The 114,624-nt window shown below is 41.9% G+C and carries 113 protein-coding genes, 14 tRNA genes, 2 rRNA genes, 3 pseudogenes, 2 riboswitches and 1 other annotated feature (2 of these 135 only partly in view); of the genes and pseudogenes, 93 read left to right on the forward strand and 39 right to left on the reverse strand.

What is annotated here, in order from left to right:
- The 11 genes and pseudogenes from rpsM to BQ5796_RS17795 form a co-directional block, all read left to right on the forward strand.
- Positions 1-328: the 3' portion of a 30S ribosomal protein S13 gene (gene rpsM, locus BQ5796_RS03500; RefSeq protein ID WP_071458970.1), read on the forward strand. Its footprint begins 38 nt before the window's first position; only the last 328 of its 366 coding nucleotides appear in the window; the start codon falls outside the window, past its left edge; the stop codon is at positions 326-328.
- A 24-nt stretch (positions 329-352) separates the two neighbouring features.
- Positions 353-742 carry a 30S ribosomal protein S11 gene (gene rpsK / locus BQ5796_RS03505; protein ID WP_071458971.1) on the forward strand — a complete coding sequence of 130 codons (390 nt, stop codon included), beginning with the start codon at positions 353-355 and terminating at the stop codon, positions 740-742.
- Positions 743-909: 167 nt separating this feature from the next.
- A complete protein-coding gene (locus tag BQ5796_RS03510) occupies positions 910-1,854 on the forward strand; it encodes a DNA-directed RNA polymerase subunit alpha (protein WP_071458972.1) in 945 nt (314 codons plus the stop codon).
- A gap of 77 nt (positions 1,855-1,931) precedes the next feature.
- Positions 1,932-2,294 (forward strand): 50S ribosomal protein L17, encoded by a 363-nt coding sequence (gene rplQ, locus BQ5796_RS03515; RefSeq protein WP_071458973.1) that lies wholly within the window; start codon positions 1,932-1,934, stop codon positions 2,292-2,294.
- Positions 2,295-2,679: 385 nt separating this feature from the next.
- Complete coding sequence (locus BQ5796_RS03520; RefSeq protein ID WP_071458974.1) at positions 2,680-3,519, forward strand: energy-coupling factor ABC transporter ATP-binding protein; 840 nt, start codon at positions 2,680-2,682, stop codon at positions 3,517-3,519.
- Positions 3,495-4,370, forward strand: coding sequence for an energy-coupling factor ABC transporter ATP-binding protein (locus tag BQ5796_RS03525; protein ID WP_071458975.1), 876 nt, complete (start codon positions 3,495-3,497; stop codon positions 4,368-4,370). Before BQ5796_RS03520 ends, BQ5796_RS03525 begins: the two co-directional genes overlap by 25 nt.
- Complete coding sequence (locus tag BQ5796_RS03530; protein ID WP_071458976.1) at positions 4,360-5,157, forward strand: energy-coupling factor transporter transmembrane component T family protein; 798 nt, start codon at positions 4,360-4,362, stop codon at positions 5,155-5,157. Before BQ5796_RS03525 ends, BQ5796_RS03530 begins: the two co-directional genes overlap by 11 nt.
- A 6-nt stretch (positions 5,158-5,163) precedes the next feature.
- On the forward strand, positions 5,164-5,901 hold the full coding sequence (truA, locus tag BQ5796_RS03535; protein ID WP_071461129.1) for a tRNA pseudouridine(38-40) synthase TruA: 738 nt from the start codon (positions 5,164-5,166) through the stop codon (positions 5,899-5,901).
- Between the two features lie 178 nt (positions 5,902-6,079).
- A complete protein-coding gene (rplM, locus tag BQ5796_RS03540; RefSeq protein WP_071458977.1) occupies positions 6,080-6,517 on the forward strand; it encodes a 50S ribosomal protein L13 in 438 nt (145 codons plus the stop codon).
- Between the two features lie 20 nt (positions 6,518-6,537).
- Positions 6,538-6,930: a 30S ribosomal protein S9 gene (gene rpsI / locus BQ5796_RS03545; protein WP_071458978.1), complete on the forward strand. Its 393-nt coding sequence runs from the start codon at positions 6,538-6,540 to the stop codon at positions 6,928-6,930.
- Between the two features lie 139 nt (positions 6,931-7,069).
- Positions 7,070-7,244 (forward strand): annotated as a pseudogene (locus BQ5796_RS17795) (transposase); the annotation flags it as partial.
- A 326-nt stretch (positions 7,245-7,570) separates the two neighbouring features.
- Here BQ5796_RS17795 and BQ5796_RS18045 read toward each other — a convergent pair.
- Positions 7,571-7,711 carry a hypothetical protein gene (locus tag BQ5796_RS18045; RefSeq protein ID WP_159430974.1) on the reverse strand — a complete coding sequence of 47 codons (141 nt, stop codon included), beginning with the start codon at positions 7,709-7,711 and terminating at the stop codon, positions 7,571-7,573.
- Between the two features lie 576 nt (positions 7,712-8,287).
- On the opposite strand from BQ5796_RS18045, the gene BQ5796_RS03550 reads away from it, so the two are divergent.
- Positions 8,288-8,857, forward strand: a complete 570-nt coding sequence (locus BQ5796_RS03550; protein WP_200792860.1) for a DUF4256 domain-containing protein — start codon at positions 8,288-8,290, stop codon at positions 8,855-8,857.
- A 441-nt stretch (positions 8,858-9,298) separates the two neighbouring features.
- Positions 9,299-10,000: a class I SAM-dependent methyltransferase gene (locus BQ5796_RS03555; RefSeq protein WP_071458980.1), complete on the forward strand. Its 702-nt coding sequence runs from the start codon at positions 9,299-9,301 to the stop codon at positions 9,998-10,000.
- Between the two features lie 17 nt (positions 10,001-10,017).
- Here the strand turns inward: BQ5796_RS03555 and BQ5796_RS03560 are convergent, their stop codons facing one another.
- The gene (locus tag BQ5796_RS03560; protein ID WP_071458981.1) at positions 10,018-10,698 is read right to left on the reverse strand and encodes a Crp/Fnr family transcriptional regulator; all 681 of its coding nucleotides are present in this window, start codon (positions 10,696-10,698) and stop codon (positions 10,018-10,020) included.
- A 175-nt stretch (positions 10,699-10,873) separates the two neighbouring features.
- Here BQ5796_RS03560 and BQ5796_RS03565 point away from each other — a divergent pair, with 175 nt between their 5' ends.
- The 7 genes from BQ5796_RS03565 (at position 10,874) to BQ5796_RS03595 (ending at position 16,456) form a co-directional block, all read left to right on the forward strand.
- Positions 10,874-11,101, forward strand: a complete 228-nt coding sequence (locus tag BQ5796_RS03565; protein ID WP_071458982.1) for a DUF1858 domain-containing protein — start codon at positions 10,874-10,876, stop codon at positions 11,099-11,101.
- 13 nt (positions 11,102-11,114) lie between these two features.
- Positions 11,115-12,350 carry a DUF438 domain-containing protein gene (locus BQ5796_RS03570; RefSeq protein ID WP_071458983.1) on the forward strand — a complete coding sequence of 412 codons (1,236 nt, stop codon included), beginning with the start codon at positions 11,115-11,117 and terminating at the stop codon, positions 12,348-12,350.
- Positions 12,351-12,931: 581 nt separating this feature from the next.
- Complete coding sequence (locus tag BQ5796_RS03575) at positions 12,932-14,041, forward strand: helix-turn-helix domain-containing protein (RefSeq protein ID WP_071458984.1); 1,110 nt, start codon at positions 12,932-12,934, stop codon at positions 14,039-14,041.
- Between the two features lie 4 nt (positions 14,042-14,045).
- On the forward strand, positions 14,046-14,246 hold the full coding sequence (locus tag BQ5796_RS03580; RefSeq protein WP_071458985.1) for a PLDc N-terminal domain-containing protein: 201 nt from the start codon (positions 14,046-14,048) through the stop codon (positions 14,244-14,246).
- Complete coding sequence (locus BQ5796_RS03585; protein WP_071458986.1) at positions 14,243-15,160, forward strand: ABC transporter ATP-binding protein; 918 nt, start codon at positions 14,243-14,245, stop codon at positions 15,158-15,160. Before BQ5796_RS03580 ends, BQ5796_RS03585 begins: the two co-directional genes overlap by 4 nt.
- Positions 15,157-15,915 (forward strand): ABC transporter permease subunit, encoded by a 759-nt coding sequence (locus BQ5796_RS03590; protein ID WP_071458987.1) that lies wholly within the window; start codon positions 15,157-15,159, stop codon positions 15,913-15,915. Before BQ5796_RS03585 ends, BQ5796_RS03590 begins: the two co-directional genes overlap by 4 nt.
- 157 nt (positions 15,916-16,072) lie before the next feature.
- Positions 16,073-16,456, forward strand: a complete 384-nt coding sequence (locus tag BQ5796_RS03595; RefSeq protein WP_071458988.1) for a VOC family protein — start codon at positions 16,073-16,075, stop codon at positions 16,454-16,456.
- 303 nt (positions 16,457-16,759) lie between these two features.
- On the opposite strand, the gene BQ5796_RS03600 is transcribed toward BQ5796_RS03595, so the two are convergent.
- Positions 16,760-17,080, reverse strand: a complete 321-nt coding sequence (locus BQ5796_RS03600; RefSeq protein WP_159430975.1) for a GRAM domain-containing protein — start codon at positions 17,078-17,080, stop codon at positions 16,760-16,762.
- A 504-nt stretch (positions 17,081-17,584) separates the two neighbouring features.
- Between BQ5796_RS03600 and BQ5796_RS03610 the strand changes: the two genes are divergently transcribed.
- The 4 genes from BQ5796_RS03610 (at position 17,585) to BQ5796_RS03625 (ending at position 21,248) form a co-directional block, all read left to right on the forward strand.
- On the forward strand, positions 17,585-18,337 hold the full coding sequence (locus BQ5796_RS03610; protein WP_141769925.1) for a hypothetical protein: 753 nt from the start codon (positions 17,585-17,587) through the stop codon (positions 18,335-18,337).
- 469 nt (positions 18,338-18,806) lie between these two features.
- Positions 18,807-19,250 (forward strand): YbaK family protein, encoded by a 444-nt coding sequence (locus tag BQ5796_RS03615; RefSeq protein ID WP_071458992.1) that lies wholly within the window; start codon positions 18,807-18,809, stop codon positions 19,248-19,250.
- Between the two features lie 83 nt (positions 19,251-19,333).
- Positions 19,334-20,047, forward strand: a complete 714-nt coding sequence (gene cwlD / locus BQ5796_RS03620; protein WP_071461130.1) for an N-acetylmuramoyl-L-alanine amidase CwlD — start codon at positions 19,334-19,336, stop codon at positions 20,045-20,047.
- 148 nt (positions 20,048-20,195) lie between these two features.
- The gene (locus BQ5796_RS03625) at positions 20,196-21,248 is read left to right on the forward strand and encodes an Mrp/NBP35 family ATP-binding protein (RefSeq protein WP_071458993.1); all 1,053 of its coding nucleotides are present in this window, start codon (positions 20,196-20,198) and stop codon (positions 21,246-21,248) included.
- Positions 21,249-21,330: 82 nt separating this feature from the next.
- Here BQ5796_RS03625 and gerD read toward each other — a convergent pair whose 3' ends face one another.
- The gene (gene gerD, locus BQ5796_RS03630) at positions 21,331-21,966 is read right to left on the reverse strand and encodes a spore germination lipoprotein GerD (protein WP_071458994.1); all 636 of its coding nucleotides are present in this window, start codon (positions 21,964-21,966) and stop codon (positions 21,331-21,333) included.
- 145 nt (positions 21,967-22,111) lie between these two features.
- Here gerD and BQ5796_RS03635 point away from each other — a divergent pair, with 145 nt between their 5' ends.
- Positions 22,112-22,780 (forward strand): KinB-signaling pathway activation protein, encoded by a 669-nt coding sequence (locus tag BQ5796_RS03635; protein WP_071461131.1) that lies wholly within the window; start codon positions 22,112-22,114, stop codon positions 22,778-22,780.
- Between the two features lie 19 nt (positions 22,781-22,799).
- Here the strand turns inward: BQ5796_RS03635 and pdaB are convergent, their stop codons facing one another.
- Positions 22,800-23,552 carry a polysaccharide deacetylase family sporulation protein PdaB gene (gene pdaB, locus BQ5796_RS03640; protein WP_071458995.1) on the reverse strand — a complete coding sequence of 251 codons (753 nt, stop codon included), beginning with the start codon at positions 23,550-23,552 and terminating at the stop codon, positions 22,800-22,802.
- 127 nt (positions 23,553-23,679) lie between these two features.
- Here pdaB and BQ5796_RS03645 point away from each other — a divergent pair, with 127 nt between their 5' ends.
- The 18 genes and pseudogenes from BQ5796_RS03645 (at position 23,680) to BQ5796_RS03730 (ending at position 29,106) form a co-directional block, all read left to right on the forward strand.
- Complete coding sequence (locus BQ5796_RS03645; RefSeq protein ID WP_071458996.1) at positions 23,680-23,916, forward strand: hypothetical protein; 237 nt, start codon at positions 23,680-23,682, stop codon at positions 23,914-23,916.
- 294 nt (positions 23,917-24,210) lie between these two features.
- Positions 24,211-25,760 (forward strand): 16S ribosomal RNA (locus tag BQ5796_RS03650).
- Between the two features lie 567 nt (positions 25,761-26,327).
- Positions 26,328-26,426 (forward strand) — a sequence feature (23S ribosomal RNA rRNA prediction is too short).
- Between the two features lie 164 nt (positions 26,427-26,590).
- Positions 26,591-26,706: ribosomal RNA gene (gene rrf, locus BQ5796_RS03655) — 5S ribosomal RNA — on the forward strand.
- 14 nt (positions 26,707-26,720) lie between these two features.
- A tRNA-Asn gene (locus BQ5796_RS03660) sits at positions 26,721-26,795 on the forward strand.
- Positions 26,796-26,800: 5 nt separating this feature from the next.
- A tRNA-Ser gene (locus BQ5796_RS03665) sits at positions 26,801-26,892 on the forward strand.
- Positions 26,893-26,907: 15 nt separating this feature from the next.
- Positions 26,908-26,982: transfer RNA gene (locus BQ5796_RS03670), tRNA-Glu, on the forward strand.
- A gap of 5 nt (positions 26,983-26,987) precedes the next feature.
- Positions 26,988-27,063, forward strand: a tRNA-Val gene (locus BQ5796_RS03675).
- Between the two features lie 9 nt (positions 27,064-27,072).
- Positions 27,073-27,146: transfer RNA gene (locus BQ5796_RS03680), tRNA-Met, on the forward strand.
- 3 nt (positions 27,147-27,149) lie between these two features.
- Positions 27,150-27,225, forward strand: a tRNA-Asp gene (locus BQ5796_RS03685).
- A gap of 4 nt (positions 27,226-27,229) precedes the next feature.
- Positions 27,230-27,305: transfer RNA gene (locus BQ5796_RS03690), tRNA-Phe, on the forward strand.
- A 72-nt stretch (positions 27,306-27,377) separates the two neighbouring features.
- Positions 27,378-27,462 (forward strand) — tRNA-Tyr (locus tag BQ5796_RS03695).
- 12 nt (positions 27,463-27,474) lie between these two features.
- A tRNA-Trp gene (locus BQ5796_RS03700) sits at positions 27,475-27,548 on the forward strand.
- A gap of 7 nt (positions 27,549-27,555) precedes the next feature.
- Positions 27,556-27,631 (forward strand) — tRNA-His (locus BQ5796_RS03705).
- A gap of 23 nt (positions 27,632-27,654) precedes the next feature.
- Positions 27,655-27,729: transfer RNA gene (locus BQ5796_RS03710), tRNA-Gln, on the forward strand.
- A gap of 3 nt (positions 27,730-27,732) precedes the next feature.
- Positions 27,733-27,807, forward strand: a tRNA-Gly gene (locus tag BQ5796_RS03715).
- A gap of 7 nt (positions 27,808-27,814) precedes the next feature.
- A tRNA-Cys gene (locus BQ5796_RS03720) sits at positions 27,815-27,889 on the forward strand.
- 5 nt (positions 27,890-27,894) lie between these two features.
- Positions 27,895-27,976 (forward strand) — tRNA-Leu (locus BQ5796_RS03725).
- Positions 27,977-28,127: 151 nt separating this feature from the next.
- Positions 28,128-29,106 (forward strand): annotated as a pseudogene (locus tag BQ5796_RS03730) (tyrosine-type recombinase/integrase).
- 596 nt (positions 29,107-29,702) lie between these two features.
- Here BQ5796_RS03730 and BQ5796_RS03735 read toward each other — a convergent pair.
- A pseudogene (locus BQ5796_RS03735) lies at positions 29,703-30,818 on the reverse strand (IS4 family transposase).
- Positions 30,819-31,681: 863 nt separating this feature from the next.
- Between BQ5796_RS03735 and BQ5796_RS03740 the strand changes: the two are divergent.
- Positions 31,682-33,106, forward strand: a complete 1,425-nt coding sequence (locus BQ5796_RS03740) for a dipeptidase (protein ID WP_071458997.1) — start codon at positions 31,682-31,684, stop codon at positions 33,104-33,106.
- A 239-nt stretch (positions 33,107-33,345) separates the two neighbouring features.
- Here BQ5796_RS03740 and BQ5796_RS03745 read toward each other — a convergent pair whose 3' ends face one another.
- Together BQ5796_RS03745 and BQ5796_RS03750 are read right to left on the reverse strand one after the other, a co-directional pair.
- Positions 33,346-34,734 (reverse strand): M20/M25/M40 family metallo-hydrolase, encoded by a 1,389-nt coding sequence (locus BQ5796_RS03745; RefSeq protein ID WP_071458998.1) that lies wholly within the window; start codon positions 34,732-34,734, stop codon positions 33,346-33,348.
- A 233-nt stretch (positions 34,735-34,967) separates the two neighbouring features.
- On the reverse strand, positions 34,968-35,636 hold the full coding sequence (locus tag BQ5796_RS03750) for a B3/B4 domain-containing protein (RefSeq protein WP_071458999.1): 669 nt from the start codon (positions 35,634-35,636) through the stop codon (positions 34,968-34,970).
- Between the two features lie 87 nt (positions 35,637-35,723).
- Between BQ5796_RS03750 and queG the strand changes: the two genes are divergently transcribed.
- From queG to yhbH, 6 genes are all read left to right on the forward strand, one after another.
- A complete protein-coding gene (queG, locus tag BQ5796_RS03755) occupies positions 35,724-36,860 on the forward strand; it encodes a tRNA epoxyqueuosine(34) reductase QueG (RefSeq protein WP_071459000.1) in 1,137 nt (378 codons plus the stop codon).
- Positions 36,861-36,923: 63 nt separating this feature from the next.
- On the forward strand, positions 36,924-37,820 hold the full coding sequence (locus BQ5796_RS03760) for an amidase domain-containing protein (RefSeq protein ID WP_071459001.1): 897 nt from the start codon (positions 36,924-36,926) through the stop codon (positions 37,818-37,820).
- A gap of 62 nt (positions 37,821-37,882) precedes the next feature.
- Complete coding sequence (gene trmL, locus BQ5796_RS03765; RefSeq protein ID WP_071461132.1) at positions 37,883-38,356, forward strand: tRNA (uridine(34)/cytosine(34)/5-carboxymethylaminomethyluridine(34)-2'-O)-methyltransferase TrmL; 474 nt, start codon at positions 37,883-37,885, stop codon at positions 38,354-38,356.
- Between the two features lie 442 nt (positions 38,357-38,798).
- On the forward strand, positions 38,799-40,694 hold the full coding sequence (locus BQ5796_RS03770) for a PrkA family serine protein kinase (RefSeq protein ID WP_071459002.1): 1,896 nt from the start codon (positions 38,799-38,801) through the stop codon (positions 40,692-40,694).
- Positions 40,695-40,781: 87 nt separating this feature from the next.
- Entirely contained in the window at positions 40,782-40,964 is a 183-nt protein-coding gene (locus BQ5796_RS03775) for a hypothetical protein (protein WP_071459003.1), read from the forward strand.
- A gap of 214 nt (positions 40,965-41,178) precedes the next feature.
- On the forward strand, positions 41,179-42,345 hold the full coding sequence (gene yhbH / locus BQ5796_RS03780) for a sporulation protein YhbH (protein ID WP_071459004.1): 1,167 nt from the start codon (positions 41,179-41,181) through the stop codon (positions 42,343-42,345).
- A gap of 141 nt (positions 42,346-42,486) precedes the next feature.
- Here the strand turns inward: yhbH and BQ5796_RS03785 are convergent, their stop codons facing one another.
- The 3 genes from BQ5796_RS03785 to argF form a co-directional block, all read right to left on the reverse strand.
- A complete protein-coding gene (locus tag BQ5796_RS03785; RefSeq protein ID WP_071459005.1) occupies positions 42,487-44,058 on the reverse strand; it encodes a YfcC family protein in 1,572 nt (523 codons plus the stop codon).
- Positions 44,059-44,342: 284 nt separating this feature from the next.
- The gene (gene arcC / locus BQ5796_RS03790) at positions 44,343-45,272 is read right to left on the reverse strand and encodes a carbamate kinase (protein WP_071459006.1); all 930 of its coding nucleotides are present in this window, start codon (positions 45,270-45,272) and stop codon (positions 44,343-44,345) included.
- A gap of 12 nt (positions 45,273-45,284) precedes the next feature.
- A complete protein-coding gene (argF, locus tag BQ5796_RS03795) occupies positions 45,285-46,283 on the reverse strand; it encodes an ornithine carbamoyltransferase (RefSeq protein ID WP_071459007.1) in 999 nt (332 codons plus the stop codon).
- Positions 46,284-46,385: 102 nt separating this feature from the next.
- Between argF and BQ5796_RS03800 the strand changes: the two genes are divergently transcribed.
- From BQ5796_RS03800 to BQ5796_RS03815, 4 genes are all read left to right on the forward strand, one after another.
- Entirely contained in the window at positions 46,386-47,684 is a 1,299-nt protein-coding gene (locus BQ5796_RS03800) for an ATP-binding protein (RefSeq protein WP_071459008.1), read from the forward strand.
- Positions 47,681-48,523, forward strand: a complete 843-nt coding sequence (locus BQ5796_RS03805) for a DNA-binding domain-containing protein (protein WP_071459009.1) — start codon at positions 47,681-47,683, stop codon at positions 48,521-48,523. Before BQ5796_RS03800 ends, BQ5796_RS03805 begins: the two co-directional genes overlap by 4 nt.
- Positions 48,524-48,606: 83 nt before the next feature.
- The gene (gene tatA, locus BQ5796_RS03810) at positions 48,607-48,807 is read left to right on the forward strand and encodes a twin-arginine translocase TatA/TatE family subunit (RefSeq protein ID WP_071459010.1); all 201 of its coding nucleotides are present in this window, start codon (positions 48,607-48,609) and stop codon (positions 48,805-48,807) included.
- 157 nt (positions 48,808-48,964) lie between these two features.
- Positions 48,965-50,068, forward strand: coding sequence for an AI-2E family transporter (locus BQ5796_RS03815; protein ID WP_071459011.1), 1,104 nt, complete (start codon positions 48,965-48,967; stop codon positions 50,066-50,068).
- A gap of 164 nt (positions 50,069-50,232) precedes the next feature.
- On the opposite strand, the gene BQ5796_RS18050 is transcribed toward BQ5796_RS03815, so the two are convergent.
- The gene (locus BQ5796_RS18050) at positions 50,233-50,373 is read right to left on the reverse strand and encodes a hypothetical protein (protein WP_159430976.1); all 141 of its coding nucleotides are present in this window, start codon (positions 50,371-50,373) and stop codon (positions 50,233-50,235) included.
- Between the two features lie 213 nt (positions 50,374-50,586).
- Here BQ5796_RS18050 and BQ5796_RS03820 point away from each other — a divergent pair, with 213 nt between their 5' ends.
- Entirely contained in the window at positions 50,587-51,432 is an 846-nt protein-coding gene (locus tag BQ5796_RS03820; protein WP_071459012.1) for a DegV family protein, read from the forward strand.
- A 238-nt stretch (positions 51,433-51,670) separates the two neighbouring features.
- Complete coding sequence (locus BQ5796_RS03825) at positions 51,671-51,991, forward strand: hypothetical protein (RefSeq protein WP_071459013.1); 321 nt, start codon at positions 51,671-51,673, stop codon at positions 51,989-51,991.
- Positions 51,992-52,030: 39 nt separating this feature from the next.
- Here BQ5796_RS03825 and BQ5796_RS03830 read toward each other — a convergent pair whose 3' ends face one another.
- The gene (locus BQ5796_RS03830) at positions 52,031-52,558 is read right to left on the reverse strand and encodes a D-glycero-alpha-D-manno-heptose-1,7-bisphosphate 7-phosphatase (protein WP_071459014.1); all 528 of its coding nucleotides are present in this window, start codon (positions 52,556-52,558) and stop codon (positions 52,031-52,033) included.
- Between the two features lie 20 nt (positions 52,559-52,578).
- Entirely contained in the window at positions 52,579-53,208 is a 630-nt protein-coding gene (locus BQ5796_RS03835) for a DNA-3-methyladenine glycosylase (protein WP_200792861.1), read from the reverse strand.
- A gap of 144 nt (positions 53,209-53,352) precedes the next feature.
- On the opposite strand from BQ5796_RS03835, the gene ytvI reads away from it, so the two are divergent.
- The gene (gene ytvI / locus BQ5796_RS03840) at positions 53,353-54,384 is read left to right on the forward strand and encodes a sporulation integral membrane protein YtvI (protein WP_071459015.1); all 1,032 of its coding nucleotides are present in this window, start codon (positions 53,353-53,355) and stop codon (positions 54,382-54,384) included.
- A gap of 57 nt (positions 54,385-54,441) precedes the next feature.
- Here ytvI and BQ5796_RS03845 read toward each other — a convergent pair whose 3' ends face one another.
- Positions 54,442-55,722, reverse strand: coding sequence for an ATP-binding protein (locus BQ5796_RS03845; protein WP_071459016.1), 1,281 nt, complete (start codon positions 55,720-55,722; stop codon positions 54,442-54,444).
- Between the two features lie 267 nt (positions 55,723-55,989).
- Between BQ5796_RS03845 and BQ5796_RS03850 the strand changes: the two genes are divergently transcribed.
- The 4 genes from BQ5796_RS03850 (at position 55,990) to BQ5796_RS03865 (ending at position 62,160) form a co-directional block, all read left to right on the forward strand.
- Positions 55,990-57,600, forward strand: a complete 1,611-nt coding sequence (locus BQ5796_RS03850) for a GGDEF domain-containing response regulator (RefSeq protein WP_071459017.1) — start codon at positions 55,990-55,992, stop codon at positions 57,598-57,600.
- A 71-nt stretch (positions 57,601-57,671) separates the two neighbouring features.
- A complete protein-coding gene (locus BQ5796_RS03855) occupies positions 57,672-58,043 on the forward strand; it encodes a response regulator transcription factor (protein ID WP_071461134.1) in 372 nt (123 codons plus the stop codon).
- 40 nt (positions 58,044-58,083) lie between these two features.
- Positions 58,084-60,489, forward strand: a complete 2,406-nt coding sequence (locus tag BQ5796_RS03860; RefSeq protein WP_159430977.1) for an ATP-binding protein — start codon at positions 58,084-58,086, stop codon at positions 60,487-60,489.
- A 342-nt stretch (positions 60,490-60,831) separates the two neighbouring features.
- Positions 60,832-62,160, forward strand: a complete 1,329-nt coding sequence (locus BQ5796_RS03865; protein ID WP_200792899.1) for an L-cystine transporter — start codon at positions 60,832-60,834, stop codon at positions 62,158-62,160.
- 100 nt (positions 62,161-62,260) lie between these two features.
- Here BQ5796_RS03865 and BQ5796_RS03870 read toward each other — a convergent pair whose 3' ends face one another.
- A complete protein-coding gene (locus BQ5796_RS03870) occupies positions 62,261-63,562 on the reverse strand; it encodes an NCS2 family permease (protein WP_071459020.1) in 1,302 nt (433 codons plus the stop codon).
- A 206-nt stretch (positions 63,563-63,768) separates the two neighbouring features.
- On the opposite strand from BQ5796_RS03870, the gene BQ5796_RS03875 reads away from it, so the two are divergent.
- Positions 63,769-63,948 (forward strand): H-type small acid-soluble spore protein, encoded by a 180-nt coding sequence (locus BQ5796_RS03875; protein ID WP_071459021.1) that lies wholly within the window; start codon positions 63,769-63,771, stop codon positions 63,946-63,948.
- A gap of 39 nt (positions 63,949-63,987) precedes the next feature.
- On the opposite strand, the gene BQ5796_RS03880 is transcribed toward BQ5796_RS03875, so the two are convergent.
- Both BQ5796_RS03880 and BQ5796_RS03885 read right to left on the reverse strand, forming a co-directional pair.
- Positions 63,988-64,986 carry an inorganic phosphate transporter gene (locus BQ5796_RS03880; RefSeq protein ID WP_071459022.1) on the reverse strand — a complete coding sequence of 333 codons (999 nt, stop codon included), beginning with the start codon at positions 64,984-64,986 and terminating at the stop codon, positions 63,988-63,990.
- A gap of 12 nt (positions 64,987-64,998) precedes the next feature.
- On the reverse strand, positions 64,999-65,616 hold the full coding sequence (locus BQ5796_RS03885; RefSeq protein WP_071459023.1) for a DUF47 domain-containing protein: 618 nt from the start codon (positions 65,614-65,616) through the stop codon (positions 64,999-65,001).
- Between the two features lie 280 nt (positions 65,617-65,896).
- Between BQ5796_RS03885 and BQ5796_RS03890 the strand changes: the two genes are divergently transcribed.
- Both BQ5796_RS03890 and BQ5796_RS03895 read left to right on the forward strand, forming a co-directional pair.
- Positions 65,897-66,727 carry an aldo/keto reductase gene (locus BQ5796_RS03890; protein ID WP_071459024.1) on the forward strand — a complete coding sequence of 277 codons (831 nt, stop codon included), beginning with the start codon at positions 65,897-65,899 and terminating at the stop codon, positions 66,725-66,727.
- Between the two features lie 339 nt (positions 66,728-67,066).
- Entirely contained in the window at positions 67,067-67,327 is a 261-nt protein-coding gene (locus tag BQ5796_RS03895; protein WP_071459025.1) for a GlsB/YeaQ/YmgE family stress response membrane protein, read from the forward strand.
- Positions 67,328-67,525: 198 nt separating this feature from the next.
- Here BQ5796_RS03895 and BQ5796_RS03900 read toward each other — a convergent pair whose 3' ends face one another.
- Positions 67,526-68,446, reverse strand: a complete 921-nt coding sequence (locus BQ5796_RS03900; protein WP_071459026.1) for an RluA family pseudouridine synthase — start codon at positions 68,444-68,446, stop codon at positions 67,526-67,528.
- Between the two features lie 171 nt (positions 68,447-68,617).
- Here BQ5796_RS03900 and BQ5796_RS03905 point away from each other — a divergent pair, with 171 nt between their 5' ends.
- Positions 68,618-69,016, forward strand: a complete 399-nt coding sequence (locus BQ5796_RS03905; protein WP_071459027.1) for a DUF5365 family protein — start codon at positions 68,618-68,620, stop codon at positions 69,014-69,016.
- A 39-nt stretch (positions 69,017-69,055) separates the two neighbouring features.
- Here the strand turns inward: BQ5796_RS03905 and BQ5796_RS03910 are convergent, their stop codons facing one another.
- A complete protein-coding gene (locus BQ5796_RS03910) occupies positions 69,056-69,523 on the reverse strand; it encodes a thioredoxin family protein (protein WP_071459028.1) in 468 nt (155 codons plus the stop codon).
- Positions 69,520-69,957 carry a disulfide oxidoreductase gene (locus BQ5796_RS03915; RefSeq protein ID WP_071459029.1) on the reverse strand — a complete coding sequence of 146 codons (438 nt, stop codon included), beginning with the start codon at positions 69,955-69,957 and terminating at the stop codon, positions 69,520-69,522. Before BQ5796_RS03915 ends, BQ5796_RS03910 begins: the two co-directional genes overlap by 4 nt.
- 305 nt (positions 69,958-70,262) lie before the next feature.
- Here BQ5796_RS03915 and BQ5796_RS03920 point away from each other — a divergent pair, with 305 nt between their 5' ends.
- Positions 70,263-71,999: a phospho-sugar mutase gene (locus tag BQ5796_RS03920; RefSeq protein ID WP_071459030.1), complete on the forward strand. Its 1,737-nt coding sequence runs from the start codon at positions 70,263-70,265 to the stop codon at positions 71,997-71,999.
- A 35-nt stretch (positions 72,000-72,034) separates the two neighbouring features.
- Here BQ5796_RS03920 and BQ5796_RS03925 read toward each other — a convergent pair whose 3' ends face one another.
- Entirely contained in the window at positions 72,035-72,283 is a 249-nt protein-coding gene (locus tag BQ5796_RS03925; RefSeq protein ID WP_071459031.1) for a YhdB family protein, read from the reverse strand.
- Positions 72,284-72,476: 193 nt separating this feature from the next.
- On the opposite strand from BQ5796_RS03925, the gene BQ5796_RS03930 reads away from it, so the two are divergent.
- From BQ5796_RS03930 to BQ5796_RS03950, 5 genes are all read left to right on the forward strand, one after another.
- Positions 72,477-73,883, forward strand: a complete 1,407-nt coding sequence (locus BQ5796_RS03930; protein WP_071459032.1) for a SpoVR family protein — start codon at positions 72,477-72,479, stop codon at positions 73,881-73,883.
- Positions 73,884-73,976: 93 nt separating this feature from the next.
- Complete coding sequence (locus BQ5796_RS03935) at positions 73,977-74,900, forward strand: cation diffusion facilitator family transporter (protein WP_071459033.1); 924 nt, start codon at positions 73,977-73,979, stop codon at positions 74,898-74,900.
- Positions 74,901-74,965: 65 nt separating this feature from the next.
- A riboswitch (guanidine-I (ykkC/yxkD leader) is annotated at positions 74,966-75,059 on the forward strand.
- 67 nt (positions 75,060-75,126) lie between these two features.
- Positions 75,127-75,450, forward strand: coding sequence for a quaternary ammonium compound efflux SMR transporter SugE (gene sugE / locus BQ5796_RS03940; RefSeq protein ID WP_071459034.1), 324 nt, complete (start codon positions 75,127-75,129; stop codon positions 75,448-75,450).
- Between the two features lie 86 nt (positions 75,451-75,536).
- Positions 75,537-75,896, forward strand: a complete 360-nt coding sequence (locus tag BQ5796_RS03945; protein WP_071459035.1) for a hypothetical protein — start codon at positions 75,537-75,539, stop codon at positions 75,894-75,896.
- 218 nt (positions 75,897-76,114) lie between these two features.
- Entirely contained in the window at positions 76,115-77,908 is a 1,794-nt protein-coding gene (locus BQ5796_RS03950; protein ID WP_071459036.1) for a TIGR04190 family B12-binding domain/radical SAM domain protein, read from the forward strand.
- Positions 77,909-78,036: 128 nt separating this feature from the next.
- Here BQ5796_RS03950 and BQ5796_RS03955 read toward each other — a convergent pair whose 3' ends face one another.
- The 3 genes from BQ5796_RS03955 to BQ5796_RS03965 form a co-directional block, all read right to left on the reverse strand.
- Positions 78,037-79,386 carry a hemolysin family protein gene (locus BQ5796_RS03955; RefSeq protein WP_071461135.1) on the reverse strand — a complete coding sequence of 450 codons (1,350 nt, stop codon included), beginning with the start codon at positions 79,384-79,386 and terminating at the stop codon, positions 78,037-78,039.
- Between the two features lie 404 nt (positions 79,387-79,790).
- Complete coding sequence (locus BQ5796_RS03960) at positions 79,791-80,936, reverse strand: histidine kinase N-terminal domain-containing protein (protein WP_071459037.1); 1,146 nt, start codon at positions 80,934-80,936, stop codon at positions 79,791-79,793.
- Positions 80,937-81,039: 103 nt separating this feature from the next.
- Positions 81,040-81,921 (reverse strand): cation diffusion facilitator family transporter, encoded by an 882-nt coding sequence (locus tag BQ5796_RS03965; RefSeq protein WP_071459038.1) that lies wholly within the window; start codon positions 81,919-81,921, stop codon positions 81,040-81,042.
- 211 nt (positions 81,922-82,132) lie between these two features.
- Positions 82,133-82,238, forward strand: a riboswitch (TPP riboswitch).
- Positions 82,239-82,329: 91 nt separating this feature from the next.
- Here BQ5796_RS03965 and thiT point away from each other — a divergent pair.
- From thiT to BQ5796_RS18645, 7 genes are all read left to right on the forward strand, one after another.
- Positions 82,330-82,899: an energy-coupled thiamine transporter ThiT gene (gene thiT, locus BQ5796_RS03970; protein WP_071459039.1), complete on the forward strand. Its 570-nt coding sequence runs from the start codon at positions 82,330-82,332 to the stop codon at positions 82,897-82,899.
- A 142-nt stretch (positions 82,900-83,041) separates the two neighbouring features.
- A complete protein-coding gene (locus tag BQ5796_RS18380; protein WP_234969297.1) occupies positions 83,042-83,320 on the forward strand; it encodes a cysteine peptidase family C39 domain-containing protein in 279 nt (92 codons plus the stop codon).
- Positions 83,265-84,953 carry a peptidase domain-containing ABC transporter gene (locus BQ5796_RS03975; RefSeq protein ID WP_234969298.1) on the forward strand — a complete coding sequence of 563 codons (1,689 nt, stop codon included), beginning with the start codon at positions 83,265-83,267 and terminating at the stop codon, positions 84,951-84,953. Before BQ5796_RS18380 ends, BQ5796_RS03975 begins: the two co-directional genes overlap by 56 nt.
- Entirely contained in the window at positions 84,946-85,422 is a 477-nt protein-coding gene (locus BQ5796_RS03980; protein WP_071459040.1) for an AraC family transcriptional regulator, read from the forward strand. The genes BQ5796_RS03975 and BQ5796_RS03980 overlap by 8 nt, the downstream gene beginning before the upstream one ends.
- A 154-nt stretch (positions 85,423-85,576) precedes the next feature.
- Complete coding sequence (locus BQ5796_RS03985) at positions 85,577-86,677, forward strand: beta-barrel domain-containing protein (protein ID WP_159430978.1); 1,101 nt, start codon at positions 85,577-85,579, stop codon at positions 86,675-86,677.
- Between the two features lie 35 nt (positions 86,678-86,712).
- Complete coding sequence (locus BQ5796_RS03990) at positions 86,713-87,492, forward strand: hypothetical protein (RefSeq protein WP_071459042.1); 780 nt, start codon at positions 86,713-86,715, stop codon at positions 87,490-87,492.
- A gap of 73 nt (positions 87,493-87,565) precedes the next feature.
- On the forward strand, positions 87,566-87,940 hold the full coding sequence (locus BQ5796_RS18645; RefSeq protein WP_071459043.1) for a hypothetical protein: 375 nt from the start codon (positions 87,566-87,568) through the stop codon (positions 87,938-87,940).
- Positions 87,941-88,036: 96 nt separating this feature from the next.
- Here the strand turns inward: BQ5796_RS18645 and BQ5796_RS18810 are convergent, their stop codons facing one another.
- The 3 genes from BQ5796_RS18810 to BQ5796_RS04005 all read right to left on the reverse strand — a co-directional run bounded on the left by BQ5796_RS18810 (position 88,037) and on the right by BQ5796_RS04005 (position 88,885).
- Complete coding sequence (locus tag BQ5796_RS18810) at positions 88,037-88,453, reverse strand: transposase (RefSeq protein ID WP_428839313.1); 417 nt, start codon at positions 88,451-88,453, stop codon at positions 88,037-88,039.
- Positions 88,356-88,556: a hypothetical protein gene (locus BQ5796_RS18390; RefSeq protein ID WP_234969299.1), complete on the reverse strand. Its 201-nt coding sequence runs from the start codon at positions 88,554-88,556 to the stop codon at positions 88,356-88,358. Before BQ5796_RS18390 ends, BQ5796_RS18810 begins: the two co-directional genes overlap by 98 nt.
- 128 nt (positions 88,557-88,684) lie before the next feature.
- Entirely contained in the window at positions 88,685-88,885 is a 201-nt protein-coding gene (locus BQ5796_RS04005; RefSeq protein ID WP_071459045.1) for a hypothetical protein, read from the reverse strand.
- Positions 88,886-89,456: 571 nt separating this feature from the next.
- Here BQ5796_RS04005 and BQ5796_RS04015 point away from each other — a divergent pair.
- From BQ5796_RS04015 to BQ5796_RS04025, 3 genes are read left to right on the forward strand one after another with little or no spacing between them, the layout of a single operon-like run.
- The gene (locus BQ5796_RS04015) at positions 89,457-89,681 is read left to right on the forward strand and encodes a FeoA family protein (protein WP_071459047.1); all 225 of its coding nucleotides are present in this window, start codon (positions 89,457-89,459) and stop codon (positions 89,679-89,681) included.
- Positions 89,682-91,688, forward strand: a complete 2,007-nt coding sequence (feoB, locus tag BQ5796_RS04020; RefSeq protein WP_071459048.1) for a ferrous iron transport protein B — start codon at positions 89,682-89,684, stop codon at positions 91,686-91,688. It abuts the gene before it with no gap.
- A gap of 19 nt (positions 91,689-91,707) precedes the next feature.
- Complete coding sequence (locus BQ5796_RS04025) at positions 91,708-91,860, forward strand: FeoB-associated Cys-rich membrane protein (RefSeq protein WP_071461136.1); 153 nt, start codon at positions 91,708-91,710, stop codon at positions 91,858-91,860.
- A gap of 78 nt (positions 91,861-91,938) precedes the next feature.
- Here the strand turns inward: BQ5796_RS04025 and BQ5796_RS04030 are convergent, their stop codons facing one another.
- Positions 91,939-92,454 carry a universal stress protein gene (locus BQ5796_RS04030; protein WP_234969368.1) on the reverse strand — a complete coding sequence of 172 codons (516 nt, stop codon included), beginning with the start codon at positions 92,452-92,454 and terminating at the stop codon, positions 91,939-91,941.
- Positions 92,455-92,702: 248 nt separating this feature from the next.
- On the reverse strand, positions 92,703-93,026 hold the full coding sequence (locus tag BQ5796_RS04035) for an HPr family phosphocarrier protein (protein WP_071459050.1): 324 nt from the start codon (positions 93,024-93,026) through the stop codon (positions 92,703-92,705).
- Positions 93,027-93,530: 504 nt separating this feature from the next.
- Between BQ5796_RS04035 and fumC the strand changes: the two genes are divergently transcribed.
- Positions 93,531-94,898 (forward strand): class II fumarate hydratase, encoded by a 1,368-nt coding sequence (gene fumC / locus BQ5796_RS04040; RefSeq protein WP_071459051.1) that lies wholly within the window; start codon positions 93,531-93,533, stop codon positions 94,896-94,898.
- Between the two features lie 56 nt (positions 94,899-94,954).
- Here the strand turns inward: fumC and BQ5796_RS04045 are convergent, their stop codons facing one another.
- Positions 94,955-95,158, reverse strand: coding sequence for an alpha/beta-type small acid-soluble spore protein (locus BQ5796_RS04045; protein ID WP_071459052.1), 204 nt, complete (start codon positions 95,156-95,158; stop codon positions 94,955-94,957).
- A 231-nt stretch (positions 95,159-95,389) separates the two neighbouring features.
- Here BQ5796_RS04045 and BQ5796_RS04050 point away from each other — a divergent pair, with 231 nt between their 5' ends.
- Complete coding sequence (locus BQ5796_RS04050; protein WP_346190277.1) at positions 95,390-95,653, forward strand: hypothetical protein; 264 nt, start codon at positions 95,390-95,392, stop codon at positions 95,651-95,653.
- A gap of 71 nt (positions 95,654-95,724) precedes the next feature.
- Here BQ5796_RS04050 and BQ5796_RS04055 read toward each other — a convergent pair whose 3' ends face one another.
- Positions 95,725-96,825 (reverse strand): ABC transporter ATP-binding protein, encoded by a 1,101-nt coding sequence (locus tag BQ5796_RS04055; RefSeq protein ID WP_071459053.1) that lies wholly within the window; start codon positions 96,823-96,825, stop codon positions 95,725-95,727.
- Positions 96,826-96,942: 117 nt separating this feature from the next.
- Positions 96,943-97,830, reverse strand: coding sequence for a PucR family transcriptional regulator (locus BQ5796_RS04060; RefSeq protein WP_071459054.1), 888 nt, complete (start codon positions 97,828-97,830; stop codon positions 96,943-96,945).
- A gap of 162 nt (positions 97,831-97,992) precedes the next feature.
- Between BQ5796_RS04060 and BQ5796_RS04065 the strand changes: the two genes are divergently transcribed.
- A complete protein-coding gene (locus BQ5796_RS04065) occupies positions 97,993-98,253 on the forward strand; it encodes a metal-sensitive transcriptional regulator (protein WP_071459055.1) in 261 nt (86 codons plus the stop codon).
- 23 nt (positions 98,254-98,276) lie between these two features.
- On the opposite strand, the gene BQ5796_RS04070 is transcribed toward BQ5796_RS04065, so the two are convergent.
- From BQ5796_RS04070 to BQ5796_RS04090, 5 genes are read right to left on the reverse strand one after another with little or no spacing between them, the layout of a single operon-like run.
- Positions 98,277-98,489, reverse strand: coding sequence for a YheE family protein (locus BQ5796_RS04070; protein WP_071459056.1), 213 nt, complete (start codon positions 98,487-98,489; stop codon positions 98,277-98,279).
- 48 nt (positions 98,490-98,537) lie between these two features.
- On the reverse strand, positions 98,538-99,716 hold the full coding sequence (locus BQ5796_RS04075; RefSeq protein ID WP_074033890.1) for a YheC/YheD family protein: 1,179 nt from the start codon (positions 99,714-99,716) through the stop codon (positions 98,538-98,540).
- Positions 99,713-101,074 (reverse strand): YheC/YheD family endospore coat-associated protein, encoded by a 1,362-nt coding sequence (locus tag BQ5796_RS04080; RefSeq protein WP_071459057.1) that lies wholly within the window; start codon positions 101,072-101,074, stop codon positions 99,713-99,715. The genes BQ5796_RS04075 and BQ5796_RS04080 overlap by 4 nt, the downstream gene beginning before the upstream one ends.
- Positions 101,043-102,152 carry a YheC/YheD family endospore coat-associated protein gene (locus tag BQ5796_RS04085; protein ID WP_071459058.1) on the reverse strand — a complete coding sequence of 370 codons (1,110 nt, stop codon included), beginning with the start codon at positions 102,150-102,152 and terminating at the stop codon, positions 101,043-101,045. The genes BQ5796_RS04080 and BQ5796_RS04085 overlap by 32 nt, the downstream gene beginning before the upstream one ends.
- Before the next feature lies 1 nt (position 102,153).
- On the reverse strand, positions 102,154-103,269 hold the full coding sequence (locus BQ5796_RS04090) for a YheC/YheD family endospore coat-associated protein (protein WP_071459059.1): 1,116 nt from the start codon (positions 103,267-103,269) through the stop codon (positions 102,154-102,156).
- Between the two features lie 158 nt (positions 103,270-103,427).
- Between BQ5796_RS04090 and BQ5796_RS04095 the strand changes: the two genes are divergently transcribed.
- From BQ5796_RS04095 to BQ5796_RS04105, 3 genes are all read left to right on the forward strand, one after another.
- The gene (locus BQ5796_RS04095; protein WP_071459060.1) at positions 103,428-103,784 is read left to right on the forward strand and encodes a YlbF/YmcA family competence regulator; all 357 of its coding nucleotides are present in this window, start codon (positions 103,428-103,430) and stop codon (positions 103,782-103,784) included.
- Positions 103,785-103,957: 173 nt separating this feature from the next.
- Positions 103,958-104,830 (forward strand): Cof-type HAD-IIB family hydrolase, encoded by an 873-nt coding sequence (locus BQ5796_RS04100; RefSeq protein ID WP_071459061.1) that lies wholly within the window; start codon positions 103,958-103,960, stop codon positions 104,828-104,830.
- A gap of 116 nt (positions 104,831-104,946) precedes the next feature.
- Positions 104,947-106,458, forward strand: coding sequence for a coproporphyrinogen III oxidase (locus BQ5796_RS04105; RefSeq protein ID WP_071459062.1), 1,512 nt, complete (start codon positions 104,947-104,949; stop codon positions 106,456-106,458).
- A 140-nt stretch (positions 106,459-106,598) separates the two neighbouring features.
- Here BQ5796_RS04105 and BQ5796_RS04110 read toward each other — a convergent pair whose 3' ends face one another.
- Positions 106,599-106,784: a YhzD family protein gene (locus tag BQ5796_RS04110; RefSeq protein ID WP_071459063.1), complete on the reverse strand. Its 186-nt coding sequence runs from the start codon at positions 106,782-106,784 to the stop codon at positions 106,599-106,601.
- A 155-nt stretch (positions 106,785-106,939) separates the two neighbouring features.
- Here BQ5796_RS04110 and BQ5796_RS04115 point away from each other — a divergent pair, with 155 nt between their 5' ends.
- The 6 genes from BQ5796_RS04115 to yhaM form a co-directional block, all read left to right on the forward strand.
- Positions 106,940-107,839: an ABC transporter ATP-binding protein gene (locus BQ5796_RS04115; RefSeq protein WP_071459064.1), complete on the forward strand. Its 900-nt coding sequence runs from the start codon at positions 106,940-106,942 to the stop codon at positions 107,837-107,839.
- Positions 107,832-109,076 carry an ABC transporter permease gene (locus tag BQ5796_RS04120; protein WP_071459065.1) on the forward strand — a complete coding sequence of 415 codons (1,245 nt, stop codon included), beginning with the start codon at positions 107,832-107,834 and terminating at the stop codon, positions 109,074-109,076. Before BQ5796_RS04115 ends, BQ5796_RS04120 begins: the two co-directional genes overlap by 8 nt.
- A 262-nt stretch (positions 109,077-109,338) precedes the next feature.
- Positions 109,339-109,974 carry an FMN-dependent NADH-azoreductase gene (locus BQ5796_RS04125; RefSeq protein ID WP_071459066.1) on the forward strand — a complete coding sequence of 212 codons (636 nt, stop codon included), beginning with the start codon at positions 109,339-109,341 and terminating at the stop codon, positions 109,972-109,974.
- A gap of 60 nt (positions 109,975-110,034) precedes the next feature.
- Positions 110,035-111,393, forward strand: a complete 1,359-nt coding sequence (locus tag BQ5796_RS04130) for a metallophosphoesterase family protein (RefSeq protein ID WP_234969300.1) — start codon at positions 110,035-110,037, stop codon at positions 111,391-111,393.
- Between the two features lie 4 nt (positions 111,394-111,397).
- Entirely contained in the window at positions 111,398-114,418 is a 3,021-nt protein-coding gene (locus tag BQ5796_RS04135) for an AAA family ATPase (RefSeq protein ID WP_071459068.1), read from the forward strand.
- Positions 114,419-114,455: 37 nt separating this feature from the next.
- Positions 114,456-114,624, forward strand: the start of a protein-coding gene (gene yhaM / locus BQ5796_RS04140; protein ID WP_071459069.1) for a 3'-5' exoribonuclease YhaM. Its footprint extends 776 nt past the window's final position; 169 of the gene's 945 nt are visible here — the first part of the coding sequence; its start codon is at positions 114,456-114,458; the stop codon falls past the right edge of the window.

The following is a 114,624-nucleotide window of genomic DNA, read 5'->3' on the forward strand; positions in this document are numbered from 1 at the left end:
GCGTGTAGTTATTTCATTGACTTATATTTTCGGGATCGGCAGACCAACTGCTGAAAAGATCCTTGCTGAAGCTGGTGTTTCTGAAGACACTCGCGTTCGCGATCTTACAGAAGACGAATTGAACAAAATCCGTGAAATCGTTGACAAGCTAAAAGTAGAAGGCGACCTTCGTCGTGAAGTATCCCTTAACATCAAACGTTTGATGGAAATCGGTTCTTACCGTGGTCTTCGTCACCGTCGCGGTCTTCCTGTCCGTGGCCAAAACACGAAGAACAACGCTCGTACGCGTAAGGGTCCTCGTAAGACTGTAGCTAACAAGAAAAAATAATCGGTAAAGGAGGTAAACATTAGAATGGCTCGTAAAACTAATACACGCAAGCGCCGTGTGAAAAAGAATATTGAGGCGGGAGTTGCACATATTCGTTCAACTTTCAACAACACTATCGTAACTATCACAGATGTACATGGGAATGCTATCTCATGGTCAAGTGCAGGTGCGCTTGGATTCAGAGGTTCCCGTAAATCTACTCCATTTGCTGCTCAAATGGCAGCAGAAACAGCAGCTAAGACTTCCATGGAACATGGCATGAAAACTCTTGAAGTAACAGTAAAAGGACCAGGTGCTGGCCGCGAAGCAGCAATCCGTGCCCTTCAGGCAGCAGGCCTCGAAGTTACTGCAATCAGAGACGTAACTCCAGTTCCTCATAACGGCTGCCGCCCACCAAAACGTCGCCGTGTTTAATTTTTCTGTATAGAATTTGTATCCCTGTCTATAATGGGTTATGATACGTATATTTCTATATACAGAGAGTTGTCCAGTTGTTGTGCACAGACGGGAACGTATACATGGGGACTTACGGCAAGGACTATCCTGCCGGGGTTTCGACGTTTTGAAGGAGGGTATATTTGATGATCGAAATAGAAAAACCAAAAATCGAAACGATTGAGATCAGCGATGATGCCAAATACGGCAAGTTTGTCGTAGAACCGCTTGAGCGTGGATATGGTACAACTTTGGGTAACTCCTTACGTCGTATCCTTTTATCCTCACTTCCAGGTGCCGCTGTTACGTCGATTCAAATCGATGGTGTACTTCATGAGTTCTCTACAATTGAAGGCGTCGTGGAAGATGTTACATCCATCATCCTGAATGTTAAGAAGCTGGCGTTAAAAATTTACTCTGACGAAGAGAAGACACTGGAAATCGATATTCAGGGCGAAGGTGCCGTCAAGGCAGGCAACATCACACACGACAGCGATGTCGAGATCTTAAATCCCGATCTTCATATTGCTACTCTTTCAAGCAAAGGGTCATTGCGCATGCGCTTGACTGCAAGAAGAGGCCGTGGTTATACACCTGCTGATCAAAACAAGCGAGAAGACCAGCCAATCGGTGTCATTCCGATCGATTCAATCTATACACCGGTATCTCGTGTATCTTACCAGGTTGAAAACACTCGTGTCGGCCAAATGACCAACTATGATAAATTGACATTCGATGTTTGGACGGATGGAAGCACAGGACCGAAAGAAGCAATCGCGCTTGGTGCAAAAATCCTCACAGAACATTTGAATATATTTGTCGGATTGACTGATGAAGCTCAAAATGCGGAGATCATGGTAGAAAAAGAAGAAGATCAAAAAGAAAAAGTTCTTGAGATGACAATCGAGGAACTAGATCTTTCTGTTCGTTCTTATAACTGCCTGAAGCGTGCCGGAATCAATACCGTTCAAGAGCTTGCTCATAAGACGGAAGAAGATATGATGAAAGTTCGCAACCTAGGCAGAAAGTCATTGGAAGAAGTAAAGGCAAAATTAGAAGAGCTAGGCTTAGGCCTTCGTAAGGATGACTGATAGATTCACCTTACTTGGGCGTTTTGCTGCGAAGCAAAAAAGCTGGTTCATAACTTCAACAAAGGAGGGAAACACTCATGGCATACAGAAAGCTAGGCCGTACAAGTGCGCAGCGTAAAGCGATGCTTCGTGACTTGACAACTGATTTAATCATAAATGAGCGTATCGAAACAACTGAAACTCGCGCGAAGGAATTGCGTTCAGTCGTTGAAAAAATGATTACCCTTGGAAAGCGCGGAGATCTTCATGCACGTCGTCAAGCTGCATCTTGGATCCGCAATGAAATTGCTAACGCTGAAACGAAGCAAGATGCACTTCAAAAGCTTTTCGCTGATGTAGCTCCACGCTACGCTGAGCGTCAAGGCGGATACACTCGCATCATGAAGCTCGGACCACGCCGCGGTGACGGTGCACCAATGGTCATCATTGAGCTAGTTTAATACTTTTTCATTCAAAACAAGGGAGATGGACAGTTTTGACAAACTTGTTTCATCCCCTTTTTTCATAATTGCATCGACGAATGAAGCAACTCAGGCCAAACGAGCGTTACGATGAGCGAAGTACTGCAAAAGGTCTGCCGGCTGCTACTTGTCTGGCTTACCTGTTCGTCTCGTCTAGCTCATGCACCTTTTCCCCATCCTCCTTCAGGATGTGCGTTATTAGCGGAAGCCGTTTCCGCTGGGAAAAGGTGCAGGCTTTTTTTGTATCTAAACATTTTTTCAGCAGTCTGAAAATAGAGGAGAACGGACATTTTTTTATTCATCCGTTATGATGGAGAAGTGTCCTGAAGCAGAGCATAGATTGTCTCAAGGAGTGGAGAAGAGGATGGCAAAGCAGCTGGTGAAGCTAGAGCATGTTACGTATCAATACGATGACCAGGAAACACCTGCATTGAAGGATGTCAGCCTTGAAGTGCAGGAAGGGGAGTGGCTTGCAATTGTCGGCCACAATGGGTCAGGGAAATCTACCCTTGCAAGGATACTGAACGGCCTTCTGTTCCCGCAGCATGGCAGTGTCATGGTATGCGGACATGAATTAAACGAAGAGAGCATCTGGGAAATCCGAAAGTCAATCGGCATGGTATTCCAAAACCCCGATAATCAGTTTGTCGGGACAACGGTGCAGGATGATGTGGCTTTTGGTCTGGAAAACGGCGGCATTCCCCCGGTGGAAATGAGGGAGCGGGTCAAAGACGCCTTAAGCAAGGTAAAGATGGACCAATTTCTCGATCAAGAGCCGCACCATCTTTCTGGAGGGCAAAAGCAGCGCGTCGCGATTGCAGGCATACTCGCATTGCGTCCGGCCATCATCGTGCTGGATGAAGCAACATCCATGCTGGATCCCCGCGGAAGGGAAGAAGTGTTCCAGACGGTATTGGAATTGAAGGAAAGGGAAAACCTCACTGTTCTTTCGATAACCCATGACCTCGAAGAAGCAGCGAAAGCAGACCGAATTATCGTGATGAACAGAGGAAAAGTGTACCGTTCAGGCACTCCGGAGGAAGTTTTCCGGCTTGCTGAAGAGTTAATTCGCCTGGGGCTGGACATACCATTCCCTGTAAAAATAAGCAAGATGCTGCGTGAGAAGGGGATTGATCTTTCCAGGCAGTTTTTAAGTGAAGAAGAGTTGGTGGCAGAGCTATGGACATCTCACTGCTCAATGTAGAATACCGCTATCAGGCGGATACACCGTTTGAGCGGCTCGCACTCTCGGATGTTTCAATTAATATCCCAAGCGGTGCATATGTCGCCATCATCGGCCACACAGGCTCGGGAAAATCGACCGTCCTTCAGCATTTGAATGCCTTGCTGAAACCGACAAAAGGAACCGTTCTGCTCGGTAGCAGGGAAATCAGGGCTGGCAGGAAAGAAAAGAATTTGAAGGCAGTCAGAGAAAAAGTCGGTATTGTCTTCCAATTCCCGGAGCATCAGCTTTTTGAGGAAACAGTCGAAAAGGATATTATGTTCGGTCCGCTTAACTTCGGCGTTTCTGAGAGCGAAGCGAAAGAGCGTGCTGCGGTTGCAATTCGCCAGGTTGGGCTCGATGCAAGCATTCTTGAAAAATCACCATTCGACTTATCCGGAGGGCAAATGCGCCGCGTTGCAATAGCAGGAGTTTTGGCGATGAAGCCAGAGGTGATTGTTCTTGATGAACCAACAGCAGGGCTTGATCCCCGCGGACGGAAAGAAATTATGGACTTGTTCTACAGGCTCCATCATGAAAACAGGATTTCGACTGTACTAGTGACACACAGCATGGAAGATGCTGCTCATTATGCGGATGATATCTTCATTATGCAAAAAGGCTCCGTTTACAAGAAAGGGAGCCCGATAGAGATTTTCTCGTCGCCGCAAATCCTTGTTGATATGGGACTTGATGTGCCGGAGGTCGTCCGGTTTCAACTGAAGTTCGAGAAGGCGTTCGGCCGGAAGCTCGGCAAAATCTGTCTGACGGCAGAAGAGCTTACCGACGAGGTAGCGCGAGTGCTGAAGGGGGCTGGCCTCCATGATGGATAAAGTTTTATTCGGCCGCTATGTACCAGCTGATTCCGTGCTGCACCGGATGGACCCGCGATCGAAGCTTATTCTTATCTTTTTATATGTCTGTATTGTCTTTTTGGCCAATAACCCATGGACTTATATAATTCTAGGTGTCTATACTCTTTTTCTTGCAGGAATGTCGAAGATCCCTGCAAGATTCTTGATTGCCGGACTGAAGCCGGTGCTATGGCTTGTATTATTTACGTTCCTCCTGCATTTCTTTTTCACAAAAGGCGGCGATCCGTTTTTTAAGATTGGGAGCTATGCAATCTATGAGGAAGGAATCCGGCAAGGTATCTATATTTCACTTCGGTTTCTCTTGTTGATTATCGTTACGTCTCTTCTGACGCTTACGACGACACCTATTGAAATTACGGACGGGCTGGAGAGCTTGCTTGGACCGCTGAAAAAAATCCGCTTCCCAGTCCATGAACTTGCACTGATGATGTCCATCTCACTCCGCTTCATCCCAACGCTGATGCAGGAGACGGATAAAATCATGAAGGCGCAAATGGCGCGTGGTGTCGAGTACACAAGCGGCCCGGTCAAGGATAGACTGAAGGCTATCGTCCCGCTTTTAATCCCGTTGTTCGTCAGCTCCTTCAAGAGGGCAGAAGAGCTTGCTATCGCCATGGAGGCGCGCGGTTACAGGGGCGGCGAAGGCAGGACAAAGTACAGACAGCTGAGCTGGACGTTTGCCGATACAGGCATGCTGCTCTTGCTTGGTGCATTGACGATTTTATTAGTAGTGTTCAGGGGCTGATAGATGGTGAAAAGAATTAAATGCATCGTCGCCTATGATGGGACAAATTTTGCCGGTTATCAGGTTCAGCCGGGAAAGCGCACGGTCCAAAGTGAACTGGAGGCAGCGCTTGTGAAAATCCACAAAGGCCATGATGTGCGAGTATTCGCCTCGGGCCGTACGGATGCTGGCGTCCATGCCAAGGGACAGGTCATCCACTTTAACACGCCCTTGGGCCTACCAGAAGACAGGTGGATACCAGCGCTCAATTCGCTGCTGCCTCCTGATATCGCCATTCAGCATTCAAAAGCCGTTTCCCCTGATTTCCATGCGCGCTTTGATGCAGTGGGGAAGGAGTATCGCTACTTCATTCATCGCGGCAAAACGCGCGACCCTTTTAAGCGAAATTACAGCTATCAGTTTCCTTACCCGCTGGCTCTTGAGAGAATCCGAGAAGCCATTCCGTTTTTGACAGGTACGCATGATTTCACAAGCTTTTGCTCTGCGAAGACAGAAGTAGAGGACAGGGTACGGACATTGGAGGAGATCGAACTTATCGAAGGTGATGACGGGTTTGTACTCTGCTTCAGGGGCAACGGATTCCTCTACAACATGGTGAGGATTTTAACTGGAACGCTGCTTGAAGTAGGCTCAGGAGAACGTGCTCCAGAGGAACTGACAGAAGTGCTCGAAAGACGAGACCGTTCCGCAGCCGGGAAGACTGCCCCTGGTAACGGATTATATCTTTGGGAAGTTTTCTACTAGCAATTTCGGAAAAAATACTATGACAACTAATCCTGGTGTTGACAATCTGGACATAAGGATATATCATATCATATGTATGTATTTTAAACCCACGATAAGCCCCGGAAAGCCTTATCTGTGTAAAATATATCGACCGTAATGAAAATAGGATTTTTTTTAATTAACAGGAGGGACACTCATGCGTTCAACGTTTATGGCAAATGCCAAGAATATCGAGCGTAAATGGTATGTCATCGATGCAGAAGGCCAAACTCTTGGTCGCCTTGCAAGCGAAGTTGCATCCATTTTGCGCGGTAAACATAAGCCGACTTTCACTCCACATGTAGATACTGGAGATCATGTCATCATCATCAATGCTTCAAAGATCGAACTTACTGGCAAGAAATTGACTGACAAAATCTACTACCGCCACTCTATGCACCCAGGCGGACTAAAGCAAAGAACTGCTTTGGAAATGCGTACGAACTACCCTACAAAAATGCTTGAGCTTGCTATCAAAGGCATGCTTCCAAAGAACTCTCTTGGACGTCAAATGTTCAAAAAACTGAATGTATATGCTGGAAACGAGCATCCACATCAGGCACAACAACCTGAAGTTTACGAACTTCGCGGATAATTATTAAGGAGGTTATTAACTTGGCACAGGTTCAATATATCGGTACCGGTCGTCGTAAGAGCTCCGTTGCAAGGGTTCGCCTAGTACCTGGCGACGGTAAAATCATCATCAATGGTCGTGAAATCGAAGACTATATCCCATTCGCAGCATTGCGTGAAGTGGTTAAACAACCACTTGTAGCTACTGAAACTCTTGGCAGCTATGACATTCTTGTCAACGTACATGGCGGCGGCTACACTGGTCAAGCTGGCGCAATCCGCCACGGCATCGCTCGTGCATTGCTTCAAGTTGATCCAGAATACCGTCCATCCCTTAAGAGTGCAGGTCTTCTGACTCGTGACGCTCGTATGAAAGAACGTAAAAAATACGGTCTTAAAGGCGCTCGTCGTGCACCTCAGTTCTCAAAACGTTAATATTGCCTAAATATCAACGTTTCAAACCCTTTTCTGAACTTTCGGGAAAGGGTTTTTTTATGTCCCACCCTTCTGCATGAGATATCGCACTGCATATTTATATGCATACGGAGAATCTTCAGGAGGTGCGGCACGTCAATCCTTTAAAGCAGCTGTCAAACAAGCGCTTGGGAAGCCAGTTATTGTGGCCGACAGGTTTCACTTTGTCCGACATCTATTGGGCGCTCGATGGTGTAAGGAGACGGGTTCAATCCAGTTGGCACGACTACGATCGGAAGAAATGGAAAAAAATGCGTCATGTATTTTATAAGAAACCCTCTCTTTTTGTTCCAACGAAAATCAAACGCTGTTATTCTCTTTCATATTGATCGACCTATGTGTTATTTATCTAACTATAACACTAAAGTATCGTACGACATCTATCCTAGCAGAGGGGGAAAAACACTTTACTAAACTCAACAAAGAGGTATACTGCGATTGTAGCTTATGCCTCAACTTGGTGCGGAGTTTCAGTTAAACATTCTTGCAGTAGTTTTACAAACAACCCAAAATAAAATTAAAGGAGACTTTATTTATGTTAACTAGTTTTGGAGTTCCAGGAATCATTATTACAGGCTTAGCGATAGTTGGATTAGTTTTTTTATTTAAAAAAATGTTCAAGCGAAATAACTAACATTAAAATAGTATTAGAAAAAGCAGCTAAAATTCCATGCATGTACTTCTGGAACATCTCGGCTGTTTTCTCTTTCGCTTCATCGGTCACATGAGTGTAAATATCCATTGTGGTCTTACGCCAATATTTTAAGGATGCCTATTTGTACCCGCCCACGATAAACAACGGATACGGACTGCCAAAGCAAAGCATCGTTAACGTGCTGAATGCGTAGGAAGCGCATTGCAAACCGCTGGTATTTCATATAGACGCGGTTCTATTCTCGTATTCAATCTCGATTTCATTCTCTCCGTTCCAGTTTGGGTGGCATTCGGGTGGATTGACGGGTTACAATGATTAGTAGAAAACTCGTGTATACAGCATTGTTCCATTGGAGTAACCAACTTTTTCCGAAACAAACAGTTATGGGGGGTTGACTTGGTAAGAGTAGACAATAAAGAGAAAAAAGACTTGTATAAGGTCGTATTAACTTTTGGAATAGGTTGTGCTGTACTAGCACTTGTTCCTTTCATCTATGGCCTTTTTTGAGTTTCTTTTCAAAAATCAGGCCAGATAATGCGGAATGAAATTACTACATCATAAAACTTATTGGTAAACTGAACTTACACAACTATGATAATTATAAGGCAAATATTTATATAGACTTAAACGATTATGAGTAAAAATAATAAGGGGGAAACTAACATGACAGTGAGCAATAAAAAGGAGTTGTCACTAGAACAACGTGAAGAATTACTCAGAAAATTAAAAGCCCGTTTTGAAAAAAGCATGCACCGCCATGAAGGTGTGGAATGGGCTAATGTTCAAGCAAAGCTGGATGCTAATCCTGAAAAACTGTGGCGGCTCAATGAAATGGAAGTAACCGGTGGAGAACCGGATGTTGTTGGTTATGATAAAAAGAAGGACGAATACATTTTTTATGATTGTTCAGCGGAAAGTCCTAAAGGTCGCAGAAGTGTTTGTTACGACCGTGAAGCACTGGAGTCAAGGAAAAAACATAAACCAGATAATAACGCTATTGATATGGCGGCTGACATGGGCATTGAACTATTAACGGAAGAACAATATCGAGCGTTACAGCAACTTGAAAACTTCGATATGAAAACGTCTAGCTGGGTACAAACACCGGCTGATATTAGAGAACTGGGTGGTGCGCTTTTTTGCGATCGTCGCTTCGGGCATGTCTTCGTGTATCATAACGGTGCGGACTCTTACTATGCTGCCAGGGGGTTCCGTGGCTCGCTAAGAGTCTAACCTTTGCACAGACAGCTAAATTTGAATTTGAGAACAAATCACCTAGTGATTGTACATCAGCACAGATAAAAAATGATCAACCTTTTTTATAAAACCACCACCTTAATTGAATAGGAAAACAGCTGATTAGCCTACTGCTCAAGGAGCATGAAAATCAAGATACAACAAGACTAGGCGCTAATATTTACATAGTGGATTTTAAAAGGTACACCCTTTTCCGAACTTTCGGGAGAGGGTTTTTGTCATATCCAAATGTGGCCTGACATTTCCCTTTTATAATGTGTCCCAGGTCACATTTTTTGCTTGAAAAATACTGTATAGTCATGTTGAGGATGATTTTTTCAACCTTACACAATTCAATGTTTTAGGATGGAAACAGTAATATAAGAACAAGTCTCGGAAATATTGGAGTCTTTGATTGATAGAAAGGAGAATGTGATGATGTCTTTCTACAAAACATTAACACCTTATTATGATGATATTTTTCCTGCAAACGAAAAAACACTCGCCTTTTTGGCAGATCATTTCAAAGTGGGAGCTTCTATTTTAGATGTAGGAGCAGGGACGGGGAACATGGCAGTTTCTCTTGCCAAGAAAGGTTTCCGCCTAACAGCGATGGAGCCAGAGAAGGGCATGGCGGAACAAGTCCGTCTGAAGGCCCAAGCTCAACAGCTTCCAATCAGCGTTACGACGGATACGATGCAGCAACTTGATACGGTTGATGGAACATTTCAAGGAATTTATTGTATCGGCAACACGCTTGTTCACTTGAATGATATGGAGGAAATGCGCACCTTTTTTCAACAAACGTTTGATAAATTGGAGACGAAAGGCGTCTTTATTTTTCAAATCGTGAATTTTGATAAGAAGGATTTTGTTTTCCCGGTTATTGAAAAAGAGGGCTTTTTATTTGAACGCCAGTATAAACGAGATGGCGAGAAGATATTGTTCACGACGACGCTCTCCACAAAAGAGCGTGCCCAAACTAACACCATTTCGTTGTATCCGGCTACCGAAGCGCAGTTGCGCCCATTATTGGAAGCGTGCGGATTTGAATCCATCACTGCATACGGGAATTTTGCTTTAAAAGCATATAATAACGATGCACCGGCGTTGATTATGGTGGCGAAGAAAGGAAAATAAACAGACTAGCCTTAACGCTATATAAGCAGTTTTTCTAATGCTTCTCTATCGCAAATACGTATTTGCCGGCCTGATAATGCAATATAGCCTTTTTGGTGAAAAAAGGAAAGTTTTCGGCTGAGTGTTTCCCTGGATGCTCCTAGCATCGATGCCGTGTCTGTTTTATTAACGGGGAGTTTGAACGTTTCATGCTCACTGTTTTCACTGCATTGCAGCAGGAAGGAAGCCAATCGTTGTCCGACATCTTGGGTGTTCAATCGACTAAGTCGGAATTCTGCTTTTTCCAGCCTCTCGCTGAGCTGATTGAGCATGTTGAACTGCAAGCTTGGTATTTTGGCGATGATGTCTTTAAATGCGTAGCCTTGCAGTATACAGACTTCGGTCGCCTCGATCGCTTCGGCATTTGATGTTAACGGGTTATTACGGAACAGAGCCAATTCGCCGAAAAAATCGCCTGCCTGAATGATGCGGACGACTTGCTCACGTCCATCCTCGAATACGTGTGTTATTTTGACAGTACCTTGACGGACGATAAATAAATGGTTGCTCAAATCACCAGCAAAAAAAATAACTTCTCCTTTTTTGTATGTTTTATGTGTCATGATGGGGGAAAGCTCCATCATTTCGTTGGGTTTTAAAGATTGAAAAATCGGTACAGCAGATAGGCAATACTTGCGATTACACTGTAGACACTGCACTTGCTCCGTTACCTCCTCAATAAAATTGTTATCTTTCGTTATGTCATATGTTTAAACGATAAAACGAGCGAACTGATATGTTTTATTTTACTTGTTTCTGGATTTTCTTTTTGTGATCTGCATCACATTTTTCTCTGTATCAAGATGTTACAGTTTTAATAGATGAGGTGAGACGATGACAAAAGTAATCGATATCAATCAAACTATTTATGAACTGTATAATCAATATCCTGAAATAATCACAATCATGAGTGAACTCGGTTTTGACCATATTTCGAAGCCCGGGATGCTGCAATCTGCGGGCCGGGTTATGACATTGCCAAAAGGTTGTCGCATGAAAGGTATTTCGTTGCAAACGGCAATCAGTGCCTTTGAACGTCATGGATTTTCTATTAAAGAGTAACGGAGGATAACTGATGAGCGAGTTTATTAATAATCGTGAACAACAATCATTAACGAAACCAGAACGTCAAGAGCTACTAAAAGAAATCATTAAAGAATTGCATAATGGCCGCAGTGTGGAGGAAGTAAAAGGGCGATTTGAAAAGGCAGTAGGAAGCATTACCGTGGAAGAAATTTCGCAATTAGAACATGCATTGATGGAAGAAGAGGGCATTCCGGTTGCGGAGGTACAACGTCTTTGTTCGGTGCATACCGCCATCTTCAAAGGTTCCATTGAAGAAATTCATCGTTCAGAAAGACCGGAAGATCAGCCAGGGCATCCTGTTCATACATTCAAGCGAGAAAATAAGGAAATTGATCTCCTGGTGAATTTCAAAATTCAACTGCATTTTGACCGTTTCAAGAAAGGCGATGAGGAAGAACATATCTACAAGATGATTGAAGACTTGAATTTATTGCTTGATATCGACAAGCATTATAGCCGTAAGGAAAATTTGTTGCTCCCCTTTTTAGAAAAGTACGGTATTCTAGGGCCTACGCAAGTCATGTGGGGAGTAGATGACCGCATTCGTGACGCGATTAAAGCTGCTAAACAGGCTTTGACTCACTACAAAAAAGAAGACAAGCAGCATGTAATCGACACGATGGAAATCGTGATTCGCGAAGTGACGGAAATGATTTTCAAAGAAGAAAACATTTTATTCCCGATGGCACTTCAGCATTTAACGGAGGATGAATGGGGAAAAATCGCTTATGAAAGTGATGTTATCGGCTTTTGTTTGATTGATTCCGTAGCCGAATGGAAGCCAGAAAGACAAGCGTTGGCTGATACGACCATTTCGGAAGGATTTATCCGTATGGAAACCGGCATTTTGTCGATTGAACAATTGGAACTTATGCTAAACCATTTGCCTGTTGATATTACATTCATTGACCAAGATGATGTTGTACGCTATTTTTCTCATGGGAAAGAACGTATCTTCACAAGAACGAAAGCGGTTATCGGAAGAACGGTGCAAAACTGTCATCCGCCGAAAAGTGTTCACGTTGTGGAGCAACTATTGCAAGATTTCAAATCGGGTGTAAAGGACAGCGAGGATTTCTGGATTCAATTCAAAGACAAATATATTTATATCCGTTATTTCGCCGTCCGCGATGAAAAAGGGACATACATGGGTACACTTGAATTCACGCAAAATATTACGCCAATCAAAGAGATCGAAGGCGAAAAGCGTATTCTATCTTTATAAAAACAAAACCAATCTGTACAAATTGTATAGATTGGTTTTGTTTTTTTCCGAGGAAAGGACAAGCAGCTTTTCCGCGGGACATGCCGGAGGGTCTATAGGCGATTGCTCACGCAGTATTCCTCGCGCGAGACTCTAAACCTTAAAAATTGTCATTTTGATTGGTTTTTTGAGGGGAAAAGGGATGGTTTTTGGTGATGCAGCTAAAGTTTTTGAATAGTTTGGCGTGTGGAACCGATTATACAACTGTCTTCTGCTTGCCCGGATGCCACTGCAATAAGGATATCTACGGTAATCGACGATTTATCTACGGTAAACAGCAATTTATGTACGGTGATTCACATTTTATCTACGGTAAACTAGAATTTATCTACAGTAGCTTCCAGATTGTTTCCAATTACTCTTTATGAAGCCAAAATCCCCCTAAAAAGCTTAGGCATTTAAATGCCTCCATTGTTTTTCAAGCAAAAGCATTCCTATAACATTGTTTCCCTCTGGTTAACTTTATTACCCAAAGTTAACTAGCAATCCATTGGTTTATTTAAAGAAAGGAATATAATGATTTATAGAGGGGGTGAGGGAGATTGAGCGAATTAAATATTGCTGCAACATTGGTTTCTAAGCGGAAGGAAAAAGGTGTGACGCAAGAGGCGCTAGCGAATTATATTGGGGTTTCCAAAGCTTCGGTTTCAAAATGGGAAACAGGGCATAGCTATCCGGACATTGTCTTTTTGCCGCAGCTCGCCGCATACTTCAATATCTCCGTTGATGAGTTGATCAATTATCAACCTCAAATGATAAAGGAAGATATCCGCAAGCTGTATATCCGTTTATCCAAAGAATTTACCGAAAAATCCTTTGACGACATGATGAAGGAAATCCGGGAAACAATAAGAAAATATTATTCCTGCTTCCCATTGCTTTTTCAAATGGGGGCATTAATAGTTAACCACCATACGTTAGCAGAGGAAACGAACCGGCCTTCGCTCATTCGTGAAGCGATGGAGATATTCTTACGTGTAAAATCAGAAAGCAATGATTTTAAATTATGCAAGCAGGCCAATCTTATGGAAGCAGCATGTTCTTATTTCCTGTCTGATGGTGCAAAAATCATTGAGTTATTGGAAGACTCCAATTCTCCGATGTTAAATGAATGCAATCTTTTATCAATGGGATATGCAATGGATAACCAACAAGACAAGGCAAATGAAATATTGCAAGTAGGTGTATATCAAAATCTTTTGAGCATTCTCCAAAACCTATTAAGCCTTTTGCAACTGGAAGGTGCTGATGCTGAAAAAGCAAATACCATTATTGCGCGCATTACGTCCATCGCTGATGAATTCGAAGTCGAAAAACTGCACCCTTCAACAATGCTAGCCATCTACCTGACGATGGCAGGAATATTCGTGATGCAAGACGACACGGAAAAAGCTTTATCAGCACTTCAAAAATACTGTGATCTGGCAGTAGGCAGTATTTTTCCAATCATCTTACATGGCGACAGCTTTTTTGACAAAATTGATGGTTGGCTTTCTGAGTTAGACTTAGGTGTTGAAGCTCCTCGAAATGATAAAACAATTAAAAGAAGCATTGTCGAGAGTGTGACGAACAATCCCGCATTTGCCGCTTTATCCGATCACCGCAAGTACAAAAACATAGTTGGAAAATTATCAGCTGTTCTAGGAGGCTAATAGGATGGAAGAATTAATAGAGTATATGCCGTTTCTGATTCCGATTGTTCTGATTGAATTGGGGCTTGCCTTGACGGCACTTTTTCATGTGCTGCGCCACCCGCATTACAAATTCGGAAATAAGCCTATGTGGATCGTCATTGTCTTATTCGTGCAGATAATCGGCCCAATTGTTTACTTTGTATTTGGGAGAGGGGAAGAATGAGTATCTTATCGATCCAAAACCTTAACAAGAGCTTCGGTGAGCATAAAATCATCAATAATTTAACTTTTTCTGTTCCAGAGGGCACAATTTACGGTTTTTTAGGGCAGAACGGGTCAGGAAAAACAACTACGATGAAAATGGTGCTGGGACTGTTGAAGCCTAATAGCGGCAGCATCTCTGTGTGTGGCGAAACGGTGAGCTACGGTGAAACGAAGACGAATCGCCACATAGGTTTTCTGCCCGATGTTCCGGAGTTTTACGGCTATATGAAGCCTGCCGAGTATTTATCGCTTTGCGGAAAAATCACAGGACTTGATCGTAAGCGCACGAAGGAAAAATCTGAGGAACTGTTATCGCTTGTGGGGCTGGATCAAGCCAATAAAAGAATTGGCGGTTTTTCTCGTGGAATGAAACAGCGGCTTGGCATTGCACAGGCACTCTTAAATGAACCAAAGCTGCTTATTTGTGATGAGCCAACTTCAGCACTTGATCCTATCGGCAGAAAAGAAATTCTTGATATACTGCTGTCGGTGAAGGGGAAGACGACGATTGTTTTTTCTACACATATTCTTTCTGACGTGGAGCGTATTTGTGATCACGCGGCGGTACTGCACAATGGCAGCATCGTGTTAAACGGCACATTGACAGATCTAAAACAAAGCCGCCGGCATGACACCATCCTTATTGAGTTTGCATCGACCGCGGATCTTGACCGATTTTTCGGCAATGAAAGTGTTCGTGAATCATGCAGAAACTTCGAACGAAAAGAACGGACCGTCACCATTCAATCAGATAATATTGCCAAGGTACAAGGCCAAATCTATGATGCTTTTTCCACTTTAAAAATTTATCCCGAAAGAGTGGAGATTTTAGAACCTACACTTGAAAGCTTGTTTATGGAGGTGGTGAAGTGAACGCTTTTATTGCCTTTGCAAATAAAGAACTTACTGAAAGTGTAAGAACCTATAAGCTCCTGATCATCACTGCAGTATTTTTGCTGTTCGGTATGCTCAATCCCGTAATGGCCAAGATAATGCCTGAGCTGTTATCATCTTTCATGCCAGATGGGATGACAATTGCTCTTCAGGACCCAAGCGCACTAGACTCGTGGGCGCAGTTTTATAAGAATATGTCGACGCAGATTATCGTATTTATCATCGTGTACAGCGGCGTTATGGCAACCGAGCTTTCAAAGGGCACTCTTGTGAATATGCTGACAAAAGGTTTATCAAGAAAAACGGTGATTTTATCAAAATTTTCTGTCACCTCGATTATTTGGACGCTAAGTTATGCTCTGTGCTTTGGTGTGACGTATGGTTATACGTTGTATTTGTTGCCTGGGGAGCTGCCAAACCTCTATCTAGCAGCTTTTAGTATGTGGTTATTCGGGATATTGTTGAACGCAGTCATGTTCTTCGGCAGTGTTTTGTTTGCAAATATATACGGCGCACTTCTAACGACCGGTGGTTTTACGATATTGCTTATGCTCATCAATATCATTCCAAAGGTGAAAAAAATAAGTCCATTCAAACTTGTCTCGGAAAATATGCTGCTGCTGACCGGCGAATTAGACTTTACTGATTTACGTATTTCAATCGCGATTTCTTGTCTGCTGATAATTGGGTTTATGATTGGTGCTGTCGGTCTTTTTAATAAAAGGGAAATATGAGTAATGTATAGCCCCGTTTGAATGATAAAACGGGGCTATTGGCAATGGGGATTTTAAGGTCTGCTTCCAAGTAGCAAAATTAATTTATTGAATATTCATTAAAACATATTGATTGCTGTTATACTGTTAAATACAAGGGAAGGGAGAGTGGACTAGTGTGATTCGAAATCTCGGTCAGGTTATGCTGTATGTCAATGATCAAGATCAGGCAGTGGATTTTTGGACAAACAAAGTAGGTTTTACGGTAATTTCTGAAGAGGATAACGGTCAGGGAATGAGATGGATTGAAATTGCCCCAACAAAGGATTCGGAAACAAGTATCATCTTGCACAACAAGGAACTGATTTCTAAAATGTCTCCAGGGCTTAATCTTGGGACACCTTCTTTAATGTTCTTCTCAGGCAATTTTGAGCAATTACATAAAGACCTTTCAGATAAAAATATTACTGTCGGAGAAATCGTCAATATGCCGTCGGGTAGGGTATTTAACTTTGCGGATAGTGAAGAGAACTACTTTGCAGTGATGGATAAACCTGAATAAAAGAAAAAAGTTTTATGCAGTAAGAGTCCCCCTCTTGCCACATAAAACTTTTTTCTTTATATCCACTCTAAAAACTCTAACCGATTGCCGAAAGGATCTGAGAGATAAAATCTTGAGGCACCTGGCAGCTTATCACCGACAGTCACCTCAATGTTGTTTTTGATTAAGTATGATTGTAATGCTTCGATGTATCTCTTGCTTGATCTTCACAACCTTTTGGCCCAGCTAGTTGTACATGGTCAACTTTTTTCCAATCATATGAGATTGTTCCAGCCCCCATAGTCTTTTTTGTTGTAACTCGAATTAGAGCAAATCAGCATGCTTTGTTTTTTTCAGCACGTCGATTTGTTCCTCAATTTCTCTTTTCCAGGCATCGCGCTTATTTATCACAAATTTATAGACCCTTTGATTCGCTGTCGTCACTTTCAGGCCGTTTTTTATGGTGAAAAACAAGAGCTTGTTGTTATAAAACGAAACGTCCTCGATTTCAAGCAGCGGGATATGAACCTCTCCTGTTTGAATATTGATCGCATGACTTTTATGGATAAGATGATCTTCCGTTAAGTAAAGTTTACCGCCAACACCTTCTATCCCCTTCATTAAATTCGCCCATCCTTCTTTCATGGTCATCCTCCTTGAACAATCCTTTAATCGTATTTTAACATAAATATTGGAATTACCGTGTTTTAACCGGCAGGGTAGACGTCTCTACGTTTGTGGGGGCGGCAGCAAAATGGCCCCCGATGTTGTAAAAATTTTGCGGGCAGCATACCAATCGATCCGAGGCGTGAGTGAAGAAGAAGCCCAACAATGGTTGTAAGTTTTGCAGCGCGAGGGTGTTTACGTGAAAGGTGTATGCGCGTTTGATATCTATAATGGAGGCTGCCGTGGAACTGTGGCAACCTTTTTTCAGTTTTCTTTTGGGGTTGAAGTGCGGTACTGAAGTGTGGAAACAGATGTGTGGGGAGGCTTATCAACCCAGTTTGTGCGGAATCAACCAACATTGCGGAGAAATCGCTCAAGTCGCAGGAGAAATCAACCACCATCAGCGATAAATCAACCAAACCCAGTCCCAGCGCATCTTTCGGATAACGGGTTTAGTAAAAAGAGTCGCATTCAGTTACTCTTTTGGGTGAAGTGCGGTACGTTTGTGCAGAATCAATCACCTCTGGAGAGTTATCAACCAAGTTCGTGGCGGAATCAACCAACATTGCGGAAAAATCGCTCAAGTCGCAGGAGAAATCAACCACCATCAGCGATAAATCAACCAAACCCAGTCCCAGCGCATCTTACGGGTATCGGTTTAGTAAAAAGAGTCGCATTCAGTTACTCTTTTGGGTGAAGTGCGGTACGTTTGTGTGGAATCACCTGCCTGGGGAGTTATCAACCAAGTTCGTGGCGGAATCAACCAACATTGCGGAGAAATCGCTCAAGTATAGGAAGAAATCAACCACCATCAGCGATAAATCAACCAAACCCAGTCCCAGCGCATCTTACGGGTATCGGTTTAGTAAAAAGAGTCGCTTGCAGTTACTCTTTTGGGGGTGGAGCGGGATACGTTGTGCGGAATCATTCACCTGGGGAGAGTTATCAACCAAGTTCGTGGCGGAATCAACCAACATTGCGGAGAAATCGCTCAAGTCGCAGGAGAAATCAACCACCATCAGCGATAAATCAACCAAACCCAGTCCCAGCGCATCTTTCGGGTATCGGTTTAGTAAAAAGAGTCGCTTGCAGTTACTCTTTTGCAGGTGTAGCGGGGTATTAGATTGCGGAATCAATCACCTCGGAAGATTTATCAACCAGGTTGAGCGAGTAATCAACCAACATTGCGGAGAAATCGCTCAAGTCGCAGGAGAAATCAACCACCATCAGCGATAAATCAACCAAACCCAGTCCCAGCGCATCTTTCGGGTATCGGTTTAGTAAAAAGAGTCGCATTCAGTTACTCTTTTGGGTGAAGTGCGGTACGTTTGTGCAGAATCAATCACCTCTGGAGAGTTATCAACCAAGTTCGTGGCGGAATCAACCAACATTGCGGAGAAATCGCTCAAGTATAGGAAGAAATCAACCACCATCAGCGATAAATCAACCAAACCCAGTCCCAGCGCATCTTACGGGTATCGGTTTAGTAAAAAGAGTCGCTTGCAGTTACTCTTTTGGGGTTGAAGTGCGGTACGTTTGTGCGGAATCATTCACCTCGAGAGAGTTATTAACAAGTTCTTACCATTAATCAATCGTTTGATCAAACTCAGCTTGCAAAACGTGTGAAAACTGGAAATGGAATCCCGTGGACTTAGGGAATGTTAGCAAGGGACGTGTTGAAAACTACGTTTAAGGGGTGAGCAGTTTGAATGTCGTAACGACTTTTAAAGAGAAGAAACGGGAAAAGCAAATCAAATATGAGCGATCTATGCTTCGCGAACTGTCGTTGAAAAAACTTCAGGAAAGAGTGAAAGGATGCTTTGGCTCTTCACGCCTTGTCACGGGGCTTGTCATGAATAAAGGAATAGAGGAAGCATGCTACGATGTTGCCATTGAAGCTTTTTTACTTGGCGCCCGATTTGGGAGGTTTGGCTATCATGGAGAGCAGGCTGACTCCGCCAAGCTTCGCTGTAGTGAGGAAGAGCTGCACTTAGTCGATACGTTGTACAACTTTTTCCTGTTCTGGGGGAATGGAGAAGAAGGACCTGCATCCGAATCGCTCTACAGTCTCTGTGAAAAATACGTTGATGTCTGGTGGAGAGATGGTTTTTCTAGGGGAGAGCTTCGTCATAAACTAAGACTTCATTAATTTGGACTAGTTCTAAACCACCTTCCTGTCCCATAGATTGTATCAAGAGGACGAGCGAGAATAGGAAGGATGGTTTGGGCCGAATGAAGAAAAAGGTTCAGCTTTGTTTATTCGCTATGGGAATGACAGTGTTGTTCATTATATTGCAGTATGATTTTAGCGAAAAGGATTCCTGGAAGCCTTGGAACCTTCCGCTCTCTGGCAAGGTTATTATGATTGATCCTGGTCATGGAGGAGTAGATCCGGGGGCGGGGGATAAAAAAACACGTGAAAAAGAAATTGCCTTGGAAGTTTCCCTTAAGCTTCGCGATTACCTTCAGGAACAAGGGGCCATCGTTGTCATGACTAGGGAAACGGATGTAGACCTCGCAGACAAAGACTTAAAAGGATACAGCAAGCGGAAAATCCAGGATTTGCAGAGGCGGCTTGCGCTCGTCAACACCTCTGAAGCAGATTTTTTCGTCAGCATTCACTTGAATGCCATTCCATCACAGAAGTGGCGTGGAGCTCAGACTTTTTACACGGACAACTATAAAGACAGCAAGCGTGCTGCAACGCTCATTCAATCCGAGCTGCGCCGCAATCTTGAAAATACGAATCGAAAAGCAAAAGAAATAAATAATGTTTATCTCTTGAAGCATGCGGAAAAACCGGGGGCGCTGGTCGAAGTTGGTTTCCTTTCCAATCCTAGTGAAAAACGGCTGCTTAAGACAGATTCCTATCAAGACAAAATTGCGGCCTCCATTTATGAAGGAATATTACGTTATTACACAGGTGAGAGGAAATACTGGAACTAAAGGGAGCTTGCGTGCTCCTTCTTTTTTTTGATAAAACAGGTTAAAACATTCAAGGATAGTGTATAAGAATGATGTGACGCTATTCACACTAAAGCCTTTCCGCGCTATGGTATACTGTACAATGTATAAAAAATTAGGAGGGTGTCCGATGTTAACAGATGCTCAAGTACGGGAAATTGTCGGCGGTCTGCAAGAACCGTTTTTACATAAAACACTAGCAGAGCTTAACGCCATACAGGAAGTCAAAATCAAAGAAGAGAAAAACCACGTCAGCGTGAAGGTTGCCGTTGCTAAAACTGGCACAGCAGAACAGCTTCAGCTTCAATCACAGATTGTGAGTGTCCTAAAGGGGGCAGGAGCTGATTCCGTAGGGTTGCGTTTCACGGAACTTTCAGAAGAAGTGCTAGCACAGTTTCGTACGCAGGGCGGAGAAGAGAAAGGCTTGCTTTCGGAAGGAAACAAGACAACCTTCATCGCCATCGCCAGCGGTAAAGGCGGAGTTGGAAAATCGACTATCTCTGTAAATCTTGCTGTCTCTCTTGCGCGTCTTGGAAAAAAAGTCGGCCTAGTTGATGCGGATATTTACGGATTCAGCGTGCCTGACATGATGGGCATCACGGAGCGTCCTGTCGTTCGAGGGGAGAAAATCATTCCTGTTGAACGCTATGGTGTAAAAGTCATTTCCATGGGATTCTTCGTGGAAGACAATGCACCAATCATTTGGCGTGGACCGATGCTCGGAAAAATGCTTAACAACTTCTTCAACGACGTTGAGTGGGGCGAACTGGATTATCTGCTCCTCGATCTTCCTCCAGGTACAGGTGATGTAGCGCTTGATGTTCATAACATGCTGCCTTCCTGCAAGGAGATTATCGTTACTACTCCACATCCGACTGCTGCATTTGTTGCAGCTCGTGCAGGTGCCATGGCTTTGCGTACAGAGCATGAAATCCTTGGTGTCGTTGAAAATATGAGTTACTTTGAAAGCAAGCTTACCGAGGAACGGGAATATGTTTTCGGCCAAGGCGGCGGAGAGAAGCTTGCGAAAGAACTGAACACTGAACTTCTTGGAAAGCTTCCACTTGGACAGCCAACATGGGATGAGGATGATTTTGCTCCTTCCATTTATAAAGAAGAGGACCAAATCGGTGCCATCTACACAAATATTGCTCAGCAAGTGATCCACCTGCTGGAAAAATAAAGACAAAAACAAGCCTCCCATGCAGTGGGAGGCTGTTGATTTTTAGCATTTGAAAAAAATTGTATTGGATGAGTGAGGATGACTATTGTCCACCTCCGCCCCCACCTCCGCCGGTGTTTCCGCCTCCGCCTTGAGACCCGCCTCCGCCGGAATCCCCTTGCTGCTGTTTCGTAGGAACCTCCGACGCTGCTTTGATGAGCATATCTTGGATCTTGGCTTTGAAAAGGGGGCTATCAAAAGTTTCATTCACGACCGATTGCAAATGTTTCCGGTATTCTTTGCTTTTTAGCAAGTCGACCACTTCATTTTCCAACTCAGGGTCCTTCATGATTTCCATCATCATTCCCCGGTATTCAGGATCCTTCATCAAATCCTTTATGAGCTGTTCGTTCTCCGTCTTCATGCTTTTCGCCATTGATGCGGCGAATTTAGGATCCTTAAATTGTTTGTTCCAGAACTCGGTCCCTTTGTCCGAAACTAAGGTATTCTGTACGGTTTCGCTAACAACAGTCTGATCGAGGACAAGCTTCTCCCTCATCCCGTCATCAGACATTACTTCTTGAATTGCTTTTTTGCCATCATCTGTTTTCAGGATATCAACAACCATTTTCTTTGTTGTTTCGTAATCCATCTGTTCCCCGCCGGTCTCGGCTGGAGCACAGCCTGCCATCATGCACAGGCCAAGAATGGGGAGGAACTTTGCTGTTTTTTTCACCATTTGTTTTTTCCCCTTTCACATAGGCAGCCCTAACTTTAGGTTTGGCCAAAGTGCAAATATTATGCGGTAGTGAGGCAATATGTAGATTTTTCAACCACTGGTTGGTACAATCAAGGGGGAAAATTTATTTTTGGGGGAAAATATTGTGACGAGCCGAAATTGGGTAAGGTTTTTCTTGTCCACGCTGCTGGTCGGAGTGGTAACAGCCAGTATAACAGGCTTTATTGTTCGATGGGAGAAATTTAAGCCGCTGTTCATCCACTTCGATATTCTTGAAATATTATCCGTGCTATTATGGTTAATCGGGATTGGCCTGATATTCAGTATATTGAGCCAAATGGGGTTCTTCGCCTACTTGACAATCCACCAATTCGGACTGGGAATGTTTCGTTCCGCATCCTTATGGAACGCAGTCCAGCTTATCTTGATTGCCGTTGCGTTCTTTGATTTAGTGTATTTGCGCTATAACGCATTCGCAGAAAAAGGCGAGGGTTGGGGTTCTTATCTCCTGCTTGCAGTTCTAGTAGCAGTACCTTCCTTTATTGTGGCATATTTAAAAGCAAAGCAAACGAACAAGGAATCTTTTATTCCGGCATTGTTCTTTATGGTTGTCGTAACCATCATTGAATGGGTGCCCGTGCTTCGCGTAAATGAGCACGGTTGGCTATACTTGATGCTGTTTTCATTGATCGCGTGCAATGCGTACCAGCTTCTCATGCTTCCAAAATACAATCGAATGTCCCAAGAAGAGCGGGAGCAGGCAAAAGCACGCCGGGAATTAAGGGAAAAAGCAAAAACGTCGAAAGTGCAGTAGCACTTCCGGCGTTTTTTCATCAATTGATTTCCGATGATTGTGATTCCCCATTGGCGAGCATGCTTGATACTGTTACCATCTTGAGACCTTTGGACTTAATGTCCTCAATGATAGATGGCAGCGCATTGGCGGTTTGTTTTGCTGAATCAGAGGCGTGGAGCAAGACGATATCTCCTTTTTTCGCTTGCGATACGTTTTTTACAATTTTTTCGGTGCCTGGATTGGTCCAATCTTTAGAGTCGAGACTCCAATGGACCAGCGTATAGCCAAATCGTTCTGCCGTTTTCAAGGTAGCATCATTAAAATGCCCTGTAGGTGCGCGAAGAAGCTCGATTTCCTTTACATTTAGCTTCTTGAAAGCAGTCTGTGCTTTCATGATGTCCTGTTTCATTTTTGCATCCTCAAGCTCGGAATAATCTTTATACTCGTAGCCAAGCATACCAATTTCATATCCGTTTTTTTCAATCCTATTAACTAAATCCGGATGCCTTTCCGCCCATGAACCTGAAAGGAAGAACGTAGCAGCGGGTACTTTGTGCTTTTCTAGCACTTCAAGAATCGGTCCAGCCTTCTCGTCGCCCCAGCCAATATTGAAGGTAAGCGCCACATCCTTTTCTCCTTTGTACACCGCTTTCGGCCCATCGTTTGTTGAAAAAGCAGGAATCTGGACAATCGTTTCCGCGTAAAACACCCAAGCGGTGAAAAAGGCGGCAATCACGATAACCACCAGCTGTTTCAACGCCTTCCCATTCAGTATAAAAAAGAAATTCATTCTCTCCACCTCGTCCTTAAGCAGTCCTTGTCTCATTACTATGTAAGGAAAAACAGGATATGAATTTTTCTTTGATAAAAATTTGCAAAGAGGAACACACTACAGGAAAAACAGGAAGGGTGTTACGATGCGCGCATTTTTAATCAATGAAAAAGAAGTATGTGAGATGGAATATTTAATCAAGCGAGAGATGGATGAAATTCTATTTGATTTGAGCGATGAACGAATTGAAAATGTCGTCAAGCGCTCCATGAGAGAACGTTACAAAATTCTTTTCTCCCTTTTCAGAATAGTCGCGCTTCCAAGTGAATGCATGAGATACATGCCAGTTGCAGACAAGCGTGGGAGAAAAAAGTACAACTGATTTTAGCGCTTTATTTCACCCGATGATAAAAAAACGAAAAAAATTGTTGACGGATATTTAGCAGGCTGGTATATTAATAAACGTCGCTGCTAACGTAGCAGCACAACGAACAAAACTTAACAGTACAACGTAAAAATAACGGTTGACACTAGATTGTCAGCATGTTATATTAAGAAAGTCGCCTAAGGGCGATATTGCTCTTTGAAAACTAAACAAACAAGCGTCAACAAACAATAATATGATGGTCACTGACCATCAGCCAACGTTTTATTTGATGAGCTAATCACTCACTCTTTTATGGAGAGTTTGATCCTGGCTCAGGACGAACGCTGGCGGCGTGCCTAATACATGCAAGTCGAGCGGACAGAAGGGAGCTTGCTCCCGGAAGTCAGCGGCGGACGGGTGAGTAACACGTGGGCAACCTGCCTGTAAGACTGGGATAACTTCGGGAAACCGGAGCTAATACCGGATAATCCTTTCCTTCACATGAAGGGAAGCTGAAAGACGGTTTCGGCTGTCACTTACAGATGGGCCCGCGGCGCATTAGCTAGTTGGTGAGGTAACGGCTCACCAAGGCAACGATGCGTAGCCGACCTGAGAGGGTGATCGGCCACACTGGGACTGAGACACGGCCCAGACTCCTACGGGAGGCAGCAGTAGGGAATCTTCCGCAATGGACGAAAGTCTGACGGAGCAACGCCGCGTGAGCGAAGAAGGCCTTCGGGTCGTAAAGCTCTGTTGTCAGGGAAGAACAAGTATCGGAGTAACTGCCGGTACCTTGACGGTACCTGACCAGAAAGCCACGGCTAACTACGTGCCAGCAGCCGCGGTAATACGTAGGTGGCAAGCGTTGTCCGGAATTATTGGGCGTAAAGCGCGCGCAGGCGGTCCTTTAAGTCTGATGTGAAAGCCCACGGCTCAACCGTGGAGGGTCATTGGAAACTGGGGGACTTGAGTGCAGAAGAGGAGAGTGGAATTCCACGTGTAGCGGTGAAATGCGTAGAGATGTGGAGGAACACCAGTGGCGAAGGCGACTCTCTGGTCTGTAACTGACGCTGAGGCGCGAAAGCGTGGGGAGCGAACAGGATTAGATACCCTGGTAGTCCACGCCGTAAACGATGAGTGCTAAGTGTTAGGGGGTTTCCGCCCCTTAGTGCTGCAGCAAACGCATTAAGCACTCCGCCTGGGGAGTACGGCCGCAAGGCTGAAACTCAAAGGAATTGACGGGGGCCCGCACAAGCGGTGGAGCATGTGGTTTAATTCGAAGCAACGCGAAGAACCTTACCAGGTCTTGACATCCTCTGACAATCCTGGAGACAGGACGTTCCCCTTCGGGGGACAGAGTGACAGGTGGTGCATGGTTGTCGTCAGCTCGTGTCGTGAGATGTTGGGTTAAGTCCCGCAACGAGCGCAACCCTTGATCTTAGTTGCCAGCATTCAGTTGGGCACTCTAAGGTGACTGCCGGTGACAAACCGGAGGAAGGTGGGGATGACGTCAAATCATCATGCCCCTTATGACCTGGGCTACACACGTGCTACAATGGATAGAACAAAGGGCAGCGAAGCCGCGAGGTGAAGCCAATCCCATAAATCTATTCTCAGTTCGGATTGCAGGCTGCAACTCGCCTGCATGAAGCCGGAATCGCTAGTAATCGCGGATCAGCATGCCGCGGTGAATACGTTCCCGGGCCTTGTACACACCGCCCGTCACACCACGAGAGTTTGTAACACCCGAAGTCGGTGGGGTAACCTTTTGGAGCCAGCCGCCTAAGGTGGGACAGATGATTGGGGTGAAGTCGTAACAAGGTAGCCGTATCGGAAGGTGCGGCTGGATCACCTCCTTTCTAAGGATATAGTCTTTTAGGACTATCGGAATGCGAACCTTCGGGTTCGTAAGTTGACTGCTTGTTTGTTTAGTTTTGAGGGAGCAATTCCTCAAAGCTGTCTAGCTACAGCGTCTAGACCCTCGAGGTCGCTTCGGTCCGTCCGATGAAGTCAAAAAACGACTTCAACTGCCGGCCCTCCAGCGCTTGTCGGGTCTGAACGAGACGCTTTTTTGTTCCTTGAAAACTGGATAATCGTAATGTAAGAAGGCAAAGAAAGAACCGAGTATCGCCATTTTAGTTTTTCTCTCTTTTTTAAAAAGAGTAAACCTCAATTATGAGGTGAATCAGCAGCGAGAAGGTCGAGGAAGCAAGCGAGCGAAGGCCGGAGCGTACTTTTCGTACGTGAGGATCTCCAGAGAGCGCGGCTGACGAAGAGATTCGACGCTGATGATACACCGAATGGTTAAGTTAGAAAGGGCGCACGGTGGATGCCTTGGCACTAGGAGCCGATGAAGGACGGGACTAACACCGATATGCTTCGGGGAGCTGTAAGCAAGCTTTGATCCGGAGATTTCCGAATGGGCCCATAGCGTAAGCTAGTAAGATCCCTGAAAGATGATCAGGTTGATAGGTCAGAGGTGGAAGCGCGGTGACGTGTGGAGCTGACTGATACTAATCGATCGAGGACTTAACCAAAAAGAAAAGCGGAGGCGAAGAGCCGAAGCTGGACAATTAGGCATACTCATTCTTCTTACCTTTGAAACATACATTATCCAGTTTTGAGGGAATGAAAATTTCTCTTGCAAAATTTCTAAAAGGCAGTATAATAATAAATGTCTTTAAAATTGTCTGGCGGCGATAGCGAGAAGGTCACACCCGTTCCCATACCGAACACGGAAGTTAAGCTTCTCAGCGCCGATGGTAGTTGGGGGTTTCCCCCTGTGAGAGTAGGACGCTGCCAGGCTAACCACATATTATTCCGCAGTAGCTCAGTGGTAGAGCATTCGGCTGTTAACCGAACGGTCGTAGGTTCGAGTCCTACCTGCGGAGCCATAAATGGAGAGCTGTCCGAGAGGTCGAAGGAGCACGATTGGAAATCGTGTAGACGGTTACCGCTGTCTCAAGGGTTCGAATCCCTTGCTCTCCGCCATTTACATATTAGATTGGCCCCTTGGTCAAGCGGTTAAGACACCGCCCTTTCACGGCGGTAACACGGGTTCGAATCCCGTAGGGGTCACCATTAATGGAGGATTAGCTCAGCTGGGAGAGCATCTGCCTTACAAGCAGAGGGTCGGCGGTTCGATCCCGTCATCCTCCACCATATTATTATCGCGGGGTGGAGCAGTCCGGTAGCTCGTCGGGCTCATAACCCGAAGGTCGCAGGTTCAAATCCTGCCCCCGCAATCTGGTCCCGTGGTGTAGCGGTTAACATGCCTGCCTGTCACGCAGGAGATCGCCGGTTCGATCCCGGTCGGGACCGCCATTTTGGCTCAGTAGCTCAGTCGGTAGAGCAAAGGACTGAAAATCCTTGTGTCGGCGGTTCGATTCCGTCCTGAGCCACCATTTTTCACAATAGTCATTAACGACTTAATGGTGGAATATATTTTATAACTGATAATAATATGATATAATACCGGAGGGGTAGCGAAGTGGCTAAACGCGGCGGACTGTAAATCCGCTCCCTCAGGGTTCGGCGGTTCGAATCCGTCCCCCTCCACCATTTATCTTTTATAGGGGTATAGTTTAAAGGTAGAACAGAGGTCTCCAAAACCTCCAGTGTGGGTTCGATTCCTACTACCCCTGCCATATTACGGCGATCGTGGCGAAGTGGTTAACGCATCGGATTGTGGTTCCGACACTCGTGGGTTCGATTCCCATCGGTCGCCCCATTTATTTTAAATCATATAGGTATTGGGCTATAGCCAAGCGGTAAGGCAACGGACTTTGACTCCGTCATGCGTTGGTTCGAATCCAGCTAGCCCAGCCATACGCGGAAGTAGTTCAGTGGTAGAATACAACCTTGCCAAGGTTGGGGTCGCGGGTTCGAATCCCGTCTTCCGCTCCAAAAATATGGCGGCATAGCCAAGTGGTAAGGCAAAGGTCTGCAAAACCTTTATTCACCGGTTCAAATCCGGTTGCCGCCTCCATATTTGCCGGTGTGGCGGAATTGGCAGACGCGCACGACTCAAAATCGTGTTCCGTAAGGAGTGCCGGTTCGACCCCGGCCACCGGTATCTGTTAGGGATTAAAAATCCCTCAAATGACAACGTTTCTAACACTTTTGTTAGGAGCGTTTTTTTGTTTTCTCAAAACGATTCTTAGCAAAATATCGTGTTCAAATAATCGTATGTCGCTTGTCAAAAGATATAAGGGAGATGATTTATCTTGGCAAGGCGTACAAACGAATTAACCATTGAAGAATTGACGGTGATTCAATCACCAAAGGCAAGAAAGAGTGTTGATTTTAAATCGGCTCTTGAATCATTTGTAGATGACTGTGAAATTAGAAACCTAAGACCACAAACAATTCAGTATTACAGAAATGAGTTATCGGTGTTTTATAAAACTTTAAAAGAAATTGGTATTGATTCACCGATGGATGAAATATTTAAAGATACTTTAAAAGATGTCATCATACACATGAAAAAGAAGGGATTGCAGACCGTTACCATTAATACACGTTTAAGAGCCATTAGAGCATTTTTCAATTTCCTTCAACGTGAAAGATATATAAAGCACAATCCAATGAATGAAGTTAAATTGCTAAAAGACAGGAAAAAGGTTGTTGAAACTTTCACTAATAAGCAACTGGAAATGCTTTTTAAACAGCCGAATTTACGTTCTTTTGTTGGTGTGAGGGATTACACTTTTATGATGCTTCTGCTTGAAACAGGCATACGTGTGAGCGAATTAGAAGGGGTTTGCGTGCAAGATATTCTATGGAATGAATCACGTATCCACATAAGAAAAACAAAGACGTACAGAGAGCGTTTAGTGCCTATACAGAACAAAATGAAGCAACAATTACAGAAGTATTTGCAAATCAGAGGAACAACCGAATCTGATGCTTTATTTCTCACCTTAGATGACACCCCAATGAGTAAAAGACAATTCCAGAACAGAGTTACCTATTATGGCAAGCAAGCAAGCAGATTTAAAGGGTGTTAGATGCTCATGCCACACCTTTAGACATACCTTTGCGAAATACAGCGTTAAGAATGGTGCAGGGATTTTTGAATTACAGCAAATTCTTGGACATACATCTATGGAAATGGTTCGAACATATGTAAATCTGTTTAGTGATGATGTTATGGAGAAACATAAAGCATTTTCACCATTAAACGGATTAGAAATCGGTATATAGTGGGAGGGCAATAGAATGAATAAACTTTTAAAACATATTGCCTATTAAACTAAGAAGGTTGCACAGGAAGGAGCGAAGGCACGACCAACTTATATTGGTTTCAGAAATTCGCTTCGCCATGAACGATTATTGATGTATAAGAAGATGCTGAATGAAATGCTAACAAGATGAATATATCTAGGAAATTTCTGTCCTAAAAAGGACAATTATTTCTCACCTATGGAAAAAAGTGTCCAAAAAAGGACAAAAAGTATCATGTATAGAAGAATAGATAGTAAAAGAATAGATAGTTATAAAGGGGTCGCTACGCTCCGACTATGTTGTTCGCTAATGCTCTCCTTTTGTCGCTTCGCTCCTATCTCACTTCGTGAGAATGGGCTTCGCCCTTCTCTTACGAATTTATTTTTTGAAATAGATGTTCTTAACATTTAAAAAGATAAGTATTTTCACTAGTGTTGCATAAATAATGTCTTAATATTCAGTTTAATTGTCTTTCTCGCTTAAAGCCAAAAAAGTAAATACCCAACCAAAGGTGTCTCCATCCATTTGGGAATTTATTTACAATTAGACATTTGCAGCAACGACAATTCCTTTTATTAAGGGATCGTTTTTCCTTCAATCTTACGAAGCCAAACCTGCGCTGGTTTCCACAACGCAGCTTTTAAATAACGGCTAATTTGTAAGGTTTTCCGCTTGCTTTTTGTTTCGACCTGCGCAAGTACATGAAGGCAAAAAACAATAAGGGCAATAAACACTTGATTTTGAATAGCCCATTCACTTTGACCGTAAAACTTTTTGATATTAAGATGTTGCTTTATCTATTTGAAAAACAGTTCTATTGCCCAGCGTGACTTATACATCTCTGATATTTCTTCCGCACTTAAGTCAAAGCGATTTGTGATTAAATGAAGGGTATTTCCTTTTGTATCTATCACTTTTAAAAGGCGAAAGTAGTTTTCAGCACGGTTTTGAGTCGTACCTATCAGAACCATTTGATCCGATAAAACAGTCGAGCCCTCGGGTAGTTTGAAATCATAAACTTCCCTGATAACAGCGTTTTTTCTTAACCTGGAAAGGAAGAAGTACCCTTCATCTGTCATGCGATCAAATCGCTCGTAGTCTAAATAGCCCCGGTCAAAAACATACATGCATTCTTTATCATCCACCAGAATTTCAAGCTGACCACGATCATGTTCTTTTGCGGTGGTCATGATGGCTTTTTCGGGATAGGACTTCCCATCTTCCATGAAAACAAGGCGTAGGTGTAACTTTACTCCTCCCTTTTTCTTACGGAATTTCGCCCATCTATGATTGGTTAAATTAAGTGGCAATGTGCTTGAATCAATGATTTTTAATGGCATAATCAGTTTTTTATAGTGTGTTTTGACATGGATTTGTGAGACTAAATCAAGAAATAGCCTTTGAAACAAATCTGGATTTATTCCGTTTAAGCGCCGTGACAGCTGGGAAATACTAATCGAATCAAGGTCGATTTCTTTTTGAAGTTGGTCATCAAAAAGACAATCACTCAGTGCATGAAGACTTTCGACTTCTTGTAGCTGTGCATAAAGAAGTAATTTTAAAAACGATTCTGTCGTCAACTTTTTCGTATAAAGATCTAATTTCAATGTTTTCACTTGTTCTTCAAACAACGGAAGATTTATTGATGAAAACCATTGTCCAAATGAAGTTTTTCGTGTAACCTTATCCATGGGTTTGTCCTTTATTAATAGATTTGGATGGGTTACCACCTGACATATCTATTATAAAGGACTTTTTCTTTGCGTAAAATAACTTACCTGAACATTTTGAGTATTTTTAATAGTGGAATTAAATTAATGCAACACTAGTGTAAAAAAACCCATTTTTATTAAATTATACATAAATTTTATTAATAAAGATTTTGTATTTCAATAAAATTTTTCATTGTTACTTTTAACCAGTGAAGAGCGTAGAGAGACAGATAATGTCGAACGTAGTAGCACGAGCATTTCTTTATTCAATTCCGTTGTTAAGCGGACTTTCTAAAGAGTTGAGAAAGATTCAAGCTGGAGAAAACAACTTGGAGATGACAGAAGAGAATAAGGGACTTTGCTTGCTATATTGCTTTTGTATTTGGACTAAATGCGAGATAATAATGTTTATTTGGAAATCACTTTGTGCCAAATTTGTACTAAACGAAAGAGAAAACACATAAAAACAAGAGTGGAAAACCTTCTATATTAAAGGACTTTCCATTCTTTTCTTTACTTAGAATATACGTAATACCCCGGCCACCGGTATTAATTGGTCGAGTAAAAAAGGTCTCAACATTATGTTGGGACCTTTTTTCTGTTTGCTTGTAGAATTGAGTAAGTAGGGAGAAATGCCCGAAACCCTGTGCCCTTTATGCTAAAACAGAGTCTTGGATTAGGGACTAATTTCTTGTATTTCCCATATCTGTTGACACCTGAATTTTCTGAATATAGACTGAGACTAGTAAAGTCTTTACTATCATACTTCCCACATCAAAGGAGGCACAAACACTGCCTTTCCAAGGACAAAGAGTAAAAAACGGATAAAATAGGAGGGTGTAATGAAAAAGTTCTTTTATCTTGCATTGACGTCGCTATTGGCTTTGTCTGTCTTTTTCCCGGTGGGCTATGCTGCAAATGCAAAACAGCTTTCTGCACGGGACATCCATTTTAACGCAACAGTCGTAGACGGCCATAACGATACGATGATGAAAGCTGTCAATCCGACTACATGGCTTCCTGAAACCGACATTAGAGGAAATACCGATTTCCATATTGATATTCCAAAGCTGCAAGCTGGAGGACTCAACGTTCCTTTTTTCGCAGCTTATACATCCGGGTATTTTGGAAATAATCCTCGCAGCATCAGCAGAACTTTGGCTTTGATCAATGCACTTTATTGGACGGAAGAACGAAATTCAGATGTGTTAGAAATCACGACATCCCTCAAGGAAATTGAAAAGGCTAGAAGAGGCGGAAAAATTGCTGCCGTACCTACAGTAGAAGGAGCCTATTCCTTGGAAGAGCACAATGCCATTGAATTGCTTCATCAATATTACGATCTTGGAATTAGAGCGCTCGGCTTTACATGGAATTATTCCAATGCGTTAGCGGAAGGTGCCAACAGGGTGTATGGGGATCCAGCCAGGACACCATCCCCTGCAGGTTTAACGGAGCTTGGAAAAGAAGTAGCGCAGGAAATGAACAAACTAGGGATGATTATCGATGTCTCGCATCTTTCCGAACGGTCTTTCTGGGATGTGATTGAGGTTTCAAAAGCCCCGATTATGGCTACCCATTCGGGAACATCCTCATTAAGGAAACACGCTCGCAACCTGACAGATGAACAACTGAAGGCTCTAGCTAAAAATGGCGGTGTCGTGGGAGTTGTTTTTTATCCTGATTTCCTGAAATACGGCTATCCGGATGAGAAAGTGTATATTAAAGATTATGTGGATCATATCGAGCATGCAGTAAAAGTGGCCGGGATTGACCATGTCGCCCTCGGATCTGATTTTGACGGCGGGCCGCTTCCTTCTGACATCAAAGATGCATCCGAGCTTTACAAGGTAACAGAAGAACTTTTCAGGCGTGGCTTTTCCCAGCAGGACATTGAGAAATTACTGGGGAAAAACACACTGCGCCTCCTAAAAGAAGTGGAGAAGGCAGCAGAGCAATATCCTGAGGAAGCAGGCCAGGGACTGACAATTACTCCATCGTTGAAAATGGGTGAGACTGTTCAAGGAAATACCCCGCTTTTAACAGCCCAACTGGATAGAATAAATGGCGCACCAACCGATGAAAACACCCTGAGAGTTATTGTGGACGGAATTCCTTACAGTCCGAAATTTAATAAGGAAACTTCCACGATCTCCCTCCAGCTAAAAGAGCCATTAAAAGAAAAATTTCATGTGGTAACATTTGAAGCGGCCAATACTGCTGGAAAAGTGGAAAAAGAAACAAGAATTTTTTATATTAAGCAATAATCCAAAAGAAGTACCCTGCAGCTATATTCTATATGCTGCCTGGGGTACTTTTCTTTCTTCATCATGATTTGGAGTGGAAGGGAGTAGACCCTTGTGGGATCAGAGTGATAGGTGCAACCCTGCAGGACGCTTACCGCCCGCCCTACGGAAATCAAAGCGACTGGAACGCAAAAAAACACCCCATCATAAGAAAAATAACAAAGGCTACAGCTTCTAAAACTGCAGCCTTCGTTTTTCTGCTATTTGATATTTTGCTCGTGGCGGTCTTGCGGTTTTGCTGCCTTTGGAGTTTTCACTGTCTTTGGTCCTTGATTATCAGGATGTGCAAGGCTGTACACTGCGGTTCCGACGATTTCTGCTACATCGAGGAGCTTTTCCTTGCTGATTTTATCTAGCGTATCTTCAGGCGTGTGGTACCATGGCTCTGTTGGTGTATGAATGAAGCTTGCGGACGGGATGCCAGCCTCAAAGAACGGAACATGGTCACTGCGGCCGCCTTCTTCAAGCGGTGTCGGTAAGCCGTTTAGGCGCTTGCTTGATGCTTGGGAAAGCTGAGAAACGATATTTGGGTTCCCATCGACTGTTTTGATGGAAAGATCTCCGGCATCTTTACTGCCGACCATATCCATGTTGAAATAACCGATAATTTTTCGTGCTTCTTCTTGTGTGAGTGTGCTAACATAGTGCTCTGATCCAAGAAGACCTAGCTCTTCTGCTCCAAATGTGATGAAGCGCAGCTCTGTGTCTGTTGGAATGTCTTTAAATACTCTGGCAAGCTCTAGGACAGAAGCTGTGCCTGATGCATCGTCATTCGCGCCAGGGGCTCCTGGAACGGAGTCATGATGAGCACCCATAAGAATCGCGCCGTCTTTTGCTTTATTTTTATTCGTGGCAGGCTTGGTCGCAATCACGTTATGTGAAGTGCGCTCCCCTGCATCTGCACCTTCAATTTTTAAATTAGCCGTAACCCCGCCTTTTTTGACAACGGCAGCAAGTGCTTCACCCTCTGCTTTTGATAAGGAAAGCACAGGGACATAACGCTTGTCCATTTCGCCAAGCGTACCGTTTAGGGATCCTTCTGCATTATTGTAAATGATAACGCCGGCAGCGCCCGCTTCTGACGCATTGATGACTTTCTCACCGAAAGAGATGCTTCCTCGCTCGATAAGCGCGATCTTGCCTGTCAAGTCTTTTCCAGCAAGCTCTTCTTTCGTTCCAAGCCCTGCAAGGACTAGCTCACCATTAATATCCCCATTTACACTATAGGTAAAAGAATCTGGTTTCAGGTTATCAAACCCTGCTACTTTCAATTCAATTTTACTAGGCGGGGTGTAGCCGATGAAGGTAAACTCCTGGATCTCGGTTTTATAACCATAGGATTCAAACTGTTCCTTCACATAACGAACAGCATTTTCCTCGTCCGGTGTGCCGGCCACCCTTGGAGTCTGGGAGAGGTAGCGGATGTGATTGTATGTGTTTTCCACATTGAGGTTGTTGACCACCTTATGGTCGAAACCAGGGTGCTTTACTTGGCTCTGGACTGCCAATGGTTTTGCATAAATTGCTGCTGGTGCAGTGCTGACAAGCAACCCTGCTGCTACGGCTAACGAAACGATAGGTTTTTTCATGAAAAGCCTCCTTGGGAAATTTTTTCAAGTGAATTCTATTATATTAGGTTCAGAATATTTTAAAAAGATTATTTTCTCCTATTTTTATAGAATAGGAGGGTAATAAAACCAACCTAAGCACTAGGTATTAAAGCCTGATTTCTCGTTCAAATACGGCACTTTATTTTAAGAGCGATGAGGAAAATGGATTTAAAGAAAAAACCGTCAATTAACTTTGACGGTTTAAATGTTTATTATGATGAAACTACTTCATAATTTCCTACTCCGCCATGGATTTGAAGAAACATTTCCATCAGCGATGCTGTCATCTTCCGCTTTTCCTCCAATGGGAGCGATGGGCGATGGTAAATAATCGAGAGAATGTTTTCACTATCTTCCGTTACTGCAGTTCTTTTGGAATCGACATAAGGACTGCCGAACGGATCGGATTCATCACTTGAGAGTATCAATCCTTTGAGGGAGTTTTCTCTGCCGTTAAGACCTTCATAAACTTCTCCGTCCATGCCAATTCTGATGGTGACATCACCCTTTATTTTATCAAGATCATACACGCCAATCGGAACTTGATACTGAAGAGAGAAGAAGTTGTTAAGATCGACAGCGCTATGAACCGATGGGAGAAACTCACCCTTTTGAACTCTACGGTACAGTGCCTCCGCGGAATGGCGGGAACGGTTCGGGTCTCGGCCAGCCAGCTTAAAGGCAGAGCGCCACTCGCCGATTCCCTCAAGCTCTGTTACCTTTTTCCCTTCAAGGTCGAAGTAAAGCGATTCCTGGAATAGCCGAAGCCTGCCTTTTAGCATTTGCGGTGAAGGTCCGATCTGTACACCGGAAAAAGTAATAACGCCTACTGAGAAACCGGGAAGCAGCCCGGATAATTCCTTTAAAAGGGTGACTTCCATTCTTTCCACCTCCAAATTTCGTTGAAAATAGTTTATCATAGGGGAATGTCCAAACATAATGAAACAGATTCTTTCAGGAGGGAAAGCATGGATTTTTGTTTATTCAAGCAGGAACTCATCGAATACAGCAAATCAATCGGAATTGATAAAATCGGCATCGCATCGGCATCCCCTTTTTCAGAAATGAAAAATAGGCTTCTATTACAGCAAGAGCTGGGTTACCAATCTGGCTTTGAAGAGAAAGATATCGAGAAAAGAATAAACCCTGCGCTTATTTTTGATGGGGAGCCGAGAAGTATTATTGCCATCGCGCTTGCGTACCCTTCGAAAATGACGCAGCGGGTTGTGAGCAAGGAAGGGGAGCGGAGAGGAATTTTTTGCAGGGCATCATGGGGAATAGATTACCATGTGCTTGTACGTGAAAAGTTAGAACAGCTAGAGGCATTTATTATGGAAAAAATTCCTTCTGCTAGATGCCGTTCAATGGTAGATACAGGTGAATTAGTCGACAGAGCAGTTGCTGAAAGGGCAGGCATTGGCTGGAGCGGAAAAAACTGTTCCATTATCACTCCGGAGTTTGGCTCGTACGTCTACCTTGGCGAAATGATTACCAATCTTCCGCTAGAGCCGGATGTCCAGATGGAAGACAATTGTGGTACATGCAATAAATGCGTGGAAGCTTGCCCGACAGGAGCGTTAGTGCAGGGCGGACAATTGGATTCCCAACGCTGTATCGCTTTTCTTACGCAAACGAAAGGCTTTTTGCCTGATGAGTTCAGGGAAAAGCTTGGGAACAGGCTTTACGGCTGCGATTCCTGTCAAACTGCTTGCCCTGAGAACAAAGGAAAAGACTTTCACCTTCATTCAAGAATGGAAAGCGACCCTGAGACGATCAAGCCGCTTTTACGGCCCCTGCTTCAAATGGGAAACCGGGAATTCAAAGAGCGCTTCGGTGTTCTTTCCGGTTCATGGAGAGGGAAAAAGCCAATCCAGCGGAATGCTATCATTGCGCTAGCACATTTCAATGATATATCTGCAGTGCCTGAACTGATTGCAGTGCTGAACGAGGATCCGCGGCCAGTACTTAGAGGAACAGCCGCATGGGCTCTCGGAAAAATCGGCGGGGAGGAAGCGAAGGCTGCCTTAACAGAGGCGGCAAGCAAGGAAAAAGAGGAAGAAGTTCTCGCTGAAATTACAAAAGGTTTAGGACTTCTCTCAAATTGAAGGCGGGATATTCATCCCTCCTCTTCTTTTTTCATAAACATAGAGAAGAGGAGGGATGGAATCTTGAGAACCCAATTGCAGCAGCTCTTGGAAAGCCGAGTGCAGCAATGTGTATCCAAGGGCAGCGATTATCCGCATTTTTGCTCCAATATTGAGAGAAAGAAAGCGTGCTTCCGTAAGCGGAACGCTGAAATAGTGAAGGCTGCGGCGACAGGAAAAATCCTCAGGAATTCGGACAATGAGGAGCATGGAAAAGCGGAATATACCGTGCATTTTCAATATTTGATCAAGCAAAAAAACCATTTTTTCATGGAGGAGGAAATTGAGAATAGAATTGCGGAGTTTTATAAAGACATATTGATTGAAGACAAACTTCAACATGCAGAAACGGAAAAGAAAGAAAATGCTCCAGATTTATCAAGAGTGCTGCCTGTTTCAGTGGAAGAAAGAGAGCGCGCGATAAAGGGCCGTCAGAAATATAATCGCCTTAAGGCTGTACAGTATGCTGAAAGATGGTGGAATGAGAACAACCCTGCCTTTTTCAGCTTCGGTGATGACTGCACCAATTACATTTCCCAGTGTCTCTATGCCGGTGGAGCACCAATGCATGGCTATCCGAAGCGAGGGGATGGCTGGTGGATGAAAAACAATGATTGGAGCTACAGCTGGACAGTAGCGAATGCGTTGAGGATTTATCTTTCCAGGCCGAAATTCGGACTGAAAACGAAAGAAATGGAGAGCGCAGAACAATTGCTCCTCGGTGATATTATCTGCTACGACTTCAACGGGGATGGCCGCTACGACCATACAACCATCGTGACAGCAAAAGATGGGGATGGAATGCCGCTCGTCAATGCTCATACGACCAACAGCCGGGGAAGGTATTGGTCGTACGAAGATTCCACTGCTTATACACCTGAAATCAAATACCGTTTTTTCTCTATCCTCAACGAGCAATAGGAGCTTGTAGAAGGATCCTCGAGTGGTATAATAACATAGAGATGATAATCGAGGTGAATATTGTGGGATTGCATGTCGTACTATACCAGCCGCAAATCCCGTCCAATACAGGCAATATTGCAAGAACCTGTGCGGCTACGGGAACGACGCTCCATTTGATCAGGCCGCTTGGTTTTTCGACCGATGATAAGATGCTAAAGCGAGCAGGACTGGATTATTGGGAATTCGTAAACGTCATTTATTATGACTCGCTCGGAGAGTTCCTTTCAAAAAATGAAGGCGGCGAGTTCTATTATTTATCAAAGTACGGAAAGAAAAGCTATACATCCTTTGACTATAGCGTTAAGGAGCAGGATTACTACTTCATTTTTGGGCGGGAGACAACCGGCCTTCCAAAAGAACTGATTGAAGCACAGAAAGACCGCTGTCTTCGGATTCCGATGACGGATCATGTCCGTTCACTGAATTTATCCAATACAGCGGCAATCCTTGTCTATGAAGCGTTGAGGCAGCAGGATTACCGCGATTTATGCTAGACAAGCATCATGTCAGAACGTTCAGAGTTATAAGGTAGAATGGAATTAGCGGTCTCTCCTATTTTGTCATCATTCAGAAGTTAGTTTTGAAATAACAAAAAGCTGCCGAAAAATTTTCGGCAGCTTTTTGTTATGGATGCTTATTTCTTGCTTACTCCCGGCTTATCATTGTAACCAGCTGTGAAGATGGCGGAAAGGAACGCTGCCGTCACGCCAAGAATTAAAAGTAGTTTCATACAAAATGCCCCCTTATGTTCCGGATTTTACCCATATGAATTTTATTATAGCCTAAAGCTGTCCAACTGTGAATGAAAACCTATTTTCGGATTTTCCCGAAAAAGGACTAGAATGTTCAGGAGAGGAGTTTGCATGTTCAATTTTCCTTCCGCATAGAGTGTATTAATCGCCAACTCATGATAATCGCGACAACAGGGAGGTACAAATGGATATTTTGAAAAAGATTGAATCGCTCCGCGTAGAGGAAGAGAAGCTGAAATGGGAAGGGTCTTTCAAGGAATATCTCAAAATTGTAAAAGAGGAGCCGTGGGTAGCGCAATCAGCACATTCAAGGGTTTACAATATGATCAAGGATGCGGGTATTGAAGAGGAAAAAGGAATGCGCAGTTACTCATTTTTCCGTTCCCAGTTGTTCGGACTGGAAGAGGCGTTGGAACGTCTTGTGGAAGAATATTTCCACCCTGCGGCTAAGCGGCTTGATGTAAGGAAGCGAATCCTCTTGTTGATGGGTCCGGTTAGCGGCGGTAAATCAACGCTAGTTACGATGCTAAAAAGAGGGCTAGAAGCATATTCGCGTACGGAGAGAGGGGCTATTTACGCCATTAAAGGCTGCCCAATGCATGAAGATCCGCTCCATTTGATTCCGCATCACCTTCGCAAGGATTTTTACGAAGAATACGGCATCCGGATTGAAGGCAATCTATCGCCGCTGAATTCAATGCGCCTTGAACAAGAGTATGAAGGCAGGATTGAGGATGTGGTAGTTGAAAGGATTTTCTTCTCTGAAGACAAGAGAACAGGAATTGGAACGTTCAGTCCATCAGATCCGAAGTCTCAAGATATTGCTGATCTTACCGGCAGTATCGATTTCTCGACGATTGCGGAATATGGGTCCGAGTCTGATCCAAGAGCTTACAGGTTCGATGGCGAATTAAATAAGGCAAACCGTGGGATGATGGAATTCCAGGAAATGCTGAAATGCGATGAGAAATTTCTCTGGCATCTGCTGTCACTGACCCAGGAAGGAAATTTCAAGGCAGGAAGATTTGCGTTGATCAGTGCGGATGAACTAATTGTCGCTCACACTAACGAAACGGAATACCGTTCATTCATTTCTAATAAAAAGAACGAAGCGCTGCACTCTAGGATTATTGTGATGCCAATTCCATATAATTTGAAAGTGACGGAAGAAGAGAAAATTTATGAAAAAATGATCAGGGAAAGCGATGTGGCAGACGTTCATATTGCACCACATACGTTAAAAGTGGCTGCAATGTTTACGATCTTGACAAGGTTGAAGGAGCCGAAAAAAGGTGATATTGACCTTGTGAAAAAGATGAGATTATATGATGGGGAAAGCGTGGAAGGGTTCACAAGCACTGATGTGGAAGAACTGAAAAAAGAGTACCAGGACGAAGGTATGAGCGGGATTGATCCAAGGTATGTGATTAACCGTATTTCCTCCACGATCATTCGCAAGGATGTCAAATCGATCAATGCGCTTGATGTACTGAGATCGCTGAAAGAAGGACTCGACCAGCATCCATCTATTTCGGCGGAGCTTCGCGAACGGTATTTGAACTTTATTTCTGTCGCTCGTAAAGAGTATGATGAACTTGCCAAAAAAGAAGTCCAAAAAGCGTTTGTCTACTCGTATGAAGAATCCGCCAAGACGCTGATGGATAATTATCTCGATAACGTTGAAGCATACTGCAATAAGGCAAAGCTCCGCGATGTGCTCACAGGAGAAGAAATCAATCCGGATGAAAAGCTGATGCGCTCTATTGAAGAGCAAATTGGCATTTCTGAGAATGCAAAGAAAGCATTCCGTGAAGAAATACTTATCCGCATCTCCGCATATGCGCGCAAAGGCAAGCGGTTTGATTATAATTCCCATGACCGTCTCCGTGAAGCAATCCAAAAAAAGCTGTTTGCTGACCTAAAGGATGTCGTAAAAATCACGACCTCAACAAAGACGCCGGATGAAACTCAGTTGAAGAAAGTCAACGAGGTAGTTGCCCGCCTGATTGACGAGTATGGATACAACTCTACCTCTGCGAATGAACTGCTCCGCTATGTCGGAAGTCTGCTTAACCGCTAAAATTAGATTTCCTAAAGGGGAGCTTTTTCAAGTACTAGGTTTGTATGCCAAGAAAACAGGGTATTGTTAGTTCAAGAGGTGATTGCAATGAAAAAAGCAGAATTGCCAAAAAATCATGTGCCGGAAAACGGAAGTATGGCAGCTAATGAAGAAGAGATGGAGAACCTTGGAAAACAGATGGAACACCGGAGGACTGGCGAAGAGTTGAAAGCAGAGTACGGAAAAACACCAGACCCTGAACAATATAAAGAACTGAATGAAAAAGCTTAGCGAACATTGCTAGGCTTTTTTCCATGATGAAAACGGGCTTGTCTGCTCCTTGGAAGACTGTCTAATTGTCTTAATTATTAGTAAATTATTCCCCCTATCTGCATAAGATAGAGTAATTACAGTTATTAGCAATGTGTTTTTTCATCGAGTTATAGTATGCCAAAAAAGGAAAAAGTGTTACGGGAAAAACCAATAAGAACAGGAGGGGTTGAAGATGACTGAAGAAAACAGCGGCCAGTTTGTGATTTCCCAGGAAGATTGGTCCCTCCACCGGAAAGGCCATGATGACCAGCAGCGCCATCAGGAAAAAGTGCAGGAAGCAATCAAAAACAACCTTCCTGACCTGATTTCCGAGGAGAGCATCGTCATGTCCAACGGCAGGGAGGTAGTAAAGATTCCGATTCGGTCTCTGGATGAATATAAGATTCGCTATAACTATGATAAAAACAAACATGTTGGCCAGGGAAAAGGAGATAGCAAGGTCGGGGATGTGGTTGCACGCGACAGTTCAGGAGAAAAGGCTCCGGGTAAAGGACAGGGTGCGGGAGACCAGGCCGGAGAGGATTATTATGAAGCAGAAGTCTCCATGATGGAGCTGGAGGAAGCGCTTTTCAGTGAGTTAAAGCTTCCGAATTTGAAGCGGAAGCAGAACCAGGAACAGACTATACAGGACATTGAATTCAATGATATCCGCAAGACAGGATTAATGGGTAATATTGACAAAAGGCGAACGATGATGTCTGCATACAAGCGAAACGCTATGACAGGAAAGCCAGCTTTTCATCCGATTTACAAAGAGGACTATAAGTTTAAAACATGGAATGAAATCATCAAGCCAGACTCTAAAGCGGTCGTGCTGGCAATGATGGACACAAGCGGTAGTATGGGGATATGGGAAAAGTATATGGCAAGGAGCTTTTTCTTCTGGATGACCCGATTTCTGCGGACGAAGTACGAAACCGTTGATATTGAGTTCATTGCGCATCATACCGAAGCAAAAGTTGTAAGTGAAGAGGATTTTTTTTCAAAAGGGGAGAGCGGTGGAACGATTTGCTCTTCTGCCTATAGAAAGTCCCTTCAGCTTATTGATGAAAAATATGACCCTCAAAAATTCAATATTTATCCTTTCCACTTTTCAGACGGTGATAACCTTACCTCGGATAATGCCCGCTGTGTCAAACTGGTTGAACAGCTGATGAAGGTATCGAACATGTTTGGATACGGTGAAGTCAACCAGTATAATCGCCACTCGACCCTTATGTCCGCATACAAAAACGTCAAAGACGAGAAATTCCGCTATTTTATCCTCAAGCAAAAAGCCGATGTGTTCCATGCCATGAAGAGTTTTTTCCGCGATGAATTGCGGGAGAAGATGGCTTGAACTATTGAGGGAGTTTTATACGTTTAAAGAATAATAGCACAGTCCACTGTCATGGTCTGTGCTAAGATTTTTTAGCAGAAGAGAAAAATAGGTTTATTTAGCCCAATTTTTTATCTGCTAACTCTGAAATGGAAAGTAACTCTAGTACATCAATACTTGTAATACAAGTATTCCCCCGCCAAAAACTAGAACAAAAAGTACTACTGGCCAAACAAACTTGAACCAATGAGAATACCTCATATTCAGCATTTGTAATGTTGCCATGACTAGTCCAGTCGGTGCCAAGAAGAGCATAGCATACTGTCCAAATTGATATGCAGTAACAATTACAAAACGCGGGATATCTACTGTGTCAGCTAAAGGTGCAAGGATAGGCATGGAAAGAACAGCTAATCCTGAAGACGACGGAACGATAAATCCTAGGATAAAGAAAATGAATAACATTACCAGAATAAACAATGGCCCACTTACATTCGCAACAAGAGAGGATGAAAAATGAAGTATCGTGTCAGAAATCAAACCTTCATTCATCACGAGGTTAATACCCCGAGCTAGACCGATGATCAAGGAAACCCCAACTAAACTCGCAGCGCCGTTTACAAACGCATCGACAACGCCATTCTCGCCAATTCCGTTTTTTCCTGTAGCTGTTAAGAACATAATGATGATAGCAAATGTTAAGAAGGAAGAAGCCATGGTTGGAAACCACCAGCCCAACTCCATTACGCCCAATACCATAAGCGGGAATCCTACGACGAACAATGTCAATATCAATTTTTTTCGCACTGTAAAGGCAGAATGTTCGCTGCTGTCGGCAGATGCTACTAACCACATTTTATTGAATTCTTCACGATCTTCATAAGAATAGGAGAAAGTAGGATCTTCTTTCACTTTTTGAGAATACCAACGTAAATAAATAACGACAAAAACTGTTGCAACAGCTAGCCCGCCGAGCCTCCAAGAAAGCCCTTCAGTGAAGCTTATACCAGCAGCATTGGATGCAATGACTACAGAGAAAGGGTTAATCGTGGAGAAACAGGTACCAACAGAGCTTGCTAAGAATATTGCGCCTACACAAACGATAGAATCATACCCCATCGCTAAAAATACCGGAACTAAAATTGGATAAAATGCGACGGCTTCTTCCTCGATGCCGCATAAAGTTCCACCGATAACCATCAAAATAGAGACGATAAATATGAGCATAAACTCACGGCCCTTTGTTTTTTTCGTCAAAGCGATAAGGCCGGATTCAAACGCACCGCTTGCTTTGACGACACCAATCAAGCCGCCTAATACAAAAATAAATACCATAATATCAACAGCTTCAATTGTTCCGCGAACCATGCTGCTTGTTATGTCTTCAGGTCCTGCAGGCTGTTGTTCCAGTCTTTGATACGTGTCCGGAATGGAGATTGGCTTCGTAATTCCTCCTGAAGTAAACTGTTTGATGTCAATCTTAACATGGAGTTTATCAAGCTCTTCTTGCGTGCTAGGGACACTTGTAACTTTTCCATAAGGATCCGTGATGGTTAATTTAGAACTAGACTGATCATAAAATAACTTTGAATAAGACCCTGCCGGAATAGTCCAAGTCGCTATTACAGCAACAATAGTTAAGACAAACAAGATGACAAAGGCTCCAGGCATTCTTAATTTAAATCTTTTTTTAGGGCCCTTTTCTGTTTTGTTTGCTTCACTTACCGTGTTCATAAGGTCATCTCCTCTGTAAAAATATAATCGTAAAAAGGTTGTATTTTTGGAAGGTTTTAAAGTGAGTAAATTATTTTATTATGATGTTGAGCTTCAGAGAAAAAGTTATATCCATTCTCTTTAAAGTTAGTGATTAATATTTTATTAATTTGATTATGTGTAAGGATTAAGGAGAAATGGGTAGTTTTTGATAAGTGAAACTCCACCTGCTAGTGAAGTTCCACTTATCAGAACAGCAGTTGTAATTTGATCGTCAATATTACCCCTTAAGAACTGCCATTAATTTATTTGTTAATACGAGTACCAACTTTTCCAGCTAAGGCTTCATCAAGGTTGTCTAGTGAAGTAATCAGCGCAGTCCCGCTTGGATTCTCATCTAAAAAGTATAAGCAAGCCTCAACTTTAGGCAGCATACTTCCTTTGGAAAATTGATTTTCCTTTATATACTCTTTTAATTGCTGACTGTTGGTTTCAGTTAATGCCAATTGATTTTCTTTTCCATAGTTCACGTAGACAAAGTCAACAGCGGTGAGAATGATCAATTGATCTGCAGCGATTTTTCCAGCCAAGAGTGCACTCGATTTATCTTTGTCAATAACTGCTGGAACTCCTCTGTATTTGCCACGCTCTTTCACAACAGGCACACCGCCACCGCCGCCTGCAATTACTAAAGTATTAGCTTCAATTAAATGGTTAATGCTTTTAAACTCTACGATTTCTTTTGGTAATGGCGAAGCTACAACTCTCCGGTAACCACGACCAGCATCCTCAACAAAAACGTAGCCTTTTTCCTTCGCAATTTTTTCTGCAGTTGTCTTATCGTAAAATAATCCGATTGGCTTGGTGGGACTAGCAAAAGCTGGATCGTCCGGATCGACCTCGACTTGAGTAACCAATGTTGCTACTTCTTTTGTCAAATTATTTTTGCTCAATTCGTTTTGTAAACTTTGCTGCAAATGATAGCCAATGTAACTTTGGCTCATCGCTCCGCATTCTGGAAACGGAAAAGCTGGAGATTGCCCGTGTTCCGCTGCATAGTTCATCGCTAGATTGATGGTGCCTACCTGAGGGCCATTACCGTGGCTGATCACCACTTGGTGGCCTTTGGAAATCAATCCTACAAGAGAAGCTGCTGTTTGTTGAACCAGCTTTAATTGTTCTTCAGGGGAATTGCCTAGTGCATTTCCGCCTAAGGCAACTACAATCTTAGACATTTCGTTTCCTCCTTAGTCTCCTAATGTTGCAACCATGATAGCTTTAATAGTATGCATTCTATTTTCCGCTTCTTGGAAAACAACGGAGGCAGCGCTTTCAAATACTTCGTCACTGACTTCCATTTCTTTCAATCCATATTTTTCGAATATCTCTTTCCCTACTTTGGTTTCTAAATCGTGAAAAGATGGTAAGCAATGCTCAAAAATCACATGAGGGTTTTGCGTTTTTTCCATCATTTCTTTCGTAACACGATAAGGTTCTAATAATTTGATTCGCTCTACCCACACTTCGTCAGGTTCTCCCATGGATACCCAAACATCTGTATAGATGACATCAGAATGCAGTACACCTTCATCGATATCATCTGTGACTAAAATGGATGCACCGGTATCAGATGCTATTTCCTGACATTTAGCTAATAATTCAGGAGCCGGATTTAGTTCACTAGGACAAACCAAATGGAATGTCATACCCATCAGTGAAGCGCCAATCATCAATGCATTTGCTACGTTGTTGCGTCCGTCACCTACATATGTAAAATGAATTTGATTATAAGGCTTCTTCAAGCATTCTTTAGCAGTTAAGAAGTCTGCCAATACTTGTGTAGGGTGATCTTCATCCGTTAAGCCATTCCATACTGGAACGCCGGAATATTTAGCTAAAGTTTCTACGGTTCGCTGCGAGAACCCGCGATACTCGATGCCGTCATACATTCCGCCAAGTACTCGAGCAGTATCTTTAACGCTTTCCTTTTTCCCCATTTGACTCCCGGTAGGTCCTAAATAGGTGACGTGTGCACCTTGGTCATAGGCTGCCACTTCAAAAGCACAGCGAGTCCGGGTGGAATCCTTTTCAAAAATCAATGCGATATTTTTGCCGGATAATTTCTTTTGCTCAATACCTGCATATTTAGCTCTTTTTAAATCTTCAGACAGGTTTAACAAAAATTCCATTTCTTTTGGTGAAAAATCCAGCAATGTCAAAAAGCTTCGGTTTCGTAAATTTTTCATTATTTGTTCCTCCTTTGAAGTTTATTAAAGACTATAATCAAAGTGTATTTCGAAGCTTCAGAAAGCTTCAAGAAGCTTCGGAAAGTTATTGGAGGATTTTTTATGCAGCTTCTTTCCGGCAACATTAATCAGGATAAAATAAAGAGAATAGGCGTTGCTGCAACTAGTATCGCATTGGCGGCGCAAGTAAATATGCCGTTTTTTGTGGATGGCTTCATTTTGACATTGTCCGTTATTTTATTACCCGTTTTTTTGTACTTTAATGATGATCTCAATCCGGTACCGTTAACAATCGGAATTGCCATTGCTTCCCCTTTTTTTCGAGGTCTTCTTCTTTTTATCACCAATAATTATTCTATCCCCAAAATTGCTCAGTTCGTATTTACTGATATAGCTTTTTATCTTTGCTATGGGTGTCTGTATTATTTTTTATACTGGCATCGCACCTATCGCAATGATAGTTCTTTCTTTTTTACTATTTTGCTATGTGATTATATCTCTAATATCTTAGAAATTAGTCTTCTATTAAATTTTTCCAATTATAGTCTGAGTTTATTTAAAATATTGTTTTTAGTGGCGCTGGTACGTACGCTTATCAGTTGCTTTAGTGTGTTTATGTATCATTACTTTACGCTCATGATTAGAAAAAAAGGGCATGAGCAGCGGTACTATCACTTTTTGTGGTCCGTTTCAGCAGTGAAAAGCGAAGTGTATTTTATGAATAAAAACATTAACGAAATCGAAAGAATTATGAAAAATGCCTATTTACTCAATAAAGAGCTTTCTACTGAAAACCCTTCCAGCGAAAATGGAAATATTGCGTTAAATATTGCAAGAGACGTACATGAAGTAAAGAAAGATTATCAAAATGTGATCAAAGGTCTGGGGAGTTATTTTGAAGTAGCAAATTCGCCATCTATGCGTTTAAGTGAAATACTAAAAATTGTCTTGATGAATTCACGCAGTTTTATAAGGGAAAGAGAATTCGATATTTTGATAGCGGTGAAGAACCAAATTGATCTGCAAATACATAATCACTACTACCTTGTGTCCATCTTGTCTAATATTATTTCAAATAGCATTGATGCGATAGGAACACAGCATGGAGGTTCCATAACAGTAATTGTCGAGGATCAGGGAAAGCAGCTGCAAATAAGTTTTTCTGACAACGGTCCTGGTATTCCTTTGGAAATTAGAGACATGATTTTTCAACCTGGTTTTTCTACTAAATTTAATCAATATACTGGAGATATTTATCGAGGGATTGGCTTGTCTCACGTGAAGATGATTATGGAAGAACAATTCGGAGGCAATATAAAATTTATTTCTGAAGAAGGAAGAGGAACGGTCTTCTTTTTAACTTTTAACAAGGAAAAACTAACTGTGGAGGAACAGTCATGAAATTTTATATTATTGATGATGACCTTTCAATCATTATGATCTTGCAAAGAATCGTGGAAGAAGACATGAACAGCCAGGTAGTTGGAACATCCTTATCTCCTAAAAAAGCTTTAAATGAGCTGATGCTAATGAATGTTGATATTGTATTAGTAGATTTGTTAATGCCCGAGCTGAATGGTATTGCATTAGTACAAGCACTCTGCAAGGTGAAGCCTGAGTTGAAATTCATTATGATTTCCCAGGTGCGCGATAGCGAATTGAGAGAAGAAGCTTATAAAGCAGGCGTTGAATTTTTTATTGATAAACCAATCAATATTTTTGAGGTTCGAACAATTGTTGATCGGGTGAAACAAAGCATAATGATGGAACAAAAACTGAAGAATATTCAAAATTTGTTAGGAAATCCTTCTGATAGCTATTCAAGCATAAACCGAGACCATTTTAATGAAATGAAAAAAAAGGTCCGATCAATATTAGGATATTTGGGAATAACTTCTGAAGCAGGTTATGCAGATATATTAAATATTAGCCATATAATGATCGAGCAAAATATTTCCTTTAATTCTATCAACTTTAATGAACAATTTGCAGTAGATTCTCATGGGAAGAAAATTATTTTTCAGCGTATTAGACGAGCTATAAAAAAGGGTATGGTAAACATCGCTAATTTATGCGAAGACGATTTTGAAAATGAATTAACGATGGAGTATACGAACGCTCTTTATGGTTATAAAAACATCCATAGAGAAATTCTCTATCAACAAGGAAAGTCAGCAACTGGCGGCAGTGTATCCTTGAAACAATTTTTTGATGGATTAGTGATGCAGGCAAGTATGTAGGGTAGCGAGAATAAGTTCTATTTTAACATGCTCGTCTTACCACAAGAGTAATGTTATGATGGAGATGTAAAGGAGGCGGGAGTATGGGAATATCCAATATAGGTGTACCTGGATTGATTATTTTACTCGTTATTGCTTTGATTGTATTCGGTCCAAGCAAACTGCCTGAAATCGGCTCTGCATTCGGAAGGACTTTGAAGGAGTTCAAAAAATCCGCAAAAGGGCTGGTAAGTGACGATGAGGATGATAAACGTGATAAGGATAATGAAAAAGTAACAAAGTAGTATAGCAAAAGGGGGTGCCGGAATGGCACTTCTTTTGTATGAAATAAAATCCCCCCAAATAAATAGGAAGGTGGGACCTGTTTATGCTAGGATATAAATACATTAGAGTTGCCTATGCTCGCGTTACAAAGACCTATTTATAGAGAGGTGTCCGCATTTGCCAAATTCGAAGTATTTCCGCTTGGGGTATGGGATTATTGTTTTTCTTATCATCGTTCTTTTGGCTTCAAAGGTAGATTTTATCTTCAAGCCGCTCGGAATATTTTTTCAAACATTATTCCTCCCTTTTTTAATCTCAGGAGTCATTTATTATTTGTTAAGGCCTATCGTAAACTTCCTTGATACGAAAAAGGTTCCAAGAGCATTGGCCATCGTTGCAATTTATCTTCTGTTTATCGGGCTGGGAATAGCGCTTGTTCTCGTTGTGGGCCCTGAATTGCAACGCCAGTTCAAAAGCCTTGTGGATAACTTTCCAGACCTGGTGGGGAGCCTGCAAAAAGAAATCCTTGCCCTTCGTGACAGCGGCTGGTTTTCACGATTCCAGGAAAACCAGTATATGTCGCTTGACGAGATCAGCGAGCGGGTCACCACGTTTATCCGCTCAAATGTGTCCAATATATTCAGCCAGGTAACAAATGTAATCGGAGTGATTACAAGCATTGTCACGGTGATTATCACCGTTCCTTTCATTGTTTTTTACATGCTGAAGGATGGGGAAGGTGCATCCCGGCATATTCTTAAATTCCTTCCATACCTGCAGGCGAAGGAAGCCAGGAAAATACTAAAGGATTTGGATGAAGCCTTAAGCTCTTACATCAAGGGCCAGGCGCTTGTCTCCTTCCTCGTTGGAGCAATGATGTATGTTGGCTATTTAATCATCGGCCTTGAGTACTCACTCGTCCTTGCGGTTGTGACGATGCTGACAAATGTCATTCCGTTCATTGGTCCATTCATTGGTGTCATTCCAGCAGTAATCATCGGCTTTTTGACATCACCGCTCATGGCAGTGAAAGTTGTGCTTGTCGCGGTTGTCGTACAGCAGATAGATGGGAATCTGACTTCTCCATATATCATGGGACGCAAGCTGGATATCCATCCATTGACAATTATCCTCCTGCTCCTTGTAGCTGGCAGCCTAGCAGGGCTGTTGGGAATGATTCTAGCCGTGCCGACATACGCAGTATTGAAAGTAGTCGCAAGCCATGCGTACAGGCTCTATAAGCTTCAAAAAACTAAGGAAAACAAATTGGAATTAGAATAGGAAACTTTAAACTGGAGACAAACTTGGTGGAAATCGAGTTTGTTTTTTTGTTGAGGGAGAAAGGTGAAAACGAAGTGGTTGAATACGGAATAAAAAGCCATTACCATTTCCGAATATTAGAAAGAGCGATGGCTTTTACTAGATACCAGAACAATTTCAAATTGCTATTTTTTCTTCCGGGATTTATTGTTCTTAATTATATCGGATATCTTTTTTTCATTGCTGTTTGAGTTGATAATTCGCACGAGGTCGATCATACTTTCAGTTTCCTGTTCTTCTGTCATGCGATTCTTCTCTTCTGCCATCTCGTGTTACCCCCTTTTACTCTATAGTATTACCCTTCAAGATGAAGGAAAAACATTTGTCCGACAAATGTACAAAATGTCGTGCATTTTCCATGAGTGTAATTCTCAAGAAGATGGTATATTGTAAGTAGTAAACATGACTATGTCGAAAAATGAATCAATGACAAAAAACCTTATATTTTAACAAATAAATAATGGAAGACAGGAGATGCCATGAAACACGAATATGAAATTGCTTGGGTAACAGACAGTACGGCTAGCCTTACGAAAGAATTTATTGAAAACAACCACGTCTTTGTTGTTCCACTCAGCATCGTCTTCGGTGAAGATTCCTATTTAGAAGGAATCGACATCACAGAAGAGGACTTTTATCCGAAGCTTGCTGCGTCAAAAGTTCTGCCGAAAACTTCCCAGCCTGCTATCGGGGAATTTGTGGAGCTTTATAAAAGCTTGAAAGAGAAGTACAAGCATGCGATTGCTATCCACGCATCGAGTGCCCTTACAGGAACATACCAATCTTCTGTGGTAGCTTCAGGTATGGTTGATTACAATGTCGAAGTGATTGACAGCAAAATCGGTTCCTATCCTTTGGGGAAAATGATTGAGATAGGTGTTCAGATGCAAAAGGAAGGAAAGTCATATGATGAAATCATCCATCATATGCGAGGACTTCCTGAGAAAGCCAGACTGATGATGGCACCAGGAAGCCTTGAGCAGCTTCATAAGGGCGGACGTCTTTCCACCACACAAGTAATTCTGGGGAGCATGATCAAGCTAAAGCTTATTGTTCACTTCGAAGACGGAAAAGTTGTTCTCCTTGATAAAATCAGAACAGAGAAAAAAGTGAAAGAAAAGCTTTTTTACATTTTTTCCGAAGAGGCACATCGAGTCAAGGAAGTTAGTGTCATTCATGGCAACGTGCAGGATCTGGCAGAAGAATGGCAGCGGGATCTTCAAGCACTGTATCCTGGTATATCAGTCACCACGACTAAGTTCAGTCCCGTTCCTGGCGTCCATACAGGCCAAGGAACAATCGGCCTTGCATGGTTGGCGGAATAGAAGAAAAAGGAAACCACTTTGGTTTTCCGCTTTGCTGCATTAGAGAAGAAGGTGAAATCGCTACTCTCTTTTTCAGCCTTTTGCACTTCATGTGGCAGGAGATAAGGAGCAGCGTAAAATTGGTTTGTCAAAGTGGTGGCGGGGGAATTATGAATAAATAGTGAACAAACTGGAGAAATTCCCATTTCACAAGGTTAAATCACTATAATGATAGTGAATAATAATGGAGGTGTCCGAAGTGAACATCACAACTATTATCGAGCTTGAGAACAAAGAAGTCGAAGAAATTGCTGGTGCAAAACTTGTGTTCTCTCAAGAGGAAGTCAACAGCCAAATTGTAGAAACATGTGTAGAGTGCTTTAAGTATGAAGGTATTGATGAATGTGTGGATACTGAAGAAACGATGGAAAAAGTTTTTGAAAAGCTGAAGGAGAAAGCAATCATCCCAAAAAGCGTAACGGAATTCTCTTATCAAATGCCGTCATGTGAAAAAATGAAAAAAGCGGAGTATACAGATGCAGATATGCCGCAAAAAGTAATTTTGACTTTTTCTATGTAAGAAGCTCTTTTAAGGGCTTCTTTTTTTATCAGCCTGCTTTCAGCTTGAAAGCAGGCTGATAATATGGGGAAGGGCTTCACGAAGGCTGGAAGCTTGGCTGTCTGCCTTTGTTTCACCTTCGCCGATGAAAACGGTTTTGCAGCCCGCTTTTTTACCAGCTTCAATATCGCGCTCGTGATCCCCGACCATCACACTCTTTTCCAGATTGAGATGATGGCGCTCTGCTAGATCCAACAGCATGCCTGCATTTGGCTTTCTGCACGTGCAACCCTCTTTCGGTTTGTGAGGGCAGTAGACAGCCTCCCGAATTTTTCCGCCCTTTTCCCCAACAAGTTCAGCTAATCTTTGATGAATTTTGATAAGCTCTTTTTCTTTCATAAAGCCAAGTCCGACACCGCCTTGGTTTGTTACAATGAAAACATCAAGATTAGCTTTAGTCAACTCGGCAACTGCCTCTGCTGCTCCTTCAAGAAGATAAAGATCTTCCGGGCGGTTGACGAATTTCACTCGCTTTGAAAGTACCTCGTTCAATACACCATCTCTGTCCAAAAAAACTGCTTGCTTCAATAGTTGCCCCCCTTTTTTGATCACAAAATGATTTCTGTTGCTTTTTGATGTCGCGAAACAAATTTGTTGTCGGTTACCCAGAACCTCCAGGGATAATCCCTTGCCTCCTCAGATGAGTCAATGCCAATCCGTTTCCCGGCAGAGATGCCGGATGGTTTAAAGCCTTCGGCGAGAAAAAGGGGAGGAACAGCGAGAAAATGTCCATAATCCTCCATCGTAATTCCAAGCGCTTTTGTCAGCTTCCCTGGTCCGTTTGTCAAATCTCGATCTGTTATTACATTGCGCCTTTCCCGCATGAATTCCAGCCCAATTGCTGGCTCAAGGGCACGAATTAAAACAGCTTCCGGCTTTTCCTGTTCCCCGCTGACAACATTTACAAGGCAATGCGTATGCATGACATATGTGTAAGCGAACCCAGGTTCTCCGAACATTACCTCTGTCCGCTTCGTTCTCCGATTAAGATAGCTATGGGCAGCCTTGTCAATCGGTCCAATATACGCTTCCGTCTCCACAATGTAGCCCGCAGTCGTTTCATCACTGTTCTCCTTTACAAGTAATTTTCCTAGGAGAGATTTGGCAAGTTCGAGGGTAGGCTGATGAAAAAAATCCCTGTGCAGCATGTTTGCCCCAAGTATTGTTTTTTGTTTCATGATACATCACCTGATTCCTTTCCATTATTGTATACCCAATAATCAATGATTATATTTTTTTGTAAAAGAAGAACAGTCTATCATGGTGATTAAATGATATAATGGGAAGGAATTTATTGTCTCAATAAGGAGAGATGTACATAGATGTGGAAAAAATGGATTTGGACAACCGTTTTGGTTGCCCTCGTCATCTTCCTCATCCCATATAGTCTTCCGCTGCTGTTTGCGCTACTTACAGCCGCGATGCTTGAAGGGATGATCCAGAAACTGATAACGAAAATGCGTTTCAACAGATTGCAGGCCGTCCTTACGGTTTTTACAGGGTATGTTCTGCTGATTGGCATGGTAGGCTATAATCTCATTTCGATTACAGCACAGCAGGCGGTTTCCCTTTCTCAAAGGACACCAACGTTTGTGAAAGATTTTTATAGATCGGTCATCCTGCCGCTGGTTGGAAAATGGGAATTCTATTCTCAAAAGCTTCCAACTGACGTTTTCCTCTCCATTGAGGGAACGATCGAAAGCAATGTCAACGCACTTGATGCGTTTTTACAAAGAGTGGTGGAAAGCCTATTAAATTTTCTAACATCCATTCCAGTTTTTTTAATTGAAGTTCTTATTTACTTAATCGCACTGTTTTTGATTAGCTTGGAGTGGCCGCAGTTAAAGGCCAAGCTTGAAACACATTTGAAAGAACAGACAAAGAACAAGTTGTACCTCGTCACAAGGCAGCTCAGTAAAGCCGGGCTCGGTTTCATTAAGGCTCAGGTAATATTGAGCGCTATCACGTATATCATGGCATTCACTGGGCTCTCGATATTAAAGGCGCCTTATGTGGGACTGCTGTCCATCCTTATTGTGATCGTCGATATTCTGCCGATACTCGGGACAGGTTCGGTTCTTGTTCCTTGGGCAGTTGTTGCCATTCTGCAAAACAATCATTTCCTGGGTATTGGCTTAATCATTCTCTTTGTTGTTATCACCGTTGTTCGAAGGGTGATTGAACCAAAGATTTATTCAACGAATCTTGGGATATCACCGCTTGCATCGCTGATCAGCATGTATATCGGTTTTAAGCTGCTCGGGATTGCAGGGGTATTGATTGGCCCAACGATTATCATTGTCTACGATACGCTTAGAAAAGCAAATATCATCAATATAAAGTTCAAAATTTAAAACGTATTATGGAAAAGAACCGTGGAGGGATGAAGATTCCACGGTTCTTTTCTATGCTTAATTGTGGCGAAACTGGCCTGATCGCCATTTGCCGAGCGGAAGACGAAGAGTGAACTCTGTGCCTTTTTGCAGAGCGCTCTTTGTTTCGATTGACCCGCCCATTTCCTGAATAACTTTATAGACGACTACCATTCCTAGTCCTGTTCCCTTGTCCTGTTTGGTTGAAAAATAAGGTTCACCAAGGCGGGAAATTTGGGCAGGGGTCATGCCGATGCCCGTATCTTTTATGTGAACAGAGGCAAATGCTCCAGATTCGATAGCTCTGATGCAGATGTTCCCTCCATTCGGCATAGCTTCAATCGAGTTTTTGATGATATTAAGAAGGCATTGCTGAAACTTTGAAGCTTCCCCCATAATTACGAGGTCTCCGTCCAACACTGTCTGGATCTTGACAGAAAAGTTATTGGCATAAGGTTTCAGCAGCTCAAGCGCTTTTACAATTTCCATTCTAATGCAGAAGGTTGAGGTGTTTTCCGTTTGTGGTTTAGAAAACGATAAATATTCTTTGATGATCAACTCTGCTCTATCCAACTCTTCAATTGCCGTATCAAGATAAAAGGATTTTTTCCCTTGATCAAGCATTGGGTCTTTTAACATTTGCAGGAAGCCTCTTGTGACAGTAAGGGGGTTTCGGACCTCATGGCTAAGGCTTGCAGCCAGCTGAGAAACGACCTCCGATTTTTCCGACTTTAAGACAGCTTCCCGCAAAATTTCATTCTGGCGTACAATCTCAATCAAATAAGTAACAATTAGCATACTTGCAATTAATGTGCCGGTGTAAATCCAAGCGTAAGCCATATTAATCGGCTGATCCGTCAAGATATTCTTTAAAATAAAAACAGAGAGGCTATACGCTGTTGCAAGGCTTGTCGCGATGAAAAGTTTTTTTCTCGTATTTTGCGACTGGTACAATTTATGAAGAAAACAGACGATAAGCGTGATGCCGGCCGTGCAAAAAAATGTCACCCAAATCCCATTCCCGCCAAAGGGAAGCCTTGTTAGAAGAACGATGATAAATAGAAGCAAACTGGTTATTGGACCGCCATAAAATCCTCCTAAGATCACTGGGATTAGTCTCAAATCAAATATAAAACCATTTGTTTCGCGATAAGAAAATGCGATACAAAAGAGGATTTGAAAGCCGGCGATACAAGTCACAAGCCATTTGCAATTTTTCGTAAGGACATAACGCAACCGGTCAATTACAAAAAGCTGGCAGGCCAGAGTTGTAATTAAAATAAAAATCAGGTTGAACAACAAATCCTTAAAAAGGCCCATTTTTTTCCCCATTCTCTCATTTTTGGTACTTCCATTGTATAACGGATAAAATTCTCTATTCAATGTAGATGAGAGATAAATTAATCGACTAATTGCGACAAATCATTGAATTTTTTTACAGAAGTAAGAAAAAAAGCCTGTTAGACGTAATCATTCGATTGTCATCCATGTTGGGTAGTTTTAAAATAGAGTGATATAAATCGCTGGTAGGAATCTAAAGGAACATGCCTTGGCTAACCCTGCCATTTTAGGAAGTGGGCGATATGAATGGAAAAGTATAAGACGATGTTGATTGCAAAAATCAAACAAAAGATGACGCAGTGGTTTGAAGGATCCCAAGGGAAAATCCGAAATGAAGAAGTAGTAACATTTCTTCATTCTGTAAAAGGTACCGCAGGAACAATTGGGCTTGGAGGATTGCTGCATTTGTCTTCACAGTTGCTGGAAATTAGTGAGAAGCGCAGCCATGCTTTTTGGAGCAAACAAGAGCTTGAAGCATTTCTTTTTGATATGGCGGGTATGATTTATCAGTACGAGCATTTTCACAATGAAAATTTTGCAAAGGAAGTGAAAGGGCCTGACGAACATGCGCCGCTTATTCAAATCATAGATAGCGATGTTTCCTTGCTAATTCTCCTGAAGGAAGCAATGGAAGAAAGAGGTTGGATGGTACTGACAAACAACGATTTGGAGAAGGCGATTGAGAGTTATTATGACAATGTTCCAGATTGTTTAATTGCTGATATACATCTTCATTTTAAAAACGGTTTTGAGCTTATGGAAGAGCTTCAGCTACAGTCAAATAAAAGGTTTATCCCAAACATTATGTTAAGTGCTTCCGATGATAAGGAGCTGCGAAAGAAAGCATATGCTTTTGGAGCCGATGACTTTATCGGCAAACCATTGGAATTGGATGAATTTTTTATACGGATAGAACGCCAGCTTCAGCGAAAAAAATTATTCGATCAATCCGTACTGATAGATGAATTAACAAAGGTTTACAATCGAAGGTTATTTAATGAAATGCTAGAAAGACAGCTTAAGGAATACAAAAGGACTGGGAAGCCATTCAGCCTTGCAATGTTGGATATTGATCACTTCAAGCAGGTGAATGACCAATATGGACACGCAACAGGTGATAAAGTTCTTTTGGAGTTTGCTTCCTTTATAAAACAGCGCGTACGGATAAATGACTCCGTGTTTAGGTATGGAGGAGAAGAATTTGCCATTCTGTTTCCAGGAACAGATCGCCAAAATGCCTGGAATGTTGTTGAGCGCCTTTTGAGCGAATTCTCCAAAATTCCTTTCCAGGAAAAGGGGGAAATCTTCCATGTCACTTTTTCCACAGGAATTCAAACAGTGAATGCATCTATGGAGGACAAGGGGGAGCTTGTTCGAATGGCGGATCAGGCATTATATACGGCCAAGCGCAATGGCCGTAACCGAGTAGAAAGTGCCTGTTTGTCTAATGCTGAACATAGAAAAACCCTTCATGTTTCGATTATCGATGATGATGCTATCATCCGCACCATTTTGACAAAAATCCTATCTAATATGGTTTTCCCTAGTCTCGATTTTCAAGTTGATTCTTATGAAGACGGCAACAACTTTCTCCAGTCAAATAAATTAAAGGAAAATGGGAAGCATTTTCTGATCCTCGATGGAATTATGCCTGTCATGGATGGCGTAGAAGTGCTTCAAAAAGTAAAGAAAATGGATAAAAACCTCGATGTTCGCGTGCTTATGCTGACAGGACGAAAGAGTGAAGATGATATATCCCGCGCCTTAAAACTAGGAGCAGATGATTATGTGACGAAGCCATTCAGCATTAAAGAGTTGGAAGCTAGGATAACACAGTTGATTAAGAGGATGATATAGAGATGGTGTCTGGACCGAATTCTCTAGGTGATATTGCCATCTATCAAGATAAGCGTTGTGGAGGTAGCACAGTGAGTAAGATTCTATTGGCAGAAGATGAAGAGATATTGAGAATGCTGATTACAGACGTTTTAGAAGAGGAAGAATACGATATTGATGTGGCGGAGGATGGGCAAAAAGCAATCTCCTTAATAGAGTGTAATAAGTATGACCTAATCATCCTGGATTATATGATGCCTGGCCTCACAGGAGTCGAAGTGGCTGAAAAGACCAGATATGAAGGCATAAATAAAGATGCAGCAATCGTGATGCTGTCCGCAAAGAGTAAAGAACTGGAAAAAAACATAGCATTCCGCTCGAGAGCTGATTACTTCATTGCAAAGCCTTTTAGCCCGCTCCATCTTCTTGAAGTGGTAAAAGGAATATTAGAAGATGCTCAATAACTTCATCAAAAAGAGCCTTTCAAGAAGGTTTTTGGTTTGTATGGTTTGCTATTTGCTTGTATTTCTCGGTCTTGCTGTCATTCTGTTGGTTACATTAGACAATCTGAATGAATCTTATAAAGAACAAAACGAGATTTTAATGAAGAAAGAGAACGTCGCAAGAAATATTGAAAAGAATTGTAGTTCCGTTTTTCTAGATATCAGGGGCTTTCTTGCTTTCGGGAACGAAGAAATGAAAGAGCGTGCACTGGAAAAGGAGCCGGAAATACGTAAGCAAATCACCATGCTGCGTGATTTGGCGATTGACGAGGATGATAGGAAATTTGCCGTTTTTGCAGAGGACTTTGTAGACTATTATTTTGATGATACGCTGCCTGATGTCATTGCGAATTATGAAGATAATAATATGAAAGCTATTTTGGATAAAGCGAATAATGAATCGATTCAAAAGCTGGCAGAATTCCAAGGGAAGCTTGAGGAGTATCTCGAAACCAAAGACAAGGATCTTCATTCGAAATTGAATCATTTTACCAAGATGGAAAAATACATTCAAGTCGGTTTTATCTTTTTCATGCTCGTTTCTCTCTTGACGCTGGAGAGAATTATCCGGCATATGCTCACAGAGATCGGCAAACCGCTCTCAGAGCTAGCCAAGGCCTCCAACGAGACAGCGATGGGAAGGGAGGCTGTTCTTCATCTGGAAATAGGAAGGGAGGACGAAATCGGTGTCCTTTCATCCGCTTTCCAAAGGATGTTGCTGAGTATTCAAGAGAAAGAAAATGAACTTGTCTCTCACAATGAGGAGCTCTTAGCCCAGGGGGAGGAATTGCAAAAACAGCAGATTCAATTGGAATCCGCCTTAGAATCTTTAGAGGAAAGGCAGCGTTCTCTCAATGGGCGCAATGAGCTTATCCATCAAATTTCCGATACGCTCGAGGAACAGAAGGTGTTGGAAAATGCTGTCAACTTTATGGCCAAGGCGATTGGTGCGGATTGCGGATTGATCAGCCTTGTTGAGAAAGATTTGCATGCAAACTATGCTGTCCCGGAAGACGCTGTCCGTCCATATTTAAAGCAAATAAAGCAAAGCGAATTTGTTGCTAGGCTTCAAAAAGAGCAGCATGCCTTTATTGTCAGCCGCAAACCTGGACTTTCCGTCAAAGGAATGCATCAAGGCTCTTTTTTCCTTCATCATGTCTACGTACCCGTGTTTTTAACGGAAGGTTCCTTGTATGCAATTATGCTATTTTGCCGTTATTGCAGCAGTTTTGAGCAAAAAGACCTGGATGAGTATGAAGCTTTGGCAAAAAGTATCGGAAATATTCTTGATAAAGTTCGTTTTTATCAAAAAACAGAAGAAGAGCGAAAGCTTAACCAGGAGGTGATTAACACAGTCCAGGAAGGGCTTCAGCTAATCGATGCCAACGGGAAATTGCTGAAAATCAATGCGGCTTTATGTGAGGTTTTCGAGTGCAAGCAGTATATTGCCGAATTAGAAGGAGTTTCTTCCGAAAGGTGGGCTCCATACATGAAAAACATGATTGAGGACGGGGAAGCTTTTATTGACTACCTGGAAAAGGTCTTAGATGGCAGCGGTGACAGTGAAGGATTTGTTTATAGCATGAAGGATAGCGGACAAGTTTTCAAGGTATATAGCGAAGAACTCTCCCTCGGGGTAGAGCTGAATGGAATGATTCTTGTTCATCGAAACATCACGAAGGAATATGAAGTGGATAAGATGAAGTCAGAGTTTGTCAGTACCGTTAGCCATGAACTGCGCACGCCGCTTTCAAGCATTCTCGGTTTTTCAGAACTGATGCTTTACAGGGATTTATCTCCTGAAAAGCACAAGAATTATACGAAAACAATCTATCAGGAGACTCAGAGGCTTGCGTCCTTAATCAATGATTTTCTTGATGTCCAGAAAATGGAGGCTGGGAAACAGCAGTATCGAATGGATTATGTGAAGGTATATGCTCTTTTGGAACGAGTGGTTTCGCTTCAAAAGCTAAGTGCACCGGAGCATTGTATTACGATTGAGATGGTGAGCAAGAATGAGAAGGTTTTCGGTGATGAGCAGAAGCTTGAACAGGCTATACGAAACCTCGTAAGCAATAGTGTCAAATATTCACCAGGAGGCGGACCTGTCTCAATTTCTTGCTATAGAGAGGGAGAATGGCTGAAACTCGCGGTTAAAGACCAAGGGCTGGGAATACCGAAGGAGTCCTTGGATAAGCTCTTCACGAAGTTTTATCGGGTGGATAATTCCGACAGGAGAAAAATTGGCGGGACAGGTCTTGGTCTTTCCATTGTCCAGGAAGTTGTCAAAGCCCATAGTGGAAATGTTACAGTAGAATCTGAATACGGCCATGGAAGTACCTTTACTATTAGTATCCCTGTTGTAGAATATAACAACTGCACTGAGAAGGAGACTGTGGATACTTGATCAAACCATATAACGCTAGTGAGCTATCTAAGGAAATTATGCAGACGTTTCTCAAGATGGGGAAAAAATGGCCAATTTTGATTCCAGAAGAATAAGTACTATAGGAGGACTGGGCATTTGCCCGTTTTTTTTTTTGCTGAAAAACATGAAACTTAGTTAAGTGGATATATAATAAGAAAACAATAATAATGAAGGAGGTTGATAAGAAAAAACATTTCCGACTTGACTGATAGGAATACCTGTATTATAGTTACTACTATATAAGGGGAGGGGTAAAAATTGACGAATGGTTTGGTGATTTTAAATATTGCAATTTTATTATTTATTCTCTTTGGTCTTTATATGATGCAAAGAAAACACGTCTCATTCTCTAAACGGGTGTTTACTGCGCTCGGAATAGGTATTTTGTTCGGTTTCGCCTTACAGTTACTTTACGGGCCGTCTTCCGAGGTTACTGCCACGACAGCAGGCTGGTTCAGTCTTGTTGGATCTGGTTATGTGAAGTTCCTTCAAATGATTGTAATGCCGCTAGTTTTCATATCCATTCTTACAGCGTTCACGAAACTGAAGCTAACAAGTAATATTGGAAAAATTAGTTCCTTAATTCTTGGAATCCTGATTGCAACAACAGCCGTTGCAGCAACCGTGGGTATTGCTTCTGCTATTGGTTTTGACCTTGAGGCAGTCGAAGTTCATCAAGGGGATGCTGAAACTGCAAGGGCCGGGGAACTGGAACAAAAATATGGAGAAATGCTAGAAGGCCGGACGCTACCGCAGCAAATGCTAGAATTCCTGCCGGCAAATCCATTCCTTGATTTAACGGGAGCACGTCCAACCTCAACTATTTCTGTTGTTATCTTCGCCGCATTTATTGGTATTGCATACCTTGGTGTTCGTCGCAAAGCACCAGAACAAGCGGAATTATTTTCGAAGATTGTTGATGCCTTTTATACGATTATTATGAGGATTGTAACTTTAATTCTTCGCCTGACACCATATGGCGTACTTGCAATCATGACGAATACGGTTGCAATGAGTAACCTGGACGCGATTTTGAAGCTTGGAAAATTCGTTCTTGCCTCCTATGTCGCGCTTGCTGTGATGTTCATCATCCATTTGCTTCTCTTGACAGCTGCTGGCCTTAACCCGATCGTTTATGTCAAGAAGGCATTTCCTGTACTGACATTCGCCTTTACTTCAAGGACTAGCGCAGGGGCATTGCCGCTTAATATTAAAACCCAGCGTTCCCTTGGAGTATCGGAAGGGATTGCAAACTTTGCAGGTTCCTTCGGTCTGTCGATCGGTCAAAATGGCTGTGCAGGAATTTATCCTGCTATGCTGGCTGTTATGATAGCACCGTCAGTGGGAATTGATCCATTGAGCCCATCCTTCATTATTAGCGTCATTGGAATTGTTGCAATCAGTTCATTTGGTGTTGCCGGTGTAGGTGGCGGTGCAACCTTCGCTGCACTACTCGTATTGTCAGCACTGAATCTTCCAGTCGGTCTTGCTGGTTTGCTCATTTCCGTTGAACCGCTGATCGATATGGGCCGCACTGCCGTTAACGTTAGCGGATCCATGACAGCTGGAGTTCTTACTAGCAGATTGACAAAGGACATCGATTCAGAATCCTATTATGACGAATCTTTAAAAATTGAAGCAGAAGCATAAAAAATGCTGCTGCAGTAGGTCTGTTGACAAAAAGTGGTCCGGAATAATATATTCCGGACCACTTTTATATTGGTGTGCAAGTGGCAAATGACGCGGTTTCTTAATGCGGAAGGAACGCAAGCTGGTAGAAGAAAAGGACGGCAAAGATATAGACTAAAGGGTGTACTTCCTTCCACTGTCCTTTTACAACCTTTAACAGCGGATAGGAGATGAATCCAAGAGCGATACCAGTTGAAATACTCGATGTAAGCGGCATGCTCAGAATGATGAGGAAAGCAGGGAATGCTTCATCAAGCTCATTCCATTTGATTTGTGAAATACTGCCCATCATCAGGCTTCCAACGATAATAAGAGCTGGAGCTGTAATGGCGGACAGTCCGGAAACAGCACTGACTAGCGGCCCAAAAAATGCTGCAAAAATAAATAGAATAGCGACTGTTAACGATGTCAGTCCTGTACGTCCACCTGCTGCTACTCCTGATGTAGACTCGATATAGGCTGTTGTAGGGCTTGTGCCGAACATCGCACCGACCGCCGTTCCAATTGAATCGGATAGGAGTGCTTTTCTTGCACGAGGCATTTTATTGCCTTTCATCAGTCCTGCTTGGTTAGCCACGCCAATCATAGTTCCAGTTGTATCAAATATCGTAACAAGAATAAAGGAGAATACTACAGCATAAAGACTGTGGGAAATAACCTCCCCGAATGCATCAATAGGATTTGCAATAATTAGGCCTTCAGGAAGCGATGGAAGAGAGACAAAACCTTTATTAAAGCTCAAGTCTCCTGTGAAGTAGGCAATGATACCTGTGATAACCATTCCAATAAACAATGCGCCGTTAATGTTCATGATCATCATAACAAGGGTGACAGCCAATCCAATTAATGCTAGTGCAGCTGATGAAGAATGCAAGTCCCCAAGACCAACAAGATTCGTTGGGTGTGCTGTAATAATCTTTGTAAGGCGAAGACCGATAAAGGCGATGAAAAGACCGATACCGGCGGTGATACCATGCTTAAGATTAGAAGGAATCGCCTCAATCAGCTTTTCACGGAACGACGTTAGTGAAAGGATGACAAAAATTATCCCTGCTACAAAAACTGCGGCAAATGCAGCTTCATAAGTAATTCCTTCATGGCCGCCTACAACAGAATAGGCAAAGTAAGCGTTTAGCCCCATTCCGGGTGCAATCGCAATAGGGTAGTTTGCGAACAGTGCCATCCATAGTGTACCAGCAGCAGCTGCAATGATTGTCGCTGTGAATACTTGCTCAAACGGAACTCCAGCATCCGATAAGATCACAGGGTTTACCACGACGATATAAACCATTGTAAAAAAAGTGGTTATCCCTGCAAGCATTTCCGTTTTTGCATTTGTATTATTTTCCTTAAGTTTAAACATGAAATTTCCTCCAAAATACGAACATTTTAAAACACAAATTTTATATTATTCGTTTTTGATCAAAATGGCAAGAGGGATTTACTTTCTTATTCTGTCCATTTTGTGTATTTCGTTCCACTCTAAAAACGGAGAAAAGCCGACATCATGTATAAGGTGTTAAAAGGACAGGGAAAATAATCGCAGATGAATCGAAAGGAGAGAGGATTATGGATGTTAGAAGAGTGAAACAAATTTTATCATCATCAGCAGAGATTGAAGTCACATACAATGGCGCAGATGTGTGGATCGATAGCCTGAATGAGGACGGAAGGACAGCAACAGTGCATTTAAGAGGGCCACTCGAAGAAAGAACAATTGTTGAGATTGACGAACTGGAGGAAAAGTAGGAGCTACACAAAAAAGACCGGCATCCGCCGGTCTTTCATTTATAGAAAAATATTGAGGATATAGTAGCAAAGAGCTGCTAACGCTGCAGAAATCGGAAGGGTAATGACCCATGTGACTAGCATCCGCTGTGCAGTTCCCCATTTTACTCCCTTGACACGGTGGGATGCACCAACACCGAGAATCGAAGAAGAGATAACATGTGTTGTACTTACAGGTAAATGAATAAAAGTTGCACCAAAGATGACAATGGCGCCCGTTAAGTCGGCTGCGACACCATTGATTGGCCGTATTTTCATTATTTTGCCGCCAACTGTTTTGATGATTTTCCAACCACCGACGGAAGTTCCTAGACCCATTGCGAGAGCACAGGAAAACTGAACCCAATGCTGGATTTCTTGATCTGACTGATATCCATTAGCAATCAAGGCCATTGTGATGATACCCATTGCTTTTTGGGCATCGTTCGTTCCGTGTGTAAAAGCCTGGAGTGCTGCTGTACCAATCTGGAAAAATCGGAAGTTCCGGTTGGTCTTGGCGAGGTTGTTATTTTTAAATACTATCTTAAAGATGCCATAAATGATGTAACCTGCAACAAAAGCGATAACCGGTGACAGAAGCAGCGCTTCAATAATCTTTAGGAAACCGGAATAATTTAATGAAGCAAATCCTGCTGCTGCGATAGCTGCACCTGCAATAGAACCGATGATGGCATGGGAAGAACTGCTTGGTATCCCATAATACCATGTAAGAAGATTCCATATAATAGCAGACAACAGAGCGGCGAGGATAACAATCTGACCGTTATGAAGCGTAAACGGATCGACAATATCCTTTGTGATCGTTTTGGCAACTCCTGTGAAAGTCATGGCACCAACAAAGTTCATTGTAGCTGCAAGAATAATTGCGTGTCTTGGTTTTAGTGCTTTTGTTGAGACAGCTGTCGCAATTGCATTCGCTGTGTCATGGAATCCATTGATAAAATCAAACGCTAGAGCTGCAATGACAATTAATGCTGTGACGATAAAAACCGTATCCATAAATCAGGCTCCTTATGCGTTTTTCATGACAATGCTTTCAAGCGTGTTTGCAACGTCCTGGCAGCTATCAGCAATTTCTTCAAGACTTTCATAAATTTCTTTATACTGGATGATACGAATTGGATCCTTTTCGACAGAGAACAAATGCTTGAGTGACTGACGTAGAATTCCGTCGCATTTCGATTCGTAATCTTTAATTTTGATCGCATAATCCCTGATCAGCGGGAGTTTCTTTGTTGTCAGAAGCCCGACAGCCTGTTCGATTTCAATAGCAGATGCTTTAAGCGCTTCGACAAATTCGCGCATGTATTCGTCTGCATGGGTAATGGAATAGACTTCGAATAGATTGGAACAATGATCCATGCCATCGAGGACATCATCCATACTCATCGAAAGTGCAAGAATGTCTTCACGTTCGATTGGAGTGATGAAAACATTGTTCAGTTCCATGATGACTTCATGGATGTAGTTATCGCCTTTTGTTTCATAATCCTTCATCTTTTCTGTGAAGACTTTTAGGTCACTCACATTGTTCAATTTGTAATCCGCAAAAAAGTCAGAACTTTCCTTTAAGTTGCTGGCTATATTGGATAACAGCACTGCGAATTTGTCCTTTTTCTTAAAAACCATTTTTCTACCCCATTTCTATCCAAGTTGCAAATGACCAAGCGAGATTAATTTTAACGAATTATTGTCGAAATATGAAGATAGACCTTTAAAAATTTACAAAATCTTAACATAAAACGATTGTTACAATTCAAATTATTTGTTCTTCTTTACCCTTTATATAATGTAGTAAAAACAGTTTTGTTATTAAGATGACCTCATCAATGATAAATCATACGAATGGCTTGTAAGGAGAAGAGGATGTTAGAATGAATAAAACAAAATGAAAAGAGGCGGGAGAATCATGTCAGGAAGTATCATGGACAAAGTAACTTTGCATAACGGGGTAATGATGCCGGTTTTTGGACTTGGAGTCTACAAGGTGGAAGAAGGAGAGGAAACGGAGAAAACAGTCTCTTCCGCGCTGCAGCTTGGGTACCGTCTAATTGATACAGCAGCTTTTTATGACAATGAAGAAGGTGTGGGCAAAGCAATCAGGAGCAGCTCTGTACCAAGGGAAGATATTTTTGTTACTACTAAAGTGTGGAACAGTGACCAAGGATATGAAAATACTCTGAAGGCTTTCGATAGGAGTATAAACAAGCTTGGCGTTGAGTATGTTGATCTCTATCTTGTCCACTGGCCTGTAAAAGGGAAATATTTAGATACATGGCGGGCGATGGAGGAAATATACCGAAGTGGAAGGGTTCGGGCTATCGGTGTCAGCAATTTTCAAGTTCATCATTTACAGGATATTCTCAATCATTGCGAGGAAAAACCGGTTATTAACCAAGTGGAACTTCATCCGGCTCTATCACAAGAAGAGCTTCGCGCATTTTGCACGAGTCACGAAATAGCAGTGGAAGCATGGTCCCCAATTGCGAGGGGAAGGCTGTTTGGAGATCCTATTATTGCTTCCATTGCAAAGGATAAAGGGAAATCGGAAGCGCAAATCATACTTCGTTGGCATGTACAGAACGGAGTTATTCCGATACCGAAATCAGTGCATCTGGAACGGTTGAAGGAAAATAGTGATATCTGTGATTTTGTTTTGACAGCAAAGGAAATGGAAAATATCAATTCGTTAAATAGGGATGAAAGGTTTGGTGCGCATCCAGACCATTTTGATTTTTAACAGGGCAGGCCATTAATGGCCTGTTTTATTTATGTATGGTTAAAAGAACCAGCATCGGTTTCGATTATTTTTGCTGCTTCTGTTACATACTTGTTTTATAGGCATGTTTAAGCGCTAGAAATGGTGGTAAATGTATTGTACGAGCGGGGCAGAAATTTTACAGCTAAGACTACTGCAACACCCGCCGCATACAAAAGGTTTTAGCATTTGAATAGGGCGCCCAAAACTTTAGCTTTTGCACCCGGGAAGCAAAAGGTTGATCCCGCAGGTATTCTGCGGAAAAAGGAATACTTTTTAGCTCTTAAAAACACTTAAATTGAAAATGAGGAGGAAGTAAATATGATGAGCTTTTTGTGGTCATTAATTATTGGAGGAATCATTGGCTGGTTAGCCGGAATCATTGTTGGAAGAGACATTCCAGGTGGAATTATCGGAAATATTATTGCAGGTTTTATCGGAGCTTGGCTTGGACAAGCAATTCTAGGTGACTGGGGTCCTGTCGTTGCCGACTTTGCAATTTTGCCAGCATTGATTGGTGCAATTGCTCTAGTGTTCATCGTTAGCCTTGTTATGCGAGGCATGAGAAAAACTACGGACTAATAAAAAAGTCTTCCATTTGGAGGCTGTATCACAACAAAAAGTCATTCTTCTTTCCATTCCTTTTGATGGTTAGAAGAATGACTTTTTATTTGATTTCTGCTGATTTCCGTTGCAGGTGCATCGCTTTCCGCGGCACGTACGGAAAGCGAAGTGGAAAGAGTTATCCTGTCCTTCCGATAGATAAACCGCCCCCTCTATTTATATGGAATAAATGTCTACGTCTTTAAAAATGGTTTCTTGCTCAGGGAAGGGAGCATGGACGGTGATTTTTTCTTCTGTAAATGGATGAATCAGTTCTAGTTTTGCAGCATGGAGAGCTTGCCTGCTGTATACCGGAGACCCCCCGTACAACACATCGCCTGCTAGCGGATATCCCATGTCGCTTAAATGAACTCGGATTTGATGAGTTCTCCCTGTGTCAAGCTTGCATGTAATTAATGTTCGTTGTTCTTGTGGTAATTTTTGAATTACTTCGTAATGTGTAACGGCAGATTGTCCCCCTGAAGAAACACGTCGTCTAGTTGGATGATGTCGGTCTTTTCCAATCGGCTTGTCTATCTTGCCTTTTTTTTGTTTTATTAGCCCTTCTGCTTTGGCGAGGTATGTTCTTTTTACTTCCCTTTCCTTCAGCATGCGGTCAAGAATAGCCCCAGCAGTCTTATGCTTGGAAAATAAAACAGCACCAGATGTATGCCTGTCGAGTCTGTGTATATGCCGGATATCAAGTTCCTGTCCCTGGCTTTGCATGTGAAAAACAGCTGCATTTAGCAATGTGTTGGCTTGATCAGGACTATTAGGGTGTGTATCCATTCTTGCCGGCTTGTTTAGCACAAGCAAATGATCATCCTCATAGAGAACGTCTGTTGGAAAATAGTACGGATCTGCACTGAAGTGTTCGGGTTTGAAAAATTCGAGAGAAAGTCGAGATCCTTTTTCAAGCTTTGCATTCCATTGAGGCTGTTTGCCGTTTATTGCAATAGAATTATTCATTCTGAATTCATGCAGCTGTTTCTTTGGTATTTGCCAATACGATCTGAGAAACTCGTCTACAGTGTACGCTGTCCAATGTTCCGGAACTATGGCTTCAAACCATGTTCCTATTTTTCTTGTTACGACCATTTGTAAGTCTCCTTTATTGTGAATGTCTAACCAGCATTAAGTATGTCGAAAGAAGCGAATTAAGCCCGTTTTTTACCATTGTTGTGGGCAAAATTACCACCGTGTTAACTGTTGTCCATATGTTATCCTATTGGTATTAAGGATAAGATCATGTAAAAAGGTGGGACTCCATTGAAAATCGTTTTTGCTTCAACGCCGGGACAGGAAAAAAGAATCGTAGAGCTAATCCGGTATTTTTACTCTGATGTGATGCCACTGTATTTTAATGATAGTGAAATACAACGCTGTCGAGAGGAAAAAGTGTTGCAAATTACAAGAGAACACTTCGAAACGTTCAGCACGCTAAGGGACGCATTTAGAGTCATCACAAGTTTGCAGACTTTGATTAGCATTTTAGAGAAAGGGTGCTTTTCTGAACGATATTGCACTCTTTATTGGAAAAATGTCAGCATTCTCTCAGACTTCGGGTTTAACTTTCCCTTTGATTTCAAGGAGTTTGAAGAATCGGCACCTGTCTCGCATGATTATATCAGTATTTACTCTAAAGCGGCTAATTCCATCCTATTTTAATGTAAAAAAAACGCCTGATTTTCAGGCGTTTTTTTTTCATTATTTACTGTTTTTATTAAACCATTCACGAAAAGTATGCTTTGCTTGATATCCGATTATCCGGTTCGTCTCTTTTCCGTCCTTGTACTGGACAATTGTTGGTGTTTCTTCGATACCGTATTTATTCCAGCCTTCCTCGAATTCCAGCAAGTTAAACTGAACCAAATCCAAGTCCATTTCTTTTGCAAGCGGAGCTACGACAGGAGTTGTCTGTTTGCAATGAGAGCATGTGGGACTGTAGAAGTAAACAGTAGCATCTTCACCTGCTTTAAGCTTTTTATCTAGTTCTTCTGGAAGAATGATATTTTGATAATTTGGATCATCGAGCTGATCCACTGTCTCAGGACGAAGCGTCGACTTTCCGTAAGCATTTCCCTTCGACTTTTCCTCTGTCTGCGATTTGTTGACAAAGAACAACGCGGCAAATACCCCTGCAATAAGTATCAAAAAAATTACAACCTTTTTCATCGAGATACCTCCTTCGACTTTTTCCAAAGCATTAGGCTTACAGAAAAGATAATAATAAATGCTGTTAACGCTAAAAGTGGAATAGTGATGAAACCGAACCAGTTAATATATTGTCCAGTGCATGGGATTCGACCGCAACTGACAGCATTGTCTGCCATAAAAGGGACTTTTTGAAGAGAATAGTGGTACAAAGAAACAATTGCACCGATTCCCGAGAAAATCATCGAATAGAAAGAAACCCGATAATCCTTCCTTATAAGTGCTATCCCAAGTATCAATGCGAGCGGGTACATAAGGATTCTTTGGTACCAACAAAGCTCACAAGGTTCATATTGCCTGATTTCAGAAAAATAAAGACTGCCAAACATTGCGATAACTGCAGTCGCCCAAGCGACAAACAGCAGATTCTCCTGCTTGTCCTTTTTGTCTCCCATAATAAAAAACCTCTCCCTTTTCCATTGTCAGGTTGGTATAGCTGCAGTAATCTGCCTTTATTCATATTAAGAGAGATTCACGAATTATTCAATTTTAAGCTATCGGAAGTGGGGAAAAAGATGTTTTTGCTTTTCATCCGTTACAGATTTAAGGATATTTGACCGCGATTTGTAGAGATGCTTCCAATAGCCCGAGCGAATAAATGATCTTCTAGCAGTACAAAAATTATAACAAGTCTCTTTCTTCATCCATATCTTGTATTATAATGAAGGGAATAACGTCATTTCATTCAGGAGGATTTTTAATGGATTGGAAAATGAAAGCACAAAGATGGATGGATTTTCAGGGCCTGGATGGCGAGCTAAAAACAGAGCTTAAACAATTGTCAGCTTCTGAGAAACAATTAGAGGATGCCTTCTATAAAAACTTGGAATTCGGCACCGGCGGCATGCGTGGAGAAATTGGTGCAGGCACAAACCGGATGAATATATATACTGTCAGGAAAGCCTCAGCAGGTCTTGCAGCATACATAGAAGAAAACGGAATGGAAGCAAAGCAACGGGGGGTCGTCATTGCCTACGATTCGCGTCATAAGTCAGCGGAATTTGCAATGGAGGCAGCAAAGACTCTAGCCTCAAAAGGAATCAGGACATATGTTTTTGAAGGTCTTAGGCCAACGCCTGTACTCTCTTTTGCAGTTAGGCACCTGCAGGCATTTTCAGGCATTGTCATAACGGCGAGCCATAATCCGCCAGAGTATAATGGATACAAAGTATACGGCCAGGATGGCGGCCAGCTTCCACCGGAAGCTGCGGATGTTGTGATTGCAGAGGTAAATGCTATTGAGAATGAGCTGGCAATCGAGGTAATGGGAGAAGGAGACCTGATAGAGAAAGAGCTGATTGTGATGATTGGCCAGGAGGTGGACAGAGCCTACCTGGAGAAACTTATGACTATATCGGAGAATCCATGGCTTGCAGCACAATCCGATGTGAAAGTAGTATTTACGCCGCTCCATGGAACGGCCAATATTCCTGTGCGGGATGGACTTTCGTTCATGGGCTATCAGCATGTTAGTGTCGTGGCAGAACAAGAGGAGCCAGACGCGAATTTTTCCACAGTTAAAAGTCCTAACCCTGAAGAGACTGCAGCTTTTGAACTTGCAATAAGGGATGGGAAGGAGAAGGATGCGGATATACTTATTGCCACAGACCCGGATGCCGATAGGCTAGGAATCGCAGTGAAGGATGATAAAGGCGAATATGTTTTGCTGACTGGGAACCAGACAGGCGCGCTCCTCCTTCACTATATCCTGACGGAAAAGCAGGCAAAGGGTACGCTTCCAGCTAATCCTGTTGTCTTGAAAACGATTGTAACATCGGAACTTGGCAGGGAGATTGCTAAGGCGTACGGAGTAGAAACGATCGACGTTTTAACAGGTTTCAAATTTATCGCCGAAAAAATCAAAGAATTTGATGCTGAAGGAAACCATAAGTTCCTCTTTGGGTATGAGGAGAGCTATGGCTACCTAATCGGAGATTTTGCGAGGGACAAGGATGCAGTACAAGCAGCTCTTCTTGCAGTGGAAGCATGTGCGTTTTTTAAGAATAAAGGCATGTCCCTGTATGAAGCTCTCCTTGGCATTTATGAAGAGTTTGGCTTTTATCGTGAAGGACTTCGCTCGCTTACATTAAAAGGAAAAGAAGGGGCTGAAAAGATTGCTGCCACGCTTGGAGCATTCCGTTTGGAGCCATTCAAAAAAATCGGAGAAATAAAGGTTTCGGCAATCGAGGATTATTTAACGGGAGTCCGCAAAAATTCGGATGGCAGCGAAGAGGTCATCAGTCTTCCAAAATCGAATGTGTTGAAATATTTTCTTGAAGACGGATCATGGATGTGTCTTCGTCCATCAGGAACAGAGCCGAAGATCAAGTTTTACTTTGGCATCAAAGCAACAAGCCTTGCCGGCAGCAAGGAGAAACTCGAGGACCTAGAAAACAAATTTATGGATATAGTTACAGAAAAAATGGATAACGTATGATAAAAATCCGAAGGCACCGGCCTTCGGATTTTTGTTTAAAGCACTTCCGGCACTAATGTTTCTCCAACTTCGATGCTGTTGTTTGCATGGTCGATATAGCGCAGGAGGCTGTAAAGCGACCTTTCTACGATCGTATAGTCTTTTTCGAAGTGGTAGGCGTGCAGGAAGTGCTGGATTTTCTTGGACAAAAAATGATCATCTGTCCGTACCATCAGTATCAAAAGATTATCCCATTGGGATCGATGGGCATAATAAAGCGCACGGTCGTAATCTTCCCTAATCATAAGGTTGTTCCTCCTTCACAAGGAGTATCTATAGTATATGTGACCTGCTCAAGAATTCCCGCAGTAAATGTTGGTCTTTTCGAGTTTAAAGTATTGTTAATTTTTCCATCCATCGTACAGCAAAGCATGCCCATTCATCATTCAATACCCCGTTTCATACATTTAGGTAAGAAGAGGAAGGGGGATAGCTTTTATGTCTGACAAGAACAAGGAGCTGGAAAGGGCAATTGCAGAAATAACGGAAGTCGCAAAAGGGTTTGGACTAGACTTTTACCCGATGCGTTATGAAGTATGTCCAGCAGATATTATTTATACATTTGGGGCATATGGAATGCCTACCCGCTTTTCCCACTGGAGTTTTGGTAAACAGTTTTACAAAATGAAGCTTCACTATGATGTAGGTCTTTCTAAAATTTATGAACTTGTTATCAACTCTGATCCTTGCTACGCTTTTTTGCTTGACTCAAACTCGCTCATTGAAAACAAATTGATTGTTGCCCACGTCCTTGCCCATTGTGACTTTTTTAAAAACAATGTCCGTTTCCAAAATACGAAGCGTGACATGGTTGAAAGTATGGCAGCCACTGCTGAACGCATCAGAAGATACGAAATAGAGCATGGAAAGCAGGAAGTTGAAACCTTCCTCGATGCAGTGCTTGCCATTGAGGAGCATATTGATCCATCTTTGATGCGTCCGAAGCTATCCTGGACCATGGAGGATGAAGATGAGGAAGAAGAGAAAAAACCAAGTGAATATGATGATTTATGGAACATTGGTGTTCAGGATAAAAAGGAAAAGAAAATAAAGAAGAAGCGAAAAAATTTCCCTCCTCAGCCGGAAAAGGATTTGCTGCTTTTCATTGAAACATACAGCAGAGAGCTGGAGGAATGGCAAAGGGATATATTGACGATGATGCGGGAAGAAATGCTCTATTTTTGGCCGCAGCTGGAGACAAAAATCATGAACGAAGGCTGGGCTTCCTATTGGCATCAGCGCATCATTCGCGAGCTTGACTTAACATCCGCCGAAGCAATCGAATTCGCGAAGCTGAATGCCGGCGTGGTACAGCCTTCTAAGACAGGAATCAATCCATATTATTTAGGTCTGAAGATTTTTGAAGATATTGAAGAGCGCTACAATGATCCTGATGAGGAAATGAAAAAACGAGGCGTAACAAAAGACTCGGGGCGCGAAAAATTGTTCGAAGTCCGGGAAATAGAATCGGATATTTCTTTTTTGCGGAATTACTTGACAAAGGATCTTGTCATGCGCGAAGACCTTTATTTATTCCAAAAACAGGGTAGAGATTATAAGGTTGTTGACAAGGAATGGAAGAATATACGGGATCAGCTTGTAGGGATGCGGGTCAATGGAGGTTTCCCATATTTAACTGTAATAGACGGTGATTATCAAAAAAACGGGGAGCTTTATATTAAGCATTGGTATGAAGACATTGAACTGGATGTGAAATACTTAGAAAAGGTACTTCCGTATGTTTTTCAGCTTTGGGGACGCAAAACCCATCTGGAAACAATTGTGGAAGGAAGACCAATGCTGTTCTCTCATGATGGGAAGGGAATCCAGCGAAAATATCTATGATGCCTTGAGGGATCCTTCCATTTCCTAAAAACATTTCTTGAACCTTTTCCCTGTATTCTTCATAATGAATGTTAAGTACAGGGAGGGATCACCATGGGACATGGACATTCGCATGGCCACGGCCATGATCATCACCATCATCATACCAATAATAAAAAAGCGTTGCTGATATCATTCCTTCTCATAGCTGCCTTTATGGTAGTGGAAGTGGTGGGGGGGTTACTGACGAACAGTCTTGCCTTACTTTCTGATGCAGGTCATATGCTTAGCGATGCTGCTGCACTGGGCTTGAGTCTTTTTGCAATCAAGCTAGGGGAGAGGAAAGCGACGAGCACGAAAACATATGGCTATAAACGCTTTGAAATCATTGCAGCTGCCTTAAATGGATTGACACTGATTGTCATTTCCCTCTATATATTTTATGAAGCCTATCATCGCCTGCTGGATCCTCCGCAAGTGCAGAGCCTTGGAATGCTGGCAATATCTGCAACAGGTCTTATCGTCAATATTGCTGCTGCCTTTATTCTTATGCGCGGAGATACGGAAGGGAACTTGAACGTTAGAAGTGCATTTCTCCATGTATTAGGGGATATGCTTGGTTCTGTTGGAGCAATTGCAGCTGCGCTCTTTATCTATTTCCTCGGTTGGGGCATTGCTGATCCCATTGCAAGCGTGATTGTTGCAGCACTAGTGCTTATGAGCGGGTGGAGAGTCACAAAAGATTCCTATCATATTTTGATGGAGGGAGTCCCAGAAGCGCTTCATCCTGACGAAATTAAGCCAGCCCTAATGGAAATGCCTTATGTGAAGGATGTGCACGATCTGCATGTATGGTCCATCACATCTGGTGTGCCAATGCTTAGCTGTCATATAACCATTTCGGCTTATGGAGAACATGATGTTATCCTTAATGAAGCGCAGACTTTGCTTCATGACAAATTTGGGTTGGATCATTGTACCATCCAGGTGGAAAGGGAAGAATTAGGGTGCCCAAGCCATCATGGTACTTGCAACTAAAAGTCAATGCTGTTTCTTTATGAAATATTTTTGACAGGGTTTGCCCCCCTATGCTAAGATGTCCTTATTCAGTTCCCTAGGGTTCCGCGGTTTTCCGGCTGGTCCGAGAGGGAACGCGCATCGCTGGTGCGTACACGGAGGGATAAAAGCCCGGGAGATATCATTTTTTTGATATCCCCCGGGCTTGTTTTGTTTAGGCATATAGGGACTATAAGGAGGCAATAATATGGCATGGATATTTCTTTTAATTGCAGGTATTTTTGAGGTTGTATGGTCAATTGGGCTGAAGTACACAGAAGGTTTTACTAAATTGTGGCCTTCTATTATTACGATAGCGGGAATGATTATCAGTTTTTACTTTCTATCCAGTGCAGTGAAAACATTGCCAATCGGTACTGCTTATGCCATTTGGACTGGTATTGGAGCAGCGGGCGCCGTCATTCTAGGCATCATCCTTTTTAATGAACCGAAAACTTTCCTTCGGCTTTCGTTCGTCGGATTGATATTGATCGGAATTATCGGATTAAAAATGACTTCTGGCAGTCATTGATGTCATAAATTGTTTCTATATTTGTAACACCGTTGATCCTTTCTGGATGTTAAAATGGATGAAAATAAGCAGGCGGGGAGCAAACAATGGATAATAATGAAAAAATGATTTCCATGCTGCAGGAAGCTATGAAGGGAATAGAACAACTTCATCAAAAAATCTGTGAGGTATCATCGAGACTCGACCGACTTGAAAAAGTGGACAGTATTGAACATAGAGTAACTTCCAATCAAATTGATATTACAGATATTAAAGAGGCATTAGAGCGGTTGGAAGAGGTTCAAAATACAAAGGTTGAGCAAGTTGTCAGAGGAATTGCGGAAAGCATGGAGAAAAAGCAAAATCGAGAAATAGGAAGTGTTCATAAACGCCTTGATTCTCATCTTTATAAAATGGGTAAATTGGAAGAAGAATTTCATATCATGAAGGAAGATAAGCCAGAATAAAAGGTAATATTCAGATAGCTGTTTTTTGTGTTGTTACAAAAAATTCACAAATATTGAAAACCGCAGTCCACAAGGGTTGCGGCCTTTTTTATCTATTGCAAGTGAATTTGTTCACAGAAAAGTTACCTTTGTAAGGGTAATACAGTGAAAAGAGAAGTTAAGATAATAGTATATTATAGACCTTCAAGGCCTTCAAGAAAACACCAGAGGTGATACTTGTGAAATATGATTTAGTTTTACTCCATGCACCAAGCGTTTATGATTTTCGAAAAAATGCCCTGCTCGCAGGTCCAATAAGCGATGTTGTTCCATCTTCGCCTGTTTTTGAAATGTACCCGATCGGGTTGACAAGCATTGCGGAATATCTCGAAAGAAGCGGACTCAAGGTTAGGATCATCAATATTGCCAACAGAATGCTGATGGACGAGAACTTTGACGTTGAGGATAAATTAAAGAAGATTAATACAAGAGCATTTGGAATTGATCTGCACTGGCTTCCACATGCACATGGAAGCATTGAACTGGCAAAGGTAGTTAAAAGACTGCACCCTAATACTCCTATTGTTTTTGGAGGACTTTCGGCGACATATTATCACAAAGAATTGATTGAGTATCCTTGTATCGATTATGTGATGAGAGGGGACACAACGGAAAAACTGATGCTTCTTCTCATTAATCATATCAAGAAAAGTTCGCATCAACCAGCTGGTATACCGAATCTTACATGGAAAGACGAGGCCGGAAATACTGTTTGTAATCCGCTTTCCCATGTGCCAGATAGCTTGGATGAATTTGATATACCAGGCTACAGATATACAATCAAATCGGTCTTTAAGTATCGGAACTTCCTGGATCCGCTTCCTTATAACGGTTGGCTGCAATACCCGAATACCGCTATCCTGACAGCGAAGGGCTGCACCCAAGGTTGCTTGATTTGCGGAGGTTCGCGCGATTCTTATAAAGAAAATTGCAATAGAATGAAGCTTGCAACAAGGTCCCCGGAAAAGCTTGTGGAGGACATTGAATTCATTCAAAGATTCAGCAGGGCGCCAATCTTTATCCTGCATGATATCCGACAAGCCGGAAAAGCCTATGTTGATGAGTTTTTTGACCGACTTAGCAAAATTAAACTGAGGAATGAACTCGTGTTTGAGTTGTTTCAGTATGCGAATGAAGAGTATTTTGAGAAAATCGAAAAGGCGGTGCCAAAATACAGCATTGAGCTTACGCTTGAAACCCATGATGAAAAAATTCGCAGGTTCAACGGGAAGTTCAACTGCACGAATGCAAAGGTCATTGATACTCTCCGTTTTGCTTTGAAGCACAAATGTTCCAAAATTGATATTTTCTTTATGGTTGGTATTCCACATCAGGATTATGCAAGTACCTTAAAGAATGTAGACTTTTGTGAACAAATTCATTTAGCTTGTGATCAAGATGCAAGACTTTCCTATTTCGTTGCACCGCTGGCTCCATTCTTAGATCCTGCAAGTCCTGCGTTTGAGAATCCGGAGAAATTCGGCTATAAAAAATTCTGTCACACGCTTGAAGACCATCGTAAGGCAATAACACAGCCATCATGGAAGTATATGCTTAGCTTCGAAACAGATTATATGACAAGGGACGATATTGTCCAATCCACATACGAGTCAGCAATTAAGTTGAATCAATTCAAGTTGAAATATAATTTGATTGATAAAAAAACCTTCGAGGAAGTAAACGAGAAGATTGAAAAATCGCTTGTTTATATTGATAAAATAGACGAAATTATGGAACTGCCGGAACTTGAAAAGGAAAAGGCACTTGAATTACTTAGTAAAGAAATGGAAGATGTTAATAAATATAGCATTTGCGGAAAACATGAGTTGAAATGGGAAGTGCAGAAAAATTTTGCAGACATCTTCTCGCTCACTGCAGTAGGGATTGAATTACTGATTAAAGACAAGGCTGTGAGCCTCAAAGCAAAGTACAATGCTTCAACGGAATGGCTTTCCAAGACAAGCAGGATATAATAATAAAGAAGCATTAAGGAATACAAGCTTACAATCATGTGTCAAACCGTAAATAGAAACGATCATGTTAACAGAAAAGAGGCTGCTCAAGAGATTGATTTCATCAACATCTTGAGACAGCCTCTTTTTTATGAAAGTACTTGAGTTTCCGTCATTTCATAGCTATCTTCTGAATCCTCTAATTCGGCTTTCTTTGTCACTTCAATGTATTTTATATGGTGGTCTTCCATTTCTAATACTTTGAAATGGAACTGGCTGAATTCAATGATATCACCTTGTTTGACATCATAGTTTTCCGTCAGCATCCAACCTCCGATTGTATCGATATCTTCATCATAAATCTCTATCCCGAGCAAGTCATTAACTTCTCCGATCAAGACTTTCGACTCAATGATATAATGGTTTTCATCAACCTTCCTTATTTCCGGAACTTCGTCCATATCAAACTCATCCCGGATTTCTCCGACAATCTCTTCAAGGATATCTTCAACGGTTACAAGCCCGGAGGTTCCGCCATATTCATCCATCAAAATTGCCATATGAATTCTATCTTTCTGCATCTTGACGAGCAGTTCATGAATAGGGATTGTATCGATAACCCGGATAATAGGGCGGCAATAAGCCGATAGTGATTTAGAAGCAATGTCTTTCTTCTGGATAAGATCCGTCATAACTTCCTTGATGTTAACAAGGCCAATAATATGGTCTTTATCACCATCAATGATTGGATAGCGTGTGAATTTCTCTTCCTGAACGATTTGCAGAAAAGTTTCTAGGTTATCATCCTGGTTAAGCGAGACGATTTCCGTCCTAGGAACCATGATTTCTTTTGCTATCCGGTTGTCGAATTCAAATATTTTATTCACATACTTAAATTCAGATTGGTTTATTTCACCACTTTTCAAGCTGTCAGAAAGAATGATTCGAAGTTCTTCTTCAGAGTGAGCCAGTTCGTGTTCCGAAGCAGGTTTCAATCCAACAAGACTTGCCATGACACGTGCGGAACCGTTTAGCACCCAGATGAAAGGATACATGATCTTGTAAAACAGGATGAGCGGTCTGGCGGTTGCCAATGATACCATTTCCGCTTTCTGGATTGCAAGAGTTTTCGGCGCAAGTTCACCAACAACTACGTGCAGGAACGTAATAACAGCAAATGCTATGCCTACCGATAGCGGGTTTGCCATAGTTTCCGGCAAATCAAGTTTGTTAAAAACAGGCTTTAAAAGCTCAGCGAAAGCTGGTTCACCCAGCCAACCGATGCCAAGAGCGGTTACAGTAATACCTAGCTGGCAGGCTGAAAGGTATTCATCAAGATTCGTGATAACCTTCTTTGCTGCTATGGCGCTTTTGCTGCCTTCTTCGATTAACTGGTCTATTCTTGAACTTCTTACTTTAACAATCGCAAATTCTGATACGACAAAAAATGCCGTTAAAGCAATCAAAATGGCTATCCAAACCAAGTTCAATATGTCCAAATAAATTCCCTTAGCCTGCAAAATGCTGCAGGTAAGGAGTCACCTCCCGATAAACTGAAAATTAAAACTTCGTTTTTGTGCAAGTTCTAATTTTGGTTCTCTAAAATTTTTTTATTAACAAGATCCTACATTACATACCGCGTTCGGTATGCAGATTTTATCAAATCGATACGATAGAATGCCCCATCATATCACCTCTGCGTTTAGTAAATTAAAGTTAATTATAACATATAGTCCGGCATTTTGGTTAGTATAAATCCTTGTTACATAAATATATGTATTAAGAAGAAAGTGTATGAGGACATATTGGCGTATAATATTTTAGTTGTTACAAGCGTATCGCAGCGAAATATGAAAGCAAAAAAACTCCGGCAAGCTTCCTAATTACCCGAAAATCCCGCATTTTAATTCTGCGGGCTTTTTTCTTCGGCGGAAGCAACCGGGAGTAGAATGATGAACTCAGTTTTATCATGCTCTGAGGTACACGCTAAAATTCCTTTATGCTTTTCGATAATTTCCCTGCAGACGAACAGACCAAGACCAGTCCCGAGTTTCTTTGTCGTGACAAAAGGCTCAAAGATTGATTTTAAGAGATGCTCCGGTATGGCAGGTCCGTTGTTGGAGATTTCCACTTTGATATGGGTATCATTTACCATCTTTCCTTTGATTTCGATTTTCGGATCATCTCGATACTGGCTCAGTACATCGATGGCATTAAAAACAATATTGATCAGCACTTGGCGTATTTCATCTGCATATCCAAACAATTCCATTTCCTTTGGCATTTCCTTGACAACTTTCACTTTTGTATCGAGGATACTTGGATATAAAAAGACAAGTATTTCTTCGATCATCTTATTAAGAGAAAAATGCGATTTTTCCTTTCCAATCAGTTCTTTTTTTGATAAAAGAAGGAACTGTGATATCCGGAAATTGAGCTGTTCCAGTTCGTTTGAAATAATATCAAGATATTTCATATTAGGATGATCAGATTTCAATAACTGAATAAATCCCTGTATAGATGTAAGCGGATTCCTAAATTCATGGATGAAGCTTGATGTCATCTGACCAAGAAGTGTAAGCCTGTCTTTATGGGTGGAGTCTATAAATTGATTCTTCTCTTCAATGATTTTATTTTTTTGTTCGTTATAGTAAGAGACAGCGTAGTATAGGAAATGATCGAAGCAGTAGTTAATTCTGTCAATAGAATCCTGCAGCTCGTCCCATGCAACTACGAGTTTGTATAAGTTTCTATAAACAATGGACCTGCCAAGATTCACATTGTATACGAAATCTCCAATATTGATATTTGCCTGAACTCGCTCTTCACCTACTTCAAAGGCTAGTTTTTGAATCTGCTTTTCCAGTTCGTTGTCTGGCTTTGTAATAAGTCCTAGAATCATCCGAAACATTCCTGACGCATTATCGATAATTTTCTCTTTGAAAGGGTCCTCAGATTCAATAATGATATTTTTATGCCATTCTGACATAATGCTGTCCTTTTCTCTCTCTAGAAACTCTACTAGCTTTGTTTTTACGACTGCTTCCATTTTCTCGTTCCCCCACTTCGCCTTGTATGTTACTTATTCTGTAAAAAAGAGAAAATTCCTTTGTCGAAATACTAGGAAGAAGGATACAAAAATGAAAAAATTATCAATTCTTCGAAAAACGTCTAAACGGTTCAATATGAATAGTGGCGCTGTACACATTACATTCTCGTTTCAGAACTTCTTCAATGCGGTCCGCAATTTCATGGCTCTCATATACTGTCAGCTGGGGATCAACAAGAATGGTGGCCTCCACTAGTATAGAATTTCCTTGCATCCTTGCCTTGATATCCGTCGCTTCTTCTACACCAGGAGCACTGATTACTTTTGTCTTGATATCCTCCATTGTCGTTATATCAAAGCCATCTGTAAGGGTATGGGTTGCGTCATAGAAAATGGACCAGGCGGTTTTGCAGATGATAAGTCCTACGATAATCGCTGCAAGTGTATCAAGGTAATCCACACCAAGTTTTGTTCCAACAATTCCTGCAAATGCCCCAATACTGACGAGTGCATCCGAGCGGTTATCATAGGCAACTGCCTTGATACTCGAACTATTTATTTTATTTCCGAGTGAAAGATTGTACCGATAGACACCGTACATGGCTGCAGCACATGATAAGGCAATCCATGCTGAAAGCCAGCCAAGTGTCTCGTTTGAAGGATCAACAAATGACTTAATTCCATCTGCGATGACTTGTAAACCTACAGACGCCATGATAAAAGCAGCAACAAGCGATGCAATGGATTCTGCCCGATAATGGCCGTATAAATGGTCTTTGTCCGCAGGTTTTTGTGCGATTTTTAATCCGATCAAGACTGCGATAGAAGCAATAATGTCAGTAGAGTTATTAAGACCGTCAGCCCAAAGCCCTTCGGAGTTACTTATTTTTCCAGCTGTAAGTTTGACAGCTGCAAGGATGATATATGTAATGATGCTGATCCAAGCACCCTTTTCACCTGCTTTAATTTGTTCCATTCTTTCCATAAGCGAATTCCTCCGTATTTTCATTACATAACAACTCTATCAAATGCAAGTTTGGTGGGTCTACAGCAACATTGTGCGACGAGGGAAGGAAAGTTGGAAACCTCCAACTTTATTGTTTCTTCTTCTGTCCTGCCGGTTTGTGTTCTTTTATCTTTTTTATTGTTGTCACCCTGTTAAATTAGTAGTATATTCAGTAAGGCATAACTTTAATAAGAACCACAGGGGGAGCTGCTGCGGCAGCTGAGAGTGAGCGAATGAGTTCAGACCCTTCGAACCTGTTAGATAATGCTAACGCAGGAATGTGGATACGATGAAAGGCAATCCGTATCCCAATTTCGGATTGCCTTCTTGCATCTGCAAAGGGATTGGGCTTTATCCTCATTCTATAAGAGAAAGGGGAACTTTACATTGGACAGAAAGCGCACGTTATTTCTCATTGAGGTGGCAGTTTGTGCCGCACTTGCGTACTTACTTGATCTTGTTTCTGGATTTATCTTTTCAAGGCTTTGGCCACAGGGAGGAAATGTTTCCATTGCCATGGTTCCGGTCATTCTCATGGCTATCCGCTGGGGATTAAAAGGCGGATTGTTGACCGGTTTCTTGTTTGGTTTGCTTCAGATTGCTATTGGAATGCCGCAAGTGTACCATCCTGTTCAGGGCTTTATTGATTATTTTTTGGCTTTTACGGTGGTAGGCAGTGCAGGGATATTCTCCAAGCAAATAAAGGAATCTTTCCAACAGGGAAATAAGAAACGACAAATATCACTGATAACGGCAGCAACCTTTATTGGAGGAGGGCTCCGTTTTCTTGCCCACTTTTTTACAGGCTGGATCTTTTTCGGATCGTACGCCCCAAAGGGTACTCCCGCGGTATTATATTCAATTGTCTATAATGCAACGTATATGGTTCCAAGCATTATCCTCAGCATTATTTTTGTATACCTTGTTATCCAATCATCACCAAGAAGAATGCTATAGGAAAAGGCTGTTCAAAAGGTAGATACTATTTGCCTTTTGAACAGTTTTTTGTTTTTTAGAAGTCAATTGAAAGAATGTATTTATTTAATATCCTGAGTCCAGAAATGTTTCCCTGTGACAATTTAAATCATATCCCTGTACAATGCAGCATGATGCATCGGATTGTGCGGCCGCTGCCATTTCGACAGTTTTGCAAACATATAAAATTGAATATTCCATCATGAAAATCAGGGAGATCATTGGGACTGATGCCTATGGAACCAGTGTGAAAGGAATAGTGGATGGATTGGAGAGACTTCACTTCAATGTGAAAGCGATCCGAACGACCGCTTTTGAAATCACGAGAGATATGACGTTACCTATTCATGTTGAGTGCAATAGGAATTCTATTAAGTCTGTTTCCAAAAATACTGATGGATGAGATTATTCCGTATCAATTAAAGAATAGTCTTTATATTTTTTTACTAGTATTTGGTTTAGTAACGTTATTCCAAAATGTATTAACGGCTTTTCGACAGCATATCTTATTGTATTTATCGCGTAAGATTGATATTCCCCTTCAACTGGGTTACTACAATCATATTATACACCCACCTTACCAATTCTTTGTTAACCGTAGGGTAGGGGACATCATAACCCGTTTTCAGGATGCCATGACAATTAAGGATATTTTCACTACAGTGTCCATATCTTTAGTGATGGACGTCATGTTAGCTTCTATAACAGGGTTTGTCTTATGGAAAATCAATCCCACGTTATTTGGCATCTTGGTAATTATGGTCGTCATTAATATTCTTTTAATTTACTTTTTTAAAAGGCCATACAAAAAATTAAACTATGAACAAATGGAAGCAGGCGCAGCGTTCAACTCCCATCTTATAGAATCCATAAAAAATATCGAAACGGTGAAATCACAAAATGATGAAAAAGCAAAAATACATAAACTTGAAGAGAAATTTGTCCATTCATTGAAGATTGATTACCGGGAAGGTGTAATCAGTAACGTTCAAGGATCGGTTTCAAACTTTATAGGCTCATTGGGGAATTTAGTGTTTATGGCCATCGGTGCCGTCAGTATCATGGACGGGAACATGACGATTGGGGATTTATTGGTCTTTCAAACACTCAGTTCGTATTTCACTGAACCGGTTCAAAATCTGGTATCTCTTCAATTGACTTTCCAGGAAGCTCAAATTGCCATGAAAAGGCTAAGTGAGCTTATGACCCTTAATCGTGAAGATCATAAGAAAGATTCCATTAAAGATATTGATCTCAAAGGGGAAATTATCTTTCGGGACATCACCTTTGCTTACGGATCGAGGGCTCCTGTCATAAAAAACTTCACCCTGGATATTCCAGCAGGCTCCCGCGTTGCGTTTGTTGGTGAGAGTGGTGCAGGGAAAAGTACGATCACCCGCTTATTGTTAAAGTTCATGAGTGCCAAAGAAGGAAAAATCTCTATCAATCATTATGATATCGAGGATATTGATCAACATTATCTACGAAGGAAAATAGCCTATATTCCGCAGAATATTGAGCTTTTTACAGGTACCATACTGGATAATCTCAAGATCGGTAACGCAAATGCAACCTACGAGGAAATGGTATCAGCCTGTAAAAAGTCCGGTGCTCATCCATTTATTGAAAAACTTCAAAATAGATATGGGACGTTTGTAGAGGAGTCAGGCAGTAATTTCTCCGGGGGAGAGAGGCAAAGGTTGGCCATTGCCAGAGCACTGCTCTCTAATCCCGACATCTATATCTTTGATGAGGCAACATCCAATTTGGATTCGTTTAGTGAACACAAAATACAAGAATTACTTTTCGGAGAGACCCGGGATAAAACTGTCATGATCATTGCCCACCGTTTGTCGACCATAGTTGAGTGTGATGTCATTTGCTTCATTGAAAAGGGTGAGATTATCGAAAAGGGGACACACGAAGAGTTAATGGCTCTGAATGGCAGGTATGCTGAACTATACCGATTACAACATGGTGGGAACGCAACTCCTACTGTGAACATTCCAAATCAGGAGGAAATGGAGTATGTCTAAATTAGAAGTGAAGGAAAACAAAAGATTACGATTAAAAAACGTCATTATATTTGAAATTCGAAATATTGAGTTGGACCAATTGGAAGGGCATGTTCAGAAATTCGTTAACTATACCCAAGTATTAAATGTCCAGATGTTCGGTCCCCTGATTACCAGAATGGTAGGGTCGAACATACAACAAGATGGATCCGTCAAGTATGACTATGATGTCATGATTCAGGCACATGACTTTTTACAGTATAAAGAAAAGTTCAAGGTAAAGAGTGAATACCATTGTGACCACTGTCTATATGTTCGGTATGCAGGAAAACCGGAACATTTGCCTTTCGCCCATTCGAAAATGGAACTATTCTTATTCGAAAATGATCTGGATTCCAATGGCGAGATCTATAATGTGTTTGTCTCAAATTCTCCGGAAGAAATTATTGTAGATATATTCAGGCCGGTACTCCAGCATGCAACTTTATAGTAAAAGCGACCTGAAGGATTCCAGAATATTTTTTGATAAGACTCCTCCCAATTTTCTAAAGATTTTTATTCTCATTACTTTAGGAGTACTTGTCTTCACCACCTATATCTCAACGGTTCTGGTTAAACCTTACTTTGTAAAGGCAGAGGGCACAGTGATTTCCAAAGATGATCAGTTCATTTCGACTCAATTAAATGGGCAGATCGTAACCATCAATAAACAGGAGGGGGAGGCCGTTTCTAAAGGGGAAGTTCTCTTTACGATATCAAGCGGCCAGGAAGGGTTGCAACAAAAGACACTTCAATCCCAAATTGATGAATTAAATGAAAAAAAGAAGGTTCTCGACCAATTTGAACAATCATTGGATGAACAAAGGAACCTTATGAAGGATTCAGGAGTTGAACAAGAATATTATGGTAAGATTGAATATTTCTTGCTTCAAGTCCGTACAGACCAATTTGAAAAATCCAATTTAAACAGTCAAATAGAGAAAAAGAACCAAAAGAAAGATGAACTTCTTGATGATCTCGACCTTTTAAAGCAAGATCTGAGAAAAACGGATCCAGCAAGTGATGTCTTTCCCTCTGATGAACTGAAAGGAAAGATTGAGGCGAAGGAAAGCGAAATAGAAGGGATCACTGAAGAAATAAGTCAATTTGAACAGCAGCAGAAGAATCCGACTTCGCAGTCTAAGCAGGTTTTGTCCCAGTTGAAGAGTGAGCTCGGTTCTGCCAGATCATCCATTCAATCAAAGCTCGTTGAATTAAAAGCGCAGATAGCACTTTATTCGGGTCAGGAATCTGCATTAACCATCACTTCTAACAAGAATGGAGTGGTCCATTACTTAGTTCCAATGAAACTAGGAATGACCATTCAGGCAAACCAGGTCATCGCCCAAGTGTCCAATGGTACCGATGAACTTCAGGTTGAAGCATTTATTGACTCACGTGATATTTCCATGATTAATGTTGGGGATACAGTAAAACTTTCGATACAGGGAGTCAACATACAAAAATATGGAACGGCTGAAGGCGAAATATCTTCCATAGATACCGGTACACTGACGCAGGAGACGAGTGAAGGAAATCTTGTTTTCTATAAATGTGGCATTTCCCTCAAGAAAACAGAACTTGTAGCACGTGACGGCAATGAAGTGAAGATCATTCATTCCATGCCTGTGGAGGCCAAGGTTATTTATAACAAAGAGACTTATTCTAATTGGGTTTTGAAGATGTTGAATCTTAAAAGGCTTTAAAAAATCGATACATTTCTCAGAATGAGAGGGATCTTATGAAAATCTTGTCAAAATTGCACATCGCCTTTTATATTAGTTTGCTTATTTACATTTGTTTGATTCCTAATCACTCTACTGATTCTAATATAGTGAAAGTGCTATTCACGTTGGTTACCCTCGGGTTATTTATTGGAATAACAGCTGTGCTTTCAGTGGTAACCTTCAATAATGCCTTTTCTACAGAGAAGAAATACGCCTATGCCATTGTGTTCCTTCTTCTATTAAATGTCGTCCTTTATTTGCCGCTTGGGCATTCATTGTATGAAAGAACCGGAAGCCTCGTTTTACTGATTAGTATGATGGCAGCCTTTTTTATCCTCACCAACCTATTCATGTATAAAATGATAAATTCCCTGTTGGAGAAAGGTTTTGATTACTCAGGAGAACTAAGACAATTCCTTAGAATGGGAGATTCATTGAAAGGTACGCCATTGATGAAAGTGGTGAACCGATTGGATTATTTTTTTTACGCCTACTGTATTGCAGTCTTTATTGCCGAGGATTTATTTCTGTTCACGGCAGTTGTGATTGGAATATTACTATTTTCCATTAAGCCTTTGAAAGAACTGACAAACGAATTTCTTGAAAGCGATTTAATCTCAAAAAAAGAAACGGTATTTGCGGTATCAGCTTATTATGGCTGCTACACCATCTCCATTATTTGGTTTTGGTTTTTCCCTAACCTTTCTGCTCTTCTGATTGGGAGTATAAGTCTATTAACGATAAAAAATTACATTCATCGAGTGGCTAAGGAGAATTACCATCATTCCGCTTAGGATTGATATGCAGACGATATACTGTACTTCGGTACTTTATATACAAAAATGAAAAGAAAGAGGAGGAATTATCGTGGAATTAGTATTACCACAAAAGTATGTAGAGTTAGAGCAAGAGGAAATGCAGTACCTGGACGGAGGTGCGTATTTATCCGCCAGCCAATGTAGAGGGATTGCTGCGAGTATTGCTATGTCCCCTGGTGCCCTTATTGCCGGAGCGACTGGGGCTGCGGTCATTTCTAAAGTGATTCGCTATGCAAAGGGTGTTGGAGGGCCGATGGGATGGATCATCGCGACTGCAGCTGGATATGGAACTGGATTTGTTTCTAAAATAGCTTATGGTATCGGAAAGGGAGCACTTTCTGGTAGAGGGCTTTCAGTTGCATGGTCATGGGATCCGTTCAATTTTGGAACGAAAACGTATATTGGTAAAGCCTCATGGGCTTAATCTAGTGAAAAAGGGCTTTCTGATAAGTGCCTAAAATAAAAGCAGGACCAGGTAAACGGATAGTTTTTCTGGTCCTGCTTTTATAATGGATTCTTCTCAAGGAAAGTAGCCAGGCGGATGCCTGCTACTTTCAGTAGATTGTGGGCCATTGCCACTAGACCAAACTCGTTTGAACTTTATCGAGACCCAGCAATTAAAACCTGGGGAACGATCGATTGCCACACTTTCCCCCTTAACTATTCGTCGAGGGTAAATGGCATGTTGTTCTTTACATTCAAGGGCTGTTTTCGCTTTAGCTTTCATTTCTTCAAACACGGGATTCCAATGAAATTGACAGTTTCCCTTTGCCTTGGTGCATGTTGTTTTGAACGGACACCCGCCGCAATCTTCATAGTCGTACACTTTGTAGCTTTGTTCATAACCGGAAGCGTACTTTTTTATTATATTCCCATTTTTTGGCGTTCTTGATATCCTTCTTGTGCTGACGTGTTTGTTCTTTAAGGTAGCTACCATATGGAATGAGAAAGTTAAACCGATGGTCCTTCGCTTCATCGATCGCATATAAATAGTTTTCTTCACTTCCATACCCCGCATCCGCCAAGATTGTTTTAGACATGGGTAGAGAAGACTTCGCCAATTTGTCCTAATGAGGAATAAAACAACGCGTGTCCGTCGGTCGCTGGTGAATCGAAGTAAAATAAAACGAATGGTTTGTTGAAAGTAGTTCGTTTCCTCCTTAGCTCCTTACGTAACTCTGGATCTTTTTTGGTTGTTTATTTCTTCGATTAGAGAGGTTACGTTCTCCTCCAACCCCTTCGCTATTTCTTCTAGTTTAGATGGAAGTGTTTGGGCTTCGTCTACAGCGCCTGTAGTTTCTTCCGATGCTTCTAACTTGGTTATTTCTTCTATATGGTGGAGGGTTTCTTCGGTTTTTATTTTTAACATCTTTTCAAACTTAGTGGTAGATTTTCCCCATACGAAAAAATACTTATTGGCATCTGCTTCAATCTTCGTGCATCCAAAAAGTAGTTTTCCTCTATTAGTTTAAGAATCATGGCTTTAAATAACTCTTCCATCAATCCCGTTAGCCGTTTTCTCCGAAAGTCATTTAAGGTGCGGAAATCAGGTTGTCGCATTGTGGCCAACCACATCGTCGGGCAGAATCCAGGTTTATCGCAGAAAAAACAGCTTGGAATCGATGGGTAGATTCCAAATCATATTAATCTTGTATACCAAACAGGCTTCCTTGTCTTATAATAGGCATAGGGAGACTTCCTCCAATCTCTATTGTTTTGGTCCTACTTAACAAATTCGAGATTTTGGGGAGGTACTCCTTTTTTGATGCCTAAAAAACCTTGATAGACAAGGGCTCAGATTTATGAAATTCATTCATGTAACTATTTTATGAATTTTTTGCCTAAACTATTGAAAAGTCCTTTGTTTTTAAGTTAAATAAAGATAATGATTCTCAATTAGATGATGTTGTTTGTGACTCTTATAGAAAAGGTGATTTGAGATGCTGGGGGAAATGAAAAAAGGGGAAAAAGCCCTGATAAGAAACATTTCTGGTGCAGATCGGCTCGTGCGGAGAAGGCTCCTTGATTTGGGGATTTCCGAAGGAACGGAAATCTGCATAAAATGCATCCTTCCATTTGGCGGTCCATTGATGTTGGAATCGTGCGGCCAGTGTGTAGGCATTCGACGCAAGGAAGCCTTTCGGATTGAAGTGGAGAGAGTTTAAATGGAGATTGCATTAATAGGTAATCCTAATACAGGTAAAACCTCTCTTTTCAACCAGCTGACTGGGTCTTACGAATATGTAGGGAACTGGAGTGGCGTAACGGTTGAAAAGAAAGTCGGGACAATTAAGAACGGACAGAATCAATTAATCGATCTTCCGGGTGTTTATACGCTTAGTCCGCTCTCAAAAGATGAGGGAGTTGTCACTCGTTTTTTCCTGACAGAATCCTTTGATAGACTGTTGAATATTGTGGATGCGTCACAGCTTAAAAGAAACTTACAGTTAACTGTTCAGCTTCTAGAATTTGGTGCACCAATTGTGATTGGTTTGAATATGGTTGATGTTGCCAGCGGACGGGGCATTAAAATAGATAACAGTAAGCTTTCCAAAAGCTTAGGTATTCCGGTAGAAACAGTCGTAGCAAGAACAGGTAAAGGCTGTGAAAGACTTGCTGAAATGATAACAAAGCGCACAAACTTTCCTTTAAGCAGCTTCAGAGTTGATTACGGTGAGGTGATCGAGCAGGCTGCCGAAAGCCTCGTAAGAGAGATGGATGGAAAAACGCATTTGCCAAAGAGATGGCTTGCAATTCAATTTTTAGAGGGAAATGAATATGTTGCTGATTATCTTCTTACATTAATAGAGAAGGAAAAGCTTGTAGCATTAAAGGAAGAGGCCGAAGCTAACCTTCAAGGTGAAGGACATACTGCATTACTTGACCGGCATATTTACGATAAGCGCAGCGAGGCGATTAATAAGATTGTAGATGGAGCAATAAGCAATGCTTCCGAGAAAAGTGTTCCTCTAACTGACAGGATTGACCGTATTGCTACAAATAAAATCTTAGGGATTCCGTTCTTTTTACTCCTGATGTATTTAATGTTTATGCTGACGTTCGATTGGCTGGGCTTTCCGCTTTCAGATGCGCTTGATGCATTTATAACTGGACCTCTTACCAACCTGATTTCTGTTGGTCTTTCCACGGTGGGTGCTTCTGAATTTATCCGCGCTCTTATCTTGGAAGGCATTGTTGCAGGTGTGGGCGGTGTACTTGTATTTGTACCGCAAATCTTCATTCTGTTCTTTTTCATTTCTTTACTTGAAGATTCAGGTTACATGGCAAGGGTTGCGCTTGTGATGGACAGGATGATGGAAGCGGTCGGATTGAATGGGAAAGCGTTTATTCCAATGATGATTGGTTTTGGCTGCAATGTACCTGGTATCATGGCTGCAAGAACAATCGAGACACCAAAGGAGAGGCTTCTGACTATCCTGCTTACACCGTTGATGTCATGCTCTGCTCGCCTTCCTGTTTATGCTCTTTTTGCCGGCGCATTTTTTGCTGGAAATAAAGCTTTGATTGTCTTAAGTCTATATGTACTTGGTATTGTGGTTTCCCTTATCCTTGCGAAGATTTTTTCCAAGACGATTCTAAAAGGTGAAACATCCCTTTTCGTCATTGAACTTCCTCCATATAGAGTACCCCAATTTCAGGCGCTATGGAGAAGTACATGGGATAAAGGAAAAGGTTTCGTAAAGAAAGCGGGTACCTTTATTTTTGCGGGTTCCGTTTTAATTTGGCTGCTTTCCTACATGGGTCCTGATGGATTAAAAGTTGATATGGATGACAGTTACCTTGCTATTATTGGAGGCATATTCGCGCCAATTCTTGCCCCGATTGGATTTGGAACATGGCAGGCAGGGGCATCTCTGATAACAGGGTTTTTGGCAAAAGAATCTATTATTTCAACAATGAATATCATTTATTTCGTCCCGGATCAATCAACACTGCAAGGTCTCTTATCCCAGTATTACACACCACTGTCAGCATACAGCTTCATGGTGTTTATTCTGCTTTATGTACCATGTCTTGCAACAACCGCTACGATTTACAAAGAAACTAGGTCGCGGCGCTGGACGGTCTTTTCCATAATCTATGCCCTCTTTATTGCTTATCTTATTTCCTTCCTTGTATATCAAGGGGGACGGATTGCAGGGTTATCCTAACAGAGAGGAAAGTGGTAACATGATAGCGAATATCATTATAGGCGGAGGAATATTTGGCTATGCAGGATGGGCGCTTTACCGGTTCATCAATAAGTCAAGGCAGGGAAAATGTGCAGCATGTTCGATAAATGGCGCTTGCAGTTCAAAGCAATGCATTCCTCCAAAAAAATAAGTAAGTAATGGGAGGTGGCCAGTCAAAGGCTACCTCTCATTATTTAATCAGTCAACTCCTGTTTGATCTATATATTGATTACTTAACGACGAGTACAGTGCATGGGGAATTGTCGATCACTTCCTGAATGGTGCTTCCTGTAAAAAATCTTTTAAGGCCAGGTTTTCCTTTTGATTGGCCGAGAATGATGAGATCAGCAGCAGTCCTTTTTGCAACTCTGCATAAGCTATCAGACGGATTTCCGTCCACTATTACATATTCCACATTTTCTCCAAGAGCTGCCAATTCCATTTTTGCATTGCTTAATGCTTGTTCTGCACTGTTTTCTACTTTTTCATGGACAGATTTCTGGGATAATGTCCTGTCAAGTGACAAGGGGGGGATCTGCAGACCATCAACCGTATAGGAACCAATGTTTGGCGGATTGATATTGTTCTCTGCTGGTTCTGTTACCGTCTCTACCTTCTTTTCCTCTGATACATGGACAACAGTAAGCTCTATCTCCGGATTGTCCAATTTAAGCTTTTTTGCTAACTGTAAAGCTTCTTTGCTTTCATTGTTATTATTAAATGCCATGATAACTTTATGAAACATGCCTGCCACTACAATCACTCTCCTATGGCCTTTTCTAAGGTAGATACCCGATTTTCAGCAAGAAGAACCGCAGCAATGGTCTTTTTTATGAAAAAGTTATAATTAGGGTCATTAATCAAAAGTAGGACAAAAAGAAACGGAGCATTGTCAGGCAGGAGACAAAGCAAGTGATAAATACAGTAAACCAAAAAGAGGCCTGCCTAAGCATTGCTATAGCTGGCCCCTTTTTCTTATCCGTTTTATAAGTGTTAAAGCTGGAATGACCCTGGTGTTTCTAGCAGGCGTTTTGTTCCCATGCGTACCACTTCTGCTTCGTTTGTCAGCATAGTTGTCAGCTTTTCAAGTTTCTTTTCTGCATCCGTTCCTTCCACAATAATTTTAAGTGTGGATTGAGGCTCGACTGTCAGTAGGAATGACACGAGTTTTGGCAGGTTCTTTGCAACCACTGTTTTTTGTTTGCTGTATAAATAGGTAGTGCCGTTAATGTTTTTAGCAGCTTGGTGGATATCAAGCATTTTTTTCATTGAAAATTTCTTTTGAACGATTACGTTAGATGACATAATCTCTTTCATATTTGTAAGACTCCTTTTCATTTGTCTTTATTATGGTAATCTTCTTTTACCCGGAAAAAATTTTTTCAAAACTTCTTATTTGAAATGGAAAGAAGCCCAATTTATCTCTTTTGGATAATTTTAGCCATTTTCTATTCTATATAGATGAAACAAAGGAAACGGCTAACGAAGGAGCATCGGTAAGAGGGAACTTTAAATGATGATTATCACATTCATAAAGATAATGTCACAAAAAAGACGAAATTACTTTTGGGGATGCCGTCTCTTCTATGTTAGCTTAATGCTATATGACTTTCTTTAAGGAGGAACGGCAATGGAGCAGTTTTCTGTTACACTAGTAATTGCAAGCATTATGGTTCTCGGTTATTTTATCGGATATACTATTGTGAAGTAAGGAAGCCCACTGCGGACTTCCTTCTTTTTTTGAGCAACTAAATATGAAAACGATTTCAAATGGATTATCCTTGAGGTGAAAAGGATAAACGGGTAGCAGGAGGGATTATTATGACGGAATATCGATTGGAAAAGGATACACTTGGGGAAGTAAAAGTGCCTTCTGAAAAGTATTGGGGTGCCCAAACACAGCGCAGTAAAGAGAATTTCAAAATCGGTGCTGAAAAAATGCCATTAGAGGTGATTTATGCATTTGCACGAATTAAACGTGCTGCGGCAGAGGTGAACCACCGGCTTGGCAAGCTTTCGAGTGAGAAAAAGACAGCGATTGAAAAAGCGTGTGAAGAAATTATTGCTGGAAAGTTCGACAGCCATTTTCCTCTTGTTGTCTGGCAGACAGGAAGCGGGACGCAATCCAATATGAATGTCAATGAGGTAGTGGCACGGAGGGCAAATGAATTTCTAACAAACTCAAACGTCCATCCCAACGATGACGTCAATATGTCACAGAGCTCCAATGATACCTTCCCAACTGCTATGCATATTGCTGCTGCCGTTCAAATACAAAAAAAACTATTGCCTGCACTGAAAAGCTTAAGGCAGACACTGCTGGAAAAAGAACAAACATTTCATGATGTTATTAAAATAGGAAGAACGCATCTCCAAGATGCAACACCTTTGACGTTGGCTCAAGAAATTAGCGGGTGGCGCTCCATGCTGGACAAAGATGAAAGCATGATTAAAGAAGCGGCAAAATATTTAAACGAACTGGCCATCGGCGGTACTGCAGTCGGTACGGGAATTAATGCAGGGAAAGACTTTGGTCCATTAGTGGCAAAAGTCCTCTCAAAGGATTTAAAAATGGAATTCTGCAGTTCGAAAAACAAATTTCAGGCCCTGACGTCTCATGATGAAGTGGTCCATGTACATGGTGCGTTAAAAGCACTTGCAGCCGACTTGATGAAAATAGCAAACGATATACGTTGGCTTGCAAGTGGTCCAAGAAGTGGAATTGGCGAAATAACGATTACAGCCAATGAGCCTGGAAGCTCTATTATGCCGGGTAAAGTAAATCCGACGCAAAGTGAAGCGCTCACAATGGTGTGTTGCCAAGTTTTTGGGAATGATACGACAATTGGATTTGCCGCAAGCCAAGGGAATTTTGAACTAAATGTTTTTAAACCTGTCATCATTCATAATCTTCTTCAAAGCATTAATCTTCTGGCAGACAGCATGGATTCATTTAACAAAAACTGTGTTACTGGCATTGAAGCCGACAGAGAAACGATAAGCCGTAATTTAGAAACATCATTAATGCTCGTAACGGCTTTAAATTCCCATATAGGATACGAAAAAGCAGCGGAAATTGCCAAGTTAGCATATAAAGAAAATTTGACGTTGAAAGATGCTGCAATTAATACGGGATATTTAACTGATGAAGAATACGAGCAATGGGTGAAGCCGGAGAAAATGATTTAATAAAAAGCCCCCTTGCTAAAAAGGGGGCTTAGCCATTTCTATTCTTTTGTTAAATGTTAACGCTGGAAACCGCCCAGTTGCTGTTGAGCCATGCTCACAAGGCGTTTTGTGATTTCTCCACCTACAGAGCCGTTAGCTCGGGAAGTAGTTTCAGCTCCAAGGTTTACTCCGAACTCTTGAGCAATCTCATATTTCATTTGATCAAGAGCTTGTTCAACACCAGGAACCAACAATTGATTAGAGTTATTACTTCTAGCCATTAGTTTTTCCTCCTTTGTGTTTTTCTAGTTGTTTGGGCCAATCTGGATTCGAACCAATGCGGCAAATGCCGCTGCAGCCTGCAAGGCCCATATTTGGAGTATTACTGCTGTACTAAGTATTATGGTTTTTTTAAAAAAAGTTATACGGATCGTTAATATGGGAATTCATTCCTTGGTCTGATTTGATTTATGCATAAGAGAGTAACGCTTGCGGACAATAAGAGGGAAAGAGTGAGAGGAAGGATGGGAGAAATGTCTATGTGCCCGCTATGTAATGGTTTTCAAAAAATAAGCATTCCATGTTCAAATTGTGGTACCAGCATGGTGAACAGCGGGAGAGAAGCGGAATACTATGATGATTACAGTCCCTATATGCCAATAGATATGATGAAAATGGAAGACGGATTCCCTCGGAATGAGAGGGAGGGAAAGTGCCCGCATCTGTTTATTTGCCGGAACTGCGGTGCGGCTGAAGTAAAACTTATTAAAGAATGATGCATTACCATTCCACAAGCAAAAAAGGCTGTTGGAATGCCCAACAGCCAACAGCCTTTTTGTCACTTCTATTATGGTCGGATTCTCACTTCGGTTTCTGAGTCGAAGAAGTGAGCTTTGTTCATATCAAATGCGAGCTCAAGAGTTTCCCCTGGCTTGATGTCAGTACGGGAATCTACTCTTGCAACAATATCCTGGCCCTCGACCGTTGTGTACACCATTGTTTCTGCACCGAGAAGTTCTGCGACATCAACGTGTAATTTCACTGCAGTGCCTTTGGATGCTTCGATAAATAACGGTTCATCGTGCAAGTCTTCTGGACGGATTCCCATGATAATATCTTTGCCATCATACCCTTTGCTGCGAAGCACTTTCAATTTGCCTTCAGGTACAGCAATGCTAGTTGCACCTGTTACAAATTTGCCATTTGCCAGTTTCCCTGTAAGGAAATTCATCGACGGAGAACCAATAAAGCCGCCAACAAAGACATTTTCAGGATTCTCATAAACATCCTTAGGAGCACCAACCTGTTGAATGATGCCGTCTTTCATGACGACAAGGCGTGTCGCCATTGTCATAGCTTCTGTCTGGTCGTGAGTTACATAGATTGTAGTTGTATTAAGCCTGCGATGAAGCTTTGCGATTTCTGCTCTCATCTGAACTCGAAGCTTCGCATCAAGGTTAGATAGAGGCTCGTCCATAAGGAATACCTTTGCATCCCTTACAATTGCCCTTCCGAGTGCAACCCGCTGACGCTGACCACCAGAAAGTGCCTTTGGTTTTCGGTCAAGATAAGCTTCAAGACCAAGAATTTTAGCTGCATCCTTCACACGGCTGTCGATTTCTTCCTTCGGGAATTTACGCAGCTTCAGGCCAAATGCCATGTTGTCATAAACGGACATATGCGGATACAGTGCATAGTTTTGGAAAACCATTGCAATATCGCGGTCTTTTGGAGGTATGTCATTCACGCGTTTTCCGTCAATATAGAAGTCGCCTTTGGATATTTCTTCAAGACCGGCAATCATTCTAAGGGTGGTAGATTTACCGCATCCAGACGGGCCAACGAATACGATGAACTCTTTATCCTGGATATGCAGGTTGAAATCGCTGACAGCAGTGACGTTGTTATCATAAATTTTATAAATGTTTTCTAGTTTCAGTTCTGCCATAATTTATCTCTCCTAGCGTCAAGTTCATTTACTAACATTAGTTTATGAAAATAACGCTATTTTTACATCGGCAAACTGCACAAAATTGACCTTTTACGCTTTAGGCAATTTGCTGACTTAGCGGACAAGCAGACAGCCAAGATAAATGGTAAAGCTGCTGTTAAAGTCTTTTAGACTGATTCCTGTTCTGTCAGAGAATTTTTCAAGCCGGTATTGCAGTGTGTTGCGATGAATATACAGCTTCTTTGCTGCAAGCGAAACGTTGGAACCGCTTTGCAGAAAGACAAGAAGGGTTTTTCTCATTTCCGGGTCTTCTTCAAAAATGTTGGTAAAAATTCCACTTACAATTTGTTTCAAACCTTGCGGCAAGTTGTCCGCTACGGCTGCTGGAACAGCTTTTTCAAGGGAAAATACACGCTCGTCTGGATGGTGGCGAAGTGCAGTGTGAAAAAGGTCGCGCTCCAGTAAAAATAGTGATTTTAACGAAGGCGAGTGCTTATGTACTTTACCTGCAAAGAGAAAGGTTTTTACATAAAAATCATTCTCAAGAGCAGTTGCAATGGAGTACAATTCTTCTTCTGCATTAAATAGAAAATCAGCTGCTTCCACAATGACCGCATGCTGCCTGTCAATCCAAATGACAGTAGCACCCTGAAAAAATGCCTCCAGCGCACAGCAGAATTCATTGCTGTCAAAAGAAGATTTCGTATAAATCTGGATGATCCGTGTATTGTCCGTAACACTGCGAGGAAGAGGCCCATCGCTGAAAAGGTACTCAAGCCAAGCTTTCGCTGTTTCACTTTTGCCATGTTGCCAATTGTTTTCTACAATCTCAAAAAGACTCTTGAGCAATTCGTACTGCCCCTCTTGGAGTTCTTCCTTTGGTATACCGAGCCATTGAGTTCCTTTTTTTTCTCTTAACCACAGGACTGAATCTAGAAGGGGATGGGGGAGAGAATCCGATATCATACTGTTTTGGAAATGTTGGTGGAGTTTATTGATCATGGCAATCCTCTTTTTAATTTGATATGTGGTTCAACTTATTTTATTATTATAGCAGTAAAGATTGCTATGATACGACTGCGCATTTTGTCCGCTTGCAGATAATAGCGCGAATCGGGATGCAGATATATACTATTTCTGGCATTTTGAAAGGGGTGTTGAATGATGGATTATACACCGGAGATGAAAAATCGCTTGAAACGCTTGGAAGGCCAGGTCAGAGGAGTCATTCGCATGATGGAAGAAGAAAATCATTGCAAGGATGTTGTAACGCAATTGTCCGCTGTCCGTTCGGCTGTAGATCGGGCAATTGGATTTATCGTTGCAAAAAACCTGGAATCATGTATAAGGGAAGCGAATGAAGAAGGCAAAAATGCCGAGGATGCAATACAAGAAGCTGTTAATATGATTGTAAAAAGCAGGTAGGCGCCGAGATGATTGGCGCCTTTTTAATTGTCATAAACGTGGAAAAGCATTAGTTCATGGATTTGTGATTTCAAAAGCTCTTCAGTTTCTGCACAAGGAGCAGGAGAGTTCCAAAATATTTTCCCATCTGACTGATAGATGCCAGTATACTTGACCCTTTTAAAATAATAAGAAAAATTCCAGCCGGGTAATTCGTTATTTTCGTAAAGCGGCGTGAATTGAAAATGTTGTATCATGGTATTCCCCTCCCACTCCCATTGTACAGGGAATGGCGGAGGAAATCATCAGAAACCAGCTCTTTTGAAAAGGAGTCGAGTAAGAAGTTCCACTCTTTTCTGTTCTATTTCCGTTTCATCGAAAATCATCGGCTTTGAATTGATCTCAAAAATGACATACTCACCATGAACAGATAGTCCTGCATCCATTGAAAATTCACCAAAATAACCGAATTCTGCAGCAAGAAGTTTTCCTGCCTCTTGAACCGCTTTTTCAAAAAAACGGTCATGCTCTCTAGTCCTGATTGGTTCATAAGGGAAAAGAATCCCGCCGTTTGGAATATGAGTAGTAAGGTTTTGCTTTTGTGAGAGTCTAATGCCGACGCCCGTAACAATGTATCCTTTAGGGCCGTCGACGGCATGTACGCGGAAGTCATATCTTCTTCCATTTAGAAGGGATGGTGATACCTCCTGCTGTGCGATGTAACCGGAATCGAGGAACCTGGTGCTGTTTTGCTCCCAGAAGGCATGGAAAGACTGATATTTTGTGCTTCCATTGTGGCTCAGCATTTCAATGGCTCGATTGCAAAGACGTAAGGCATACATATCTTTGCCTCGTGAAGATAGCCGTTTTTTTAAGTAGACACGGCTGTTTTCTTCAAGGAAGCTCTCTAAGTCTTCTTTCTTGCTGACATTTATCGTTTTTGGCATGGTAGTGGCGAGAAAGGTATTTTTTTGAAAAGCATTGTACAATTCCAGCTTGTCGATAAAGGATGGGTTGAAGAAGGGAACTCTCCACTCGTCGAGGATTTCTTTTGCACAGCGAAAAACATTCGTCTTTTCCTCGGATGGGCATGGAATACGGTTGTACACAACATTAGGCAGCGGTGCTTTAACCTTTGCCCATTTACCGTCCATATAGATATATCCCGTGATTCCATGCTGGGCGACAGCCGGGGGAGTGAATACAATCGATAACCCATGTTGACGCACTGCTTCATGATGAATGGAAATGAACATCGGTGAATTACCTGGAATACTTTTGCCCTCCTGCCCGGCGGTCATGATACCAATCAATGGACCTGCTGATCTTTTCTCTTCATCGAAGCAAATCTCGAAGGATAGGTTTTTCCCGCGCGGAGTTGTCACAAAGGGCAGTCTTGAAGATATTGCTCCAAAAAATACATCTCCCTTTGCAGCATCCTGATGGTACCAGCCTTCCTGCCATGGATCGTAGTAGATTTTCATTGAAAAAGTTCCTCGGGATGCAGAATTGCTTTTTCCGCAAGGTAAATTCCGTATAAAAGCGATAATCTCCTTGTAAGGATATCGAATTCTTTTAAAGCTGGATTTTTAAAAATGGATCTTCCAGGTTTTGAATTGGCTTCAAACATCCAAACTTTCCCTTCCTTGTCAATTCCGAAGTCAAAACCGATTTCCCCTATAAAGCCCTCCATATTCCTTTCCAGTGCCTTGCTTAGTGTTAAAGCAGCATGGGACAGTGCTTCTTCATGCTTTCTTCTTTCATCCTCTAACTCAAAAAGCTCACCAAGTGGTTTGACCTCACCACCGTTATTTACATGGGTAGTCGGACTTCCAAGACCACCGATTTTTGCAGCAATTGCTGCTACCACCCATTTGCCCTCGCCATCTTTGTTTGTATGGACGCGAAAATCAATAAGTCTGTTTTCACGGCGCAGCATCGAGATCCCTTGCTGCACAAGCATTCTTGGAAGAGTACGACCGTTGAATACTTTTTCGCAAAGCGACTCCAAGCTATCGAATTTCAGCAGTTTGTTCTTTCCATCTGATTCATTCCGGAAACGGCAGCAGTAAGTTCCGTCCTGTTTGTTGTAAATAATCTGCCGGATACCGTTGCCGAGGCTACCATTCATTGGTTTAACATAAATATGGCCATAGGAAGATAGCATTCGTTCCATAAGAGCAAATGAGGAAAAAGGATGGGTCTCAGGCAGGAATGCAGCTGCCGATTGTTCCTGAAAGAGCCTCTCATAAACTTCCATCTTACTGAAGAAGCCAGGATTGTAAAATGGAATGAGATAATCGGTTTCAAAGCGGCGTTTTAAATCCTTATGAACAGTGTCTTTTTCTGCTTTTCTGTTAGGAAGCCTGTCATAGATGACATTAGGAAAGGGAACTTCCATTCTAGTCCACTCCGAATTAATGATGGTGTAGCAATTGATTGTACCCTGTTCCCAATCGATATGTTCCTTGCCGAAAACAAACGCGAAAACTCCAGCCTCCCTGCTTGAGGAAAGGAGCTTGTAAAAGAAAGAGGATCTCTCTCCTACGGGTCTTGTCGGGAATGGAGTGAACCCCGATGTCAGGACTCCAATCAAAGGACCGATGTACAAGGTGCCCTTATCGAGGAAAGAATAAAGCTGCATGATCCCAGAGGGATAATTCAACTGGTTTGCTATATCATTGCCTATCATAATTCTTGTTCCGTCGTAAGGAAGAATAGCTGTATCCACCACTCTGTTTCCAAAGCTGATTCGTCTAGCTTTTTCTGTCAGCAGTACTCTCGGACAATACACTTTACTTTTTGCTAGGTCATTCGTCTCGAGCCGATAACGTTTTTTCAAGGCCATTCTCCTTTCTCTTTTTCTGATCGACAAGAAGCCTTCCATAGGCAAGCGGAGCTTTGTATAGTGCATCTTTTATCTCTTCGTTTGTTATTTCCACTACTTTTCTTCCGGGTTTAGAATTCACATCTAGAATCCAGAGAGATAAATCCTTTCCTACACCGATATCAATACCAAGTTCAAATAACGGGAGAAAGCTGTCTTCCAAGATTTTGGTTAAGGAAGAAACTAGTAAATCCATTTCGGAAGAAAGGAAGTTTCTTGAAAATGGGGAGAGGTCTTTCTCCCATTCTCTGAAATTTTGAATGCTTCCGCCTGCTGCTAGATTAGAAAGAATTCCATTGTCTCTGCCTGTACGAATTGCTCGGCCGCGTTCCCTCCAGCGGCCATACTCATCTTTTTGCAGGAATATCCTTATGTCCATAGGGCGATTCCTATTGTCTGTCAGCACCAGGAAGGGTTGCATAAGATAGGGTCTTGAGATGATATGTTTCTCAATCCATTGCTCCGCTGCATGTCGATTTGGAAAGGTGGATTGCAGGAACCCTTCTCTTGTATCTGCTGACACGGTTATTGCTTCTTTTTTTTCTTCCAATGTGACAATACCGGAGCCTGCATGGCCAAATATTGGTTTTAGGATGATTTTTTTGTTTTTTGACAGAAAAGAAAGAACACCGTACGCGGTATCCGATTTTTTCGTTTCCGGAACGTAAGGCCGAAGAGAGGATACTGCTAGTGCCTTATAAAGCGACCATTTTCCGGGTAAACCGTTACCGAGAAAAAGCGTACTGTTAAGGTTTTTCAGCCATTTGACAATCGCTAAATTCCGTTTTGAATGATGGTCACCGATGTAAATGCAGCGATCATAAAGGATTTCAGGTATTGGAAAATCCGCTTGTATCCATTCTTGGCGCTGCACATCAAATAATTCTCCGGCTGCCCGATTGGTAATAGGATCAATATTGGAGGGAATGAACCGGTAACATTCCATCCCAAATAACGAGGAACGCGTTGCAATTTCAGTGAAATATTGATTTTCACTTCCGGGCTGAAGGGAAAGAATGCCGAATGTTATCATGCTACCACCTCGTTTTTTTGTATAGGCCTCTTGAACATTCAATAATTGATTTAGCAGATGGTCTTATTCTTGTGTCGTTCATCGGAAAGTTTTTGGAGGGTTTGCTATTCGTTTCTATTAACCATATCTCTCCTGCCACATCTACACCGATATCGACGCCTAGCTCTCCAAATGTGCCTGAACAATGCTCTGAGATTATTTCTGAAACAGCAATCGCAAATTTTTTCATATTGTTATAGATGGTTGTGGATTTTTCCCTGCCGAATAAAGGAAGGAGAACTTTTATTGGCTTTTCGGTTTTTCCCCCTCTAGACAAATTGGAGGTTATATCACCTTCACCTGCAATTCTCGCAATAATAGAAGTTGTCTTCCAGATGAGGGAGGAATCTATATGGCAAAGTACACGAAAGTCAATTGGTTTCCCATTTTGCGTGATCAAAGGAATTCCTCTTTGGATAATGAAAATTTCTCTTCCAAGGAGGGAAGGGAGAATGTTCGCTGCTTCCTTAACAGTGGGAAAAATTCTTTCTTTCTCGTTTGGGAATGCCGAAAAATCAGCGATGATGTTATCCTCGTTGCTTGTCAGCCGGATGATTTTTTTCCCTAAACTCCCATGAATCGGTTTAAGGTAAACTGTTTTTCCCGAGCACATCATCCGAGAAAGCGCTTCGGGGGAGTATAGAGAGGTTTCCGGCAAATGGGATTCTAAGCCTTCGTGTTTGGACAGAAGCTGGTGGACCTCCCATTTATGAAGAAAATGGCTATTGAAAATAACAATATCCTGATGGGCAGCAAGTTTGAGAAATTTCGAAAACTTCTTCCCAGTTTCCGTTTTTCGCGAGTAGAGACGGTTATAGACAATATCTGGATAAGGGAGTAATTCTTTCGCCCATTGCCTATTCTCTAAGCGGTAACCATTGATGCCATCATCGGCAATACCGTCAAGAGTGAAAACGTATAGCAGGATTCCAGCATCTATTGCATGCAGGCTAAGTTCGATGCAGAACGAGTGCAAATTGCCGAAATTGGGAGAGCTTTGGTCACCGCCTTTTACTTGGACGAGAACAGCGATGATTGGAAGTTTTTCCTCATTGTCTGATTGTACTTCGGACTTCATGCTCATTCCTCATTCTTTTTGGTTTTTGTCATTCTTTTCTGGGCTGCTGCCATATAGTATGAAAGATGCTCGGCGGGGGTGCACCATTCACTCCTCGCTTTTGAAGGAATAGTCTGGTATAGTTTAGTGGAATTTCGAGTGGAAAAGGAGTGGTACCAATGGCAGTAAATTTATACGATTCTGCAAATGAAATGGGTAAAGCAATCCGTGAAAGCGCTGAATTTACCAGCTTAAAACGGCTTTTTGATGAAGTAAACAATGATGAGAGCGCTCGGCAGACCTTTGAAGATTTCCGTAACATCCAAATGCATCTTCAGCAAAAACAAATGACGGGACAGGAAATTACGGAACAGGAAGTGCAACAGGCTCAGCAATTGGTGGCAGTTGTCCAGTCTCATCCAAAGATTTCGGAACTCATGAAGGCTGAACAGCATCTCAGCATGGTAATCGCTGAATTGAACCAGATCATCATGAAGCCGCTTGAAGAACTGTATGGTAATCCTCAACAACAATAATATTTAAAAAAGCCTCAGGCATTTGGTTGGACTACTGAAATCTTTTGCAGCAGCCTCCATATGACGGAGGCTTTTTGTATGTGGAGATAGCAGGAAGGACTTGTTCTAATCTTTATGCAAGCAACATAAAAGTGAGGTAGGGGGAAAAACATCAAAGAAAAGGGGGCAGTGCCATGATCTACCGTCTTCTCGCCTTAAATGTCGATGGTACCATTCTTCAGCCGAATGGCAGGATCCATAAAACGACACGCGAGGCTATATCGTATGTACAGCAAAAAGGCGTCTATGTAACCCTTGTAACAGCGAGAAGCTTTCCTTCCGCAAAAAAAATCGCAAGGGCTTTAAAAATAGATTCCCTGCTTGTTACTCATCAAGGAGCCACCGTCAGTGGAGGAAAAGCAGAGGAGCCTCTTTCGGCTAAAAAAATGTCAGGGGAGGTCACATACGAGGTAATCCGGTTTTTAGAAGGTTTCCCGTGTCAAATCAGAATTGTACATGATCAATTTTCTCTAGCGAACAAGTATAAATTGAATCATAATCTCCTAGCAAGGACTGTGTTTACAACAGGTGATCCACTGTTTTATTCCCAGCAGTTCGTAGATTCTATCAGTGAAACAATTGTCAATGAACCTGTTGCTGCTCCGAAAATCGAAGTTTATTTTGAATATGAAGATGATTTAGAGGATGCCTCGAAAGCGCTGCAGTCAATGTTTTCGGAGATATCCCTGACGAGACTGAATTCTCTCAGGCTCGATATCATTCCCGAAGGTGTTTCAAAGTTAGATGGCTTGCTTACTCTTAGTGACCATCTTGGCGTTTCCTTGCAGGAAATGGTTTCGATTGGTGATGGAATGGATGACATTGAAATGATTAAGGCATGCGGCCTTGGAGTCGCAATGGGAAATGCACCAGTGGAAGTGAAAAAAGCAGCAGACTGGGTGACAAGATCTAATACTCAGCAAGGAGTTGCCTATATGGTGAGAGAGCATTTTCGAAAACAGCATCCAATTTCTTTCCTTAGAAAGATGAATATCATCAAGAACTAAATGCAGACCCTCTCCTTTTAGTGGAGAGGGTCTTTGCTGTCTGCTTTTTCATAGTGTTGACCTTGCAAAAGACATTCTGTAAACTGAATACAGCATAAATGAAAAGGTGATTACAATTGCGTATTTTAATAGATGGCTTGAATGAAGAAAAGTTCAAGAGGCCGCTCCAATTAATAACAAATTTGTTTTTTGAAGAGCCAGAAGTGGCTTTCCGCAGAGAGGATGCCATGCCGGAAGCAGAGGTTGTGTTTACTGTGATTCACGAAGATTCGGTAAGCGTGAAGGCAGCCCTTACAGCTGATGGACTTGCATATCAAGCTGCATATGAAAAAAGCCTGCCTGAATGCCTGACAGATAAGGAAGTATCAAAAACAATAAAGAAAGCTGTTTCCCATGCATACTTGACCGTTCTTCAACAATGGACAGGCATCATCCAGAAATGGGGCATCTTGACTGGTGTACGACCTACAAAGCTTCTCCATAAGAGCCTCCAGCATGGCGAGACGATGGATAATGCTCACAAGATGCTGGCTGAAGAGTACTTGATTACTCCTGAAAAAATACAACTGATGCAGGAAATCGTCGATAGGCAGCTTCTTGCCATTCCGGATTTATATCATTTAAGGGATGAGGTCAGCATTTATATTGGAATTCCGTTTTGTCCTACAAAATGTGCCTACTGTACATTCCCTGCTTATGCGATTAATGGACGACAGGGCTCTGTTAACAGTTTTCTTGGCGGCCTCCATTTTGAAATGCGTGAAATCGGGCGCTGGCTGAAAGAAAACGGTGTAAAAATCACGACCGTATACTATGGTGGCGGAACGCCTACATCCATTACCGCACAAGAAATGGACATGCTTTATGAAGAGATGTACACATCTTTTCCAGATGTGAAAAATATCAGGGAAATTACAGTAGAAGCTGGCCGTCCTGATACAATCACCTCGGAAAAACTCGATGTCCTAAATAAGTGGAATATCGACCGAATTTCGATTAATCCCCAATCTTATATCCAGGAAACGCTGAAAGCAATCGGCCGCCATCATACAGTGGAAGAAACGATAGAAAAATATCATCTCGCTCGTTCGCAAGGCATGAACAATATTAATATGGATTTGATCATCGGTTTGCCTGGGGAAGGGGCAAAAGAGTTTCAGCATACATTGGATGAAACGAAAAAGCTGATGCCAGAATCGTTGACTGTTCATACGCTATCTTTCAAACGGGCATCCGAAATGACAAAAAATAAAGAGAAGTACAAAGTTGCTGGACGGGAAGAAATAGAAGAAATGATGAACCTGGCAGAAGAATGGACGGCAGATCATGGTTATCATCCTTATTACCTCTACAGGCAGAAAAATATTCTAGGAAACCTTGAAAACGTGGGATATGCTTTGCCGGGACAAGAAAGCTTATATAATATCCTGATTATGGAGGAATTACAGACGATTATTGGCCTGGGCTGTGGTGCATCAAGCAAGTTTATTCACCCTGTAACCGGTGCTATCACTCATTTTGCTAATCCAAAAGATCCGAAATCTTACAATGACAGTTTTAAAGAATATACGGAGAAGAAGATCAGCATGCTTAAAGAAATTTTTCATCAGGAAAGCTCTCTTGCTTAAGGCAGAGAGCTTTTACAGAAAAAGAAAGATTTTTTAAATTAATCTGATAAAAAATGACGTAAGCGCTTCATTCCCTTTATTTACGGAAAAATAGGAAAAAGCAAAGGAATTTAAGGATCAGTTCCTTTGCTTTTTCCTTGTTATGGATGAAAAAGAATTAATTTTCCTTTTGGTGAAGTACACCGATGGGTGATATCTTGAAGGTTTTTCTCCTCGATAAGCTTTTTACCGGTTTCCTTTGCTGCATCATCATTTTCAGCTTGAAAGGATTCATCCACCATTTTTTCGCCATTATGCCCGAATGCAGTCAATTTGTATGTCCCCATGAACTTACCCCACCTTTGTGTTAATATTCTTAATATTTACCACTATTCTGGCATAATCTTACGAATAGTGCAAAAGAAAAATATTGCTGGAAAAAGGAACCTTTTAACGAGATAATCGTAATAGATAAATAGAGAAAAATGGGAGGTTTCAGGCCATGGTATTAAAGTTGGAGAATGTGACAAAGCGGTTTGGTGAATTTACTGCGGTGGATGACCTGTCATTGGAAATTCCAGAAGGCGAGATGTTCGGTTTTCTCGGGGCCAATGGAGCAGGTAAAACTACGACGTTTCGAATGATACTTGGACTAATGGACGCTTCGGCAGGAAGGATTACTTGGAACGGTAAGAAAATAGATTATTCTACAAGTCCTCTCATCGGATACTTGCCAGAAGAAAGGGGGCTGTATCCGAAGCTGAAGGTCAGGGAACAAATTGTCTACCTTGCGAGGCTTCGTGGAATGAAAAAACAGGATGCTTTAAACGAACTGGATTACTGGCTGGAGAGATTCAGGGTACCGGAATATGCGGATAAAAAAGTGGAGGAATTATCTAAAGGGAATCAACAAAAAATTCAATTTATCGCTGCGGTCATACATAAGCCCAAACTTATCATCCTTGATGAACCTTTCAGCGGGCTAGATCCGGTGAATGTCGAGCAGTTGAAAGAGTCTGTCATCGATCTGAAAGAAGCAGGAAGCAGTATTGTTTTTTCCAGCCATAGAATGGAGCATGTGGAAGAAATGTGCGAACATTTATGTATCATGCAGAAAGGACGACCTGTAGTCTATGGCGCATTGAAGGAAATTAAGCGTTCCTTCGGCAGAAAAAACCTAACAATCCATGCGGATTTCGATTTGTCAGAACTGAAGAATTTTGAAGGTGTCACTAGCGCAAGAAAGTCAACAGAGGGTATAACACTCCAAGTTACTGGAGAAAGCGTGGCAGAGGAACTGCTAAAAGCGATTATCGGTAAGGGATTCATCAGGAAATTCGAATTGGAAGAGCCTTCTTTAAATGATATTTTTATAGAAAAGGCAGGTGCTTCTTATGAATAATTTTTTTATTATTCTTTTTCACACTTATTTCAGTAAACTGAAAACGAAGCAGTTTATTATTACAACCATCATTACAGCATTGATAATGGTCGGTCTTGCATACCTTCCAAAACTGATTGATAGCTTTGATAAAAATGAAACGGAGAAGATAGCTGTCATCGACCATACTGATGAGCTTTATGCTCCATTTAAAGCGCAAATGAAGACGATAGACAAAGACTTGAAGCTAGTACCATTTGAAGGAACTAGTAAGGAAGCGGATAAAAAAGTGGAGAAGGGAAGCTTTGAAGGCGTAATCGAACTAGATTATAATGCAGAAAATCTGCCTGAAGGTTCCTATCGTGCCATGAGCATTGCGAATAATTCTGTTCCGGGCAATATGGAAACAGGGCTTCAGCAAATGAAAACGTTGATGGCATCCAAACAGATGAATCTTACGCCACAGCAGCTGAACAAATTATATGAACCAGTGAAGCTGGATAAGAAGGCGCTTGAAAAGGATGCAAAGACAGAAGAAGAATTAAACCAAGCAAGAGGACTTGTCTATGTCCTGCTATTTTTGATTTATTTCGCTGTCATTATGTATGCTAATATGATTGCAATGGAAGTGGCGACAGAAAAGTCTTCAAGAGTGATGGAAATATTGATTTCAAGCGTGTCCCCGATTAAACAAATGTTTGCCAAAATCCTTGGTGTCGGCCTTTTATCGCTCACCCAACTCGGAGTGCTGCTCGTTGTGGGATACGTTTCCGCTAAGCAAAACCTTAACGCAATGAAAGGCGGAATCTTTGAATTCTTTGGTTTTGCAAACATACCTGCTGCAACAATCATTTATGCAGCCGTGTTCTTCCTGTTAGGCTACTTCCTTTATGCAACCCTTGCTGCTTTTCTAGGCTCGCTTGTCAGCAAGATAGAGGATGTACAGCAAATGATTACGCCAATGACTTTATTAATTGTAGCGGCATTTATGATGGCGATGTTCGGACTAGGACAGCCGGACTCCACTTTTGTGAAAGTGACATCCTATATCCCATTCTTCTCACCAATGCTTATGTTCCTTCGGGTTGGCATGCTGAACATCCCGGCATGGGAAGCAATGCTGTCCATTGGAATTCTAATCGCGACAATCATTGTCTTAGCTATTTTTGGTGCCCGTGTCTATCGAGGCGGCGTCCTAATGTATGGGAAATCAAGTTCCTTTAAGGATATTAAAAAGGCGATTCAGCTTACAAAATAATGATAGACCGTCAGGAATCCTATTGAGGCATAGCCTGAAGATAAATTCGATTTAAGTCGAGTTTGTCTTCAGGCTTTTTGTTTTAATGAAAGTGATGATGGAGGATTTTTATTTAGTGAAACGGGGAATATATAACTTGATAATCAAAATTAAACAAATTGATTGACAATATCATTAAAGTATCATAAGATTACTTTGAATTAAATATATTTTATTTAAAAATATACGAATTTGAAAAAAATTAAGGGAAAGGTTGATCACAGTGGCAAAAGTTCTTTATATTACTGCAAATCCTATGGGAGAAGATCGCTCATTCAGCATTGCTGCAGGTAATGCATTCATTTCATCATACAAGGAGGTTAATCCTGCAGACGAAGTTGTAACAATCGATTTGTTCAAAGAGTATATTCCAGAAATAGATGGCGATGTTCTGGGGGCATGGGGAAAATTAGCTGCAGGAACTCAGTTTGACAGCTTGTCAGCCGCTGAGCAGAAAAAAGTAGGTCGTCTGGCTGAGCTTGTGGATCAATTTGTAGGTGCGGATAAGTACGTATTTGTAACACCAATGTGGAATTTCTCATTTCCTCCAGTAATGAAAGCATATTTGGATGCTGTTTCTGTAGCTGGGAAGACTTTTAAATATACGGAGCAAGGTCCAGTCGGCTTACTGACAGATAAGAAAGCATTGCACATCCAAGCACGCGGTGGTTTCTACTCAGAAGGTCCTGCTTGCGAAATGGAAATGGGTCATCGCTATATTTCTGTACTTATGGGCTTTTTCGGCGTTCCATCTCTTGAAGGCTTGTTCGTTGAAGGGCATAACGCAATGCCTGATAAAGCTGCCGAAATCAAAGAGGATGCCGTCAAGCGTGCAGCTGAACTTGGAAGTAAATTTTAATCCGAAAAAGAAATTCAGAGCAGCTCATATTGGGCTGTTCTTTTTTTATGTTGTTATGCAGTGGTTGATTTCGCCACTCCAGCTGCCGAGAGCTATCCCAGGCTATGCATAGCTTTTTATATAGAACGTGCATTCGTATTTTTTGGATGGTACAATGAAGGAAAAGGCATCGAAAGGAACGGGAAGATGAAGGAAATTACTTTTTTACATAGCGCTGATTTGCATCTCGATAGCCCGATGACCGGCCTGCAGTCACTGCCTGGGCCTATTTTTAACAGGCTTCGCCAAAGCACTTTTAAAGCGCTGGCCAACCTTGTAGATAAAGCAATTAAACATGACGTTGACTTTGTTATTGTTGCAGGCGATATATATGATGGAGCGGACCGCAGTCTAAAAGCGCAAACGGGCTTTCGAAAAGAGATGGAGCGCCTTTGTGCTGCTGGTATTCCTGCCTATATTATCCACGGAAATCATGATCATCTTGGAGGGAACTGGCCAAAGGTAGAGCTGCCGGAAAACGTTCATGTTTTTCCAGGACGGATACATAGAGAACGTTTCGTCAAGGCCGACGGTACGGCTGCCCATTTGTATGGATTTAGCTACCCTGAGCGGCATGTAACAGATAGATGGTCAGATCAGTATGAAAAAGCGGATGATGCTGATTACCATATTGGAATTTTGCATGGTCATGCAGAAGGAGAGTGGGATCACGGCAAATATGCCCCCTTTACTGTTTCTGAATTGATGAAGAAGAACTTTGATTACTGGGCGCTCGGCCACATCCACAAAAGGATCAAGCTTGCAGAAAGCCCTCCGATTATTTACTCTGGTAACCCTCAAGGAAGGAATCGCAAGGAAACAGGGAAGAAAGGCTGCTATCTTGTAAGATTGACAGAGAACGGGACAGACCTGCAATTTTTAGAAACAAACGATGTCATTTGGACAGAAATCAGCTTAGATGGTTCAAGCGTGGGAAATGCGGGAGATTTGTATCGGCTCTGCAGGGAAGAAGCAGATAGGCAACGTGAAAGAGGAAAAGGGGTCATCCTTTCTTTGACTATTGAAGGCATCAGAACGGATATCAAGGAGCTTAGGGCAGCAATTGAAACCGGTGAACTATTAGAAATTCTACAGGAAGAAGAGAAAGACGAGGATAATTTTGTCTGGATTCCTTCTCTTTCCTATAGAACCGATTTTATTTATGAACGGGAAAAACTCGTGTTGCAAGGAGAGTTTTACAAGGAAATGCTGACGGTAATCGATGAGTACAATGACTTTCCTAATACGCTATCTCCTCTATTCAACCATAATCTTGCACGAAGGCATTTAGACGAGCTGGATGAGACAGAAGAAAAAGAACTGTTGAAAGAAGCGGAAAAACTGCTCATTACACTGTTTGAACGAGAGGAGGGCATGTGAGCCTATGAAATTACAGGAGATACATATTTACGGGTATGGAAAGCTGGAAAATGTCTCATTCAAAAGCCTTCAGGATGTGCAGGTTTTTTATGGAGCAAATGAAGCAGGTAAATCAACGATAATGAGTTTTATCCATAGTATCCTGTTCGGTTTTCCGACAAAACAGCAGGCTGAGCTGCGTTATGAACCGAAAAAACATTCAAAATATGGTGGCATGATTGTTGCTGAGTTTTCCACAATTGGGTCGGCAGTGATCGAAAGGGTGAAAGGAAGAGCGATTGGAGATGTTACTGTAACATTGCCTGACGGTACGATCGGTGGAGAAGAACTGTTAGCGAATCTTCTTGGCGGTATCGACAAAAACTTTTATCAGTCGATTTTCTCCTTCGGTTTCCAAGGGCTGCAGAACATCCACAATATGAAAGGAGAGGAGCTTGGCAGGTTCCTCTTTTCAGCCGGAGCGCTTGGGGGGGATAAGCTGATGGCCGTCGAAAACGATCTTGTCAGCAGGATGGAACAGCTGTTCAAGCCTGGCGGAAAGAAACCCGAGTTAAATGCAGCGTTGACAGAACTGAAAGAGCTGCAGGAATCGCTGAAAAAGGCCGAAAAAGAAAGTGCTGAATACCTTCGTCTGCTAAAGGAAAAAGAAGAGCATGAGCAGAAGCTATTCTCCATTCAGAATGAACTGGATCAAAAAAATCGGAGATTGGCGAGACTTAAATTATTAAAACAAGCAATGCCATGGATTGTGGAAGGAGACAAACTGAAAAAAAACCTTAATGATCAACCAGTGGCATTTCCCGAAGGTGGTCTTTCCCGCTTGGACTCTATACTGGAAAGGGAGCGACCGTTATTAAGGAGGCATGCTATTCTTGCTGAAAAAATTGATGCTCTCGAAAAGGAAGCGGAAAAATCCCGTCCAGACTATGCCTTTCAAGTGCGGGAGGCAGAGATTTTGGCACGAATAGAATCACTGCCTTTCTATGAGCAGGAACGAGCGAAAAAGCGGGAGCTCGACTCACGGCTTGAAGAAATCGATGCGGAAATCGAGAGAGTGAATAATACTTTAAATACAAGGTTTACCGAGGAGAATATCAGCTCTTCCAACACAGGTTTTTATATAAGGGAAAAGGCTGAAGAAATTCAGCAGCAAAAGGAGATTCTCTCACAAAAAAAACGTCGGCTCGATGAATCTTTTCAAGAAGAGGCCGAAGCAGTTAAACAGTTAGAAGAAGAAATTCGCAGGCTAGAGCAGGAAACTCCAGATGAAAAATTGCACGATAAGAATGAAGCAAGGCTGCGAGCGCTGAAAGAAAGAGAAAAGCTTGAAGAAGAGTACAGACTATTAAAAGCTGTTGGAATAAAGGGTGAAACTGGAAATAATAACGGACAAAAGCGAGATCGTCTTAATCTGTTTCTATTTGGCATATTTTTCCTTGTTATTCTCAGTGCGGGTATATTCCAAGCGCAATGGCTGCTTGCAGCGGTAGGTGCAGTTGGGCTTGGAATGATAATATTGATGCTCCTTCGCTCTTCCGCCCCCAGGGATCATGCTCCGCACGAAAGCGAAGAATCCTGGGTTGAACGTCTTGTGGAGCTTGAAAAGCTGCTAGCAGAAAGCGATGGACAGGACGGTAGTTTGTTAAGAGAAAAAGTAGAGCGTGACAAAAACTTATTGAAAAAGCTCGAGGAAGCCAAAGCAAGGCTGGAGCAGCAAAATGAGCGCTTTGACCGTGTGATTGGCTCCTTTGAAGAGTGGGAAAAGGAAATAGTGGAGCTGAACAACGAGCAGTCGCAAATAGTTGCAGAGCTGAAACTTCACGATTTTCCTGACAGCGGGAAGATTTTCGATGCCTTCCTTCTTGTGGAAAGGCAGAAGCAGCTTTTTCAAGAACGGCACGCAGTCCAAACAAGAAGAGACAATCTGATTGCTATACAAGATGATGTGGAGAGCGCGTTCAAGCAATTATCGGAAGAAGTTCTAGCCGGAGAGGGAAGGAACCTTTTTGAAATTGCCTCACTCCTGAAAGTGAAAGTTCGGAGGGAAACAGAAAGGAATGCAGCCAATAGGGAAGTTCTGGCCAAACTTTCACAATGGAAGGAAGAAGAGGAGACAAACGCTAAAGAACTAGAAATGCTTCTTTCTGAAAAAAAAGAGCTGTTTGAAATTGCCGCTGTCTCAGATGAAAATGCATTTCGTCAGGCTGGAAATAAGGCGATGCAGCAAAAAGAACAATGGAGGCGGCTGGAGGAAGTTTCTCTTCAACTGGACGTGTTGGGAGTAACAGAGAAGGAAATGAAGGATGTTCTTTCAGGAATGGATATTAACGAAGAGTTTACTATAATTCAAAAGAATATAGAAAGCTTAAATGCGAAGCAGGAGGGCTTGCGTGACCAATTGGCCAGGGTTCGTCACAACATCCTCGTACTCGAAGAAGGAGGGACATATAGCGAAAGGCTTCATGAGTATCGGCTTCACAAATCAGCCTTCAGAGAAAAAGCAAAGGAGTGGGCAAAGCTCGCGATTGCCAAGGAACTGCTTTCCAAAACAGTGGAAAAGTATAAGTCAACAAGGCTTCCCGGAGTCCTACGAAAAGCGGAAGAACATTTGAGCTTCCTAACGGACGGAGAATACACACGAATCATCCCGCGCGCTTCAGGAAGCGGTTTTTGGATTGAGGACAAGCATCGAACACGCTTTACGGCAAATGAGCTTAGCCAGGCAACAGCTGAGCAAGTATATGTCTCTATCAGGCTTTCACTGGCTATGGCTTTAAATAGTCAGTACCCATTTCCATTTTTGCTGGACGACAGCTTTGTCAATTTTGATAAAGTGAGAACAGGGCGGATGATGGAGCTTATCAAAAGTATTTCAGGAAACCAAGTACTCTTTTTCACTTGTCATCCCCATTTGCTGGAGAAGTTTGAGCCTATCCAAACCATTCACCTTTCCTTTCGAAGGAAAGATGCAAAGGGAGAAGAATCATCCATAGTAAAGATAAACGCGGGTACGGTTGGAATATGATATACTTTTTTGTAGGAAGGGAGCGGAGAATTGAAATATGGAAAAAGGTGTTTTAGATTACGAAATTGGCGAACAAGTGGAATTGTTTTTACTGATAAAAAGCTCTACAAAAGGAATCGCAAGCAATGGTAAGCCTTTCCTTTCCCTGACACTCCAGGATACGAGCGGGGACATTGAGGCAAAGCTATGGGATGTATCCGAAGGCG

The sequence above is a fragment of the Bacillus massilinigeriensis genome, assembly GCF_900111815.1.
Lineage (GTDB): Bacteria > Bacillota > Bacilli > Bacillales > Cytobacillaceae > Mesobacillus_C > Mesobacillus_C mediterraneensis.

What these genes read in the sequence shown, in the direction of transcription:
- BQ5796_RS03800 (WP_071459008.1), top strand. Translation starts at nt 46,386, where the DNA reads ATGCAGCTTCTTTCCGGCAACATTAATCAGGATAAAATAAAGAGAATA.
- BQ5796_RS04115 (WP_071459064.1), top strand. Translation starts at nt 106,940, where the DNA reads ATGGTATTAAAGTTGGAGAATGTGACAAAGCGGTTTGGTGAATTTACT.
- BQ5796_RS03510 (WP_071458972.1), top strand. Translation starts at nt 910, where the DNA reads ATGATCGAAATAGAAAAACCAAAAATCGAAACGATTGAGATCAGCGAT.
- BQ5796_RS03570 (WP_071458983.1), top strand. Translation starts at nt 11,115, where the DNA reads ATGAGCGAGTTTATTAATAATCGTGAACAACAATCATTAACGAAACCA.
- BQ5796_RS03850 (WP_071459017.1), top strand. Translation starts at nt 55,990, where the DNA reads ATGGAAAAGTATAAGACGATGTTGATTGCAAAAATCAAACAAAAGATG.
- BQ5796_RS03990 (WP_071459042.1), top strand. Translation starts at nt 86,713, where the DNA reads ATGAAAATCTTGTCAAAATTGCACATCGCCTTTTATATTAGTTTGCTT.
- BQ5796_RS03775 (WP_071459003.1), top strand. Translation starts at nt 40,782, where the DNA reads ATGAAAAAAGCAGAATTGCCAAAAAATCATGTGCCGGAAAACGGAAGT.
- BQ5796_RS04095 (WP_071459060.1), top strand. Translation starts at nt 103,428, where the DNA reads ATGGCAGTAAATTTATACGATTCTGCAAATGAAATGGGTAAAGCAATC.
- gerD (WP_071458994.1), bottom strand. Translation starts at nt 21,966, where the DNA reads ATGGTGAAAAAAACAGCAAAGTTCCTCCCCATTCTTGGCCTGTGCATG.
- BQ5796_RS04005 (WP_071459045.1), bottom strand. Translation starts at nt 88,885, where the DNA reads ATGTTAAAAATAAAAACCGAAGAAACCCTCCACCATATAGAAGAAATA.
- BQ5796_RS03870 (WP_071459020.1), bottom strand. Translation starts at nt 63,562, where the DNA reads ATGTTTAAACTTAAGGAAAATAATACAAATGCAAAAACGGAAATGCTT.
- BQ5796_RS03930 (WP_071459032.1), top strand. Translation starts at nt 72,477, where the DNA reads ATGTCTGACAAGAACAAGGAGCTGGAAAGGGCAATTGCAGAAATAACG.
- BQ5796_RS03920 (WP_071459030.1), top strand. Translation starts at nt 70,263, where the DNA reads ATGGATTGGAAAATGAAAGCACAAAGATGGATGGATTTTCAGGGCCTG.
- BQ5796_RS04135 (WP_071459068.1), top strand. Translation starts at nt 111,398, where the DNA reads ATGAAATTACAGGAGATACATATTTACGGGTATGGAAAGCTGGAAAAT.
- BQ5796_RS03910 (WP_071459028.1), bottom strand. Translation starts at nt 69,523, where the DNA reads ATGAAAAAGGTTGTAATTTTTTTGATACTTATTGCAGGGGTATTTGCC.
- BQ5796_RS03925 (WP_071459031.1), bottom strand. Translation starts at nt 72,283, where the DNA reads ATGATTAGGGAAGATTACGACCGTGCGCTTTATTATGCCCATCGATCC.
- BQ5796_RS04100 (WP_071459061.1), top strand. Translation starts at nt 103,958, where the DNA reads ATGATCTACCGTCTTCTCGCCTTAAATGTCGATGGTACCATTCTTCAG.
- rplQ (WP_071458973.1), top strand. Translation starts at nt 1,932, where the DNA reads ATGGCATACAGAAAGCTAGGCCGTACAAGTGCGCAGCGTAAAGCGATG.
- BQ5796_RS03845 (WP_071459016.1), bottom strand. Translation starts at nt 55,722, where the DNA reads ATGGGCCTTTTTAAGGATTTGTTGTTCAACCTGATTTTTATTTTAATT.
- BQ5796_RS18380 (WP_234969297.1), top strand. Translation starts at nt 83,042, where the DNA reads ATGCAGCATGATGCATCGGATTGTGCGGCCGCTGCCATTTCGACAGTT.
- BQ5796_RS18810 (WP_428839313.1), bottom strand. Translation starts at nt 88,453, where the DNA reads ATGGTAGCTACCTTAAAGAACAAACACGTCAGCACAAGAAGGATATCA.
- rpsK (WP_071458971.1), top strand. Translation starts at nt 353, where the DNA reads ATGGCTCGTAAAACTAATACACGCAAGCGCCGTGTGAAAAAGAATATT.
- BQ5796_RS03900 (WP_071459026.1), bottom strand. Translation starts at nt 68,446, where the DNA reads ATGGTCGTAACAAGAAAAATAGGAACATGGTTTGAAGCCATAGTTCCG.
- BQ5796_RS03885 (WP_071459023.1), bottom strand. Translation starts at nt 65,616, where the DNA reads ATGGTTTTTAAGAAAAAGGACAAATTCGCAGTGCTGTTATCCAATATA.
- BQ5796_RS03550 (WP_200792860.1), top strand. Translation starts at nt 8,288, where the DNA reads ATGACAGTGAGCAATAAAAAGGAGTTGTCACTAGAACAACGTGAAGAA.
- BQ5796_RS03835 (WP_200792861.1), bottom strand. Translation starts at nt 53,208, where the DNA reads ATGAAACAAAAAACAATACTTGGGGCAAACATGCTGCACAGGGATTTT.
- BQ5796_RS03935 (WP_071459033.1), top strand. Translation starts at nt 73,977, where the DNA reads ATGGGACATGGACATTCGCATGGCCACGGCCATGATCATCACCATCAT.
- tatA (WP_071459010.1), top strand. Translation starts at nt 48,607, where the DNA reads ATGGGAATATCCAATATAGGTGTACCTGGATTGATTATTTTACTCGTT.
- queG (WP_071459000.1), top strand. Translation starts at nt 35,724, where the DNA reads ATGGATTTTTGTTTATTCAAGCAGGAACTCATCGAATACAGCAAATCA.
- pdaB (WP_071458995.1), bottom strand. Translation starts at nt 23,552, where the DNA reads ATGAATTTCTTTTTTATACTGAATGGGAAGGCGTTGAAACAGCTGGTG.
- BQ5796_RS04075 (WP_074033890.1), bottom strand. Translation starts at nt 99,716, where the DNA reads ATGAAAATCTACTACGATCCATGGCAGGAAGGCTGGTACCATCAGGAT.
- BQ5796_RS03585 (WP_071458986.1), top strand. Translation starts at nt 14,243, where the DNA reads ATGAGTATCTTATCGATCCAAAACCTTAACAAGAGCTTCGGTGAGCAT.
- BQ5796_RS03520 (WP_071458974.1), top strand. Translation starts at nt 2,680, where the DNA reads ATGGCAAAGCAGCTGGTGAAGCTAGAGCATGTTACGTATCAATACGAT.
- rplM (WP_071458977.1), top strand. Translation starts at nt 6,080, where the DNA reads ATGCGTTCAACGTTTATGGCAAATGCCAAGAATATCGAGCGTAAATGG.
- BQ5796_RS04070 (WP_071459056.1), bottom strand. Translation starts at nt 98,489, where the DNA reads ATGATACAACATTTTCAATTCACGCCGCTTTACGAAAATAACGAATTA.
- BQ5796_RS03875 (WP_071459021.1), top strand. Translation starts at nt 63,769, where the DNA reads ATGGATGTTAGAAGAGTGAAACAAATTTTATCATCATCAGCAGAGATT.
- BQ5796_RS03820 (WP_071459012.1), top strand. Translation starts at nt 50,587, where the DNA reads ATGAAACACGAATATGAAATTGCTTGGGTAACAGACAGTACGGCTAGC.
- BQ5796_RS03880 (WP_071459022.1), bottom strand. Translation starts at nt 64,986, where the DNA reads ATGGATACGGTTTTTATCGTCACAGCATTAATTGTCATTGCAGCTCTA.
- BQ5796_RS04120 (WP_071459065.1), top strand. Translation starts at nt 107,832, where the DNA reads ATGAATAATTTTTTTATTATTCTTTTTCACACTTATTTCAGTAAACTG.
- BQ5796_RS03785 (WP_071459005.1), bottom strand. Translation starts at nt 44,058, where the DNA reads ATGAACACGGTAAGTGAAGCAAACAAAACAGAAAAGGGCCCTAAAAAA.
- BQ5796_RS04045 (WP_071459052.1), bottom strand. Translation starts at nt 95,158, where the DNA reads ATGGCTAGAAGTAATAACTCTAATCAATTGTTGGTTCCTGGTGTTGAA.
- BQ5796_RS03600 (WP_159430975.1), bottom strand. Translation starts at nt 17,080, where the DNA reads ATGAAAGAAGGATGGGCGAATTTAATGAAGGGGATAGAAGGTGTTGGC.
- BQ5796_RS04060 (WP_071459054.1), bottom strand. Translation starts at nt 97,830, where the DNA reads ATGATCAATAAACTCCACCAACATTTCCAAAACAGTATGATATCGGAT.
- ytvI (WP_071459015.1), top strand. Translation starts at nt 53,353, where the DNA reads ATGTGGAAAAAATGGATTTGGACAACCGTTTTGGTTGCCCTCGTCATC.
- BQ5796_RS03960 (WP_071459037.1), bottom strand. Translation starts at nt 80,936, where the DNA reads ATGGAAGCAGTCGTAAAAACAAAGCTAGTAGAGTTTCTAGAGAGAGAA.
- BQ5796_RS04025 (WP_071461136.1), top strand. Translation starts at nt 91,708, where the DNA reads ATGATAGCGAATATCATTATAGGCGGAGGAATATTTGGCTATGCAGGA.
- BQ5796_RS18045 (WP_159430974.1), bottom strand. Translation starts at nt 7,711, where the DNA reads ATGGATATTTACACTCATGTGACCGATGAAGCGAAAGAGAAAACAGCC.
- BQ5796_RS04030 (WP_234969368.1), bottom strand. Translation starts at nt 92,454, where the DNA reads ATGTTTCATAAAGTTATCATGGCATTTAATAATAACAATGAAAGCAAA.
- BQ5796_RS18390 (WP_234969299.1), bottom strand. Translation starts at nt 88,556, where the DNA reads ATGTCTAAAACAATCTTGGCGGATGCGGGGTATGGAAGTGAAGAAAAC.
- BQ5796_RS03805 (WP_071459009.1), top strand. Translation starts at nt 47,681, where the DNA reads ATGAAATTTTATATTATTGATGATGACCTTTCAATCATTATGATCTTG.
- BQ5796_RS03580 (WP_071458985.1), top strand. Translation starts at nt 14,046, where the DNA reads ATGGAAGAATTAATAGAGTATATGCCGTTTCTGATTCCGATTGTTCTG.
- BQ5796_RS03860 (WP_159430977.1), top strand. Translation starts at nt 58,084, where the DNA reads ATGGTTTGCTATTTGCTTGTATTTCTCGGTCTTGCTGTCATTCTGTTG.
- BQ5796_RS04085 (WP_071459058.1), bottom strand. Translation starts at nt 102,152, where the DNA reads ATGATAACATTCGGCATTCTTTCCCTTCAGCCCGGAAGTGAAAATCAA.
- BQ5796_RS03890 (WP_071459024.1), top strand. Translation starts at nt 65,897, where the DNA reads ATGTCAGGAAGTATCATGGACAAAGTAACTTTGCATAACGGGGTAATG.
- BQ5796_RS03915 (WP_071459029.1), bottom strand. Translation starts at nt 69,957, where the DNA reads ATGGGAGACAAAAAGGACAAGCAGGAGAATCTGCTGTTTGTCGCTTGG.
- BQ5796_RS03525 (WP_071458975.1), top strand. Translation starts at nt 3,495, where the DNA reads ATGGACATCTCACTGCTCAATGTAGAATACCGCTATCAGGCGGATACA.
- BQ5796_RS03740 (WP_071458997.1), top strand. Translation starts at nt 31,682, where the DNA reads ATGAAAAAGTTCTTTTATCTTGCATTGACGTCGCTATTGGCTTTGTCT.
- BQ5796_RS03565 (WP_071458982.1), top strand. Translation starts at nt 10,874, where the DNA reads ATGACAAAAGTAATCGATATCAATCAAACTATTTATGAACTGTATAAT.
- BQ5796_RS03555 (WP_071458980.1), top strand. Translation starts at nt 9,299, where the DNA reads ATGTCTTTCTACAAAACATTAACACCTTATTATGATGATATTTTTCCT.
- BQ5796_RS03895 (WP_071459025.1), top strand. Translation starts at nt 67,067, where the DNA reads ATGATGAGCTTTTTGTGGTCATTAATTATTGGAGGAATCATTGGCTGG.
- BQ5796_RS03750 (WP_071458999.1), bottom strand. Translation starts at nt 35,636, where the DNA reads ATGGAAGTCACCCTTTTAAAGGAATTATCCGGGCTGCTTCCCGGTTTC.
- feoB (WP_071459048.1), top strand. Translation starts at nt 89,682, where the DNA reads ATGGAGATTGCATTAATAGGTAATCCTAATACAGGTAAAACCTCTCTT.
- BQ5796_RS04110 (WP_071459063.1), bottom strand. Translation starts at nt 106,784, where the DNA reads ATGGGGACATACAAATTGACTGCATTCGGGCATAATGGCGAAAAAATG.
- BQ5796_RS04035 (WP_071459050.1), bottom strand. Translation starts at nt 93,026, where the DNA reads ATGAAAGAGATTATGTCATCTAACGTAATCGTTCAAAAGAAATTTTCA.
- BQ5796_RS03945 (WP_071459035.1), top strand. Translation starts at nt 75,537, where the DNA reads ATGGATAATAATGAAAAAATGATTTCCATGCTGCAGGAAGCTATGAAG.
- BQ5796_RS03975 (WP_234969298.1), top strand. Translation starts at nt 83,265, where the DNA reads ATGTTGAGTGCAATAGGAATTCTATTAAGTCTGTTTCCAAAAATACTG.
- arcC (WP_071459006.1), bottom strand. Translation starts at nt 45,272, where the DNA reads ATGTCTAAGATTGTAGTTGCCTTAGGCGGAAATGCACTAGGCAATTCC.
- BQ5796_RS18050 (WP_159430976.1), bottom strand. Translation starts at nt 50,373, where the DNA reads ATGGCAGAAGAGAAGAATCGCATGACAGAAGAACAGGAAACTGAAAGT.
- BQ5796_RS03745 (WP_071458998.1), bottom strand. Translation starts at nt 34,734, where the DNA reads ATGAAAAAACCTATCGTTTCGTTAGCCGTAGCAGCAGGGTTGCTTGTC.
- cwlD (WP_071461130.1), top strand. Translation starts at nt 19,334, where the DNA reads ATGAAGAAAAAGGTTCAGCTTTGTTTATTCGCTATGGGAATGACAGTG.
- argF (WP_071459007.1), bottom strand. Translation starts at nt 46,283, where the DNA reads ATGAAAAATTTACGAAACCGAAGCTTTTTGACATTGCTGGATTTTTCA.
- BQ5796_RS03530 (WP_071458976.1), top strand. Translation starts at nt 4,360, where the DNA reads ATGATGGATAAAGTTTTATTCGGCCGCTATGTACCAGCTGATTCCGTG.
- BQ5796_RS04015 (WP_071459047.1), top strand. Translation starts at nt 89,457, where the DNA reads ATGCTGGGGGAAATGAAAAAAGGGGAAAAAGCCCTGATAAGAAACATT.
- BQ5796_RS03865 (WP_200792899.1), top strand. Translation starts at nt 60,832, where the DNA reads ATGATGCAAAGAAAACACGTCTCATTCTCTAAACGGGTGTTTACTGCG.
- yhbH (WP_071459004.1), top strand. Translation starts at nt 41,179, where the DNA reads ATGACTGAAGAAAACAGCGGCCAGTTTGTGATTTCCCAGGAAGATTGG.
- BQ5796_RS03645 (WP_071458996.1), top strand. Translation starts at nt 23,680, where the DNA reads ATGCGCGCATTTTTAATCAATGAAAAAGAAGTATGTGAGATGGAATAT.
- BQ5796_RS03770 (WP_071459002.1), top strand. Translation starts at nt 38,799, where the DNA reads ATGGATATTTTGAAAAAGATTGAATCGCTCCGCGTAGAGGAAGAGAAG.
- BQ5796_RS04055 (WP_071459053.1), bottom strand. Translation starts at nt 96,825, where the DNA reads ATGGCAGAACTGAAACTAGAAAACATTTATAAAATTTATGATAACAAC.
- BQ5796_RS04065 (WP_071459055.1), top strand. Translation starts at nt 97,993, where the DNA reads ATGGATTATACACCGGAGATGAAAAATCGCTTGAAACGCTTGGAAGGC.
- BQ5796_RS04090 (WP_071459059.1), bottom strand. Translation starts at nt 103,269, where the DNA reads ATGAAGTCCGAAGTACAATCAGACAATGAGGAAAAACTTCCAATCATC.
- BQ5796_RS03625 (WP_071458993.1), top strand. Translation starts at nt 20,196, where the DNA reads ATGTTAACAGATGCTCAAGTACGGGAAATTGTCGGCGGTCTGCAAGAA.
- sugE (WP_071459034.1), top strand. Translation starts at nt 75,127, where the DNA reads ATGGCATGGATATTTCTTTTAATTGCAGGTATTTTTGAGGTTGTATGG.
- fumC (WP_071459051.1), top strand. Translation starts at nt 93,531, where the DNA reads ATGACGGAATATCGATTGGAAAAGGATACACTTGGGGAAGTAAAAGTG.
- BQ5796_RS03980 (WP_071459040.1), top strand. Translation starts at nt 84,946, where the DNA reads ATGTCTAAATTAGAAGTGAAGGAAAACAAAAGATTACGATTAAAAAAC.
- BQ5796_RS03965 (WP_071459038.1), bottom strand. Translation starts at nt 81,921, where the DNA reads ATGGAAAGAATGGAACAAATTAAAGCAGGTGAAAAGGGTGCTTGGATC.